This window comes from Algoriphagus winogradskyi (assembly GCF_900182815.1).
Taxonomy (GTDB): Bacteria; Bacteroidota; Bacteroidia; order Cytophagales; family Cyclobacteriaceae; genus Algoriphagus; species Algoriphagus winogradskyi.
In genome coordinates this window covers 57,672-173,014 of sequence record NZ_FXUA01000003.1, presented here as the reverse complement: position 1 = coordinate 173,014, position 115,343 = coordinate 57,672, and the positions used below count along the sequence as shown (strand labels likewise).

Annotated in this window: 95 protein-coding genes (2 of these 95 cut by a window edge); 58 read left to right on the top strand and 37 right to left on the bottom strand. The window is 39.2% G+C overall.

Annotated elements, in window-relative coordinates:
* From QOL76_RS09300 to QOL76_RS09285, 4 genes are all read right to left on the bottom strand, one after another.
* On the bottom strand, nucleotides 1–1,264 hold the 5' portion of the coding sequence (locus QOL76_RS09300) for a D-alanyl-D-alanine carboxypeptidase (protein ID WP_283412681.1). Its footprint begins 44 nt before the window's first position; only the first 1,264 of its 1,308 coding nucleotides appear in the window; its start codon is at nucleotides 1,262–1,264; the stop codon falls past the left edge of the window.
* Nucleotides 1,265–1,343: 79 nt separating this feature from the next.
* On the bottom strand, nucleotides 1,344–2,756 hold the full coding sequence (locus tag QOL76_RS09295) for a SusD/RagB family nutrient-binding outer membrane lipoprotein (protein ID WP_283412680.1): 1,413 nt from the start codon (nucleotides 2,754–2,756) through the stop codon (nucleotides 1,344–1,346).
* A gap of 19 nt (nucleotides 2,757–2,775) precedes the next feature.
* Entirely contained in the window at nucleotides 2,776–5,862 is a 3,087-nt protein-coding gene (locus tag QOL76_RS09290) for a SusC/RagA family TonB-linked outer membrane protein (protein WP_283412679.1), read from the bottom strand.
* A gap of 447 nt (nucleotides 5,863–6,309) precedes the next feature.
* Nucleotides 6,310–8,550, bottom strand: a complete 2,241-nt coding sequence (locus QOL76_RS09285) for a sodium-translocating pyrophosphatase (RefSeq protein WP_283412678.1) — start codon at nucleotides 8,548–8,550, stop codon at nucleotides 6,310–6,312.
* Between the two features lie 403 nt (nucleotides 8,551–8,953).
* Between QOL76_RS09285 and QOL76_RS09280 the strand changes: the two genes are divergently transcribed.
* The 4 genes from QOL76_RS09280 (at nucleotide 8,954) to QOL76_RS09265 (ending at nucleotide 12,868) form a co-directional block, all read left to right on the top strand.
* On the top strand, nucleotides 8,954–9,565 hold the full coding sequence (locus QOL76_RS09280) for an HD domain-containing protein (RefSeq protein WP_283412677.1): 612 nt from the start codon (nucleotides 8,954–8,956) through the stop codon (nucleotides 9,563–9,565).
* A gap of 593 nt (nucleotides 9,566–10,158) precedes the next feature.
* Complete coding sequence (locus QOL76_RS09275) at nucleotides 10,159–10,857, top strand: response regulator transcription factor (RefSeq protein ID WP_283412676.1); 699 nt, start codon at nucleotides 10,159–10,161, stop codon at nucleotides 10,855–10,857.
* Nucleotides 10,858–10,866: 9 nt separating this feature from the next.
* Complete coding sequence (locus QOL76_RS09270) at nucleotides 10,867–12,315, top strand: sensor histidine kinase (protein ID WP_283412675.1); 1,449 nt, start codon at nucleotides 10,867–10,869, stop codon at nucleotides 12,313–12,315.
* A gap of 79 nt (nucleotides 12,316–12,394) precedes the next feature.
* A complete protein-coding gene (locus QOL76_RS09265; protein WP_283412674.1) occupies nucleotides 12,395–12,868 on the top strand; it encodes a hypothetical protein in 474 nt (157 codons plus the stop codon).
* 60 nt (nucleotides 12,869–12,928) lie between these two features.
* Here the strand turns inward: QOL76_RS09265 and QOL76_RS09260 are convergent, their stop codons facing one another.
* The 4 genes from QOL76_RS09260 to QOL76_RS09245 are packed head-to-tail and all read right to left on the bottom strand — an operon-like array spanning nucleotide 12,929 to nucleotide 15,383.
* Nucleotides 12,929–13,399 (bottom strand): hypothetical protein, encoded by a 471-nt coding sequence (locus tag QOL76_RS09260; RefSeq protein ID WP_283412673.1) that lies wholly within the window; start codon nucleotides 13,397–13,399, stop codon nucleotides 12,929–12,931.
* 2 nt (nucleotides 13,400–13,401) lie between these two features.
* The gene (locus QOL76_RS09255; protein ID WP_283412672.1) at nucleotides 13,402–14,040 is read right to left on the bottom strand and encodes a Crp/Fnr family transcriptional regulator; all 639 of its coding nucleotides are present in this window, start codon (nucleotides 14,038–14,040) and stop codon (nucleotides 13,402–13,404) included.
* Nucleotides 14,037–14,927, bottom strand: coding sequence for a hypothetical protein (locus QOL76_RS09250; protein ID WP_283412671.1), 891 nt, complete (start codon nucleotides 14,925–14,927; stop codon nucleotides 14,037–14,039). Before QOL76_RS09250 ends, QOL76_RS09255 begins: the two co-directional genes overlap by 4 nt.
* A 6-nt stretch (nucleotides 14,928–14,933) precedes the next feature.
* The gene (locus QOL76_RS09245) at nucleotides 14,934–15,383 is read right to left on the bottom strand and encodes a DM13 domain-containing protein (RefSeq protein ID WP_283412670.1); all 450 of its coding nucleotides are present in this window, start codon (nucleotides 15,381–15,383) and stop codon (nucleotides 14,934–14,936) included.
* A 115-nt stretch (nucleotides 15,384–15,498) separates the two neighbouring features.
* On the opposite strand from QOL76_RS09245, the gene QOL76_RS09240 reads away from it, so the two are divergent.
* The 3 genes from QOL76_RS09240 to QOL76_RS09230 all read left to right on the top strand — a co-directional run bounded on the left by QOL76_RS09240 (nucleotide 15,499) and on the right by QOL76_RS09230 (nucleotide 16,581).
* Nucleotides 15,499–15,792 carry a hypothetical protein gene (locus QOL76_RS09240; protein ID WP_283412669.1) on the top strand — a complete coding sequence of 98 codons (294 nt, stop codon included), beginning with the start codon at nucleotides 15,499–15,501 and terminating at the stop codon, nucleotides 15,790–15,792.
* 45 nt (nucleotides 15,793–15,837) lie between these two features.
* Nucleotides 15,838–16,254, top strand: coding sequence for a DUF4174 domain-containing protein (locus QOL76_RS09235; RefSeq protein WP_283412668.1), 417 nt, complete (start codon nucleotides 15,838–15,840; stop codon nucleotides 16,252–16,254).
* Nucleotides 16,255–16,353: 99 nt separating this feature from the next.
* Complete coding sequence (locus tag QOL76_RS09230) at nucleotides 16,354–16,581, top strand: hypothetical protein (protein ID WP_283412667.1); 228 nt, start codon at nucleotides 16,354–16,356, stop codon at nucleotides 16,579–16,581.
* 117 nt (nucleotides 16,582–16,698) lie between these two features.
* Here the strand turns inward: QOL76_RS09230 and QOL76_RS09225 are convergent, their stop codons facing one another.
* Nucleotides 16,699–17,157: a GlcG/HbpS family heme-binding protein gene (locus QOL76_RS09225; RefSeq protein ID WP_283412666.1), complete on the bottom strand. Its 459-nt coding sequence runs from the start codon at nucleotides 17,155–17,157 to the stop codon at nucleotides 16,699–16,701.
* Nucleotides 17,158–17,275: 118 nt separating this feature from the next.
* Between QOL76_RS09225 and QOL76_RS09220 the strand changes: the two genes are divergently transcribed.
* Together QOL76_RS09220 and QOL76_RS09215 are read left to right on the top strand one after the other, a co-directional pair.
* A complete protein-coding gene (locus tag QOL76_RS09220) occupies nucleotides 17,276–18,376 on the top strand; it encodes a Gfo/Idh/MocA family protein (protein WP_283412665.1) in 1,101 nt (366 codons plus the stop codon).
* Nucleotides 18,377–18,622: 246 nt separating this feature from the next.
* A complete protein-coding gene (locus tag QOL76_RS09215) occupies nucleotides 18,623–18,802 on the top strand; it encodes a histone H1 (RefSeq protein WP_091691154.1) in 180 nt (59 codons plus the stop codon).
* A 75-nt stretch (nucleotides 18,803–18,877) separates the two neighbouring features.
* Here QOL76_RS09215 and QOL76_RS09210 read toward each other — a convergent pair whose 3' ends face one another.
* The 14 genes from QOL76_RS09210 to tamL all read right to left on the bottom strand — a co-directional run bounded on the left by QOL76_RS09210 (nucleotide 18,878) and on the right by tamL (nucleotide 34,439).
* Nucleotides 18,878–19,516, bottom strand: coding sequence for a hypothetical protein (locus tag QOL76_RS09210; protein WP_283412664.1), 639 nt, complete (start codon nucleotides 19,514–19,516; stop codon nucleotides 18,878–18,880).
* A 19-nt stretch (nucleotides 19,517–19,535) separates the two neighbouring features.
* Nucleotides 19,536–20,084: a DUF4136 domain-containing protein gene (locus QOL76_RS09205; protein WP_283412663.1), complete on the bottom strand. Its 549-nt coding sequence runs from the start codon at nucleotides 20,082–20,084 to the stop codon at nucleotides 19,536–19,538.
* A gap of 208 nt (nucleotides 20,085–20,292) precedes the next feature.
* On the bottom strand, nucleotides 20,293–20,886 hold the full coding sequence (locus tag QOL76_RS09200; RefSeq protein WP_283412662.1) for an outer membrane beta-barrel protein: 594 nt from the start codon (nucleotides 20,884–20,886) through the stop codon (nucleotides 20,293–20,295).
* 2 nt (nucleotides 20,887–20,888) lie between these two features.
* Nucleotides 20,889–21,539 carry a DUF4136 domain-containing protein gene (locus tag QOL76_RS09195; protein ID WP_283412661.1) on the bottom strand — a complete coding sequence of 217 codons (651 nt, stop codon included), beginning with the start codon at nucleotides 21,537–21,539 and terminating at the stop codon, nucleotides 20,889–20,891.
* 23 nt (nucleotides 21,540–21,562) lie between these two features.
* A complete protein-coding gene (locus QOL76_RS09190) occupies nucleotides 21,563–22,033 on the bottom strand; it encodes a hypothetical protein (protein ID WP_283412660.1) in 471 nt (156 codons plus the stop codon).
* Between the two features lie 127 nt (nucleotides 22,034–22,160).
* Nucleotides 22,161–23,372 carry a BamA/TamA family outer membrane protein gene (locus QOL76_RS09185; RefSeq protein ID WP_283412659.1) on the bottom strand — a complete coding sequence of 404 codons (1,212 nt, stop codon included), beginning with the start codon at nucleotides 23,370–23,372 and terminating at the stop codon, nucleotides 22,161–22,163.
* Entirely contained in the window at nucleotides 23,372–24,595 is a 1,224-nt protein-coding gene (locus QOL76_RS09180; protein WP_283412658.1) for a porin, read from the bottom strand. Before QOL76_RS09180 ends, QOL76_RS09185 begins: the two co-directional genes overlap by 1 nt.
* A 112-nt stretch (nucleotides 24,596–24,707) precedes the next feature.
* Complete coding sequence (locus QOL76_RS09175) at nucleotides 24,708–25,373, bottom strand: outer membrane beta-barrel protein (RefSeq protein WP_283412657.1); 666 nt, start codon at nucleotides 25,371–25,373, stop codon at nucleotides 24,708–24,710.
* A gap of 37 nt (nucleotides 25,374–25,410) precedes the next feature.
* The gene (locus tag QOL76_RS09170; RefSeq protein ID WP_283412656.1) at nucleotides 25,411–27,741 is read right to left on the bottom strand and encodes an OmpA family protein; all 2,331 of its coding nucleotides are present in this window, start codon (nucleotides 27,739–27,741) and stop codon (nucleotides 25,411–25,413) included.
* A 4-nt stretch (nucleotides 27,742–27,745) separates the two neighbouring features.
* Complete coding sequence (locus QOL76_RS09165; RefSeq protein ID WP_283412655.1) at nucleotides 27,746–28,912, bottom strand: hypothetical protein; 1,167 nt, start codon at nucleotides 28,910–28,912, stop codon at nucleotides 27,746–27,748.
* Nucleotides 28,913–28,918: 6 nt separating this feature from the next.
* Complete coding sequence (locus QOL76_RS09160; protein WP_283412654.1) at nucleotides 28,919–30,364, bottom strand: hypothetical protein; 1,446 nt, start codon at nucleotides 30,362–30,364, stop codon at nucleotides 28,919–28,921.
* 145 nt (nucleotides 30,365–30,509) lie between these two features.
* Nucleotides 30,510–31,088, bottom strand: a complete 579-nt coding sequence (locus tag QOL76_RS09155; RefSeq protein WP_283412653.1) for a phosphatase PAP2 family protein — start codon at nucleotides 31,086–31,088, stop codon at nucleotides 30,510–30,512.
* A 5-nt stretch (nucleotides 31,089–31,093) separates the two neighbouring features.
* The gene (gene hemF / locus QOL76_RS09150; protein ID WP_283412652.1) at nucleotides 31,094–31,996 is read right to left on the bottom strand and encodes an oxygen-dependent coproporphyrinogen oxidase; all 903 of its coding nucleotides are present in this window, start codon (nucleotides 31,994–31,996) and stop codon (nucleotides 31,094–31,096) included.
* 19 nt (nucleotides 31,997–32,015) lie between these two features.
* Nucleotides 32,016–34,439, bottom strand: a complete 2,424-nt coding sequence (tamL, locus tag QOL76_RS09145) for a translocation and assembly module lipoprotein TamL (protein ID WP_283412651.1) — start codon at nucleotides 34,437–34,439, stop codon at nucleotides 32,016–32,018.
* 19 nt (nucleotides 34,440–34,458) lie between these two features.
* On the opposite strand from tamL, the gene QOL76_RS09140 reads away from it, so the two are divergent.
* Nucleotides 34,459–35,208, top strand: coding sequence for a TrmH family RNA methyltransferase (locus QOL76_RS09140; protein WP_283413125.1), 750 nt, complete (start codon nucleotides 34,459–34,461; stop codon nucleotides 35,206–35,208).
* Nucleotides 35,205–36,200, top strand: coding sequence for a bile acid:sodium symporter family protein (locus tag QOL76_RS09135; protein WP_283412650.1), 996 nt, complete (start codon nucleotides 35,205–35,207; stop codon nucleotides 36,198–36,200). The genes QOL76_RS09140 and QOL76_RS09135 overlap by 4 nt, the downstream gene beginning before the upstream one ends.
* 51 nt (nucleotides 36,201–36,251) lie before the next feature.
* On the opposite strand, the gene QOL76_RS09130 is transcribed toward QOL76_RS09135, so the two are convergent.
* The 11 genes from QOL76_RS09130 to QOL76_RS09080 form a co-directional block, all read right to left on the bottom strand.
* Nucleotides 36,252–36,512, bottom strand: a complete 261-nt coding sequence (locus tag QOL76_RS09130; RefSeq protein ID WP_283412649.1) for an acyl-CoA-binding protein — start codon at nucleotides 36,510–36,512, stop codon at nucleotides 36,252–36,254.
* 134 nt (nucleotides 36,513–36,646) lie between these two features.
* Nucleotides 36,647–37,933: a citrate synthase gene (locus QOL76_RS09125; RefSeq protein ID WP_283412648.1), complete on the bottom strand. Its 1,287-nt coding sequence runs from the start codon at nucleotides 37,931–37,933 to the stop codon at nucleotides 36,647–36,649.
* Nucleotides 37,934–38,177: 244 nt separating this feature from the next.
* On the bottom strand, nucleotides 38,178–38,600 hold the full coding sequence (locus QOL76_RS09120) for a BrxA/BrxB family bacilliredoxin (protein ID WP_283412647.1): 423 nt from the start codon (nucleotides 38,598–38,600) through the stop codon (nucleotides 38,178–38,180).
* A 27-nt stretch (nucleotides 38,601–38,627) separates the two neighbouring features.
* Nucleotides 38,628–38,984: an iron-sulfur cluster assembly protein gene (locus tag QOL76_RS09115; RefSeq protein ID WP_283412646.1), complete on the bottom strand. Its 357-nt coding sequence runs from the start codon at nucleotides 38,982–38,984 to the stop codon at nucleotides 38,628–38,630.
* Nucleotides 38,977–39,408, bottom strand: coding sequence for a SufE family protein (locus QOL76_RS09110; protein WP_283412645.1), 432 nt, complete (start codon nucleotides 39,406–39,408; stop codon nucleotides 38,977–38,979). Before QOL76_RS09110 ends, QOL76_RS09115 begins: the two co-directional genes overlap by 8 nt.
* Nucleotides 39,405–40,628, bottom strand: a complete 1,224-nt coding sequence (locus QOL76_RS09105) for a cysteine desulfurase (protein ID WP_283412644.1) — start codon at nucleotides 40,626–40,628, stop codon at nucleotides 39,405–39,407. The genes QOL76_RS09110 and QOL76_RS09105 overlap by 4 nt, the downstream gene beginning before the upstream one ends.
* A gap of 3 nt (nucleotides 40,629–40,631) precedes the next feature.
* Nucleotides 40,632–41,900: a Fe-S cluster assembly protein SufD gene (gene sufD, locus QOL76_RS09100; RefSeq protein ID WP_283412643.1), complete on the bottom strand. Its 1,269-nt coding sequence runs from the start codon at nucleotides 41,898–41,900 to the stop codon at nucleotides 40,632–40,634.
* A 22-nt stretch (nucleotides 41,901–41,922) separates the two neighbouring features.
* The gene (gene sufC, locus QOL76_RS09095) at nucleotides 41,923–42,687 is read right to left on the bottom strand and encodes a Fe-S cluster assembly ATPase SufC (protein ID WP_283412642.1); all 765 of its coding nucleotides are present in this window, start codon (nucleotides 42,685–42,687) and stop codon (nucleotides 41,923–41,925) included.
* Nucleotides 42,688–42,734: 47 nt separating this feature from the next.
* Entirely contained in the window at nucleotides 42,735–43,127 is a 393-nt protein-coding gene (locus tag QOL76_RS09090; RefSeq protein WP_283412641.1) for a four helix bundle protein, read from the bottom strand.
* Between the two features lie 35 nt (nucleotides 43,128–43,162).
* Nucleotides 43,163–44,608 (bottom strand): Fe-S cluster assembly protein SufB, encoded by a 1,446-nt coding sequence (sufB, locus tag QOL76_RS09085; protein ID WP_283412640.1) that lies wholly within the window; start codon nucleotides 44,606–44,608, stop codon nucleotides 43,163–43,165.
* Nucleotides 44,609–44,841: 233 nt separating this feature from the next.
* A complete protein-coding gene (locus tag QOL76_RS09080; RefSeq protein ID WP_057935770.1) occupies nucleotides 44,842–45,315 on the bottom strand; it encodes an Lrp/AsnC ligand binding domain-containing protein in 474 nt (157 codons plus the stop codon).
* A gap of 514 nt (nucleotides 45,316–45,829) precedes the next feature.
* Between QOL76_RS09080 and QOL76_RS09075 the strand changes: the two genes are divergently transcribed.
* The 3 genes from QOL76_RS09075 to QOL76_RS09065 all read left to right on the top strand — a co-directional run bounded on the left by QOL76_RS09075 (nucleotide 45,830) and on the right by QOL76_RS09065 (nucleotide 50,074).
* Nucleotides 45,830–46,360, top strand: coding sequence for a hypothetical protein (locus tag QOL76_RS09075; protein ID WP_283412639.1), 531 nt, complete (start codon nucleotides 45,830–45,832; stop codon nucleotides 46,358–46,360).
* A 158-nt stretch (nucleotides 46,361–46,518) separates the two neighbouring features.
* Complete coding sequence (locus QOL76_RS09070; RefSeq protein ID WP_283412638.1) at nucleotides 46,519–49,347, top strand: alpha/beta hydrolase family protein; 2,829 nt, start codon at nucleotides 46,519–46,521, stop codon at nucleotides 49,345–49,347.
* Between the two features lie 157 nt (nucleotides 49,348–49,504).
* Complete coding sequence (locus QOL76_RS09065; RefSeq protein ID WP_283412637.1) at nucleotides 49,505–50,074, top strand: hypothetical protein; 570 nt, start codon at nucleotides 49,505–49,507, stop codon at nucleotides 50,072–50,074.
* 57 nt (nucleotides 50,075–50,131) lie between these two features.
* Here QOL76_RS09065 and QOL76_RS09060 read toward each other — a convergent pair whose 3' ends face one another.
* The gene (locus QOL76_RS09060) at nucleotides 50,132–50,830 is read right to left on the bottom strand and encodes a PKD domain-containing protein (protein WP_283412636.1); all 699 of its coding nucleotides are present in this window, start codon (nucleotides 50,828–50,830) and stop codon (nucleotides 50,132–50,134) included.
* A 102-nt stretch (nucleotides 50,831–50,932) separates the two neighbouring features.
* Nucleotides 50,933–51,727 carry a thymidylate synthase gene (locus QOL76_RS09055; protein ID WP_283412635.1) on the bottom strand — a complete coding sequence of 265 codons (795 nt, stop codon included), beginning with the start codon at nucleotides 51,725–51,727 and terminating at the stop codon, nucleotides 50,933–50,935.
* 135 nt (nucleotides 51,728–51,862) lie between these two features.
* Between QOL76_RS09055 and QOL76_RS09050 the strand changes: the two genes are divergently transcribed.
* Nucleotides 51,863–54,115 (top strand): efflux RND transporter permease subunit, encoded by a 2,253-nt coding sequence (locus QOL76_RS09050; RefSeq protein ID WP_283412634.1) that lies wholly within the window; start codon nucleotides 51,863–51,865, stop codon nucleotides 54,113–54,115.
* 8 nt (nucleotides 54,116–54,123) lie between these two features.
* On the opposite strand, the gene QOL76_RS09045 is transcribed toward QOL76_RS09050, so the two are convergent.
* The gene (locus QOL76_RS09045; protein WP_283412633.1) at nucleotides 54,124–55,167 is read right to left on the bottom strand and encodes an endonuclease/exonuclease/phosphatase family protein; all 1,044 of its coding nucleotides are present in this window, start codon (nucleotides 55,165–55,167) and stop codon (nucleotides 54,124–54,126) included.
* 351 nt (nucleotides 55,168–55,518) lie between these two features.
* Between QOL76_RS09045 and QOL76_RS09040 the strand changes: the two genes are divergently transcribed.
* The 43 genes from QOL76_RS09040 to QOL76_RS08830 form a co-directional block, all read left to right on the top strand.
* Nucleotides 55,519–56,094 carry a DUF2911 domain-containing protein gene (locus QOL76_RS09040; protein ID WP_283412632.1) on the top strand — a complete coding sequence of 192 codons (576 nt, stop codon included), beginning with the start codon at nucleotides 55,519–55,521 and terminating at the stop codon, nucleotides 56,092–56,094.
* 137 nt (nucleotides 56,095–56,231) lie between these two features.
* A complete protein-coding gene (locus QOL76_RS09035) occupies nucleotides 56,232–58,646 on the top strand; it encodes a penicillin acylase family protein (RefSeq protein WP_283412631.1) in 2,415 nt (804 codons plus the stop codon).
* 97 nt (nucleotides 58,647–58,743) lie between these two features.
* Nucleotides 58,744–59,115 carry a hypothetical protein gene (locus QOL76_RS09030; protein WP_283412630.1) on the top strand — a complete coding sequence of 124 codons (372 nt, stop codon included), beginning with the start codon at nucleotides 58,744–58,746 and terminating at the stop codon, nucleotides 59,113–59,115.
* A gap of 262 nt (nucleotides 59,116–59,377) precedes the next feature.
* The gene (locus tag QOL76_RS09025) at nucleotides 59,378–59,896 is read left to right on the top strand and encodes a helix-turn-helix domain-containing protein (protein ID WP_283412629.1); all 519 of its coding nucleotides are present in this window, start codon (nucleotides 59,378–59,380) and stop codon (nucleotides 59,894–59,896) included.
* Between the two features lie 197 nt (nucleotides 59,897–60,093).
* Entirely contained in the window at nucleotides 60,094–62,682 is a 2,589-nt protein-coding gene (locus QOL76_RS09020; protein WP_283413124.1) for an SLBB domain-containing protein, read from the top strand.
* Between the two features lie 23 nt (nucleotides 62,683–62,705).
* Nucleotides 62,706–64,025: a UDP-glucose dehydrogenase family protein gene (locus tag QOL76_RS09015; RefSeq protein ID WP_283412628.1), complete on the top strand. Its 1,320-nt coding sequence runs from the start codon at nucleotides 62,706–62,708 to the stop codon at nucleotides 64,023–64,025.
* A 60-nt stretch (nucleotides 64,026–64,085) separates the two neighbouring features.
* Nucleotides 64,086–64,700, top strand: a complete 615-nt coding sequence (locus QOL76_RS09010; RefSeq protein ID WP_283412627.1) for an acetyltransferase — start codon at nucleotides 64,086–64,088, stop codon at nucleotides 64,698–64,700.
* 43 nt (nucleotides 64,701–64,743) lie between these two features.
* The gene (locus QOL76_RS09005) at nucleotides 64,744–65,841 is read left to right on the top strand and encodes a GNVR domain-containing protein (RefSeq protein ID WP_283412626.1); all 1,098 of its coding nucleotides are present in this window, start codon (nucleotides 64,744–64,746) and stop codon (nucleotides 65,839–65,841) included.
* Nucleotides 65,842–65,847: 6 nt separating this feature from the next.
* Nucleotides 65,848–66,975, top strand: coding sequence for a DegT/DnrJ/EryC1/StrS family aminotransferase (locus tag QOL76_RS09000; RefSeq protein WP_283412625.1), 1,128 nt, complete (start codon nucleotides 65,848–65,850; stop codon nucleotides 66,973–66,975).
* 86 nt (nucleotides 66,976–67,061) lie between these two features.
* On the top strand, nucleotides 67,062–67,634 hold the full coding sequence (locus QOL76_RS08995) for an acyltransferase (RefSeq protein WP_283412624.1): 573 nt from the start codon (nucleotides 67,062–67,064) through the stop codon (nucleotides 67,632–67,634).
* A 2-nt stretch (nucleotides 67,635–67,636) separates the two neighbouring features.
* Nucleotides 67,637–68,605 carry a Gfo/Idh/MocA family protein gene (locus tag QOL76_RS08990; protein ID WP_283412623.1) on the top strand — a complete coding sequence of 323 codons (969 nt, stop codon included), beginning with the start codon at nucleotides 67,637–67,639 and terminating at the stop codon, nucleotides 68,603–68,605.
* Nucleotides 68,602–68,787, top strand: a complete 186-nt coding sequence (locus QOL76_RS08985; protein WP_283412622.1) for a hypothetical protein — start codon at nucleotides 68,602–68,604, stop codon at nucleotides 68,785–68,787. Before QOL76_RS08990 ends, QOL76_RS08985 begins: the two co-directional genes overlap by 4 nt.
* A 2-nt stretch (nucleotides 68,788–68,789) precedes the next feature.
* The gene (gene rffA, locus QOL76_RS08980) at nucleotides 68,790–69,941 is read left to right on the top strand and encodes a dTDP-4-amino-4,6-dideoxygalactose transaminase (protein ID WP_283412621.1); all 1,152 of its coding nucleotides are present in this window, start codon (nucleotides 68,790–68,792) and stop codon (nucleotides 69,939–69,941) included.
* The gene (locus QOL76_RS08975) at nucleotides 69,931–71,073 is read left to right on the top strand and encodes a TDP-N-acetylfucosamine:lipid II N-acetylfucosaminyltransferase family protein (protein ID WP_283412620.1); all 1,143 of its coding nucleotides are present in this window, start codon (nucleotides 69,931–69,933) and stop codon (nucleotides 71,071–71,073) included. The genes rffA and QOL76_RS08975 overlap by 11 nt, the downstream gene beginning before the upstream one ends.
* The gene (locus tag QOL76_RS08970) at nucleotides 71,073–72,539 is read left to right on the top strand and encodes a lipopolysaccharide biosynthesis protein (protein ID WP_283412619.1); all 1,467 of its coding nucleotides are present in this window, start codon (nucleotides 71,073–71,075) and stop codon (nucleotides 72,537–72,539) included. The genes QOL76_RS08975 and QOL76_RS08970 overlap by 1 nt, the downstream gene beginning before the upstream one ends.
* A 25-nt stretch (nucleotides 72,540–72,564) precedes the next feature.
* Entirely contained in the window at nucleotides 72,565–73,662 is a 1,098-nt protein-coding gene (locus tag QOL76_RS08965; RefSeq protein ID WP_283412618.1) for a glycosyltransferase, read from the top strand.
* A gap of 11 nt (nucleotides 73,663–73,673) precedes the next feature.
* Nucleotides 73,674–74,903, top strand: a complete 1,230-nt coding sequence (locus QOL76_RS08960) for a glycosyltransferase (protein ID WP_283412617.1) — start codon at nucleotides 73,674–73,676, stop codon at nucleotides 74,901–74,903.
* The gene (locus QOL76_RS08955; protein WP_283412616.1) at nucleotides 74,900–76,183 is read left to right on the top strand and encodes a glycosyltransferase; all 1,284 of its coding nucleotides are present in this window, start codon (nucleotides 74,900–74,902) and stop codon (nucleotides 76,181–76,183) included. The genes QOL76_RS08960 and QOL76_RS08955 overlap by 4 nt, the downstream gene beginning before the upstream one ends.
* Before the next feature lie 97 nt (nucleotides 76,184–76,280).
* A complete protein-coding gene (locus QOL76_RS08950) occupies nucleotides 76,281–77,333 on the top strand; it encodes a hypothetical protein (protein WP_283412615.1) in 1,053 nt (350 codons plus the stop codon).
* Complete coding sequence (locus QOL76_RS08945; protein WP_283412614.1) at nucleotides 77,299–78,366, top strand: glycosyltransferase family 4 protein; 1,068 nt, start codon at nucleotides 77,299–77,301, stop codon at nucleotides 78,364–78,366. Before QOL76_RS08950 ends, QOL76_RS08945 begins: the two co-directional genes overlap by 35 nt.
* A complete protein-coding gene (locus tag QOL76_RS08940; protein WP_283412613.1) occupies nucleotides 78,363–79,958 on the top strand; it encodes a glycoside hydrolase domain-containing protein in 1,596 nt (531 codons plus the stop codon). The genes QOL76_RS08945 and QOL76_RS08940 overlap by 4 nt, the downstream gene beginning before the upstream one ends.
* A complete protein-coding gene (locus tag QOL76_RS08935; protein ID WP_283412612.1) occupies nucleotides 79,951–81,039 on the top strand; it encodes a DUF1972 domain-containing protein in 1,089 nt (362 codons plus the stop codon). Before QOL76_RS08940 ends, QOL76_RS08935 begins: the two co-directional genes overlap by 8 nt.
* Nucleotides 81,039–82,718, top strand: coding sequence for a capsule assembly Wzi family protein (locus tag QOL76_RS08930; protein ID WP_283412611.1), 1,680 nt, complete (start codon nucleotides 81,039–81,041; stop codon nucleotides 82,716–82,718). The genes QOL76_RS08935 and QOL76_RS08930 overlap by 1 nt, the downstream gene beginning before the upstream one ends.
* A 265-nt stretch (nucleotides 82,719–82,983) precedes the next feature.
* Complete coding sequence (locus tag QOL76_RS08925; RefSeq protein WP_283412610.1) at nucleotides 82,984–84,288, top strand: nucleotide sugar dehydrogenase; 1,305 nt, start codon at nucleotides 82,984–82,986, stop codon at nucleotides 84,286–84,288.
* 88 nt (nucleotides 84,289–84,376) lie between these two features.
* A complete protein-coding gene (locus QOL76_RS08920; protein WP_283412609.1) occupies nucleotides 84,377–92,212 on the top strand; it encodes a PKD domain-containing protein in 7,836 nt (2,611 codons plus the stop codon).
* A 33-nt stretch (nucleotides 92,213–92,245) separates the two neighbouring features.
* Complete coding sequence (locus QOL76_RS08915) at nucleotides 92,246–93,082, top strand: polysaccharide biosynthesis/export family protein (protein ID WP_283412608.1); 837 nt, start codon at nucleotides 92,246–92,248, stop codon at nucleotides 93,080–93,082.
* 6 nt (nucleotides 93,083–93,088) lie between these two features.
* Nucleotides 93,089–95,527: a tyrosine-protein kinase gene (locus QOL76_RS08910; protein ID WP_283412607.1), complete on the top strand. Its 2,439-nt coding sequence runs from the start codon at nucleotides 93,089–93,091 to the stop codon at nucleotides 95,525–95,527.
* A 39-nt stretch (nucleotides 95,528–95,566) separates the two neighbouring features.
* Nucleotides 95,567–96,811, top strand: coding sequence for a glycosyltransferase (locus QOL76_RS08905; RefSeq protein WP_283412606.1), 1,245 nt, complete (start codon nucleotides 95,567–95,569; stop codon nucleotides 96,809–96,811).
* Nucleotides 96,801–97,952: a glycosyltransferase family 4 protein gene (locus tag QOL76_RS08900; protein ID WP_283412605.1), complete on the top strand. Its 1,152-nt coding sequence runs from the start codon at nucleotides 96,801–96,803 to the stop codon at nucleotides 97,950–97,952. The genes QOL76_RS08905 and QOL76_RS08900 overlap by 11 nt, the downstream gene beginning before the upstream one ends.
* Before the next feature lie 71 nt (nucleotides 97,953–98,023).
* Nucleotides 98,024–99,247 carry an O-antigen ligase family protein gene (locus QOL76_RS08895; RefSeq protein ID WP_283412604.1) on the top strand — a complete coding sequence of 408 codons (1,224 nt, stop codon included), beginning with the start codon at nucleotides 98,024–98,026 and terminating at the stop codon, nucleotides 99,245–99,247.
* A gap of 2 nt (nucleotides 99,248–99,249) precedes the next feature.
* Nucleotides 99,250–100,185, top strand: a complete 936-nt coding sequence (locus tag QOL76_RS08890) for a glycosyltransferase family 2 protein (protein WP_283412603.1) — start codon at nucleotides 99,250–99,252, stop codon at nucleotides 100,183–100,185.
* A complete protein-coding gene (locus QOL76_RS08885) occupies nucleotides 100,185–101,315 on the top strand; it encodes a glycosyltransferase family 4 protein (protein WP_283412602.1) in 1,131 nt (376 codons plus the stop codon). The genes QOL76_RS08890 and QOL76_RS08885 overlap by 1 nt, the downstream gene beginning before the upstream one ends.
* 25 nt (nucleotides 101,316–101,340) lie before the next feature.
* On the top strand, nucleotides 101,341–102,552 hold the full coding sequence (locus QOL76_RS08880; RefSeq protein WP_283412601.1) for a glycosyltransferase family 4 protein: 1,212 nt from the start codon (nucleotides 101,341–101,343) through the stop codon (nucleotides 102,550–102,552).
* A 447-nt stretch (nucleotides 102,553–102,999) separates the two neighbouring features.
* Nucleotides 103,000–104,103, top strand: a complete 1,104-nt coding sequence (locus QOL76_RS08875) for a glycosyltransferase family 4 protein (protein WP_283412600.1) — start codon at nucleotides 103,000–103,002, stop codon at nucleotides 104,101–104,103.
* A 9-nt stretch (nucleotides 104,104–104,112) separates the two neighbouring features.
* Nucleotides 104,113–104,835, top strand: a complete 723-nt coding sequence (locus tag QOL76_RS08870; protein WP_283412599.1) for a WecB/TagA/CpsF family glycosyltransferase — start codon at nucleotides 104,113–104,115, stop codon at nucleotides 104,833–104,835.
* Between the two features lie 272 nt (nucleotides 104,836–105,107).
* Nucleotides 105,108–106,472, top strand: coding sequence for an oligosaccharide flippase family protein (locus tag QOL76_RS08865; RefSeq protein WP_283412598.1), 1,365 nt, complete (start codon nucleotides 105,108–105,110; stop codon nucleotides 106,470–106,472).
* Nucleotides 106,469–107,647 (top strand): glycosyltransferase family 4 protein, encoded by a 1,179-nt coding sequence (locus QOL76_RS08860; protein WP_283412597.1) that lies wholly within the window; start codon nucleotides 106,469–106,471, stop codon nucleotides 107,645–107,647. The genes QOL76_RS08865 and QOL76_RS08860 overlap by 4 nt, the downstream gene beginning before the upstream one ends.
* Nucleotides 107,644–108,882: a glycosyltransferase family protein gene (locus tag QOL76_RS08855; RefSeq protein WP_283412596.1), complete on the top strand. Its 1,239-nt coding sequence runs from the start codon at nucleotides 107,644–107,646 to the stop codon at nucleotides 108,880–108,882. Before QOL76_RS08860 ends, QOL76_RS08855 begins: the two co-directional genes overlap by 4 nt.
* A gap of 1,285 nt (nucleotides 108,883–110,167) precedes the next feature.
* On the top strand, nucleotides 110,168–111,319 hold the full coding sequence (locus QOL76_RS08850) for an MraY family glycosyltransferase (protein WP_283412595.1): 1,152 nt from the start codon (nucleotides 110,168–110,170) through the stop codon (nucleotides 111,317–111,319).
* A gap of 37 nt (nucleotides 111,320–111,356) precedes the next feature.
* Nucleotides 111,357–112,991: a glucosamine inositolphosphorylceramide transferase family protein gene (locus tag QOL76_RS08845; RefSeq protein WP_283412594.1), complete on the top strand. Its 1,635-nt coding sequence runs from the start codon at nucleotides 111,357–111,359 to the stop codon at nucleotides 112,989–112,991.
* Nucleotides 112,992–113,998: 1,007 nt separating this feature from the next.
* Entirely contained in the window at nucleotides 113,999–114,466 is a 468-nt protein-coding gene (locus QOL76_RS08840) for a nucleoid-structuring protein H-NS (RefSeq protein ID WP_283412593.1), read from the top strand.
* 26 nt (nucleotides 114,467–114,492) lie between these two features.
* Entirely contained in the window at nucleotides 114,493–115,071 is a 579-nt protein-coding gene (locus QOL76_RS08835; RefSeq protein WP_091691238.1) for a hypothetical protein, read from the top strand.
* Nucleotides 115,068–115,343, top strand: partial view of a hypothetical protein gene (locus QOL76_RS08830; protein ID WP_283412592.1) — the 5' portion only. Its footprint extends 567 nt past the window's final position; the window shows 276 of its 843 coding nt (coding positions 1–276); its start codon is at nucleotides 115,068–115,070; the stop codon falls past the right edge of the window. The genes QOL76_RS08835 and QOL76_RS08830 overlap by 4 nt, the downstream gene beginning before the upstream one ends.

The window sequence follows — 115,343 nt, the reverse complement described above, 5'->3', positions numbered from 1 at the left end:
TTTTTAATTCACTGCCCGAAATGGCGTAGTTATTCATCAGGCAAGAGAAGTGCAAGATGTTGCCACTTTTTGTAATCAGATAGCCACTAAGCGCATTACTCATTGATAACGTGCCGGTTTTGGCGTAGATGTAGGGAGGCTGGCCTTCATCTGAATGGTAGTAGTTTTGGATCGTCCCAGATTCTCCACCTGCTGGGAAATATGCCATTATTTTTTCCATTGGAACTTCTGATCTGATCTTGGCTAGCAAAGCGATAATGCTCCTTGGAGTAAACATGTTTTTGGAAGAAAGGCCAGAACCATCCACCCAAATAGGCTCATCAGGCAAGTCTGCTAACAGGTTTTCTTTCGCGTAAGCAATAGCATCAGCGGTACTGAGTTTATTGTCCAATTGATCAGATACCAAAAGCAAAAGTTGCTCAGCTAAGAAATTGTCAGAGATTTTCATCATCTGGGAGTAGATGCTATCGGCTGCTGCGGTAAGTAATTTCTTCGGTTCTTCGGCAAAGTAGTTGCTATTAGTAATGACCGTAATTTTCTTGCCAACTTCTTCTGAAAGTAATTGAGCTGCAAAATCTACAGAGGTAATAAAAGGAATATCAGTTTCAAATCTTTTCTCCGTTGCATCTGCAGTCACGAAGTAGGAGAACTTGTTTTCCAGATGGTCTCTTCGAAAGCTTGAGCTTGAATTTCCTCGTGGTTCTGTTAGTTCCATTGCGGATTCGAAGCGAGGTGGGTATATAGTAAATGCTGAATCCCCTTCGCTTTTTGCGAAGCGAACAATGTCTCCATATACGGGCAAAGCAGATCGTTCAGCAGCATAATAGGCATTATACCAGTCCCAAGACCAGCCTGATCCAAAAGCATCTACTTGATCAAAATTGTCAAGCAGGTATAATTTCTTTTCCTGATTTTTCAGGAAATCTATCACCTTGGTGTTTTTTAAATCTGGATGAAGCAAACTGGGATCACCTGTTCCCCAAAAAATAAGGGAATCACCCTTTTCCAAGTAATTCAAACCATTCACCAAACTGTCACCCAAAACTGTGTAGGAAGTGTAAAAGGTAAAAAGCTTGGTGTTAGACGCAGGGATAAAATACTTGTCTGAGTTAATATCCACCAGGATTTTGTCTTTTACTGGGTCCACAAGCATAAAACCTAGATGACCTTTATTAAAGACATCAGATTTGCTGAGTGACTTATTGATGCGCTGAACTGTGCAGGAGCTCAAGAGAATCAATAGGGCGATTAATAGGTTTTTCATTTGTATTGAGTTGTAGTTTTAAGTTAAATAAAAAAGTCTCCCATCTTTCGATAGGAGACTTAATACTAGAGTTAAGCATTTATTGGTCCCACCAGATTCTGTCGAGAAGTGAAACAGATGGAACGTTAGCTCCATTTCTGCTTATTTCACTGTCTGGGTAAGCCAATCTTCTAATGAATTCATTTCCTAAATCTGGATTTAAGTTTTCTGGAAGTGTCATGTCCTTGTACGCATAATCAAATCTTCTGGCATCATTCCAGGTTTCAGGATGTAGAAATAGTGCTACATATTTTTCCTTGAAAATATCTGCTATAGTCAAAGCGTCTGCTCCCATACTCACACTTGCATCAGCAAGGTAGGCAGCCTTTTCAGTCGCAGGGACGCTAAGCATGTCCATATGGGCATTTATTCCATCAAGATATGCAGCGTAAGCAGCCGCTTTATCAGTGTCAAAAGCAGCCTCTGCTTCTATAAATTTTAACTCCGCATAGGTGGCAATTAATAAAGGAGCTTGCCTGGAAGTATAATACTGTCCTTCCACCAATGTAGAACGGGCCCCTTGCTCAGGAGCATTTCCACGACCTGCGCCATTTACAGTGCCGATGAACTCTCCATCATCAGTAGTTCCCACCATCAGCTTCAATCTAGGGTCTACAGTTGGATAAGAAGTCCCATCCAATGCTTCAATAAACTGCTCGGAAATCCAGCCAGTCAATAGCAAGTTTGCATTATTAATTGCTTCTTGAGCCCATGGGTTGAAACGCTGCTCAAAGAACGTAACTGAGGCATTATCAGCATTTGAATCGAATCCATTTGCTGCTGCAGCAAGTACCTCTGAAGCACTATATCCAGATGATCCCTTCATGTGAATCATATAGCGTGCTTTCAGGGTGTAAGCAAATTTCAGCCATAAGTCTATATCTCCTCCATAGATAAAATCATCATTTCCGATAGAAGAACTGGAAGGTTGGTTCAGATTTGCTATTCCTTGATCTAAAAGACTAATCACATTGCCATATAGAACCTGATCGTCATCGTAGGCAGGAGTGACCGTGCTGAAGTTGAAACTTTCAGAAAATGGTACATCACCGAACAAATCAACCGTCATCCCTAGATTGAGAGCCATTAAGACTTGTCCTGCTCCAAGATATTGGAGAGCACCTTCGGCTTCTGCTTTTTCATTCATGGTATATAGATCAGTCATTACATTGTAAAGGCTGAACCACATGCTGCTAAAATTAAGTGGCTCCATGGTATCAGATCCACTTGCAGGATTGGGCGAGGCCAAATATTGCACGTAATTACTTACTGCGCTACCTTCTCTATACACATTCAAACTGGTCTCATATGTGATGTTGGTCATCAGACCAGAGATAGGTGCATCCTGAGGATTGTTTGGGTTCTCATTTACATCCAAATATGAATCACAAGCCGAGGCTGTTAGAATCAAGGATGTTCCCAAAACTGCTTTTATTTTATTATTCAATTTCATGTTTCTGTTGGTTTAGTGGTTATAGACCTAAATTCAAAGTAACGAAATAGCTCTGTACACCTGGGAAACCTAGCCCAGTGAACCCTATCGCATTTCCACCCGCTCCTGAAGAGAAGGACTCTGGATCAAAACCATCCCAAGGTGTAGAAAGGATAATGTTATTCGCTGCTAATGAAATTCTAGCAGATCTGAATGGAGTTTTTTCTAGTAGTTGAGGCTGTAAGCTGTATGCTAATGTGATGTTTCTCAGTTTAATAAAACTTGCATCATTCACAAAGTTTTCAGAAACACCTCTATAATAGTTTCTCCAGTAGCCAGCTCCATAATCTACTCCGTCCGGACCAACACCCTGCCCAAGCCAAACTTCTTTGGTGTTTTGGGATCCATCAGCTAGTACACCTGGGAACACCACAGTTTCATTTCTTCTATTGGAATCTTCCTGCTTTCCGAAAGCTGATAGGAAGTTGCCAAATTGATCATATTGATCGAGTCCTGTTCTAAAATCGATTAGGAAGGAAAGCTCGAGTCCTTTGTATGTGAATTGATTTCTCAAACCTCCAAAGAATTTTGGAACAGCATTACCAAGGATGATCTGATTACCGGTTCTAACTGGGAATCCATTCGAACCAATTTGTTGCGCCAACCCTCTATCCAATTCACTTGCTCCTTCAGTCATTCCAGGTCTTACATAGTAGCTTCCTGATATATTTCCATAAGCTTCCCCTTCTCGTAAAATCATTGTTACAGTAGATCCTGCATATCCAAATTGGCTTCCTACTACGATTTGATCAATTCCTTCTCGAATTGCCTTTACCTCATTTTTGTTGGTCGTGAGGTTAGCAGTAACATCCCATTTGAAATCTCCAGTTTCAATAGGAGAGCCACCTAGTACAATTTCAAATCCCTTATTTTCGATTTCACCTGCGTTGGTGATATAGGAAGAGAAGCCGGTTGCATCCGAAATTGGAACAGGGATGATCTGATCTGCTGCATTGGATTTGTAATATGTCACATCCAAATTCAACCTATTATTGAAAAATGCTAATTGGGTACCAAATTCTATAGAAGTCGTTTGCTCTGGCTTCAAATTAGGATCACCAAAAGTTGAGTTTTTAGAAAAACCGACTTGACCGTTCAGTGGAAATATTGATGGAGAAACGAAGGTCGCTCCTAAGATATGGGGATTAGTATCTTTACCTACCTGTGCCCAAGATCCTCTTAGCTTACCAAAAGTAATCCAAGATGGTAACTCCAAATTTTCGCTAAATACGTAGCCAAGGTTTACCGAAGGGTAGAAGAATGAGTTATTGTCTTTTGGTAGTGTAGAGGAGATGTCATTTCTTCCGGTTACGTTTAAGAATAGAAAGTTTTTATAATCTACCATTAAATCACCGTAGAAACCTACTAATCTTCTTATGCTCTTTCCTTGACTAGCAAATATTTGAGTAGTGTTGCTAAGGTTGTAGAATCCAGGGATTACAAAGTTTGAACCTGAAGCTGATACTCTATCATATCTTCTTTCGAAGACATCATTACCTAACCTCAATTGCGTATTCCAATCACTATTCCATTGCTTCTTCAAGGTGATGTAGAAGTTGGAGTTTAAATCTTTACTGTTAATGCGGGTTTCCTCCATATATCCAGTAGAGCTTAAAGCTAGTTCACCATCAATTCCCATTGGGCCAGGAGTGATTTCTGTTCTGCTATCACTGTAAAAGTCTGTGCCTAATCTGTAAGACAACATTAGCCAATCGGTTGGGCTGTAATTCAGATTCAAGTTTCCGATTAAACGATTTACATCATCCTCATAAGTTGCAAATCGAGCATCATATATAGGATTGGTATTACCGTAGGTTTTCATAGTACCATCCTCATTAATGTAGTCAGTCACATCAGTTGTTTCTGACCAATACATCATTCTTTCTAAAAATCTGTCGTGAGGAACTCTATTCCCTCCAGAATTAGAATAATTAATCGACCCTGAAAAGTTGAATTTCTCGCTTGCTTTTACCGTGCCAGAAAGTTTGGCTGTTGTTCTTCCCCATGTAGAGAACGGTATGATTCCTTCTTGGTCCAATCTACCAAAGGAACCATAAAATGTAGCTTTTTCATTACCTCCTGCGATACTCACACTATTGTCAATGGTAGTTCCGGTATTGAAAGCATTTGTCCAGTTGTCCTGATAGACGTAGCTAGGATCATTTTCGGCAGCTATGTTTGCTCCCCAGGAAGGCCAGAAACTTGAGTCATCTCTTTCTCCGCTAAAACCTTGGCCATATTGGTCCTGTAATGCTGGTTTTTTGACCAACTCATCTACTCCAAATGAGCTGGATACATTTACTTGAATTTGTCCTGCTTTACCTTTTTTGGTAGTAATGATGACGGCACCATTCGCGGCGCGCACTCCATATAAAGCAGTCGCTGCTGCACCTTTTAGCACAGACATAGTCTCTATATCATTGGGATTGATATCAGCAATTCTATTCGTCATACCTCTAGGGGTACCACTAGATTCTACAGTCGAGTTATCAACTGGAACACCATCTACCACAAATAATGGTTGGTTATCTGCACTTGGATCCAGCGAGTTTATACCTCGAATGATAATTCTTGCTGATTGTCCTGGAGCGCCTCCAGAGTTCGTCACTTGCACACCCGCAACTTGCCCTTGCAATGCATTAACTATATTCGGTTGCTTGGAAGTTGTGATTGCTTCAGAATCGATACTTTGTGCAGAATAGCCCAGGGATTTTTTCTCTTGGGAGATACCAAAAGCTGTTACAATAAATTCATCTAGATCTGATGCAGATGTAGCTAATGCAACATTTATAGTTGATTGTGAACCAACTGTTAAGCTTTTTGAATCAAAGCCTATAAAAGAGAAAACCAATATAGCATCTGCATTTGGGACATCAATAGTGTAATTACCATCTAGGTCAGTTACAGCACCCGTATTGGTACCTTGTATCAAAATACTAGCCCCTGGAAGTGGTTGCCCATCTTCTTGAGCTGTTACTTTTCCTTTTACCGTTTGCTGGGCATAGAGTGGAATACTCGCCAGAAACCCTAAAAGAAAAAGCAAGGTCATTGCGTAGTTTTTCTTCATTTGTTTTTAGTTTATAGATTAAAATTGGTTTTGCTTTAATTTCTTGCAGTTACTTGCATTTTTTCAATGAGCTAAATGCTCGGGATATATTCAATTTTTGGTGTTTGAAATAGCATGTTGTTGATTTAAAGAACTTCTTGGCCTGAATTGCTAAGGCTATTCTTTTAAACCACTTTTGCGATATTGCACGAAAATCTAACGGTTTACTAGGTCTTTCATTACCACCATTGCATAAATTACGGATAATAGATTATTTATTTCAATTTTTTGGGTGTGATTTTCATCAGATTGGTGATATTTTCTTTTAACTCAAATAATATTTGCTTTTGCTTGTTTGTGCTGTATTAAATTTTTTATTCAAGCAATTCAATGCTAGCTCCATTTTAATAGACAAAAAAAAGACTGCCTAGAAAAGGCAGTCTTTTTAAACCTTGAAAATAAGTGCGATTACTCCACCGTATTTATTTCTTTGATGGTTTCTGTTACCACTTTCTTTCCATCTTCATACTGAATTTCTTTTTTGATTTCAACTTTATCTGTCATAATTCCGCCATGTGGACTTTGGCTGATATGCGGCGCAATAATCAGGGCTACGATGGACATCAGTTTGATCAAAATATTCATTGATGGCCCCGAAGTGTCCTTAAAAGGATCACCTACTGTATCGCCGGTCACAGACGCTTTGTGCGGCTCAGACTTTTTGTAATACATCTCACCGTCGATCTCCACGCCTTTTTCAAAAGATTTCTTTGCATTATCCCAAGCTCCACCGGCATTTGACTGGAACATCCCCATTAGAACACCTGAAACTGTCACCCCAGCCAATAAGCCACCAAGCATTTCTGCAGAGGAAACTTGCTCAAATACACCTTGGAAGCCAAATCCTACCAAAATAGGAGTGATCAGTGCAATGGCACCTGGAAGAAGCATCTCACGGAGAGAGGCTTTAGTAGAAATCTCTACACATTTATCATATTCAGGCTTAGCCTTATATTCCATAATGCCTGGAATTTCTCTAAACTGGCGCCTTACTTCATTTACCATATCCATCGCAGCTCTACCTACTGCTGCTATAGCAAGGGAGGAGAAAATATATGGAATCATCCCGCCTACAAATAACGCAGCCAACACTGGGGCTTTGAATATATCAATGGCATCAATACCAGCTACACCCACAAATGCAGCGAAAAGTGCGAGGGATGTCAATGCTGCCGAAGCAATTGCAAATCCTTTACCCGAAGCTGCAGTAGTATTACCCACAGCATCCAGGATATCTGTGCGTTCCCGAACTTCCTCTGGGAGTTGGCTCATCTCTGCAATACCACCAGCGTTATCTGCAATCGGCCCAAATGCATCAATAGCAAGTTGCATGGCAGTGGTAGCCATCATTCCTGCGGCCGCAATCGCAACCCCGTAAAGACCAGCAAATGCATAGGATCCCATGATTCCACCTGCCAAAACTAAAATCGGAAGAACTGTCGATTCCATGCCGACAGCAAGACCTGCGATGATGTTTGTCGCATGACCGGTTGCAGACTGATTAATGATGGACTTGACTGGACGTTTGCCCATGGCAGTATAGTATTCTGTAATGATGCTCATCAAAGTTCCGACCACAAGACCTAGGATAATTGCATAAAACACGTCCATGTTAGTGAAGTCATATCCTCTTATAGATAAGTTCTCTGGAAGCATGTACTTCACTACAAAAAAAGAGGCAATACCCGTAAATACTATAGATGACCAGTTTCCCATATTCAAGGCATGTTGCACATCACCTTTGTCATTTTTGATGGTCACAAAGAACATTCCCATGATAGAGAATACGATGCCCAATCCTGCCAAAACCATTGGAAGTAGGATAGGAGCAATTCCTCCAAAATTATCTACTGAAACTATCTCTCGTCCCAGCACCATAGTCGCTAGGATAGTGGCTACATATGATCCAAACAAATCGGCTCCCATTCCGGCCACATCTCCTACATTATCACCTACGTTATCAGCAATGGTTGCGGGATTTCTGACATCATCTTCAGGAATGCCAGCTTCAACTTTACCTACTAAATCCGCCCCTACATCGGCCGCTTTGGTATAAATACCACCGCCAACTCTTGCAAAAAGTGCAATTGATTCTGCTCCTAGAGAAAAGCCTGCCAGTACTTCAAGCGCTTTTTCCATTTCTACCCCATTTACGCCAGCACCTACACTTTGTACATACATGTTATAGAATAAGATAAATAGTGAACCTAATCCTAATACGGCCAAACCTGCCACACCAAGTCCCATGACAGAACCTCCGGTAAATGATACTTTCAGGGCGTGTTTCAAACTTGTCCTGGCTGCTTGGGTGGTTCTCACGTTCGCCTTAGTAGCTATATTCATTCCTATATAACCTGCGAAAGCTGAGAACACCGCTCCAATCAGGAAGGAGATCGCGATCACGGGACTGGAAGTCTCTACAGACATTCCCGACCAGGCCAAAAGAATCACTGCGATGACTGCAAAGTAGGAAAGTACTTTCCATTCTGCTTTCAAAAATGCCATGGCCCCGTCAGCTATGTATCCAGCGAGTTCCACCATGTTTTTATCACCTGTTTCCTGCTTAGTAACCCAAGCGGATTTAATGGCCATCACAATCAGGCCCACCAGTCCCAGCGCAGGGACTCCATAAATTAAAGCTTGTTCCATAGGGTATATCTTACTGTTAATTTTGAATTTGTTAATTGAGCAAATATATAACTTCTCACTTACCGACCAATCGCAGAAGATTAGAGTCTAATATGCTGTTTTTGAGAAATTTATTAGTGATTATTCAATGAAAGTTGCAGTCGGTTTCAATTTCATTGTGAATTTTGCTAATCCGTTGACAATTCGTGAATTAGTGAAACATTTGAAAAACTTAATCGCAGGAAATTTTTAGGGATATTTTCAAAAACCAAAAAGGTAATATTATAGAAGATAAGTAGGTAAAATCCTCCAGTTTGTAGTAGTGTTTGTTTTAAATTGCTAAAATTCAATTGTTTAAATGTTCGAATTTCAATATAAATAGTAAATTAGTTTTCTTTTATCTATAAAAATCACTGTAAAGCCTGTGGATATACTTCTCGATACTTTTGAACTGGCGATTAGAAAATTGTTTGCCGAGCGATTAAATCCAGACGTTTGCTACCATAATATAGACCACACCTTATCCATTGTAGCTAAGGTGAAAGAAATCGGGGTATACTATAATTTAGAACAGGAGCAGTTAGACGAGTTGTTTTTGGCCGGCTGGTTACATGATGTAGGCTATTGGAACGGGGTTGCGATGGATCATGAATTGAGAGGGGCCGCATTTGCCAGAGAATTTTTGAAGCAGTATGATGTCAGTGAGGAGGGGATTGAGCGTATTTGCGGAGCTATCCTAGCGACCAAAGTCCCTCAGCAACCTCATAATCTCATGGAGGCTATCATTTGCGACGCTGATCTATATCATTTGAGTTCTGATCAGTGTTATGCTCAAACTTTACTGCTAAAAAAGGAAACTGAACAGTTAAGTGGAAATTCTATTGAGCTGCTGGATTGGCTCAAAAACAGTGAAAAATTTATGATAAATCACCATTATCACACGGAATACGCCGCTAAATTTTTTCAACAAGGAAAAGAGGAAAATTTAAGATTTCTGCGGACCAAAATAGAAGAATTGGCTAAAGCGGAGATTTAACCTACCTAATAGGCAAATCCTTCCAAGTACTTACTAGCGCTTTTTGGCTGAGAATAGGGCTGGCTGGGATTGAAATAATTCCAGACAAAATTTGAGATTTCCCTAGTGATTACCCATGCTTCATTATCATAATTCCAACTTTGATCCTCATTGTTGTTTGTAAAAATTGCACAGAGATAATCTCCTTCTGGAGCATTGACCTAAAAGACTTCTGAGCGCGAGGAGTTGTCTGAAATTTCTTTAATCGATGAAGTCAGTTCCTGGTCTAATGTGTTCTGCTCCTGAAGTTTAGTTGTAAAAGCCAAAATAAAAATGGATAGAACCAATGCGCTTTTTAAAGTCATAAAATTAGGAGTTTGGAAAATAAATATGGTGAATTTTGGCCTCAATTCTTAAGTTTAATAGATCTTACATTGCTTTTGCTACCTTACTGGTAGAAAAGCGGATATACATTTTTTAGATAATCCAACCAAGGATTTACTCCGCTCAAGTTGATTTCTTAAGCTTTTTGGAGTAGAATGACTGCTCGAAAGCACATTGTGATAGTTTCGTGATGATTAGAGTATAACTTCCGCACTCATATTATTTTTCAGATGAAAAAAGTACTAATAGTAGAAGACGATCCCAATATCAGCCAACTGATTCAGATTCATCTTAAGGATCTGGATTATGAAATAAAAGTCAGGAATAATGGGAGGGAAGGGTTTGAAGAAGCAAATTCCAATTCTTACGATTTGCTTATCCTGGATATCATGCTTCCCGAAATGGATGGTATAGCTATTTGTCAACGACTGAGAGCATTGGATAATTTCACTCCAATTCTAATGATTACGGCCAAATCGGAGGAAATAGATAAGGTGATCGGTTTGGAATCCGGTGCTGATGATTACATCACCAAGCCATTTAAGATCCGGGAATTCATCGCCAGAGTCAAAGCTATCATGCGCCGTCAGGATCAGTTCGCAATACTTTCAGCTAATGAGGTCAAACTGATCAAATTCGAGTCTCTGGAAATAGATGAGAAAAAACGAAAGGTCTTGCTCCTTCAAAAACGCGTGGATTTGACTCCAAAAGAGTTTGATTTATTAGTGCTCATGGCAAAGAATCCTGGGAGAAGTTATTCCAGGGCTGAATTGCTGGAATTGATCTGGGGGTATGATTTCTCTGGCTATGAACATACTGTAAATGCGCATATTAATAGGCTTCGAGCAAAGATCGAAGCAGATCCTAATAATCCGGTTTATATTCTAACTACCTGGGGAGTAGGATATAGATTCAATGATGAATTTTAAGCTACAGCTATGAAAAGTCTATTTCTGAGAATTTCTCTCATCTTCATTCTGGTATTACTGATTGTTGGTTGTTCATATGTTTTTATCACTGCTACGACCGCTCAGCGCTATTTTCAGGAAACTACCCAGCGTCTTAATGCCACAGTCGCGGAATACATGATTGAGGAGGTCAATCCTTTTGTAGATGGAGAAGTGAATGAAGCCGCCCTAGGTACAATTATGCATTCCATGATGGCTGTCAACCCAGGGATTGAAGTATATCTGCTGGACCCAACTGGAGAAATTATTTCCTACGTTGTTTTGGATCAGCTAGTCAAGTTAAAACGAGTCGATTTAGCTCCAGTTAAAGAATTTATCGCCGCCAAAGGTGATGATTTTGTGATGGGGGATGACCCAAGAAATCCAGGTGAACAATCGGTCTTTTCGGCCACTGCTGTGTACGATGATGAGAAGTTACTCGGCTACGTGTACATTATTTTGGCTAGTGAAAAATATGAAACCATCTCTTCTGGCGTATTAGGGAGCTATTGGATGCAGCTGACCTTCAATTCTATTCTGATCACACTAGTGGTGGCATTGCTGATTGGCTTAGTCCTGATCGCATGGCTAACTAGGCATTTGCGCACCATAGTTAAAACTGTGGAGCGATTTAAGGATGGAGATTTGAACGCAAGAGTGCCAGATTATAAGGCTAACTCAGAATTTTCTGTGTTGGGTGAGACTTTTAATCACATGGCTGATCGGATTCTCCATAATATAGAGGAACTCAAAAATGTAGATTCTTTACGTAGGGAGTTGATTGCCAATGTGTCTCATGACCTCCGCAATCCTCTCGCGATTATAAATGGCTATATAGAAACCTTGCAGATGAAAGGAGAGTCCCTTTCCCAGGAAGAAAGGGAGAGCTACCTGAAAATCATCGGAAACAGTACGGATAAGCTCACCAAATTGGTTGCAGATCTTTTTGATTTGTCCAAGTTGGAATCGGGACAAATGCAGGTGAAGAAAGAGAACCTGAATATTCAGGAGTTGCTTCAGGACAGTAGTTTGAAGTATGAGCTTTTGGCTAAGTCAAAAAACATTTCAATCGACACAAGCATTTCCTCTTCGTTGCCCATGGTGAAAGCTGATCTTTACTTACTTGATCGTGTGATCCAAAATTTGCTTGATAATGCAGTAAAATACACTCCCAATGATGGAGAGATCAGTATTGAAGCAAATTCTGTAGCTGGAGCAGTACAGGTGAAAATCAAAAACTCAGGTGGAGGAATTCCTCAGGCAGATTTGGAAGCGATTTTTGATCGCTATTATATGATTGACAAGGAGCGGGAAGGAGTAGAAGGCTCAGGACTTGGCTTGGCCATAGTAAAGAGAATCCTGGAAGTCCATGGATCAGATATTTACATCCAATCAGATTCCAATACGTATACAGAATTTATATTTGAACTTCCAACTTAGTTTTTTTTGGTAATTGAGTTGGTATTCAGGAATAAAAGTTTCAATTTTTTGAATACCAAACTGTTATAATTCTGCTGTGATGAAAAGTATCTGTATACTCTGTCTTTTTGGTGTTTTCCTATTGATGAATGGATGTGTTGAAGATCTTGAGAAGGAAACAGATGAACTGACAGGGAGATGGGAAAATAGCTTTCCTGACCCTGATGACAGCACCAGCGTTCTAGTTTTATACTATGTGATGAAAAGCGACGCTACTTTAGAAGAAGGATATCTAAAAAGAAATCTACAAAGTGGTGAAGAAGGATATTTGTTTTTAGCAACCAGTGAGTATGCCACCAAAGATGGATTTATAGAGTTTTCCGATTACACTACCTTCAGAAGCGAATCTGAATCAGGGAATCTCGAATACATTCCCAAAGAAGAACTTGTACGCTATGGTACTCCAATGTCCCGAAAGATGTCTTACAAATTATTGGAAAATAACCAGGTATTGTCTGTCTATCAGGGTTGCCCCGCTGATCTTTGCTATGATGTTCTATATGACAAACTTTAATAATGCATTTCAAAAGGAGATTATTTAGTTGGGCTGTAACTTTTTACGGTAGAAGTTTGCCTACTTAAGCTCAGCAAAGCCAAATGGAATAGCCGCTGCACCACACCATAGGATTCCGTGTGAAAACTTTGAATCTGGAAAGTTGGCTAGTTTGAAATAGTGTTCTCCAGGTTCATTCACGACAGCTACTAATTGGAAGCTTTCCTTTTCTGAAAGTGTTAAGTCTTTTGATGAAGAAAGATAGACGGTGACAGTTCCGGTATGAAAACTTGAAGTAAAGTCACTGCCAAGTTTGATAAAGTATGAACCGCTTTCGTCGGTGACCAAATCTATCATTCCCTTGGTGTTGGAGCCACTTTGAGAGGTGAATGTTCCTGTTTTAAGGATTTCTACTTCTCCTGTTACTTTCACTGATCCGGGAATACCGCTAGTGTCATCAGGGATGATGGGATCAGAGTCTTTTGAGTTATTACATGCACTGGAAAAAAGAAGTATTGAGAATACAAGTGAGTAAGTGATAGATAGTTTCATGATTACGAGAGTTTAAAGTTGGCTAAGTCACGGAAGAGAATTCTATTTCTGCTGTAGTTGATAATCCCCTTTTGCTTCAGATTAGACAAGGTTTTGGTTACAGTTTGCCTACTGGAGTCAGAAAGTAAGGCAAAATCCTCATGGGTTAGGTTGATTTTCAGAAGGGTTTCGTCCCCATATTTCTTTCCTAATTTCACCGCAAGTTCTTTTAGTACAGCTCTGATTCGCTGCTCAGCATCACACGAAATAAGGCGTTCGTGTCTTTGAGCTGATTCTAAAGCTCTATCAATTAGTTTTTGGTTTAAACTTCTTTGTTCGTGGAAGGATAAATTAGCAAAGCTGCCCACTTTTTGGATCAGGGTGCCATCTTGGATTGCTATCGCATAGCTCAAATTTTGTCTTGGAAAGGTTGAGTCAACTTCGCCTTCACCGATAATTTCGCCTTCTCCTACTATTTTCAAGATGGTTTGAAGGCCATTTGGAAGCGTTTTTTGCAGCTTAACGATTCCTTTTTTTATAAGATAAAACCCTTCTGAGTGCTGATCTTGCTTATAGATGCTTTGTCCTTTGGAGTAACTTTTGAAAACAGGGAAAGTAACCTGGATTGACTCTCTCGAGGGTTGTATTAGACTAGTATTCATTTTTTCTGTGGTTTATGTTCGTAATAGACTCCCAAGCCGAAAACTCCTGAGGAGTAGATGTTTTTTCGCTCGAAAATCCAATCGTTGTAGTTTCTGTAGTTCAAACTCATATGAATGTTTTTGTAAACGGGCATACTTGCCCCAAAGCTATAGCCAGTATATTCGGTCCCGTCACCTCGGACAAAGTCCGTTGCTACTTCCACTTCGTTCACAGATTTGAGTCCATTTAATCGGGCATTTACCCAAACAATGTCCGCAATGTGATAGCCTATCTCCGCACCAATGGCAAATTGGTCAGAAAAGGAAACGCCTTCGTACTGAGTTCGGAAATTATAGGAGCTGAAGAGATTCCCATAGAAAGGAATGGACGGAAGTGCAAAAGAAGTGGCCAATGTTGTCCAAACATTGAATTCTCCATCTCCAGATGGGAGATTGATTTGTTCAAAGTCATTGACCTTACTTTTGGCAAAATGATTTGCCCTTCCTATTGGAAGTTCAGGGGCCACGGAAATACTCAAGGGGAAATACTTTTTGAGAAGCGCGTGCTTGAACTCCAACCGTAAGTCACCGATGCCGCTTACTGTCTCAGTAGTTTCAAAAGCGTTCCAGGTTTGTAAAGGCCAATTGGCTATAATCGTGAATTTGTCAGTGACTCCATACTCCCCATAGAAAACCAATGATTGCTGTGAAAATTGATTCGTTTTCAGCAGTTCTCCTTCAAGAGAATAGTAATCCTTTGATTTCAGCGATTGAAAACTGAGTTGGTAAAATCCTTCTGTTTTTTCTTTGGTCCACCCACTTTGCGCAGTTATATCCAAAGAAATTAAACACATAAACCCAAGGACAACTGCCTTGAGTTTAGAGGTAAGTGAGCGTTGGAATTCCATGTTTTGTTATTGAAGTGGAGCATTTCCGAAAGGAATCCCTACCGATCCACACCACAATAAAACGTGGGTGTATTTGGCGGTGCTTACTCCGGATGGAATAGCGAAGAAATTTTCCCCAGCCATTCTTACTGGACCAACAACCAATAAGTCAGGATTTCCGTTGCCTGGGTCTGCCATAAAAGTCGCAGAAGTGGACAAGTAAACAGTCACCGTACCAGTGGCTAGTGCAGTATTGAAGTTAGAGCCAAACTGTAAAAACTCCTTGCCCTCTGTGTCCAGCCCTAACCCGGCAGTTCCCATTGATCCAGCTCCGTTTTGATCTATGAATGTGCCGCTTCGAGTTACATTCAGAGTGCCTGTTGGTGTGGTTGGATCTATAGTGACTGGATCCGTGTCGTCTGCACATGAGACTAAGCCTAAAAAGGCTACATAAAATAGGATAAATACTTTTTTCATGATTATGAGGTTTTGATTTATTCAAAATTGCTCTCAGGATATCACAAAAAAGTCACGGAAGAATAAACAATTTATACCTAAGGTTCTTTTCTTTGGAGAGAAAAACAGCATAACTATGAAACTTGACGATAAGCAGATTTCCGATTTTTTAGAATCAAATGATAAGATAAACGAGTATAATCCTATCCTGAAGTCACTTTGGTATGATGGAAATGGGAACTGGGAGAAAGCTCACGATGAGGTAGATAGTCTAGGTGGACAAGATGCCGCGAGAATCCATGCTTATTTGCACAGAAAGGAGGGCGATCAATGGAATGCTGATTACTGGTACAGAAGAGCTGGAGAAAGTAAGCCAAATCTCACTTTAGATGAAGAATGGGCGGACCTGCTCAGTCGCTTTTTGAAATAGTGCTGAAAAAGTATAACCAAATGGATTCGTGAATGTTACATACACATGAAATCCTTGGTTTTACTAGTGTATCTTTTTTTTATGGTGACCAACGCTGTCAAGACTATTGAAGAATACAGGTGGGAAAAGCGAATCGTGATCACAAATTTTGAGAACATGAAACTCGATCCGATTCTGGAAGGAAAGGGTGAAAATATAGATCAGAGAAAGCTTTTATTCGTTGAGTTTGAACACGGTGAATACATCAAAAATACGGAACAGGATGTAGTTGATCCCGCTGGATTTCTCAAGGTGCTGTCTCGTAACAGCCAAAATCCCGAATGGGTTTTAATAGGATTAGATGGAGGTATAAAAGCTTCTGGTAAGAGAGATGATTTTTCTTTAAACCGTATTTTTCAATTGATTGATCAAATGCCGATGAGGAAGTCAGAATTAATTGGTGATTCTACTTTTTTCAAGTAAAATATTTCAGTTTTTACCTGAAAAATACCCTACATAGGGTATTTTTTTGCTTTATCTCAGGTGGTAAATTTGAGTTACGTAAATCTTATTCCTATATCTATGAAATTCTTTTACCTTTCTTCCAATCCAAACGACAATGGCATACATGAAGTGCACGATCGAGAGTGTGAGCATATTCCGAGTGCCTATGACCGGGACTACCTTGGACCATACAATTCAGGCAAAGAAGCCTTGAGGAAAGCATTGGTTATCAAAGAGAAGGTAGGTTTATGTGAATCTTGCTGTATTCCAAAAGAGAGATCCTATACTTCCAATGTGAGCGATTAACGAGTCTTTTCCCACATCTACACTTTCAAATGAAGGGTGATTTTATTATTAAAGCCAAAAGCCTCAGGTTCAATTAAATATTTTATCCTGAGGCTTTTGGGTTTTAAAGGACGTAATTCAATAGGCAGCTAACCCAGCTGCCGCGGCAATTCCATCTTGAGCTGAGCTGGCACCTGATATTCCGATTGCTCCAACGACTATACCGTCTTTAACTATTGGAAGGCCTCCTTCAATAGCTACTGCATTTGGGAGAGTGGCTATTCTACCTCCTCCTTCAGTCTTCATTGCATCTTCAAAAACTTTTGTAGGACGTTTGAAATAGACAGCAGTTTTGGCTTTACCTAGGGCAACATCAATGCTTCCTATTTGTACTCCATCCATTTTGCGTAAGGAGATCATATGGCCTCCTGCATCGAGGACCACGATCACCATGTTCCAGCCTTCAGCTTTGGATTTTGCTTCTGCAGCATCTGAAATTCTTGTTGCATCCTCAAGCGTTAAATAAGGCTGTAAGTTGGTCTGAGCATGGATATACAATGGGAAGAATAAAAGAACTAGAATAATTAACTTTTTCATAGGTGGGTTGGATTATGGTGGAATTAATACTAAGTCTGAATTTAATATTTTTTTGGAGGTATAAATGAAAGCATTAACTTGATAAGTGTATTAACATTCAAACCTTAAACCCAATATTATGAATTTAACCTCAAGAAGAAACACTTTGAAATCTCTTGCCTTAGGTGCAGGAGTAAGTTTGTTATCTCCTTTTAGTGTATTGTCTTCTACTATATCAAGAAAGGATAAGCTCGGCGTAGCTTTGGTTGGACTTGGCTACTACAGTACTGACTTATTGGCTCCAGCTCTAGAAAAAACTGAAAAATGCTATCTCGCTGGCATAGTCACTGGTACTCCATCAAAGGCAGCTATTTGGAAGGAGAAATATAAAATACCCAAGGAGAATATCTATAACTATGAGAATTTTGATTCTATTGCTGCAAATCCAGCTATAGATGTGATTTACATTGTGTTGCCACCATCTATGCATATGGAATATGTGATAAGAGCAGCTAAAGCAGGCAAACATGTATGGTGTGAAAAACCAATGGCTGTTACAGTCGAAGAGTGTCAGGCAATGATAGACGCTTGTAAGAAGGCCAATGTCTCCTTATCAATTGGCTATCGCTGTCAACATGAACCTAATACGCAGGCATTTCAAAAAATAGTAAAGGAACAAAGTCTGGGTAAGGTTTTAGGCCTAGATTGTTCCGCTGGATATCGCGAAAACCGTACAGATCACTGGAAGCAAAAGCGTGAAATGGGTGGAGGGGTGATTTATGATATGGGAGTTTATTCTATTCAAGGAGCAAGACTTGGATCAGGTATGGAGCCAGTTGCAGTGAACTCTGCTAAAGTCTGGACTGAGCGGCCGGAAATTTATAAAGATGGTTTGGGCGAAATTGTTGAGGCAGAATTGGAGTTTCCAGGTGGTGTAATAGGCACTATCAAAACCTCATTCGGTGGCAATATGAATTTTCTGAATATCAAATGCGAAAAGGGAATGATAGAAATGCAGCCTTTTTCTGCCTATGCAGGTAATAAAGGTAAGAGTCCATTAGGTGAAATAAATTTTCCTTTTCAGCAACCAATGGAACAAGTTTACCAAATGGACAATGATGCACAGACAATAATGGATGGCAAGCCTCAGTCTGTTCCGGGAGAAGAGGGATTAAGAGATATTCGAATTGTTCAGGCTATTCTAGAGTCTGCTGAAACAGGCGAAAAAGTGATGATTTAAGTCCCTGAAAATACATCTTGGGGAATTTTCAGTTCATTTAGAGGTAATTTGTTAATTTTTAACCAAGATATTTTAGTTAATTTTTTGCATATAATATTGCCGAAAATTGAATAAAATGAAGGTTTTAATGCAAACGCCATTTTTCTGCACTAAAAATTAAAAATAAACGCTCAAACACTTCTAATGGCACTATAAATGATGTTTATTGTGTCTAATTACATTTTATAACCAACCAATAAAACGATTATGAGCAAACACCAAGAAGTGAAAGATTTGGTCGATTCTTTAGAAGCAGACTTTGCGAAATTCTACGAAAATGGCAACAAGGCTGCCGGTACTAGAGTAAGAACTGGAATGCAGGCACTTAAAAATCTTGCGCAAGAAATCAGAGCTGAAGTAACAGCGATGAAAAACGCAGCTAAATAAGCAGTTTAGCGACAAACGAAAAAAAGCCCCGAGAGAATTTTCTCTCGGGGCTTTTTCATGAATTTATTTTTAAAATTATTTTGCAATAATTCCGTCCTTGATCAATTGATATTCTACAGATTGGGCAAAAGTTTTCGAGAATGATTCAATCGTGGAAGGGTTGGTAGTTTCAGATTGTGCTGACCAAACCAAAGCTTCTGTTTGTGCATCATACAGATTTATCTCTAAGTAATAATTTTTGTCTGTTGCATAGTATCCTGGATCGTACATTACTGGATTGTAGTAGGAGTAGTATCCATAAAATCTACCATAGTATCCACCATAGCCCATAGGCGAGTACATGGTAGTTCCTGGTACATATCTCGTTTCAGATGTTTGATCCAAAAGCGCAACAGTAAGAATTGCGTCGTGCCCAGCAGCTTGAATTGCAGAGACTACTTTCTCTTTGTTTTCAGGGGTAGCTTTGAAGCCTGGAGGGATGATGTCAAAGCTACTGTTGGCAGTTATACCATCCTCTTCTAGAATTGCATCTATATCATTTTCTATGGTTTGTCTGGCAACTAGTTTGTCTGTCAACGCAGTAACAAAAATGTTGCTATATCCTCCTGCTTTTGCTTCAGGAGCTTTCCATGAACCTGTGATTTTTGTGCTAGGTGAGCATGCGGCCAGTGTCCCTATTAGCACTAAGGCGATGAATGAATTTAATTTCCTCATTATTTGATAGTTGTTTTAATTAGTTATTACTGTCTATTGACTCAAATACTTCTTGCACTGCATCTTCGATGGCCTCTTGTTTCTTTTCCTGTTTTGATGGGATGATTTTGGAAACTACTCCTACCCAGGCAGCTTCATTTGTCTTAGCATCTACTAAATGAATTGAAAGAGTGCCCTCTTTGTAGTTATTTACCACAATTTCTTCGCTTTGCCATGTATAGTTTCTTTGCCCTGTATACATAAAGGGATCGGTGGCGAGACTTGTTTCACGAGTTTGTTCTTTATTCTCGATCACAATTCCAAGGTTAATTTTCAACTCAGGATCTGAATTATCTTCTGAAAGGCCTCTTGCAGCGAGCTGCTTTGCTATTTCCTGTTTAAGATAAACCACAGACTGGGAAAAAGCTGGAACTTCAGTTTCACTTTGATCTACTTCTAGAAAAGAATAAGTCTTATACGTAGAAAGCTTAAAATCGTCATAAAGTCCGGGCTCAACTGTGACATTTGTAGCAGTACAACCCATAAACATAATTATCAGAATCAGGAGTGGTAAAGTAGACTTTGTCATGATTAATATGAATTTATATAGCTCTAATTTACTAAAGAAATATGATTTAAGGAGGTATGAGTTCAATACTAATTTAATATAATTTAGTTTGAATTTTGACCTCCAAAAGAAACTGTTTAATCATCAAGAGATCTAAAAGGAAGAAAAATCGGCAAGTAGAACTAGTTGTTTTACTTGCCGGATTATTGCTTAACTATTCAGTAGTTAATTATCGTATGAAAACGATACCAAAATCAAGCCCTACAGTAGATTGACCATCTAAATTGCTGCTGCTAAATGATTGGTAGTATTTGGCTCCTAATCTGAACCCTACATTTTGTGCTGGTCTGTATAATATTCCGAGTTCAGGTCTCAAAGCAAATTGCCAATGAGTTTCCTCTGAAGAAAAAACACCCATATCAATTCTTCTATCATGCGCTATTGTCCCAAGTCCCAAACCAGCATATGGTCTGAATTCACCAGTTCTGTTAGCAAAGTAAGTACCTGTGACTAAAATAGGATAGTTGTTTTGATAGCGGTATTGAACTCCAGATAGAGAGGCTGATCCTTCAGTATATACTTTGCTTTCTTCTCTTTTGTATAAAGTATAACTACCTATTTCTCCACCTATAGCAAAATTAGGTTTAATGAATCGTTGGTATTCCAACTTGATCCCTCTGCCAGAAACCTGGTCTATGTAATCTGAAGTGGTACCAGTTGGGATACTTACAGAATAGTTGATTGAGAAGAAGGATGATTGGGCTTGCGCAACTCCAGCAACTACCATTACCAGAAGTGCTGCTAATATGATTGACTTTTTCATGATTATTTAGCTAGGTATGGTGATTGAGAAAATGCTTGGTCAATAGATGTATTAATTCGACTGTTAATTGCAGAAGTACTTCCTTCTAGCAAACCATTGATTACTGATGTCCAAACAACAGGAATCTGATCATTTTCCGAGATATTATTAGGGTCGGTCATCTGCAGCAATACTGTTCCAGTACGCACAGAAGATACTTGCGGTGGGTAATACCCAGGGTAGTACCAGCTCCATCCTGGACCCCATCCTGGATAGAACCAGTTCCAATACCACCAATCGTAGTAAAAGAAAAGCTGGTCTGTCTGAATCACTGAGGGTAGAATAATCAAATCAGGATTTGCACTCTTATCTACCTCGGTGTACCCCGCATTTCTCATATTAGTTCTAATTGAAGCTAATATTGCAGCGGTATAGCCTGGAGAAACATATTCCGGCTCATAATTACCACCTGCTCCGTTGATAAATTGCCCTTCGATTTTGACAATCTTATCCGGAACAGCAAATGTATTATTAGAAGCAAAATTATGGTTGACATCGTAATTGGTATAGACGACATCCAATTCGTCTATATACTCAGCCCCATCAGGAGTACATGACAGCAGCATGCACCATCCTAATACTCCTATTCCTAGTAGTTGTAGTTTTTTAAGCATAAAATTTATTTTGGTTTGTTTTCTTATTGATCTATGAATGGCAATTCCTGTTGCATTGCATTCCTAATCGTATTGTGGATATAGGTGTCTATTTGCATAAACTTGGCAGCATCGAATGCTGAGGTAGCTTTCTTGAATTTTTTATAATATGCTGAATGAAGTTTAGATAGCTCCAAGTCATTTTTAAATGTTCGCTTGGCTAAGTTATCTGCTTCTTCCTCACCGATAATCTCATATTCTGTCAAAAAATCGTTGATGATATTCATGCGTTCTCTAGCTAAAAGAGTTCTTTCTGCCTCATAGGCCTGATATATCGTCCAAAAACCAGGAGCTACAGATTCTGGTAAATCCATATAGCCTTCGATGATTTGTTTTTTGTCCATACCAAAAGCGGACTGAATAATAGTGATCTCATCTTCCAATTCGCTTTGCGCAAAGGATGTTTGGAAGGAAATGAGAATTAAGAACCCTGAAATTAAAAGTGCTTTTTTCATAAATGTTGGATTTAAAAACTGAAAACATCTTAAAGACAAAGTTATACTTAATTAAGTTTTAGAGTGAAAAAAAATGAAGGAATAATCCTAAAAACTATTAAAATTAGGCGTCAAGGCCTAAATATAGCTAAAAGGACTCGTTGATATTTAAGTAAAAGCCTGAATTACCTTTTTGTCCAAATCCATAATCAGCCGTTATAGTGGTACGCTTTTCTTTATTGATCATTACCCGTAGCCCCACCCCGTATCCTGGATTGATGGTTTCCATGAGTTTCTCTCCTGTCATTTTACTACTGAAAGAGGCCGCATTCAGGAATATAGTACCTCCAAAAAGATCTTTGTTTTTCATGAGTGGGAAGCGGTATTCTACTTCTGAGTACAGCATGTTTTCACCTCTGAATCTTCCTTGGGAATAACCTCTGCCACTTCGCCCAAACATATCCCAGCCAATACTCGGTAAATTCATATAAGGCAGATCTCCTGATACCAAAAAGTTTCCCATCGCCCATGCAGCTATAATATGTCTTTTCCGAGTTTCACTTAGGTTGAAATAATGTCTATAGTCAAGTAGGAGTGTAGAAGAAGATTTGTCAGACCCTAGAAACTCCGGGTTGATTTTGTAGGAAATCATAGCATAATTATGCTCATAGGGAGAGACTGCTACATCACGATTCTCCATGATTCCATTTAAGGAAATTCCAGATAAAGTGTATTGATCTACTGGAACTCCTATAGATTCATTGTAGTAGTCATGACTAAATTCAGCATTGAAGTCTATCAAGTCATCGCCTATTAGATAACTTTCAATTTTTTGATGGATATCCAAATGATACCCAACACCAAGGTAGAATTTGCTAAACCCTACTCTCCGCAGTATAGTCTCATGAAAGCGGATCAACGTAAAATCCATCTGCTGCTCTCCAACAATCACTGACTCTTGGCCGATTTGTTCAAAATCAAAGTCATTCGGAGTGGAGCTACCTAGGCCATAAGTAGGCTGTGATGTGATGAAATAGCGCCAATCACCAATCAGATTCCACTGATCGTCAGCTAGAAATACATTACTCTTTGAACTAATAATCCACTGCTTTTTAGTGGTGTATAGAAAGTTGAAAACCAAATTTGATTGGTGGGTAGATATGGGATCTCCCATAAACCAAGAAGTGGAAGCTGCCACACCAAACATCCAGCCATTGGCGGGATTGTATGCAACGGCAGGCAATGGCAAAATACTGAAATTGTTAATCCGATTTGGAGTATAAGTTATCGTGTCAATTTCCTGCGCATTCACACTAAGACCTGCTATGCAAAACAAAAAAATAAGCTGGAGCTTTTTCATTAGAATGAAATGTCTAGTTGAAGCCTGAAACGTAATTCATCGTCTTGAGGAAGTTCCTTATCTTGGAAAGTAAATCGAGTAAGTTCTGTGGTCAATTTATTTTTATGTCCAGAAAAGAACCAGTTAAAAGCTACTGCTGCCTCTCGTTGTTTATTACTTGTAATCTCTAGATCTGGATTAACTACTGCATACCTAAATGCTATTTCCAAAGGCTCTGGCCAGAAATTCAGCGCTTGATGAACAAGGTAACCTGCTGTTAAATAGTATCCACCAAGATTAGTCTCTATTTCGTCAAAGTTGTCGTAGATACTTTTACGATGAAATTCACTTGACCAAGAGAAACCTTTATAGATAAATGCAGACTCTATCTGATACTGTTTCACGGTGTACTGACCATCGTTTGTGCCTTCATATCCAGAAAGATTTCCTCCTCCTGAAGTTGAAAACCTAGTGTAAGGACTCGTATTGGTCACAGCAGCTATGGCAATAATTGCGGCTGGTTTTTGAGATATTTTCAAATCACCTCCAGAAAAAGGCACTTCTCTGCCTAGGAAATTCCATTGAAATCTACCGAAATACATCATTTTGGAATCGTCATTTTGACGTGCACCTCTTCCCAGTCCGGTTAAAATAGCTGCCCAATAGTTGAAATTCGCAATTCCTCCTCCGTTTAAATTTCCATAGACTTCTACTCCCTGTTGCCTGTCTACTGTAAACTTCCTATTCAATAGTGATCGATCTACAAATTGCTGATCTCCACTGCTAATAAATCTTTCTCGTGTGAATTCCACCTTCCATTGTCCAGCTTTAAAGTTTAACCAGGGCCATTTTTCGATCATCACCCTGTAGTCAAGGAGAAGGCTTTGGGATAGCTCGTATTCGAAGTAATATTTTATCCAAGGCTGGTAAGCATGACCACCAACTTTTAATCTAGCTCTATTTATCTTAAAGACACGTTGATCCTGATTTCGGAAATCCGCGAAAGTTATTGGATCCTGATCATCAGGCAGTGCAAACCTAAGTTGTAATCGGGCTGCGATTTGCATTTCATAATTACCGTCTTCACTTTTAAGAATAAATCCCTTTGAGGTATGATTGAGAAATGATTCCTTTTTTTCAGTCTTTGTTTGAATGCTATCTGATTCTTGGGCAATTGAAGGTGTAAATCCTATAATTAGAAGTAAACACAATACAACTGTTCGAGTGGTAGTTAAGAAATGCACTTTGACTGATTATTAAATGAAATGCTTCGTAATTTGAAGCGCAAATAACGCAAAAACCATCGAGAATAATTGGGGTTTCTCGATGGTTTTCAATTGAAATGGGATTTTGAAACTATTTTGCAGGCTGAGGTATTCTAAAAACCAAACCTCCCTCTAAGCCAAATTGATATAAGCTGGAATAACTTGAAAGACCTCCTCCAACTCCTCCTGTACCAAAGTAAAGACCGCCGCCAATAGCTTGAGTTGCTGAGAATAATGAAGCTTGAACTCGAATAGCAATATTTTCGGCTAACCAAAAATTAGATCCTCCACGGATATTCCAGGCAAACTTTGTGGCAGAATTTTCATTGCCATTGTCGGGATTTGAAACATTAAATATACCCAACCCAAAACCAGCTCCAGCAAATGGCTCTACGATTTCATTCACCTTGAAATACCTCGTGCCATTCAACATGATCCAGTTGATGGCCATATCGAAATCAGTGTTTTGGATTTGTCCCCCAAAAATGCCACCATCTTGATAAATCGTAGGCGCATTAGTGTCTTGACGTAGATATTGAAGTTCGATTGCTCCTTTATTTGGGATATGGTACTCTATCCCTGCTCCCCATCTCAATCCATCTTGAATCTGACCGTTGAAATAGGAACTACTAGAATAATATGAATCTACATTATCTTTAAATACATACCCAGCGTAGGTGTTGATTCTTAATTCCTGTGCATATGATATGGCTGTAATCGCGGTAAGCAAAAAGAGGGTTGTGAATACCTTTTTCATCTCATTGAAAGTTTAGTTTCTTTAATTTATATATGATTTATTTTTTTAATACACGAATTTCTACTTTTCGGTCTGTTTCAACAGACCCTTTAGATCTTCCTCTCACGATTAATCCCCCATTGCTAACTGTTATCCGTTCTGCATCTATTTTGTAATAATCAGTGAAAGCCTTGGTGACAGCAGCTACACGTTTTTCAGTAAGTGCGAGATTGTAGGCTACCGAACCGGTGTTATCTGCAAATCCAACTAACTCTACCACTACATCCTCATTTTTCTTTAAGAATTCTGATATAGGTTCAAGTTTTTCGCGCTCTTCATCAGCTAGCGTAGATTCATTTATTGCAAAGTACACTTCTACTTTACTTTCATTAAGTAACGTTTCTATGTTCTTTTCGATTACTTCCGTGACGGTCACTGTGTCCACCATACGTGGGAGATTTGAGAGACTGTCTATAAGTATTGAGTCCATAGCTATGCGGGCACGTAGTGTAGAGTCATTTGCCGCTGCTAATTCTTCTGTCTTTTTATCTCCACTAGAGGTAATTGCTGCCGTGGTTGCTGCAGTACCTCCTACGAGCAGGGCATCCTTGAGGACTTCATTGTTTTTCTTGTCTAGCTTCTCCTGTTTCTTTCTATTTTTCTCTAATTTCTTAGCGGTTTTGTCATCCATAGCTTCAGTGTTGATCGTCAACTCTTGAGGGGCCGCTTCGACTTGCTCGGGAGCTTCATACACCGGGATTTTATTCGCAAAGGCCATCATCATAGCAGAATCTCTTGTCGCTTGGGCTGTAAGCATATCAGCACGGAACTTCTCCATTTCCTCATCAAATTCCTCCCGCGTCATTGTTTCAGGATTTGATGCCGATCTTGATGAAGCAGATTGTGCTTGTGAGGCTGAATCTAGAGACAATACTGATCCGTTGCTGGAATATAAAATTCTACTCACCTGACCAGGATATATGATTAATTCCTTCATCATAGACGCAGAGTCAATAGGTGAAGTGGTGGTGTTAATTTGAATAGAGTTGAGAGAGTCCAGTTTGAATTGGTTTTCTAAAGCAAGGGTATTCAAAGTTGTCATTTTCCCCTGGGCTATGGATTTTTCACCTTCTAAGTTCTGTACTCTGGCTTGTGTCACGGCTCCAGAAACGCTTGAATCTTGCTGGGCAAGTGCAATTGTCTCATCAATGTCTGCTAACTCACGTTCAGTTGATGCCATTTCTTCATTCACTTGCGCTCTACTGTTCTGCAGAGAATCTCTCATGGCTTTTATTTGTACCAAAGCAGCCGAGTCTGTTACTGTTTGCGTTCCTAGTGATTGTCTAGTTTCAGGTAGCTGAATTACTGTGAAGTAATTATTGGTAATAGCTTGTGCCCCCATTTTAGCTCTTTCCAGCGAATCTTCTCTAGCCAATTGAGAATTTGAAAGCTCAGTTGGGACGTAAGTATAGCGCTGCGTAATTACAGGTGGATTGAAGGATTTTTTATTAGCACCTAGACTGAATTTTATACCTATTCCATGGTAAATGTACCAGTCAGGACGGCCGTTCTCCATTCCTCTATATGGGCTTTCAGCAGGTACTATATTGGTGCCTGGCTTTGCTGCATATGCTTGGAAATCATTGTCATAAGTGGATCTGTAAAGCCCGGACACATCATCCAAATAATCAGTGTTAGTTCTCTTGAAATCTGATTGGGCAAATATTTCAATGGTTTTTGTGATTCTGAAACGTACGCCTAAACCAAGATTGGCATAGTAGGAACTTGTTTTATAATTATCAGAACGCTCTGTCCCTAATGATGTCAAGTCAGTTTCGAAAGTTCCATCAGGAATTACATTAGGGTTGTTATAATCGTATCGATTTCCATCAGCATCAAGCAAATCTCCCTTGACGCTGAAGCTTTGAACCCCTAAGCCTAAAGTCAGGTAGGGTGCAAAGAATGACTTTCCTGATAGCAGCCAATTGTTATCAGGCTTGATTACAAAAGATAATCCTGCATCATATACATCCGTCTGAAAATTTAATGCACGATCAAATGAAGGACTCTCAGTATAGAGCGTTCCATCATTTTGTATAAACCTATCACTGGAACCAAATTGATAACTGCCTCCTGTAAGCATTAATCCCACGGAATTTCCAAGTGCGTATTCTATAGAAACTTGATAGGATAGTTGCTCTGAATAGGTTTTGTAGCGTTTATAGTATTGTGTAAAATTCTGGAAATTATCTGCTTTAAGAGGACGAATATCTCCAAAGTAGTTGGTGGTGCCAGCACTTGCTCCAAATCTCCATTTGTAGCCATGCAGTTGAGCCTGTGCAGAATAGGCAAAGGCAAAAGCGAGAATTAATAAACTTAGCTTTTTCATGTCCCTATCTTTTTTTGTTTCCAATACCCAACCAAAGATTGAATTCAGCACTTATTCCAACAAATGGTTGGAAGGATTTTGCGCTTTGCCCACTAAGTTGCTCGGTGGTGATGAATGTCCCTCCTGCATTTAACCGGATGAATCTGAAGAAATTATAACCCAAGCCTACATAAATAGGTCTATCTAAAACTGGTCCTGAGATTTTTTCGCCAAGTTGGTTTTCCATTTTATTGGACAAAAAGAAGCCTGTTGAGATGGACATGTTATTCATGAATCTAGCAAATGTTCTATTTCCAAGAGGAAAGGAAATTCCTGCATAAGGGCTGGTCACAAATTCCTGATCTGGCAATCCTTTACTTAGGGAGATAGCTCCATAGCCCACATTGATAGGTAGGGAATTTGCTGTTTTTTCAGTAGGATAACTATCAAAGGTATTTTCATTTACTCTTACCAGCATATTAGGACTTAGGTATTGATCTACTTCTGAGAAGAGTATGTTCTCTAAATCGGTAATGTATTCATCCGCAAACAATGCCCTAGCGTTATCAGCTTCCGACATTCCGGTTACATTATACTTTGCCTTGCCCATTTTCAGCTTTCCTCTTTGCTCCAGTTTTGCTTTGGTGATGTCACTGAATCCAGGGAATTTCTCTCCATTTGGCAATTCAAAATAATAAGCACCCTGCTCAACAATTTTTGATAGATTGTTGATCAATACTTCATCTGACTCTGAAAATTTTATTCCTCCTTTTTTGATCGTAGTGACGGTACTAAGATAGGTTTTGATGTTTTGATGAATGAGCGAACGCACCTCCGTGATCTGATCGGCGCCAGCTTTTTGGTAATAACCAAATTCTAAATAATAGTCAGTGTTTGACCGCAGTGGATCAGCCACTAATAGGTGATAGGAGAGGTCATCATAACCAAATGGAGCTTTCCAAAAATATGTATAGCCCGCCTTGTCGGTTTTTTTAGATGGGTAAATCAACAGCTTTACCATTTCTATTTTTTCAGGAATTGATCCCTGTATATAAAACTCTTCCTCAGTCGGAAGAGGTTTACCACCGTTTATTTTGCCAGTGATCAGGTCTAAATTGACTGTAGTCACTTGAGCTTTAATTTCTTGTGACCAAAATCCAAAGACTAAAGCAAAGAATATAAGTTTTTTCATAGTCTGTTAATTGAATTTCTTAAAATTGAATGCATACCCTATTAAAAGTCCAAAATTTGTATATCCTGCTTTAGTCACAACTAGTGCGCCTTCCAGCAGTTGATCTGCTTCTACATTGTAAAAACTACCCCTTTGTAAATATTCTTGAGTTGAACCAAAACTATAAATAATACCAAGTGTTAGGCTGCTCCGAGATTTTTTTATTTCTGTACCCATTGATATATGGAAGATATCCCATTGAGTGATTTCGGATTTTAATTGTCTGCTTTCTACACTTTCTTTATCAAAATAGCTGAAATCAGTTCTAAAGCTCCCTAATAATGTAATATTTTCTTTCCATCGATTTTCATATCCAATCGCAAAATTTGTAACTGGTTTCATTGCTGTTTCTACATTTAAAAAATCCTGACTGTCGATTGAATTTCCATTATCGGGTCTAACAAGTGTTCCCGGGGATGCATTTATAATTCTATATCTGTCAAATCCTCCAAAGTGGGTGAGGTTGAAACTAATGATAGAACGATTAAAAGCTTTATGAGCACCAAATGCTATTTCAAATGGAGATTTATAATTAGTTTTTAATTTTTCCTGTCGATCTGAAGCAAATGCGGTTAAAGGCTGATCTGAGCCAGCAGTATTAATATTAGATAGGGTAAGATCCTGTGCTACTGTACCATTGCCTAGCCAGTCAAGTCCTGGACTAGTCACTGCTAACCCAAAACCATAAGTGTCATTCTGATAGTTTAAGCCTAATTTTAATGCGGTTCGCAAGGCGAAATAGTTAATGAATTCATTTTGAGTTCTAGCCATCAAAATGTAATCTTCATTGTTCGTTAATGCTTTTGCAGAGAATCGGTAAGAATAGTTGACTGTGCGAATGGTATTCAATAGACTTATCCCAAACCCTAAATTAGAGCTTAGTTTTCTGCCGATCCCAAGAGCTACTGTCGTCTCTTGGACTTTGGTAATAATGCCTGATTCAGAGACTACTTCTTCTTTACCTGGACTTAATTCCTCTCCTGCGACATCGAATTCCCCCACTATTCTAGCTACTCCATTGAAATTAAAACTTACAGGAGTAAGTAAGCCATAACTCAGATTCCAATCTGATTTTGTGGCAAGCGATCCACTCACTAGCAGCGGGACAGTATTGAATTGAATGCCTTTAAAATCAGCTCGTTGACCTAATGCATTTTGAATGTTTATGTTTTCTAGACCATAGAGGTTGGCATTTATAGAAAGAGAAGTGGTGTCCAAGTAGCCGAGGTTACCAGGATTATAAAATACTCCAGCATTGTCCAGCGTATCAGTGAGCACAGCACCACCAAGGAGAGCAGCTCTAGTACCAAATTGTTTGCTCCAGTGATGCGTGTCCTGAGCATGAAGGTCTACACCTATAGCCAAAGGCAGAAAAAGCAGGCAACATAATTTTCGAAAAAGAGAATAATACATTCGGCTGGCGTCTAATTAAAAGTCAGAAAGCTATTCAATAAAAAACCTTCCCCAAATTTAAAAACTCTAAGGAAAAAAGTACTTGAATTTGAATAATGTTTAAAAAATAGAATGATTTTAATAAAACTATGGGTATTTCTGTGTATCAATCTTTAAGTATTAGTTTTAAAATCTCTCTTCTGACAAACACTATAATAAACCAGCTAATAAACCCTGCCAAAACACCGACAATTCCCCCTACCAGTATATCTGTAGGATAGTGCACCCCTAAATATATTCTGGTATAGGATATTACCGCTGCCCATAAAAACAACCAAGGCAAGAATCGAAGTTTTCCTTTCATTTTTAAATTAAGAAAAGTGGCAAACCCAAATGTATTTGCTGCATGGGACGAAGCAAACCCGTATAATCCGCCACACCTCCCATAGTTATGAATCATTCCTGACCATCGCTCATCATGGCAAGGCCGCAAACGTTCAAATAGGGGTTTCATTAGACCTGATGTAGTCTGATCTGCCAAAAGTATTGTTAAAGCAATGCCACCAAATACCCACCAGCTACTTTTTGGGTCACTCTTATAAATAAAATACAAAACGATTAAGTAGAAGGGTATCCAAGTGATCGTTTGAGTGATTTGGAAAAATACCGCGTCTAGCCAATCAACGTGATAGGAATTCAACCAGAGGAATAATTCTTCATCCCAGTTTTTGAGTTTTTCTAACATAAGTTTTAAGCTAACCAGTCAATTCCTTTCTTTAGAAGACTTTGTGTCAATTCTTCTTGTGAGCCAATTTCTGGTTCATGCATATATTCCCACTCGGCCGTAGGAGGCATACTCATCAAGATACTCTCAGTTCTTCCATTGGTGTCCAAGCCAAACTTAGTTCCTGCATCCCAAACGAGATTAAACTCTACATAGCGTCCCCTTCTTAGATTTTGCCATGCTTTTTCATTTTTACCAAATGGAATTTGAGAGTTTTTCTTCATGAAATACCCGTAAATAGTTGGAAATAAACGTCCTAAAGACAAGCTGAATTGTAAGATATGCTCAAACTCCTGATCGTCTTTAGCCTTTAGTCTATCGTAGAAAATACCTCCGATTCCACGTGTTTCATCTCTATGCTTGATGTAAAAATAATCATCTGCCCAGTTCTTGAATTTCGGATAATAGTCTACATTAAATTCATCGCAGACTTTTTTTATTTCTTGGTGGAAATATTTTGCATCTGCCACATCTATATAGTGTGGAGTTAAATCTATTCCTCCTCCAAACCAATATTCCCCATTTTCCATTTCAAAATAACGAATGTTCATGTGGATAATCGGAACCATTGGACTTTTTGGATGCAAAACTATAGATACGCCTGTAGCAAAAAAGTCAGTTTGATCTAAGTTTAGCTTTTTTAGAATTTTATCAGGGGTTGGCCCATGCACAGCCGAGAAAGCAACCCCGCCTTTTTCAATAATTTGTCCATTTTTAAAAATTCGGGTTCTACCGCCACCACCAGCTGGTCTTTCCCACTTGTCTTCGATAAACTTGCCAGATCCATCGGCTATTTCTAGTTGGCTACAGATGTAATCCTGAATTTGGCTGTAGATTTCAGCTATTTCTTCTTTGCTCTTGCGTGACATTTTTATTGTAATTCTTTTATTAGAAAGGATAACCTATGCCAAAGTTAAGCACAGTTTGGCCTTTTAAACCAAAGAGTCTATTGAAGGATATATTATCCAACACATAGCGCTCTCCTTCAGGCATTGAGGGATCTACTGCTTTGGTAGCCAAGTCAAGCCTGATTACCAAGAAATTGAAATCCATCCGTAAACCTACTCCAGCTCCCACTGCTATTTCTTTATAAAACCTATTAAATCTAAAATCAGATCCTGGACGCGAGCTATCAGTACCGATCATCCAAGCATTTCCTGCGTCGACAAAAACTGCCATATCGAAATATCCAGCCAAGTTTCTTCGATATTCCAACATAGTTTCAAAGATCATCTCTGAAGGTTGCTCGAAAGCATAATCATACCGTCCTTTTTCGCCTATAGGAGGTGTATAGCTTCCTGGACCTAATCGCCTCGCTTGCCAAGCTCTTATACTTGTACCTCCACCTGCGAAAAAATACTTTTCGTACGGGAGAATTCCGCTACTCACTCCATAGGGGTTTGCTATTCCAAAATTAGCGCGATAAGCAATAGTAGACTTTTGGTTTAAGGGATAATATCTTCTGAAATCAGCTTGAAGTTTTAGCCATTGGAATCGGGCAAAATCAGTAGTTTCGTTATTGCTTGATGCGTTTACAAAATTCAGAGTAGTTCCGCCACTTTCTACAAAGAGCTTGAGCAGCGACGCTTTATTGGTTGAATTATAGTTGCCATAATCATTGAAATTAATGATAGACTGAGCAGATACGCTACTGATTAAAGATGGAAGAAAAGACCAGATTAGGTTGTTTCCCTGGTCTTCCAAATCCAACAATACCTGCCCAAATTCATCAGAAATATTAGGTGTTCTAATGTAATTTATATCTGCAGCATTGATGGTGAACTGCTGTCTATTGCCTCGGGTAACCCAGGTATATGCGAGAAGTGCATTGAGACCAGAACGGGTGTATTCCGGGCGATTAGTATAATTATAGCCAAGTTGGGTTCTAGTGTTTGGATTGTACTGTCCAAACTTCTGTAAGCTTATTCCATAAAATGGAATAAGGAATCTTGGGAAAATAACAGAGGCAGATGCGCCAAATTCCTTACTTTGGTAAACTCCCTGATCTGTTGCTGATGCTACTCCTTCATAACCTATTCGTGCGTTGAACTCCAGAATTTCCCCCGCTCTAAAGAAATTTCTGTTTCTCAGCACAGTACTGAAGAATGGCCCGGGTAATTGCTCTGTGATGCTCAAACCTAGCTGATTGGTCAGCTGATATTTCTGATTAGGTTGAGTTAGGATCTTGGCCGTAAGACGCGTCCCAACGGTATCAAATGAAATGTTTATATACCTGAAGAGGTCAAGGTTACTTAACTGCTTTTGAGTTTCTACGATGTCTATTCGCTTGTAAATTTGCCCTTCATCAAACAATATTCTGGAGCTAAGGAGTTTTGTGGAAAAACGATCTCTATAAAATGTAAAGTCAATATCACGATAGTTTCGCTGGATTTTTTCATCCACAAACTCATCACTAGGCGGACTTATTTTGAAAGTGATTGAATCAACACTATAGACTTCATGCTTATCTGCAAAAGAGGGCTTGAGGATCCGTTGCTCAACGTTAATTTTTTTGGAAGTTGTATCGTAATAGAGATTGTAATCGATAAAACTTTTTGTAAACATGTAATATCCATTGTTTTTGAAAAGCTCTTCAAGACGTGCTCTTTCTTTAGTGAAATTGCTTTGGTCGTAACTATCTCCTTTTACTATAAATGACTTTGTGTTTGTTTCTCTGATTAAGGATAATAAGCCTTCATTCACCGAGTTGGTATAAATCGAATCAAGTACGTAGGGTTCTTTTTCTTCCAAAATATATGTTACTGTCGCTTTTTTCTTTTTGGTCTCTACTTCAAAGGAGACTTGAGCATCCAAAAAACCTTTATTATAGAGGTAATTATCAATTTCTATTACCGTTTTTTTGGTTTCTGCACTATCAAGGATAGTCACCGGATTTCCTGTTCTCATTAGGAAATTGCCATATTCTTCCATTTTTTCCAGATCCTGAATTTTTGTCTGGACTTTATCTCGCTTTTTAATAAGCTTTCGATTTGTCTGTTCTTCATCAAGAGATGTTTTTATCTCTTGTAGTTCCGATTCTTTCAGAGCTAGTTTTGCTCTCACTTTCGCAGAATCGTAAAAGAGCTGACCAAATCTGTAAATACTCACCCCGAGGGAGGAATTAGTAAGTGGGATTCTGGTATTAGGTTCTTGAAAAAATAAATTCTCAATTTCAAGATGATTAGCTTTCTGTACTCCCTTAAGCTCATTATTCTCAAGGACATACTTGCCCTCAGGCAAATTTTTGCTCAGCGAGCACGCATACATGGCCCAGAGGACACAGATAAAAAGTATATATTTGGTGAATTTCAAAATGGCAGAGTCGATCCGAATGCTTAGCAAAAATACAGTTAAGTTTATTAAATCCTTACATCAAAAGAAATTCCGAAATCAGGAACAAAAGTTCTTTGTGGAAGGTGAAAAGAGTGTTGTAGAAGTATTGAACTCAGATTTCAGGCTGGACTTACTTGTGGCTACAGATTCATTCTTTGAAAAGTATAAAAGTCTCATCGGTAAGTCTGGCGTCCAGGTGATTTTGGCTACTCAGAATCAACTTGAAACTCTAGGTCAATACCAAAGCAATGACAGTGCGCTAGCCGTAGTTCACATGAAAACAAACAGCGCTTTTGATTTCCCAAAGGGTAATTTCGTAATTGGCCTTGACGATGTGAGAGATCCAGGAAATCTCGGAACTATCATTAGAATTGCAGATTGGTATGGCATTAAAAATCTGGTTTTTTCTGACCAGACGGCTGATTTTTACAATCCTAAAGTAATCCAATCCAGCATGGGCTCTTTTACCCGAGTCAACTTTTTCTATGCGGATTTAAAAGCTGTTTTTAAGCAATGGAATGTTCCTGTGTATGGAGCATTTTTGAACGGGAAAAATGTTCACCAAATGAATCAAATCCAGGAGGGAGTGATTTTGATGGGAAATGAATCAAACGGAATTTCTACAGAACTTGAAGCTGTAGTGACAGATAAGGTGACGATTCCGGGATTCGGTGAAGCTGAGTCATTGAATGTAGCTATCGCTACCGCCATACTTTGCGATAATTTCAAGCGATTGTTAGTCAGATGATTCAAAAGTTAGCCAGAACACTCAATAAAGTCGGAATTAACGGGTTTTTGCTAGGATTATTTGCCGCTATTTTCTTAGCATGGTTATTCCCCTTTGCAGGTTCTAATCAATCTCCAGTGCCTTGGAAACCTATCATCAATGTTGGAATAGGGTTGGTTTTCTTTTTTTACGGAGTGAAGCTTGATCCAGTACAGTTGGCTACCGGGTTAAAAAACTGGAAGCTACATGTACTCATTCAGCTCACCACCTTTGTGATTTTTCCATTGCTAGTGCTTGCTCTTTTGCCTTTTATGAGCTGGATAGACAAGGATTTTCAATTAGGAATTACTTACCTCTCCGTACTTCCATCCACAGTCAGTGCCTCGGTAGTGATGGTTTCTATTTCACATGGTAATATTCCGGGGGCTATTTTCAATGCCAGTATTTCCAGTCTACTTGGAGTGGTAATATCTCCAGCCTGGATGGGGATTCTGGCAGATTCCTCAGATATTGAAATGGATTTCTTGCCTACACTGGGAGAGCTTTCTGTGAAAGTCTTATTGCCGGTAATAGTAGGTGTATTTGCACATAGATGGCTTTTCCCAAAAATAGAGAAACATCTATCAGCATTGAAATACGTGGATCAGTCGGTCATCATGATCATCGTATTTACCTCTTTTGCACAGTCATTTTCTCAGGATGTCTTTTCGCCATATAAATCCAGCGTTTTGCTCGAGGTGGGAGCGACCATGCTTGGATTATTTTTCCTTGTATGGGTGGTTATTGAAGTCTTGACGAGAATGCTGGGCTTTAGCTGGGAAGACCGGGTGACGGCATTATTTTGTGGCTCCAAAAAGTCACTTGTCCAAGGTGTAGTTATTGGGAAAGTGATTTTCCCAGATCCTGCTACGTTGGGTTTGGTTCTGCTTCCACTCATGTTGTATCACATTCAGCAACTAATTGCAGGTAGTATTATCGCATCAAGATTTTCGAGAAAGGATACCACTTATTGAAAATCTGCATTAGTCTAAGAACTACAAAAGCCCAATTTCGGGCTTTTATTGTTATGTATGTGTTTTTGAGAGTTGATCCACTAGTTGTACGTATTGATCAGCAGCTTCTTCCTTGGACTTACCTTTCATGTTCATCCAAGCATTGTACTTGGCAGCTGCTTTGAAGTCAAATCCACCTGGACGTTCTGTTTCATTGTCTCCTTCAGTAGCCTGCTTGTATAGGCCATAAAGCTTTAATAGCTCCTCGTTACTTGGTTTGGAAGTGAATTTTTTTGTTGCTGCTACGGCTTCTTCAAAGGTATTGCTAGACATTTCTTTAGTGTTTGGTTAGGGGTGAAAGCCCAAATTTAATACCAGTTGTTAATTTGCAGCTATACTTGCATATAAATAAAATAACCAGCTGATTCAGCTGGTTATTTTATTGAGTTGGGGAAGGTATTCTACGATTAACGCTTATTCATTGATACGTAGTCACGCTCATTTTCTCCAGTATATACCTGTCTTGGACGACCGATTGGTTCACCATTTTCACGCATTTCTTTCCACTGGGCGATCCAGCCTGGAAGTCTGCCTAGTGCAAACATCACTGTGAACATGTCTGTTGGGATACCAAGCGCTCTGTAGATAATTCCTGAGTAGAAATCAACGTTTGGATACAACTGACGATCGATGAAGTATTGATCATTCAATGCTGCTTGCTCCAGCTCTTTGGCGATATCCAAAACTGGATCATTAACACCTAATTTCTCCAATACATCATCAGCTGCCTTCTTGATGATTTTTGCTCTTGGATCGAAGTTCTTATAAACTCTGTGACCAAAGCCCATCAATCTGAATGGATCATTTTTGTCTTTAGCTTTGTCAAGATACTTCTTCGCGTCTCCACCATCTGCTTTGATCGCTTCCAGCATTTCGATTACAGATTGGTTTGCTCCACCATGAAGCGGACCCCATAGCGCATTGATACCTGCAGAAATAGAAGCGTAGATGCTTGCCTGAGAAGAACCAACAATTCTAACAGTAGAAGTGGAGCAATTCTGCTCGTGATCTGCGTGAAGAATCAAAAGTTTGTCTAATGCTGATGCTACTACTGGATCTACGTCATACTTTTCAGCAGGCAGCGCAAACATCATTTTCAGGAAGTTTGAACAATAGTCCAATGCATTGTCTGGATAGTTTACCGGATGACCCATTTCGTTTTTGTATGCCCATGCTGCAAAAGTTGGCATCTTTGCGATCAAACGAATAATGCTCAAGTTTACTTCCTCTTCGGTTCTATTAGGATTCAACGAATCAGGATAGAACGCCGTAAGTGCACAAATCATTGAAGAAAGCACGCCCATTGGGTGAGCATTGGACGGGAATCCCTCAAGAATCTTTTTAATGTCCTCGTGAACTAGTGTGTGATGTGTGATTTCTTTTGAGAAACTTTCATACTGAGCTTGAGTAGGGAGTTCTCCATAAATCAATAAATAAGAAACCTCAAGGAAGGTGGATTTCTCCGCCAGATCCTCAATTCTGTAACCTCTGTAGCGAAGAATTCCTTCTTCACCATCCAAAAAAGTAATGGCGCTTTTTGTAGCTCCTGTGTTTTTGTATCCTGGGTCTAGGGTGATAAGACCTGAGGATGCTCTAAGTTTTGCGATATCAATCGCTGATTCATTTTCTGTTCCGGTGATTACCGGGAATTCATAGTCTTGTCCTTTGAAAGAAAGCTTAGCTGATTCAGACATATAATTATTGTTTGGATTGCGTATTTTAAAAAACCTCGAATTAGGGTCGTAAGATAATAAAATCAGGTAGTTTTTTGGCGGTGAAAATAGCTTGGTGGAATAATATTCCTGTGAAAGTGAAAGAAATTTTAAGAAATTCTTTCGATTTACTATTAAACCTCCAATAAGTCTAGTTTGTTTCTAGTGTTTGTACCTGATTATTGAAATTCAGGAATAAAAAAAGCCCCGAAGGGCTATTTTTATATTATGCGCAGAAATGCTCGAATACTTCAACCAAGTGGTCGCCGATCATTTTTGCGTTTCTACCTTCAATATGGTGACGCTCGATGAAGTGAACCAATTCCCCGTCTTTGAATAGTGCCATTGCTGGAGAAGATGGAGGGTAAGGAAGACAAAGCTCTCTTAGTTTTTCCACTGCATCTCTGTCGTTTCCTGCAAAAACGGTAGCAAGTGTAGTTGGTTTTACGGGTGAATTCTCTACCGCATAAGTTACTCCTGGTCTTGCAGCTCCTGCCGCGCAACCGCAAACTGAATTCACTACAACAAGGGTAGTACCTTTATGGTCTGGACCAAGATGCGTTGCAACTTGCTCAGCTGTTCTGAACTCTTCAAATCCTACGCTGGAAAGTTCCGCTCTCATTGGAGCGATCAATTCTTCTGGATACATAATATTACTAGTTTATATAGTTCTTAATTAAAGAAAGCCCAATTCAAGTTTGGCTGCTTCAGACATCATATCCTGAGAATAAGGTGGGTCAAAGGTTAGTTCGATCTCCACATTATTGATTCCCTGAATCTGCTGGATTTTATCCTTGATCTCTGAAGGGATAAATTCCGCAGAAGGACAATTAGGCGATGTCAATGTCATCAACACATATACATTATTTACGGGGTAAACTGTGATCTCATAGATCAATCCTAAGTCGTACACGTCCACAGGAATCTCTGGATCATAGACCAACTTAATGGCTTGAATGACCTTTTCCTTTAGGTTTTCTATTTGTCCTACTGATGTTTCCGTTTTGCTTTCTGTTGACATACTATCAGGCATTTTGCTTGGTTTGAATAGCCAAAGCGTATAGTTTTATTTGCTTGATCATCGAGGCAAATCCATTTGAACGCTGACTTCCGATGATAGAGCCCATTCCGATTCTCTCTACGAAATTTAGTTCCGCCTTGATAATCTCTTCTGGGCTACGATAGTTCAATACTCTCAATAAAAGTGAGATCAATCCTTTGGTAATATCTGTGTTGGAATCAGCTTGGAAATGTACTTTTCCATCTTTCTCATCCGCAATCAACCATACTTTGGATTGGCAACCTTTGATGGTATTTTCCTCGATTCTCTCATTTTCAGGGAAATCTTCCAGGCTTCCACCCAGCTCCATGATGTAATAAATCGTGGATTCTTTGTCATCCCCAAGGATTTCAAATTCCGAAACTATCTCATCTTGAACTTCCTGAATACTGCTCATTTATTTTTAATTCTGGCAATTCGGCTTAGGCCTTCTGCCAATTTATCTATTTCTGATTTCGAGTTATAAACCGAGAAAGAGGCTCTCACAGTTCCCTCCAGTCCCAATCTTTTCATCAATGGCTGCGTACAGTGATGACCAGTTCTTACCGCTATTCCATTAGCATCGAGCATCATTCCTACATCGTAAGGATGCATTGCATTGATATTGAATGAGAGTACACTAACTTTTTCCTTAGCTGTTCCTACTGGGAGAAAGCCCTTGATTTGGGACAGTTGTTCGTTCGCATAGCTAAGTAGCTCGTCTTCATGTGCTCTAATAGCATCTTTACCTAGTTCGTTGATAAAGTCAATAGCTGCTTTGAAAGCGATGACATCGCCAATATTTGGAGTGCCAGCTTCGAATTTGAAAGGGATTTCATTGTAAGTGGTCTTTTCAAACGTCACTTCTTTGATCATCTCTCCACCACCTTGATAAGGTGGCATGGTTTCAAATACTTCTCTTTTTCCGTACAAACAGCCAAGACCCGTAGGACCATAAAGTTTATGCGCTGAGAAAGCAAAGAAATCACAATCCAACTCCTGCACATCAATATTCAAGTGACTGGAACTTTGCGCTCCGTCCAATAAAACTTTTGCTCCAACAGCATGTGCTGCATCAATTACCTGCTTGACAGGATTGATGGTTCCCAACGCATTCGATGCGTGAACGATACTCACCAATTTGGTCTTAGGAGAAAGTAGTTTTTCGAATTCTTCGAAAAGAATTTCCCCAGCCTCGTTGATAGGAATTACTTTTAAAATAGCTCCTTTTTCCTCGCAAAGCATTTGCCAAGGCACAATGTTGGAGTGATGCTCCAATGTAGAAATGATGATCTCGTCACCTTTTTCCACGAATTTTCTCCTAAAAGTAGAAGCTACCAAGTTGATGCCTTCTGTAGTTCCCTTAGTGAAAATGACCTCTGCAGCTTCGCGGGCATTTATAAAATGCTGAATAGCCTCTCGCGTTTCTTCGAAATAACGAGTTGCTCGATCAGCTAGCGCATGAGCTCCGCGGTGAATGTTTGAATTATCATGCTGATAATAATTCGTCAGTGCATCAAGTACAGCTTGAGGCTTTTGAGTTGTAGCGGCATTATCAAAATAGACCAAAGGTTTGCCATGCACTTCTTGATGAAGCACGGGGAACAAACCTCTGATTTTTTCTATGTCTAATCCCATTTCTTAGAAGTTACTTCCTAAGCGTTCCTGAACTTGCGCTATGCAATAGTCTCGGAAGCTCTCATCTGTGATATGCTCGATTACTTCTCCAGCTACTGCATAAAGCAATAGACCTCTTGCCTGCTCTTTGCCAATTCCTCTTGCTTGTAGGTAAAATAATGCTTCTTCATCCAACTGACCGGTTGTACAGCCGTGAGAACATTTTACATCGTCAGCCCAGATTTCAAGTTGCGGTTTAGTATTCACCACAGCATCTTCTGATAAGAGGATATTGTTATTTTGCTGAAAAGCATTGGTCTTCTGAGCATCTTGTCTTACAAAGATTTTCCCGTTGAAAACTCCTCGTGAACTGCCAGCCAGAATACCCTTATATAGTTCATTGGATTCACTGTGTGGTACAGTATGATCCACATTGGTATGATTATCCACGTGAGATTTGCCATCAAGCAAATATAAACCGTACATATTGCCTTCAGAATTGCTTCCAAGGATATTGATGCTGAGGTTGTTTCTCACCATTTCTCCAGAGAGTGAAATGTTCACTGAAGTGAATCTTCCGTCTTTCTGAATGTCTGTTTCTATATTGCTTACCTCGATCGCATTTTCACCTTCATTCTGCAATTTGTAGTAACGTATCTGAGTGTTTACTCCGCCTTTCACTTCCACAACTTTATTTACAAAGTAGGATGTGTCACTAAGGTTCACACTGTGATTGATGAAAGTTACTTCTGCGAAATCCCCCGCTTCAATCCAAACTCTAGGTTGAATCACTTGACCAGCGTTAGCTTTAAAGAAATTCAAGAATAGGATAGGCTTCTGGATCTGAGCTTTTTTTGGAACGGAAATGAAAACCCCTCCGTCAAAAGAACTTTGGTTCAAAGCACAAAACGGATCTTTCTCTGGCTTAGCAATACTTCCAAGGGCTGTACTAGCTTTTTCTGAAAGAGGTGAGATTTCCACACCCTCTACCGTAGAAGAAAGTGCTTGCTGGAAATGCCCATTGGTAAATACCAAAACATCTCCTTCGAAACCTTCAAATACATTTGATTTCACTTGCTCAGCAGTTACTTCAAAAGCTCCTGCTAACTGAAAGTTTTGAATTCTCTGCTCTATCTTTTTAGTGATCGCGGTGAATTTGTACTCTTCTGATTTATTGGTAGGGAATCCTTGGGCTTGGAAAGCTTCCTTTCCTGCTACACGAACTTGCTCAAAGCCAGTTCCTGCATTTGCCAATAATTCCACAAGTATATCTTGCTTAATAAGCGTACTCATGAGTGATGTTTTAGGATGAAAATCAAACGGTCGCCTTGGAATCTACTTCGTCTTTGATCCAGTCGTATCCTTTTTCTTCTAGCTCTAGTGCAAGCTCTTTAGTACCTGATTTTACAATTTGTCCTTTATATAAAACGTGAACAAAATCAGGGACGATGTAATCCAACAAACGCTGGTAATGAGTTACCACTATAGTTGCATTATCTTTTGATTTCAGTTGATTCACTCCGTTTGAAACGATACGAAGCGCATCGATGTCAAGTCCTGAATCAGTTTCATCCAAAATAGAAAGGGTAGGGGCAAGCATAGCCATTTGGAAGATCTCATTTCTCTTCTTTTCTCCACCAGAGAAACCTTCGTTCAGTGCTCTGCTTAGCAGCTTCTGATCCATTTCTACCAGTTTCATTTTCTCTTTCATCAGTGTCAAGAATTTCACCGCGTCAAGGGCTTCTTCACCACGGTATTCTCTCACTTGATTTACTGCAGTTCTTAGGAAGTTAGTCGAGCTAACTCCTGGAATCTCTACAGGGTACTGGAATGCAAGAAATACACCTTCTCTTGCTCTATCTTCTGGAGAAAGGTCAAGTAAATCTTTTCCTTTGAAAGAAACTTCTCCTTCAGTCACTTCATATTCTTCTCTACCTGCCAAAACTGAGGCAAGAGTAGATTTACCAGAACCATTTGGTCCCATGATCGCATGAACTTCTCCTGCTTTCACTTCTAGGTTGATACCTCTTAGGATTGGAGTCCCTTCGATAGAGGCGTGCAAATTCTTTATTGTTAACATAATTTTAAATTTGACATTTGAAATTTGAAATTGGGGCAACCTTACTTTTAGCTTTTAAACTTGTTTCCCCTTATCTCACTGTCCTTTAAATATTTTATAAAGCCGGAAATAGACTTGCTGATTTCGAGACTTTTTTCACTAGTTATACTAAGTGTTTCTTCTGTGATAAATTTTCTGTCAAAAGCTCTGTAAAGTTGAGACCTTGACTCTCCTGCTGATGCTTTGGCAATACTCAAGAATTGGATAAATTCTCTATTTCCTTCTCGCTCAAAACCTTCAGCTATATTGTCCATGATAGATCCAGAAGATGAATTAATTTGATTTTTCAGACTAAAATCATTGCTAAAACCATCTTGTTGAGTTAAGTCAAAGATAATCTTGCAATATTCTCTCGCCTTTTTCCAGATGTCTAGATCTTCAAAGCGAGTGATGGTTGCCATAATTTCAAATCAGAAATTTCAAATCTCAAATTCCGTTACCCAACAGACCCTTCTAGCGTCAATGCCAACAACTTCTGTGCTTCCACAGCAAATTCCATTGGCAATTGATTCAATACCTCTTTTGCATAACCGTTGACGATCAAAGCAACTGCATCTTCAGTAGCGATACCTCGTTGGTTGCAATAGAAAAGCTGGTCTTCACCGATCTTCGAAGTAGTCGCTTCATGCTCTACTTTCGCTGTTGGGTTATTGATGTCTATGTATGGGAAAGTATGCGCTCCACAGCGATCTCCCATCAGTAGAGAGTCACACTGAGAGAAGTTACGTGCATTTGTCGCACGTTTCATTACCTGCACTTGACCTCTATAAGAGTTCTGGGATTTACCTGCGGAAATACCTTTGGAAACGATCCTTGACTTAGTGTTTTTACCAATATGAATCATTTTCGTTCCCGTATCTGCCTGCTGATAATTATTAGTAACGGCTACAGAATAAAATTCGCCGATCGAATTATCTCCTTTAAGGATACAAGAAGGATATTTCCAAGTCACTGCCGAACCTGTTTCTACTTGTGTCCAAGAGATTTTGGAGAAGTCACCCGCGCAGATACCTCGTTTAGTTACGAAATTGTAAATCCCGCCTTTTCCTTCTTTATCACCTGGGAACCAGTTCTGAACAGTTGAATATTTAACTTCAGCATGAGCTCCAGCGTAGATTTCTACTACTGCCGCATGCAATTGATTCTCATCACGCTGCGGTGCTGTACAACCTTCCAAATAGGATACGTAAGATTCATCTTCTGCCACAATCAGTGTTCTTTCAAACTGACCGGTATTTGCAGCATTGATTCTGAAATAGGTAGAAAGCTCCATTGGGCAACGAACGCCTTTTGGAATAAAACAGAAGGAACCGTCAGAGAATACAGCAGAATTTAGCGCTGCATAATAATTGTCAGTCATTGGTACGACCGAACCTAAATATTTCTTAACCAATTCAGGATGCTCTTTTACAGCTTCGCTGAAAGAGCAGAATACGATTCCAAGTTTAGAAAGAGTTCCTTTGAATGTAGTAGCTACAGAAACTGAATCAAGAACTGCATCCACAGCTATCCCTTGGAGTTTCTTCTGCTCATTCAGATTAATACCTAAACGCTTATAAATATCCAGCAATTCAGGATCTACTTCATCCAAACTCTTTGGTTTGTTAGTCTGTTTTGGGGCAGAATAATATTTGAGAGCTTGTAAGTCAATTTTAGGGTAGTGCACATTAGCCCACTTCGGCTCAGCCATGCCCTCCCAAGTTTTGAACGCTTTCAATCTCCAATCAAGAAGCCATTGAGGCTCTTCTTTCTTGGCAGAAATCCATCGGATAGTTTCTTCAGTTAACCCTACAGGAGCCTCATCGGCTTCATAGTTCACTGACCATCCGTGTTCGTATTCTTTTGATGTTAGTTCTTCTAAAATTTGATTGTCTTTGCTCATTTTTGCTGAGTTATTTAGACTAATTACATTTTAACGGCGAAGGTACAACATATAATGAAAATAATATGTTTTTACTCATTGGATAATTCTATCGAGCATATAAGTGTTCGATAGAAAATGCCCTTATCGTCCAATCTATACCGTCTTTACAAAAAAAAAGTATTGAAGGTTCAATACTTTTCGTTTTAAATGAATTTGTATAAATCTTTTATTTAGATTTAATCTTAATTGGCTTATTTCTCTTTATCAAAAAACTGTATAGGTCTGTTTATTGATTCCTCCAATACGATCAATGTTTCTGTTCTATCAATTCCTTCCACTTTTTGAATATTGTCAAGCACAAATCGCAGATGATTGGTGTCTCTACATATAATTTTTGCAAAAATCGAATAGTTTCCTGTCGTATAATAAGCGCTTACTACTTCGGAAATTGTCTTGAGTTTTTCAATAACAGTATCGTATAAGGAGCTTTTTTCAAGGTAGATGCCTAAAAATGCGGAAATGTCATATCCTAGTTTTGAGAAATCAATATTTAAAGTTGCACTTTTTACGATACCCATATCCTCTAGTTTTTTCATGCGCACATGAACAGTTCCTGAGGATACAAAGACTTTTTTAGCGATTTCCGTGTATGGAGTCTTCGCATCTTCATTCAAAAGAGAAATGATCTTTAAGTCTATGTTATCGATATCTAAAATTTTGTCCATTTTTATCGAGTGATTTTGGATGATTGTTAATGAATCTGCCTGTAAATTAGAGATTGTTCAAAATATAGCAAAATTTTTTTTTCAATTTGTAATTAAAAGTAAAATCTACTTACTTTGGACCTGATATAAATGTTCAATCGAATATTTTGTTCATAGAGTAAAAAGTCGAATTAAAATTTGAGATCATTTGCATTTCCAAATTTTAGTTTAATTTCTTCTGAAACTTTTAATCTCTAAAGTTATATTTGGGTTTATATTCTGAAAAGGGTCTTGCTTTTGGCAAGACTTTTTTGTTTTCTGTTTAAAATTTATAATACATAAAATTGTATTTGAAAAATTAAAAGCTGTATTTTTGTGTTATGTATATCCGCTTTTCTACCAGAAGGTGGCAAAAGCAAGGTAACTTAAGAATTGAGGCCACTTTGGTCATCGCTCTTCCAATTTGATAAGCAAAGAATCTAAGGTGACTGGCAACATTGCGGATAATCATATTTTGTTTTTATACTTCGATATTATGAAAATGCGCTCTCTAAGAGTTTTAAGTTATTTAGTCCTTATTTTTTGTCTGTTTACACCTATTGCAGGTAACCCACTAGTGGCCCAGGTTTCTAATGGTGGTGCTATCGCTACAAATGATTTTGTTGAATACCATAAGCTGAAGTTGAGAAGTGTAGAAAGTGCTTCTAGCTCCTCAAAAACCAGTGAATCAACAGATTTGACTTTTACGCCACTTTCTGCTGTGGAAAATAATTTAGCTACCAACTTGAATTCTCATTGGGTTTGGTCTGAAAATACGCTTGATATTATAGATAGTTATTCCCCTTTTTTATTTAGAACCAAAAAATCTGCTCTGATTGACGAGGTGAAAATTCTACTTCAAGTAAATTCCAAGGGAAGTTTGATGGGATTTGAAGTGTTAAGCGATGTAGATAAAGGGTTGTATGAACGAATTGATTATGTGCTTAGAAAGTTGCCTGATTGTAAACCGGTTCCTGGTTTCGATACTTATGGTGTAGAAACTTTTGAGCTAATCATACAAAAATAGTAAGCTGGTTTTTCCAGCTTTTTTTTTTGAGCGGTTAGTGAATAGTATGTGGGTAATTTACTTTTGAGGGGTGCCTGATAGCCGGTTTTTCGAAAAGTATTATCGAAAATGCGATTTTTGGGTTCTTGGTCCTATACTATTAGCTAATCTACTTTACTATGAAATTTCACAAATTGGGAGCTACACTTTTAGTGTTACTCTTGGTATCGCAAATTCTTTTTGCGCAACAGAAAAGACCATTGACCCATGCCGATTATGATGGTTGGGAAAGAATGGCTTCTGAGAAAATAACTAAAAATGGCCAATGGGTGGGTTTTCAAATCAGCCCTCAAGATGGAGATGATAGGCTGGAGATTTTTTCTTTCAAAAATCCCTCAACCCGTCAGGTTATTCCACGAGGAACTTCCTTTGAATTTTCTGCAGATGATTTATATGCGGTGGGAAAAATAGTTCCTGAGGCTGATTCAGTTTATTTATTGAAATTGAAAAAGACAAAGAAGGAGGATATGCCAACTGACAGCCTATTCATTTATAATATGGAAGCCGGCAGTTTGGAGAAATTCCCAAGAGTAAAATCATTTTCACTCCCTGAAAAGGCTGGAAGTTGGGTTGCTATTCATTTTGAAAAAGAGAAAAAAGAGAAAGCTAAAGTGGATAAAGAAGTCGAAAATGATTCTACCACTAAAGCTGAAAAACCTAAAAAGACTGAAGGAACACTGCTTAACGTAAGGAAATTGGATGGATCTCTGAGCTATGATTTTGAACGAGTGAAGTCATACAGCTTCTCCAAAGATGGAGCTTTTCTTCATTACGTCCTTGCCGAAGAAGATACCTTAGACAATGTTGCTTTATACCTACTTAACCTTGAGAGCGGGGAGAGTAAACTGATCTCTGAAGGCATGACTTCCTATTCTGAAGTAACATTCTCACCTAAAACAAAGTACTTGGCATATTTAGCAACCGATGATTCTGCAAAGTCTAAGAAACCATATCATTCACTTTTCCTTGTAAAGACTGCTACTGCTGATCTTAAAGAAATTGTAACAAAAGATTCTGAGGGAATTTTAAGTAATGGGAGAATAAGCGAGAATGGTAATCTTAAATTCTCTGAAAGTGAAGAACGCCTATTTTTTGGTGTAGCTCCAGACTACGTAGATTATAGCTATGAAAGTGATACCACAATATTAGACGATCAAAGAGTTAGCTTGGATATTTGGGGATGGCAGGATTCGGAGATTCAGCCCATGCAGCTCAAGAATAAGGGAAGGGAAGAACGTTTCTCTTACCTAGCTGCTATAGATCTTACCACTGATAAAATCACTCAACTTGCTGATTTAGAAGTGAAAAATGTGAGCTTGGAACCAAAAGTAGAGCGTGATTTTGGGCTGGCCTATTCAGATGCCCCTTATCGGATCAATTACAGTTGGGATATTCAGATTGGTAGAGATTTGTACTTGATTGATTTCACCGATGGTTCAAAGGCCTTGATTGAGAAGGACGCTTCAGGATTTCCTTCGATTTCACCAGAAGGCAAGTATGTTTACTGGTATGATGGACGTGATAGTAGCTGGGTAGCTTACGATGTAGCGAAGAAATCGAAAATTAATCTCACCAAAGAACTCTCAGAAGTATTCTACGAAGAGTTGCATGACTCACCATCTCTTCCTGGAAGCTATGGTAACGCGGGTTGGCTAGCTGGTGATGAGGCATTTCTGGTATATGATAGGTTCGATATTTGGAAAATAGACCCTGTAAATCCTTCTTCTGCTATTAACTTGACTCAGGGAGAAGGAAGAAAGTCTTCCATAGTTTTTAGAAGACAGGATCTGGATAGAGAAGAGCGTAGTATCGATCCCAAAGGGCAGTTATTACTAACTGCATTTAATGAAAAAACAAAAGATGCAGGCTATTTCACTGGTTCTTTTGATGGCAAAACTGCTCCAAAGCAGTTAATAATGACAGCAAATCGTTATTCCGGACTGACCAAAGCCAAGGAAAGTTCAGAAGTTATTTTAAACAAATCTACTTATCAAGAGAACCCAGACCTTTATCTAGGGGATCTGAGTTTTAAGAATCTTAAAAAGGTGTCTAACCTCAATCCTCAACAGGCCAGTGTTAATTGGGGGTCAGTGGAATTAGTGGAATATGTGAGCAATGATGGAGATCCTTTGCAAGGCCTACTGTTCAAGCCTGAGGATTTTGATGAGTCAAAGAAATATCCAATGATGGTTTATTTCTATGAGAGAAATAGTGATGGTTTACACAATTATAGAGCTCCCGCACCTAGCGCTTCAACGATTAACATCCCATATTTTGTCAGTAACGACTACTTGGTTTTTGTACCTGATATCAAATATGAATTGGGACTTCCAGGGCCAAGTGCCTATAGCTGCATTATCCCAGGTGTTCAGTCAATTGTGGCCAAAGGCTTCGTAGATGCTGATAATATTGCGATTCAGGGACAGAGCTGGGGTGGTTATCAAGTAGCTTATCTTATCACTCAAACTGACATGTTTAAAGCTGCAGGAGCTGGTGCGCCGGTAGTGAATATGACTTCAGCTTATGGAGGAATCCGATGGGGAACTGGCATGAGCCGCATGTTCCAATACGAGCAAACACAATCTAGAATAGGAGGGACTCTTTGGGAAAAACCAGTCTATTATATAGAGAACTCTCCTCTGTTTTTTATGGATAGAGTCAAAACGCCAGTACTGATCATGCATAATGACGAAGATGGATCTGTGCCGTGGTATCAGGGGATAGAGATGTTTATGGCATTGAAGCGATTGAATCAGCCAGCTTGGTTACTTCAATATAATGGTGAGGATCACAATTTGGTACAACGTAAAAATAGAAAGGATTTATCAGTTCGATTAAGTCAGTTCTTTGATCATTACCTAAAGGGAGCTCCAGCACCTCTTTGGATGACAGAAGGGCTGCCTGCTGTGCAGAAAGGTAAGACATTAAAATATGAGCTCAATCAATAATTGATTTTTACTAAAATGGCCTTCAATTTATAATGGAGGCCATTTTTTTTTGACTAAATTTTAACTAATTCAGGGTTTTTTATAGCTTATATAATGTGTTTCGTCGATCTATTAATGTATCTTCACTAATTGCTTTAAATCTTTTCAAAACCACACAATGCTTAATAAAATTCTTCGGGCTTTCACAGGTTATAAAATAAAAAATATAGCTGTAGATGGCTTTGAAATCAAGATATCTTACGTTGGTAAATTCCCCACTACTAGTCCATTAGCTTTCTTGAAAGAATTGAAGGAGAAAATCTCTTTTACTCCACGTGTAAATGTTGATTCTTTTGATTTTAAGGCACATTGGGAAACAAGGTTGGCGAAGGTGAAACATGTATTGCCTTCTTGTTCTGCCAAATTTCAAATTGATGGCAGTACGTATAAAATATCTAGGTATGTTTCGAAGGAAGGCAAGACACCTGTGAGTATTTATGAGTATAGTGAAAATGATCACACATTCGCCTTTTTTTCTAGACTTTATGATCATGGTATTTTCTTTTATGAAATTAAAACTAATTTAATTTCTAGTATGGAAATCAGAAAATCTAAAGAGGATAGTAATCGCTATTTTATTTCAAATGATCATTATTCCGTGATTCTTGATGTTTTCGGACATTCACAAGTATTTATATGGAATGATCAAGAAGCAGTAAACAGGTGTTTAAACCGGGTAGCACCCTAAACGCAAAAAAGCCCAGAATCTCATGGTTCAGGGCTTTTATAGGTAAATACTAGAAACTTAATCTACGTATTCATAGCTAAACTCCAATTCAAAATCATATTTAGCCACAGCTCTTAAGTTAAGAAATATCTTTCCTGCAGTTCCCTCTTCATTCAACTCCATCTTTGCTAAACCACTTTGTAAATAGGAGTTGGCAGGTTCTGTATTTGTAGTGTTATCAACTAGGATGATAATGGGGAGTCCAAAGTCAAAGCTATTACCTCCAAATGCAATTTTTGGAGTGGAGATCTGAAATGGCTCTCCTGAGGAACTAAGCTCAAAAGGGATTTTATTCTGATCGACCGCAATCCAGCCGGATGGTTTATCTTGCTGGATTCCAAAATACAAATCCCCATTCGAATACCCATTTCTTGGGATTGCGGTTATTTTATTGATGAAATAGGCGCCGATTTTCACCTCTTTTCTAACCGTATTTTTCACTTTATTGAGCGAGGTGGTAGTTAAGCTTACTGTGTAGGTCCCAGGCTCTTCGTAAATAGGAGATACCGTTTTCTCATTTGAGGTGGTGCCATTACCGAAATCCCAGAAATAAGCATAAGCACCATCTACAACTGATTCAAATTGCACAGGGACAAAGGCTAAAGTTTTGTCGGATTTTAATTCAAAATTGGCTTCAATTACCGGGTACTCTTCTTCAGAAGAGCATCCACAACATGCTAATAGAATTAGCAAAGCACTTAAGTGGTTTAGTTTCATATGATGTAAGTGTGACTGGTAAAAATAGTTAACCTAAATCTAACTATTTCTGGTAATTCTAACCATCAGCCAAACTATTTCTTCAAACTTCTTTCGGAGCGATTATACAGCAACTGCAGCTTTAATATGTGGGTGTGGATCGTAATTAATCAATTCAAAATCTTCGTATTTGAATTCAAAAATATCAGTGACTTCAGGATTGATTTTCATAGTAGGTAAATCCCTGATCTCCCGACTCAATTGTAATTCTGCCTGCTCCAGATGGTTGGAATACAAATGTGCATCTCCAAAGGTGTGAATGAAATCACCCGCTTCCAACCCGCAAACCTGCGCCACCATCATGGTAAATAAAGCATAGGACGCAATGTTAAAAGGTACTCCAAGAAAAACATCTGCACTTCTCTGATACAGCTGGCAACTCAATTTACCATCAGCTACATAGAACTGAAAAATAGTGTGACATGGAGGTAAAGCCATATTATCTACATCAGCCACGTTCCAGGCACTTACAATATGTCTGCGACTGTCAGGTTTAGTTTTGATCTGATGAATAAGGTTTTTGATCTGATCGATTTCTCCACCTTTGCCATCTGGCCAATGTCTCCACTGATAACCATAAACCGGCCCCAAATCACCATTTTCGTCAGCCCATTCATTCCAAATAGAAACTTTGTTGTCGTTAAGGTATTTGATATTTGAATCACCTTTTAGAAACCAAAGCAGCTCGATGATAATAGAGCGAAGGTGGAGCTTTTTGGTAGTGACTACTGGAAAACCTTTTGATAAATCAAAACGCATTTGATGACCGAAAATACTCCGTGTTCCTGTTCCCGTTCTATCTCCTTTTACAGCTCCTTCATCAAGGATTTTGCGCATCAAATCGTGGTATTGCTTCATCTTCTAAGTTTGATTTTCAAGTTTCGGCAAGTTAATCAGTTCAGATAATAAATGGAATTGATTTAAAACAAACCACCTTCAATATTATTATACTTGGAGAGGCAAACAGGTCTAAATGCCATTTCAGATTAGTTAATGTTCCAAAAATCTACCGCTTATTCTTTACTCGCTGTTGCTGCCATTCTCAGCATTTTACTCATAATATTCCGTCCTCTACCTCAATTTAATTATAATTTTGAGACCTTTTTTCCGCAGAATGACACAGATTTAGATTTCTATAATAGCTTCAAAAGTCAGTTTGAAAATGATAATGACTACTTGCTTATTGCCCTCAGCAATTCTGAGGATGAGCTACTGAAGCCAGATTTTTTAGAAAAGGCAAATAGGATCCAGTCCCAAATTCAAAAATTGGAGAAAGTGGATACGGTCATTTCCATTCTTAACTTGAGGCAACCGGTAATTGGTGTTTTTGGCTTAACCTATAGAAAATTACTGGATTGGTCAGATGAAAAATCTTTGGCCAATACGTCGTCTAACTTGAATCAATATCGTTCCCAATTGATATCGAAAGACGGGAATGCACTGCTCTTATTGATCAAGAATGAACAAAATATATCCAAGGTTGCTGGTGACGAACTGTATGGTTCAATCAAAGAATTATTCTCCCAATTTGAAATTGAACCACTTGCCATAGCAGGGAAAATTCAAACGCAAGGTGACTTTATCGTGCTAATGCAAAATGAATTCGGGCTGTTTTTTGGTTGCTCGATCTTGCTCATGGTATTCTTGCTGATTATCATTTTTCGTTCTTGGTGGGGTGTAGTTATTCCCCTAGTTGTACTCCTTATAGGAGTTGCATGGGCTTTTGGCTTACTTCTTTATTTGGGAAAACCATTCGATGTAATGTCAATCATGCAGCCAACTATTTTTATGATTGTTGGCTTGAGCGCTTTAATCCATTTTTTCACCCATCTAACTAAGAAACTCAAAACTGGAGTAAATAAAGGGGACGCTATCACAGCTATTTACAAGGAACTTCTCATGCCTGTCTGGTTGACAGTATTAACCACCTCGTTAGGTTTTGTTTCACTTTATTTCACCACAATTCCAGCGCTTCAGGATTTTGGCTGGACAACTGGATTGGGAGTTTTGGTTATTTTTTTGGCAGTAATACTTATTTCTCCAGGCTTATTATTTCTCATCCCAATAGCTAAAAGTTATTCAATCCCAAAGGTTGAACAACCTGACATTTTACACAGGCTTTTTGCTTGGCAATTAAAAAAGAGAAAATCGATCTATCTTTCATTTTTAGGGATTACAATGCTTTGTGTTTTTCTTGGTTCAAAGTTGGAGATAAACGGCTACTTACTGGATAACCTGCCCTTGGACCACCCGATTCAAAAAGATTTTGAATACTTTGATGAGCAATTTGGAGGGTCAAATCCATTAGAGATTTCTGTTTCCATTGGTCCCAAAGCAATCTCTTTACTAGACCTAGAGGTCTTAAAAGAACTGGAAAAAGTTGAGGCTAAAATTCATGAGTTATTTGGAGATAGCAAGATAATTTCACCTTTGATACTGATCAAATCTATCAATCAGGCGCAGAATCAAGGAGATCCTAAAGCATTTACTCTTCCGTCCTCTGGGCAGCGTCAGCGAATGGGGCGCTGGCTTGATAAAGCTTTGGAACTAAATGGTAAGCAAGTACTCAGTAAGGATAGAAAAACTGGTAGAATCAGCTCCAGGGTACCTGATCTGGGGTCTTTGAAAATGTCTGAACTCAGGGATGAACTAAATGATTTTGTAAACAATAAGATTGATTCTGACTTATTAAAAGTTCGATGGACAGGGACCGCTTATCTAATTGACAAAGGCCATAAGTCAGTCACCAAGCAAATGGCAAAAGGTCTTGGTGTCGCTTTTTTATTAGTAGGGATTATTGTTGGTTTTTTGTTTCGAAGTTGGCGAATCTCATTCCTGTTATTGATCCCTAATTTAATTCCGCTTATCTGGATGCTAGGACTAATGTATTTACTGGATATAGAATTTAAATTGACCACAGCCATACTTTTTACTGTTGCCTTTGGAATTGCGGTAGATGACAGCATTCATTTTATGAGCAGGCTAAAGCATGAGCTTAGCTTGGGCAAAAACCTAATTTATGCGCTGAAGCGTACCTGTCTAGAAGCCGGGAAAGCGATAGCTTTGACTACAGTGGTCTTAACAACTGGATTTGGTTTGCTGATTTTTAGCCAGTTTGGCGTAACTCACTTTACAGGCTTATTGATTTCAGCTTCGCTGATTTTTGCGCTATTGGCAGATATGTTACTTCTCCCGCTTTTGCTTTTGCCCTTGAAGAAAATGTGGGAACAAAAATTCAATAAATAAATGTAAAATTATTGCTTAAAACCGTCCCAACTGAATGTAGCTGTGACAGGATAATGATCGGAATAGTCAACCTCTCTGTGAGTCTTGAATTGCACCGCTTGAAGCTTTTCACTTGAAAAAATATGATCAATTCTTAGAAAGAAAAGTATGCGATTGTAAGTGAAACCAAATCCTGTCCCAGCTTTTTCGAAAGCATTATCATAATTTTCACTCAGTTTGAAATAGGTATAGGAATATGGGATTTCATTTAAATCTCCCATCAAGATCAATGGGTGCGGACTGTTATCCATATGCTCCAAAAGGACCTTCAGTTGCTTGCTTCGGGCTAAACTTCCTCGTTGAAGCTTTCCTAAGGTTTGTCTATAGTTTTCCTTTACGCCTTCGATATTTTCCAAGCCATCTGAATCAATTCGCATGGATTCCAGATGTGCATTATAAATTCGAATCGTATCACTATTCACCAAAATATCTGCGAAAATAGCCCCGTTTGTGCCTTGAGCATCAAATACTTTCCCGTCATTGATAATTGGGTATTTAGAGAAAATCGCCAATCCATTTGATCTTTTCTTTGGATTACCGTCTGTGATGTGGTACGAAACTTTGTAGTTAGAATTCTTCCCCAGAATTTTTACCGCATCTCGGGAAGGCGTGGTGTTATCTTGGTAAAATTCTTGAAAAACTTTTACGTCAGCCTCTTGATCCTGAAGCCAGGTGAATACATTCGAGTCTGCAGCCCCTTTATTACTGGATTTATAGTAGAACATATGAGCATTGTAGGTCAATACTTTTAGTCCTTCAACATTCTCATTTTTAGGATGAATCTGGAATGTGGCAAGGAAAAATTTATAGCCCAGAATTAGCGCCAGTAGAGGCAAAAAGGATAGTTTTCTCCATGATAAAATCAGAATTACTAGCAAAAATAGATTCAGTAGTAAAAAAACTGGAATGAAGAAAGGTAAAAGTCCCACGTATTTGAAATACTCCGGAGAGATAAATACGCTGGCAAATAACACTAAGGTAACGGCAAAAATTAACCAGGTAATGACTTTCATGAATTGAAATTATTCTGGAAATAAAGTAAGCAATAAATCATGTCCCTATTATAGTGATTCGTGTTTTAACGTTATACACAATCTTCGATCCAAATGAAGATTGAATTCAAAATATCATTTAACTAATCGGTAAAGGTAGAATATTTGTTTCTCCATAAAATGATTGTGCTACAAATGGTAAAATAGAGGCTTGAATTTTGCAGCTTTGTCAATTATTACTTATTTCAATAGAAAATTACCACTAGGAAATCGCGCATGACGAAGGTCGCTACACCCTGGAAGGATTATTCCTCATGCCAGATTTCTCCCGATAGTTTTCGGGTCGCCAATTCAAAAACAAAACATTAATAGATGAAAACGAACCATCCTATTTTATCGGCAGCAATTTTAGCCATAGTTTTTGCTTCATGTAGTGAACCAAAGGCTATTGAAACTTCAGAGTCAGTAGTAGCTGAGGAGACCATGGAAGCAGCTACAGAAGCAGAATCCAGACCAAGCCCATTAATGGTGAAAGAAGGTCAAATTGCCGGAAAGGCAATCAAAGTACAGTATGGATCTCCCGCAGTAAAAGGCAGAGACCTGTGGGGTGATTTGGTTCCATACAATGTGGTTTGGAGAACAGGTGCAAATGAAGCCTCCTATGTTGACCTAGCTGAGGACATGACGGTTGAAGGCAAGAAGTTGGAAGCAGGTAAATATTCCTTATTTACAATTCCCAAAGAAACAGGAGCTTGGACAGTTATTTTTAATTCGGAATGGGATCTGGAACATGGTCATTTCCAATACGATGAAAAGAATGACGTGCTAAGAGTAGATGTGACTCCTGTATGGGAAGAATCCACCCAAGAGTCACTTTCTATAGACATTGAAAACCCAGGTATCGTTATCCGCTGGGAGAAGCTTAAGCTACCAATTACAATAAACTAAGGAATTACATTCCCTGAAAAAGTCCTCAATTTCTAAATTGAGGGCTTTTTTTTTAGGTAAATACCAAAAGGGCAAACGGATATGTGTTTTAATATTAGGTTTAGGGTAAATTCGTCTCCTTACTTAAATATGATTCGATGAAGTATATAGGTTTTTTAGTGGTTTTAGCGCTGACTATCGCACTTGGAGTAGCTGTTTCCACTCCCTTTGGTGCGATACCGCCCTTAGCGCCTTTGCTTGACCCTAATCATGGGTTTTGGCAAAATTCAATTTCAGAAGATGAATTGGCTGAGGATGAACTGGAACTCAATAACCTAAGCAGTGAAGTGCAAGTGGTTTACGATGAGAACTTGATTCCTCACATTTTTGCTGCTAATGAAGCTGACCTATACAGAGCTCAAGGTTACATTACTGCAAAGCACAGACTTTGGCAAATGGAATTCCAGACTATGGCTGCTGCAGGCAGAATCTCCGAAATAGTCGGACCCTTAGCTATAGATCTAGATAGGATGACTAGACGAAAAGGTTTGGCATATGGAGCGGAAAAAGGAATAAAATTCACCCAAGAAACCGACCCTGAGACGTATGCCCTATTAGAGGCCTATGCGGATGGAGTGAATCAATACATCGATCAGCTAGAAGATGCACAATTACCGGTAGAATATAAAATCCTAAACTATAGACCAGAACCTTGGACGGCGTTTAAATCCATTCTTTTGTTGAAATATATGACCGATATGTTGGTTGGTGACCGGGATTTGGAATATTCGAATTTGAGAAAAATTCTAGGCGAAGTGATGCTGGATAAATTATATCCAGAATATCCAATTGGTGTGGAACCCATCATTGAAGCAGGACACAAGTGGGACTTTAAGTCTCTCGAAGTTACCCGGCCAGATAGTATTAATTACCCTAACGATCAACTAGTCATTGATCCTTTACCACAACCAGAAGAAGGTACAGGTTCTAATAATTGGGCAGTATCTGGTTCGAAAACGAAAAGTGGTAATCCAATTTTAGCCAATGATCCCCACCTGAGTTTAAATCTTCCTTCGCTTTGGTACTCCATGCAATTGACCACACCTAATCACTCAGTGAAAGGAGCCACTCTTCCCGGTGCCTTAGGTGTTATTTCCGGGTTTAATGAAAATATTGCTTGGGGTGTCACCAATGCAACTCGCGATACACGTGATTGGTATAAAATTACTTTTCAGGATAAAGCTAGAAAAGCCTACCGATACGGCGAAAGGTGGGAGCAGACTACTTTTAGAATAGAAGAAATTAAAGTAAAAGGTGAGCCTGCTTTAATAGACACTGTAGTTTATACCCATTATGGACCTGTGGTGTATGATAAGACCTTCAATTCCAACCGTCAAGATGTCAATTTCGCCTTAAAATGGAATGTACATGAAGGATCAAATGAGCAAAAAACTTTCTTAAAGTTAAATACAGCAAAAAACCATGATGACTATAATGTTGCCCTAGATAATTTCACTGCTCCCGCTCAAAATTTTGTCTTCGCATCCAAAAGTGGTGATATAGCTATGAGGATTCAGGGTAAATTCCCTTTGAAATGGAAAGGGCAAGGAAAATTCTTTATGGATGGAGCAGACCCGCAAATGGAATGGCAAGGATATATTCCGAATGAACAAAATGCAAGTACATTAAATCCTTCTCGCGGTTTTGTTAGCTCAGCTAACCAGCATCCTACGGATTCAACGTATCCGTACTATGTTTTTGATAATAGCTACGAATTTTATCGAAATCGCAGACTCAACAACAGACTATCTGAAATGAGTAATATTACTGTGGAGGATATGCAAGGGCTACAGTTTGATGATTTTTATCTACACGCTTCCGAAGCCCTACCGATTATGTTGGACTTACTTGGGAGTGATGTTGAAAATGACGCTGCCGCAAAAAAATACATTTCTATTTTGAAGCAATGGGATTTTTATGCAGATCCAAATCAGAAAGCACCAACTTTATTCTATATCTGGTGGCGAGAAACTTACAGTCAGATATGGAAGGACTTGTCAGAAAATTTAGCACCTGTTGTACTTCCAAGCTATTATCAAACGGTATTATTTATGAAAAATGAGCCGAATAGTGAAGTGTTTGACCATAAGAAGACCTCTGAAAGGGAGACTGCAGCAACCCACATCAAATTCGGTTTCAAAGGATTGCTAGAAGTCATGACAAAATGGGAAGAAGAGGAGGGGGATTTCTCCTGGGCTAATTATAAAAGAACCAAGATTCAGCATCTTGTTCCCCAGTTTAATTCATTTTCTGTGGAAAATGTCTACACAGGAGGGGGTGCTGGAATTTTGAATGCTACAAGTGGTAGATCAGGTGCAAGCTGGAGAATGGTCGTGGAATTAGGACCAGAAGTCAAAGCATTTGGTGTTTATCCAGGTGGTCAATCCGGAAATCCTGGAAGTAAATTTTATAGCAATTTCATCCCCATCTGGGCAAATGGTGAATACCTAAACTTTGACCTGAGAACACCTGATCAAGTAGATGGCCTATTATTCAAAACTAATTTAAACTAAGCGCTATAAAATTGAGTAGGTCGCAAACGACTCTCACTAGGATAATTATAAACCCAGCGAGATTCCATGTGACTATTAAAAGACAAATTATAAACACATGAAATTTATACTATTTACTTTTCTCACGGCTGTACTTGTCCTCATTTTCAACCCCTTTCTGCCTTACTGGTCTGTAATGATTATCATAGCAATTTTTGCAGCTTTAATTGATAATGGCGGCGTAGCGGCTTTTTTTGCAGGTGGCTTAGGCATGGGCTTAGCGTGGCTAGGTCAAAGTATCTATATCAGTACTTTTTCAGGTAGTTCATTGCCTGATAAAATGGGCGAATTAATGGGGTTTGGTTCTGAAATGCCACTTTTGGCTCTCACAGGTATACTCGGATTTTTACTGGGTGCTTTTAGCGCTTTGACAGGAAGTTTGTTGCGCAATCTTTTCAAAAGAAAGCCTGATAATATCTATGGGGGATGAGAATGATAAAAAGCAATATGTATCTCCGCTTCTATTCCAATAAGGAGGGAAAAGAAAGGTAGGAGTAGTTAATCTTAGGGATTGTGCTACTTCTGTCTTCCAATCTGATATGCAAAGACTATCAGGCGACTGGCATTATTGCTGATAATCATAAAAAAAGAAATTAGTTAAAAGTTCTTAGTTTGACTTCAAAAACCAGTCTTTTGTTTTTCCATTTCAATCGATTGAGTACCTTTGTTACTCACTATTGAAGTGAATTTTTATGCTTGAATCCTTAATTACCTCAAAAACAAGGTTGAGGTTACTTGTTAAGTTTTTTGTTAACTCCAAAACACAAAGTCATTTGCGAGGTTTGGCTGACGAGTTTGGTGAGTCGACCAATGCAATTCGCAAGGAATTGAATAACCTAACACAAGCAGGTATTTTAGTAAAGGAATCAGATAAAAATAAAATTGCCTACAAGGCAAATGTTACTCATCCCTTTTTCTCTAACATACAAGATATCATTCGTAAATATCTAGGTTTGGACAAGTTGCTCGAGCAAATTCTGGAGAGAATGGGAGAGGTGAGTCAAGTAATCCTAGTTGGGGATCTATCTAAAGGCATAGACTCAGGAAAAATAGATGTAGTAGTCACCGGAGATAATCTTAACGAGAGCTACATTTTGAACCTCTCGAATAAGATAGAGGAAATGATAGAACGAAAAGTGGTATTGACCTTGCTATCTGATAGGATGGTCTCTACGGGCTTGGTATTGTTCGACAAAGAGGTAGGGGCTTAGGGAGCTCGAGTTTATAGAGTAAATTTTGTGATAGGCGCTTTTGTGACTGAAAGGGCGAAGCTGTGCGAAATAGCTTGTAAATTGATTAAAAATCAGAAATTAGGGTTTGGATTACTTGGTTTAAATTGAATTTGGACGCGAAAATTATACAATTGAAAAAATACACTACGTTGATAAATTGTAAGAATTGCCTACTGATGTTGGCCTTTTTGATGATGGCTTTTGTTGCACAAAGTCAAAGTCTCTCTGATATTCAAAATCTAAAAGTAGATGATTTGTCTGATGCTCAGATCGAGCAAATCATTAAAAGAGCTGAAGCAAATGGACTTACCACAAATCAGTTAACAGCCTTAGCTCGAGAAAGAGGTATGCCTGCTTTGGAGGCTGCCAAATTAAGTAAGCGTATCTCTGAGCTGCAAATGTCAGTTATGTCTGATGGAGTAGGGCAGGATGCTACTTCCGGTAGAATTGTCAATGGGTATTCGGAACTTGATATGTTTGATTCTATTCGTAGATCCGATCCCTACTATGATCTGACTGTGAAGCAGAAGAAGATTTTCGGCTACAAGTTGTTTCACAACCGAGATTTGAATTTCAACCCAAGTTTAAATATTCCTACCCCACAATCTTATGTGATAGGCTCAGGGGATCAGTTGTTACTTGATGTATATGGTGCCTCCCAACAGTCTTATGATTTGAACGTCAATCCAGAAGGAAGAGTATTTGTTCCAAATGTGGGGCCAATTCAGGTGGGGGGATCAACTATCGAAGCAGCAATAGGAAGAATCAAAACCGCATTGGGTCGAATATACTCGGGTCTGAATGGTTCTAACCCAAATACATTCATTCAATTGAGGTTAGGAAATATCAGATCCATTAAGGTTTCAATGGTAGGAGAGTTGACAAAGCCAGGTACTTATACCCTTCCTTCATTTGCTACAGTTTTTAATGGCTTGTATGCAGCTGGTGGACCTAATGAAAATGGGGCTTTTAGAAATGTGCAGGTGTACAGGGATAGCAGACTTGTCGCCACAGTAGATATTTATGAATTCCTCTCCAAAGGCGTTCAAAGTTCAAATATTACGCTTCAGGATAATGACGTTGTGATCGTTCCACCTGTAGGAACAAGGATAGAAATCGTTGGTCCGGTTCGTAGAGAAGGTCTTTTTGAAGTGAAACCTAGTGAATCACTGGAAGATCTTTATATCTATACAGGTGGTTTTACAAGTTTGGCTTATCAGGATAGAGTAACTGTTAGACGTATTGAAAATAATCAACGTAAGGTAGTTGATGTGCCCTCCAGCGAATTTGGATCATTTTCCTTGAAGGATGGCGATGAAATTTTAATCGGAGAAGCATTAGAAAGATTCTCAAATCGAGTTCAAGTTACGGGTTCGGTCACTCGTCCAGGAGAGTATTCATTGGATGAAGGCGGACTTACTGTAAAAGGATTAGTTGAAAAAGCACAAGGGCTTAAACCAGAAGCATTTGCTACAAGAGCTACCTTATACCGTACAAGTGCAGATTTGACACTCGCTGCTGAGCCACTAGACCTGAAAGGCATATTAAACGGAACGGCTGAGGATATCGCTTTGAAAAATGAAGATCTTTTATTCGTGCCGAGCAGATACGATGTGCAGGAGGAATATTATGTGAAAATATCCGGGGAAATTAACTATCCAGGTACTTATCCCTATGCCACAGATATGACAGTCGGAGATCTTATCATTAGATCAGGAGGATTGTTGGAGTCAGCTACAAACTCGTCTATTGAGATAGCTCGCAGAGTAAGAGATGCAGCATCTGGCAAATTAGCCCAGATTGAGACTATGTCGATAGACCCTAATTTGGAGTTAACAGAAGAAGAGCGAAACCAGCCACTTCAACCTTTTGACCACGTCTTTATTAGAAGAAGTCCAGGGTTTGAAAGAGAGCAATTGATCACAATTCAAGGAGAAGTTATATATCCCGGAGATTTCGCGATATCAGCTGCGAATGAGAGAATCTCGGATGTTATTATGCGCGCTGGTGGTATTACCCAGTATGCCTATCCTAAAGGAGCAAGTCTAATTCGCCGTACAGTATATTTCAAAGGTCCTACAGAGGAAGAGTTAAGAAGTGAGGCGCTGAAAGAAATACGGTCGAATTTAGATCCTGAAACAAATAGAAATACAAATGAAGCCGAAGAACTTTTGTTTGAGAGGATTGACACAAAACTCGCTCAGAATGAATTGGAGAAGTTTGAAAGGGAGCAAGCTGAGCAGAAAAGAAGGCTTTTTGAAATTACTCCCGCTTTTGATACCCTAAGACAAGACTCCACCATTACTTCTATGAGATTGAAGGAGCAGGACTTTGTGGGAATTGATCTTGAGTTTATTTTAAATAACCCTGGATCTGAAGAGGATTTGATCCTGCTCGAAGGTGATATAATTCAAATTCCAAAGGAATTACAAACCGTCCGTATGGTAGGGGAAGTTTTATTGCCTACTACTACTAGGTTTATGAAGAAAAGTAAGTTGAAAAAATACATTTCTAAAGCGGGCGGTTTCACCGAAGATGCTAGACGTGGTAAGACTTATGTAGTCTATGCAAATGGGGACGCTAAAAAAACCAACAACTTTTTAGGTCTTAAATTTTATCCTGAACTAGAGCCTGGAGCAGAAATAGTAGTGCCCAAAAAACCAATTCGAACCAGAATGGGGCCGGCAACATGGATTGGGTTAGCATCAAGTCTAGCCACAGTGGCAATTTTAGTTCAAACAATAGTCAATAACAACAAACCGTAGTTAGTTAAAACTTATTAACATATATGAAAATTGCAGTAGTAGGAACCGGGTATGTAGGCTTGGTTTCAGGAGCATGTTTTGCTGATGTTGGGATTGAAGTCACCTGTGTCGATATCGATCAGAAGAAAATTGATAACCTCAAAAACGGCATTATGCCGATTTATGAGCCTGGTCTCGAAGAAGTAGTAGTCCGTAATTATAAGAGTGGCAGGCTTAAATTTAGCACAGATTTGGGTGAGGCAATCCAAGGTGCATCTGTAGCTTTCATTGCTGTTGGGACTCCTCCTGGCGAGGATGGATCTGCGGATTTGAAATACGTACTGGCTGTGGCAGATGAGATTGGTACTAAAATGAGTGATTACATTGTAGTGGCTACCAAAAGCACTGTGCCGGTAACTACCGGTGAGAAAGTTCGTGCAGCGATTAAAGCAGCGCTAGATAAGAGATCTTCGGATCTTCCTTTTGCAGTAGCTTCCAATCCTGAATTCCTGAAGGAAGGAGCTGCAGTGGAAGACTTTCTGAAGCCGGATAGAATTGTAATTGGAGTGGATGACGAAAGAGCTGAAGAGATTATGAAGCGTCTATACAAGCCATTCCAACTCAGCGGAGAGCGAATTATTTACATGGATATTCCTTCCGCTGAAATGACCAAGTATGCCGCCAACGCCATGCTGGCTACCAAAATTTCCTTTATGAATGATATAGCCAACCTATGTGAATTGGTTGGAGCCGATGCCAACATGGTGAGAAAGGGAATTGGATCTGACCCAAGAATAGGCAACAAATTCATCTACCCAGGAGTGGGATACGGTGGGTCTTGCTTTCCAAAGGATGTAAAAGCGATCATCAAAACAGCTAAGCAGTATGGCTATGACCTGAGAGTTCTCCAAGCTGTGGAGGATGTAAACGACGATCAGAAATATGTGCTTTCCAAAAAAGTAAAAGCTCACTTCGGAGAGGATTTATCAGGAATGACCTTTGCGATGTGGGGACTAAGCTTCAAGCCAAATACAGATGATATGCGTGAAGCGCCTGCTGGAGTGATCATCGATGAGTTGAGAGCTGCAGGCGCTACGGTGAAAGCCTATGATCCAATTGCCATGGAAGAGGCAAAGGAACATTACATCTTCGATAAGGTAACCTATTGTAAAGATGCTTATGAAGCTTTGGTGGATGCTGATGCACTTCTTTTGGTTACGGAATGGTCGGAATTCCGTATTCCTAGTTGGGATGTTGTAGGTAGACTATTGAAGAACAAAGTGATATTCGATGGCCGAAATATTTACGATAAGAAATATTTGGGAACCCTTGGTTTTGATACTTACGGGATTGGTTCTAAGTAGTACTTTTTGCCCTTGGGTTTATACTCAAGGGCATTGCTATGTTTTAAGGAATAATAGAAAATGATAATTGCTGGAGCAGGTGGACATGGTTTGGAAGTACATCATGTGCTGATTAATAGTGGCATGCCTGCTGCTGAGATCATATTTTTTGATCAAGACGCCAGCAAGTTTGAAAATAGCGAACTACCAAGTCAGGGAATTTTTAATCTGGTTGAATTAGAACAAAGCTTAAGTGAAGATCCTAGATTTGTGCTGGGAGTCGGAAATCCAGTTCATAGAGAAAAATTATTTCTACTATTAACTTCACTAGGTGGTAGCGCTTTTGGAATCCAAAACGTAATTACTAATGAATCTGGAGATTCCACAAGTTTTGATGCTATGCCTTTTAGTTTTATCGGTCCTGAGACTACCATTGGAAAGGGCGTTTTGATTAATACCCGAGCGAATGTACATCATGAATGTTCTGTGGGGGATTTTAGCGAAATAGGACCGGGTGCTATGCTTTTGGGTGCATCCAAAATTGGCAAAAGGTGTAGGATAGGTGCCGGAGCCGTAATACTTCCAGGAGTTGAGCTAGGTGATGAAATGATAGTAGGAGCTGGAGCTGTTGTCACCAAAACACTTTTGAAGTCTTCTGTGCTTGTTGGGATTCCTGCACAACCATTGTCATCATGATTTTAGTAAATTTAAATTTAATATTTACCAATAGAAGTTTCTAATGCCTACAAATGAGCAGTCAAAAGTGGAACTGAATTATATTGAGTTAATCCAAAAAATACTCTCTTTCAAAAAGAGATTACTTGTATTCACCTTGGCAGGACTAATCTTAGGTTTGCTCATAGCTACGACTAGTCCAAAAGAATTCACTTCCTCGTCCCTCGTGATTCTTGAGGAAAATGAAAATTCAGGACAATTTGGGCAAATGGGGGCTCTGGCAGGTCTTGCAGGAATTTCACTTCCTCAAATGCAAGGAGACCAAACCATGTTGAGTTCCGAATTATTCCCTGATGTCATCCATAGTAGGGATTTTCTGCTGAGTATCATGAAGGAGAAATTTTTCTTTCAAACTAAAGGCAAGGAAATGACTTTGGAGGAATATTATGCTGAAGAAAGGCCAGGAAATATTGTTAAAAAAACGATTGATTTTGTATTCAGCATTCCAGCAAGAATAATTGGTCTTTTTTCATCTAATGAAATAAGCCGAGCTAGCCCAATTACTACTGATTCTGAAGCTGTGGAACTAGGCTATGTTTCTGTGACATCACAGGAAAATTATGTTTTGAAGCAGTTGAAAGAAAGAATTACTATAGAAAATGAGATTAAACTGATCCAGTTAGATGTATCAATGCCTGAGCCTCTAATTTCAGCAGAGGTAAATGCACTGGTGCTGGAGCGGCTTATTGAGTATGTGACCAATTATAAAACGGTAAAGCAAAAAATAAACTTAGAATTCGTTGAGGATCGAGTAGATGAAGCACAGGTTAAATTCCAAGAGGCACAATTAAAACTAGCATCCTATAGAGACTCAAATCAAGGAATGATTTCTAGACGAGCAATGACAAAAGAAGAGCAATTGCAGCTGGAGTTCAACCTTACTTTTAATATTTACAACACCCTGAAGCAAGAGCTTGAGCAATCGACCATACAACTCAAAAGAGAAACTCCAGTCTTTACAATAATGGAAAAGGCAAGCGTCCCTTTAGGACCTAGTAAACCAAATAAGCCCTTGATAATTGTATTTAGTATGTTCCTTGGGTTTTTGGTGGGTGTTTTATATGCCATATATCGAGTCCTTCTTACCCAAATTAGTCAGTAAATAAGTATGCGTTCTATTCAAATGGTAGACTTGAAGTCTCAATACGAGGCAATCAAGACTGAAGTGGATCAGGCTATTCAAGGTGTAATTGATACTACCTCCTTTATAAATGGCCCAAAGGTAAAAGAGTTTTCAGATGCCTTAGCCAGTTATACCGGTGCTAAGTATGTAGTCACTTGTGGCAATGGTACAGATGCCCTGCAAATAGCAATGATGGGTCTTGGTTTCCAGCCAGGGCAGGAGGTAATCGTTCCTGCATTTACCTACGTTGCAACGGCGGAAGTGATTGCTTTACTAGGTTTGGTACCTGTATTCATTGATGTGATTGATTCCACTTTTGAACTTGATATTACTCAACTGGAATCAAAAATAACTTCGAAAACTGCCGGGATAGTCCCAGTTCACCTATATGGTCAATGCTCCAACATGGAAGCTATTTTGGCTGTAGCCAAAAAGCATAATATCAAAGTCATTGAAGATACTGCTCAGGCCATCGGAGCCAATTACAGCTTCTCAGATGGAACAGTAAAACAGGCTGGTACGATGGGAGATGTAGGCACGACTTCATTTTTTCCATCTAAAAACTTGGGATGCTATGGAGACGGCGGAGCAATGTTTACCAATGACGGGAAATTGGCTGAGAAGCTGAGAATGATCGCTAATCATGGGCAGCAGAAAAAGTACCACCATCACATAGTAGGCGTAAATTCTAGATTGGATACCCTGCAGGCGGCTATTTTAAATGTAAAACTGCAACACTTGGATCGATATTCTGCCTCCAGAAATGAAGTTGCAGCTCGATATGACAGTGCATTTACAGACCATCCTCATATAAGGATTCCTAAAAGAGCAGTGAATTCCACGCATGCTTTCCATCAGTATACCATACAAGTAGAAGGAGTGAGCAGAGATGAATTGAAAAGCTATTTAGCCGAAAAGGGAGTCCCTTCCATGGTTTATTATCCGCTGCCCTTGCACCAGCAGGAAGCCTACTTGAATTTGGGATATCAAAAAGGAGATTTTCCCGTAGCAGAAGCTCTATGCGAAATGGTACTTTCCCTGCCCATTCATACAGAGATGAAGGTTGAAGATCAGGAGTATATAATAGAATCCATAAATTCCTTTTTTAAATAGTTATGAAGACACCTTTAATCGAATCAGTAGATATTCCGATTGATCGATTTCTTTGAAGGTTCTCTTACCCATAAAATAAGTATTAAATGAAAGATTACTTCGCACATGAAAGTGCCTACATAGATGAAGGATGCGAAATCGGAGCTGGTACGAAAATTTGGCATTTTTCTCATGTGATGCCAAATTGTAAAATAGGCGAACGATGCAACATTGGTCAGAATGTAGTGGTATCGCCAGGCGTAGTTTTGGGAAATAACGTGAAGATCCAAAACAATGTGTCTGTTTATACAGGTGTCACCTGTGACGACGATGTATTTCTAGGTCCTTCAATGGTTTTTACCAATGTGATCAATCCGAGAAGTGCAGTGAACAGAAAGTCTGAATACGCAAAAACCCATGTGGGGAAAGGCGCAAGTATAGGAGCGAATGCTACTATCGTCTGCGGACATAATATTGGGTCTTTTGCCTTTATAGGAGCGGGTTCGGTAATCACCAAGAATGTGCCTGATTTTGCATTAGTGGTAGGTAATCCAGCAAAACAAATAGGTTGGATGAGTGAATTTGGGTCCAAATTACTATTTAATGCACAAGGTGAAGCTGTATGTGAAGAGACAGGAGATCGCTATTTGCTTCAAAATAACAAAGTAACAAAACAGTAACTATGAATAATTTTGCATTGATAGGAGCAGCAGGATACATAGCTCCACGGCATATGAAAGCCATAAAAGATACAGGAAACGTACTTTTGGCTGCGTATGACAAGTTTGACAGCGTAGGAGTAATGGACAGCCATTTTCCAGACGCAGATTTTTTCACAGAATTTGAGAGGTTTGACCGTCATGTTGAAAAATTAAAGCGAACAGAAAAGAATATAGATTTTGTGAGTATCTGCTCGCCAAATTACCTTCACGATTCTCATATTCGTTTTGGATTGCGAGTGGGAGCAAATGTTATTTGCGAAAAGCCTTTAGTTCTTAACCCTTGGAATATAGAAGCACTGTCCAGGGTAGAAGAGGAGCATGGTACTAAAGTCTACAATATCCTTCAACTAAGATTACACCCTTCGATAATCGCGTTAAAGAAAAAAGTAGAAGAGGGACCGAAGGATAAGATTTATGATATTGATCTTGCGTACATTACTTCCAGAGGCCATTGGTATTATACTTCTTGGAAGGGGGACATAAGTAAATCCGGAGGCATAGCTACTAATATTGGCGTTCATTTTTACGATATGCTCACCTGGGTTTTTGGGAAAGTGAAAAAAAATGTAGTACATATCCATACCCATGATCGTGCCTCAGGGTATTTTGAGCTGGAAAAAGCTCGCGTGCGTTGGTTTCTAAGTATTAATGCAGACACTTTACCAGAAGCTGTGAAGGCAAGAGGTGGTAGAACTTATCGCTCCTTGACTATGGAAGGTAATGAAATTGAATTTTCAGATGGATTTACAGAACTGCATACCCATAGCTACCAGCATATTTTAGATGGAAATGGATTTGGTTTGGAAGAAGCAAGACCAAGTATTGAAATCGTTCACGACATTAGACACATGGATCCAATTGGGCTGAAAGGTGATTATCATCCTTTGGCAGCGAGTGAATTGACCAAGCATCCTTTTTCGTCAAAATGAATCAGAGCGTATGCAAAAAGTTAAACCTGGGATTAACTACAGTCTCTGACTCTAATGGAATAATTAGTGGAGCAAGTGGTTCTGCCCATGTGGCAAACCATAACTTCACTGGATATTCCGAACCGGGAATAACTTTTATCAAATTATTACTTCCTGAGAAGGCTAAATTCACTCCGAATTGAATATGATTCCTTTCAACAAACCGTATATAACTGGGCTAGAACTGGCCTATATTGAAGATGCGGTAGCGTCAGGCAAACTTTCTGGCAATGGGAAATACACTCGTTTAGCCCAAAGTTTTTTTGAAGAAAAATACCAAATTAAGAAAACACTGCTGACGACCTCCTGCACAGATGCTTTGGAGATGGCTGCTATTCTAATTGGAATTGAGCATGGTGATGAAGTGATTATCCCGAGTTATACGTTTGTCTCTACTGCAAACGCCTTTGTGCTCAGAGGAGCTAAAATTGTATTTGCTGACAGTAGAACTGACCATCCAGGAATGGATGAAAGTACATTGAAAGCACTAATCACAGACAAAACTAAAGCTATTGTCCCTGTTCATTATGCCGGAGTTGCCTGTGATATGGATATGATCATGGAGCTAGCTGAGGCACATAATCTCTTTGTGATCGAGGATGCAGCTCAAGCCATAGATTCATTTTACACTTCCAAAAGTGGGAAAAGATATCCCTTAGGTTCTATAGGCCATTTAGCTACGTTTTCCTTTCATGAAACAAAAAACATCTCATCAGGGGAAGGTGGACTGCTTGCTATAAATGACGAGCAATTTGTTAGCCGTGCAGAAATTATCTGGGAAAAAGGGACAAATAGAGCTTCTTTTTTCCGAGGAGAAATCAATAAATATGGATGGGTGGATATTGGTTCTTCCTTTTTGCCTTCTGAGATTACAGCTGCTTTCCTTTGGGCACAACTAGAGCATGTGGCAGAAATTCAGCATAAACGCGTTCAGATTTGGAATCAATACGATTCAAATTTTAAAGGTAAACTAGATTCTTCTGGAATAAAAACCCCAACTATTCCTAGCTATGCTGAGAATAATGGGCATATGTATTATCTCGTTGCTAGAGATGAAGTTCAGCGTGATTACATATTAAAGAGGATTAAAGAGTCAGGGATTTTGGCTGTATTTCATTACTTAAGTTTGCATAAAAGCGAATTTTTCCATGAATGCCATGATGGTAGAGAACTGCCTTTTGCTGATTTATTTTCTCAAAGACTCATTCGTCTACCTTTTTATATGGAATTGACCTTAGCGCAGGTAGACCATATTTCCCAAACTTTATTGGATATAGTATCAGAATATGAGCATTGAAAACCTCGTCTTTCTACCAGATTCTCCATATACAGAATGGATTATTAAGCGATCGGAAAATTTGTTTCCAGGCCTTAATAAATATTTGGTAATTGTAGATGATATCACCAAACCAACAAGATTTACAAATTCTGATATAGCAATAATAGAAAGCAAAAATCTAATAAAAGCTCCGGTATTATTGGATTTATCTTCTTTCAAACGCGTCATTGTAAATTACCATACCCCATTTATCGGACATTTTTTAATGGGTCGAAAGCAAGATTTGAGTCAGGCTAAATTGATTTGGATTATTTGGAGTGGAGATTTGTATAAGCATCCCAGCTTTCTCACTAAAGCTTACACCAGCACTACGCTGGCTGCTTTGCCCCCTGAGAAAACCGTCCAAGCGTGGAAGCAATCATTTCACCATAGAGTACTTCAGGCGATAGGGAAGCCTAATAAGTATACTTTCGAAAAGTCATTTTCTAATTTTGATTTCGTCGCATCGATTTTTGAAAAAGATGTGGAGGAAGCAGAGTCAGTCTTAGGTGTAAAAGCGAAATGGATAAAATTCGCCTTTCTTTCCTTGCAGGAAATGTTTTCGGAGGAATATTTGAAAAATAGACCAGTTTTGGGAAGAAAAATAATGGTTGGCCATTCCGGTTCCCCAGAAAACAATCATTTGGATGTGTACCATAAAATCCACCATCTTTTGCCTGAAAATGAGGTAACCATTTTTAGCCCCTTGTCTTATGGTAACCCTACCTTCATATCGGCTGTAAAGTCTCTAGGAAGGGAATATTTTGGAGATAATTTCGAAACTCTTGAGGATTTTATCCCTCGTGAAAAATACTACCAGAAGCTCGCTGAGGCATCAGTAGCTATTTTCAACCATAAAATTCAACAGGCTTTTGGTAATATTCTAGGACTCATTTTTATGGGGGTAAAAGTATTCCTCAACCCTGAAAACCCTATTTATATAGAGTTGACAAACTCCAAAATCAAAGTTTTTGATTACAACCAAATGACAAGGGATGATTTACTGAATCCCCTTTCACCTGAAGATGTAGAAAACAATCGCTCAACAATCAGCTTACTTTTCAAGGAAGAGCAGATCCGGGACTATTACCGTGATCTCTACATCGCCTGATGACGGTCATCAAAAACATCAAGAATTTGGCATCAGACAGCATGATTTATGGTCTTGCTGGAATTGCTACTCGGGTAATGGGTGTAGTGCTTACACCTCTTTATACACGAGTGTATTCTCCTGAAGATTATGGGGTTTTTGGATTGGTAAATAATGCTTACTCTCTGATTGCCTTGGTTTTGATCCTAAGCCTAGATAATTCCACAGCACGTTGGTTCTATGATACTGAGGAGGTCGGCTACAGAAAGAAGATCATTAGTACCTGGTTTTGGTTTTACTTGATGATATCAATAGTTTTTGCCGTTTTTTTCTTTTTTACGGCTCCTTTTTGGTCTCAGTTTATTGCTTACAATTCCGACGAATCCATACAATACATTCAAGTCCTAGCTTTTTCATTGCCTGTTTCTGTGGCCACTGTGGTCGCTACCAAAGTATTAAGATTTGAAAAGAAACCTAAGAGCACGGTTTTACTGACCTTTTTACAAGCCTTATTTTTGATTATTGCAAATGTGGTCTTCGTACTAGTGCTAAATCAAGGGTTGAAAGGAGCTTTCATCGCCCGGCTGGTAGCCTTCCTTCTAATGGTTCCCTTGTCATTATACTATTTGAAACGTTGGCTACAGCAAATAAAGCTTTCAGATTTTAGCCTTTTGGGAAAAATGATAAAGTATAGCTTGCCTTTTCTTCCGGCGAGTTTATCAATTTGGATTATTAATCTTTCAGCTATTTTTTTCCTAAATGGAAAAGTTTCTGATGAAGACTTGGGACTTTTTCAAATAGCATTCGCTATTGCTGGATTCAGTGGTATCGTGGTCAATGCTTTTCAACAAGCTTGGTCTCCTTTTGCATTTTCCATCATTCACCAGGATAATGCAAAGGCTACCTATGGAAAAATACTTCTGGCTTACTTGCTATTTATAGGGTCTATCACCTTGATGGCTTCCTTGTTTTCGCTGGAGGCACTGATGATTATTGCTACCCCAGCTTACTATGGAGCAGCGACGATCGCCAGTATTTTGGTGTTTAGTAGCTTATTTGCAGGCCTTACTAATATTGCGGATTTGGGTTCAGCAATTAGCAAAAAAACGGCTCCCCTAGGGATTGTATATTCAGTTTCTTCAGTCATTTTAATCTTGCTCAATATTTACCTGATTCCTAATTATGGAGTTTATGGAGCTGCTCTTGCCGTTTGTATTTCTCAGTTTTTGACACCTGTTTTTGTGTTTTATTTCTCTCAGAAATCATATCCTATACCTTATGATTTCACCAGGGCTTTTGGATTTATGGTCCTTTTATTTCTTGTAGCTTATCTAGGATTTTACTTTTCTACTAATACTTCCGTAATTAACGCTATTCTTATCAAGCTTGGAACCTTTGGTTTTTTCGTGTTGGTTTCAATTCTGATTTTCAAGCGTGAGTTTTTGTTTTTGAAAGGATTGGTAACCAAACGAATGAGTAATTCCTGATAATGACTAGGGATATGCCAATCAAATGATAGCGATAGTTCAAAAGAAAAAGATTAGTTACCTAGTATCCTTAGACAAGGATAAAAGTCCAGGTGTTTATAAAAAGATAGTAGGGACTTTACAAGGAGTTGAACAATCTGGGTATATCTCTGAACTGGTGATCAAGGATACTAATCCAGGGTTTTTAGCCCAATTTGTAGAAGCTATAGACAGTTTTGATGGCGAAGTATTAATTATTCGCTCGCTTTGTCAGTATAATTTTTATTTGATTCCAGCACTGATCAGAGCCAAATCTCGTGGCAAAAAAGTCATTCTAGACATTCCAACTCCAAATGTGGTTGCCTTTAAGGAGCTTTACAATACAAATACTAGCTGGCTAAGAAAATTTAAAGATGTGAGCTACCTGGCACTATCAGGTCCAGTACCTTTTTGGTTTTCAACCAAAATACTGCAATATGCCCAAGAAGGTAGTTGGTTTGCTTTAGGGAATCACAAAAGAACATTGCTGGTTGGGAATGGAATTAATGTGGCTGCCATTCAGGAGAGAAAGCAAGCTCCTTTATTCGACGGAACCTGCTTGAATTTGGTATGTGTCGCTTCGCTGAATTATTGGCATGGAGTAGATCGATTGATAAAAGCCATGGCGATTTTCAACTCTGAGGATTATCGCCTAAAAATTCATTTAAAAATTGTGGGCAATGGAGCCGTATTGACTAGCCTCCAAGAATTGGTAGAGGAATTGTCCATGCAAAAGTATATACAGTTTTTAGGATTTCTAGATGGAGAAAATCTATACCAGGAATATGAAGCTGCTCATCTGGCGGTTGGTTCTCTGGCATTGTTTAGGAAGAATCTCAACTCCGCCTCCGAACTGAAATCAAGAGAATATTGTGCGGCAGGGATTCCTTTTATAGGGGTAGGAGATGATCCTGATTTTCCTCCCAATACTCCTTTCCGGACACAGCTTCCAAATCGTGAAAACATCAATGATTTAACGGATTTCTTTAGAAATTTCAATCCAGACTGCCTTTCATATTCTCCAAATCAACTCAGAAAGTTTGCCTGGCAAAATTTGGATTTTTCGGTAAAAATGAAAGAAATACTTAACGCAGTAGGGGATTGAAGTCAAAAACCTTGATTTTACTTACACAGAAATTCCCTTTTGAATCCGGTGAAGAATTTCTGGCTACGGAACTGACTTACCTACAAAAAGCCTTCGATCAAGTAATTATTATCCCAACCTCTGTAAGGGATTTTACAGAGCCCAGACCTACAGGAGACAATGTTGCTATTAGAATAGTAAAAAACCCTAAGTCAGTGAAGAAGGTTGCTTTTGCTTTTTTCAGGAGTCTTTTTTTAACACTTCCATTACTAGTATCAGAATTAAAAAACTCCAATTGGAATTGGAAATTATTAAAGTATTTCACTTACCATATTCCCTATTCACTTCTTCTAAAATCAATTATTTCTAAGGAATTGAATTCGGTTGATGAGTTTGTTCTTTATTCCTATTGGATGGATACTAATGCCTTTGCAGCTTCTCAATTAAGAAAAGAGAATCCTGAAATAAAGCTAATTGTAAAAAGCCATGGCGGTGATTTATACAATGAACGTCAGGAATCTGGGGAAGTGGCTTTTAGGAAATCGGTGTATGACGCTGCTTCTTCATTGCTTTTTATTTCTGAGCATGGGCTAAACTATGCCAAAGCACTTTCACCTATTAATGCTTCCAAAATGAAGCTATTCAAGCTTGGGGTGGATAACTTCGGGTATACTAGTCTAGTAGATTTTCCTACCCATTTTCATGTGGTTACCTGTTCCAGTTTAATCCCCCTCAAAAGGGTAGACCTAATCGCTGAGGTGCTGAACCATTCTAAACTTCCCATCCATTGGTCTCATTTTGGAGGAACTAGTGAAGCGATAACTAACTTGAAAAATAGACTCCCAGTACTTAGAAATGACCTTAAAACCAATTGGAAAGGGAAAGTACTAAATGAGGAATTGCATGACTTTTATGCTTCACATTCTGTGGATGTATTTATTAACTTAAGCTCCTATGAAGGCATTCCTGTCACTATAATGGAGGCCGTTTCCTTTGGAATTCCTGTTTTTGCTAATGCAGTCGGGGGAATTCCAGAGATAGTACAACCTGAAACAGGTGTATTGATAGAGGATGGATTATCAGCCAAAGTGATAGCTGCCAAACTTGATGAGTTTTTACTCAGTGGGATTACAAAAGATGAACACTTTAGAAATAACATAAGGTCATTTTGGGTACAGCATTATTCAGCACAGCATAATCATACGCAGCTTGTTAACCATTTACTATCTAATTCATTCACTCTTTCAAATAAGCTGGATTGAAGAAGGTACTTCTAATTTCCAATTATTTTTCACCCTGTACGCTGACACCCTCTCAGCGTATTACTTTTTGGGCTCGCAACATGCATCGGCTTGGCTATTATCCTACCGTCGTTACTAGAGAGTGGACTTCCGAAACCCGTTCACATCAGGATACAAAGGTTAGACTTGGAGATAGGGTAAGGCATGAGGTATTTGATACGCATGAGGTTTATTACCTTCCTTTTCGGCCGGGTATATTGGACAAAGCGTATTTAGCTTTTGGCGAATCTGTATTTCGTCCACTCTTTTTGCTGGTAAAACTCTTAGATGTCTTCTTAGCGCGTTTCACCTTGAAATTCACCTCTTTTTCAAATTTCTTACCTTTTCTAAGCAAACGACTTGAAGAAGAAACTTTTCATTCTGCTATCATTTCGGGTGAGCCTTTTTACTTGTTTAGAATAGGTTACTCACTTAATAAAGCTTATGGTCTCAATTGGTATGCAGATTACCGAGACGACTGGAGTACGAATGAATTGCAGATGCAAAAAGTAGGTGGTGGGGTGCGGAAATGGATAGCTAATGTAGAAGCAAACTATGAAAAGAAATGGGTGGGAACGGCATCTGCTATTATTTCTGTAAGCCAACTATATACAGAAAGAATTGCAAATTTCCTCGGTAAGAAAGGATTCACTATTGAGAATGGATTTGAAGATGAATTGTTAAGCCTTCCTCTTCAGCCATGTGCAAACGAATTTACTATTACCTACAGTGGGGTTGTCTATCCATCTCAGGATGTAACGAATATTATCGCTGCTTTGCAGTTAGCACATACTGCAGGAAGACCATTTCAGCTAATTTTCCTGGGGGCTGGCTATGATGTAAAAGAACGAAAACGGATAGAAAGCTTGGTGCCGGAGGAATTGAAACGCTACGTCAAAGTCACTACAAGATTGCCAAGGGAAGAAGCTATTATTGCTTTGCAGAAATCCCATGCTTTTTTGGCTATGGCCTATGGAAACATGAAGGGTATCCCAAGCAGTAAATTGTATGAATACATGGCCCTGGGGAAACCAGTATTGCTTTGCTCAACTGATCATGACATCATGGAGCAAATGCTGACTGAAGTGGAGTTAGGTTTCTTTGCTAATTCAGCAGAAAAGTGCTTGGAGCAAATTGAATTGATTCGGGAATTGTATGCATCAGGAAGAGCTCTTGCATTAAAGGAATCCTCAAAGTCAAAAATTCAAAAGTATTCTAGATTTAATCAGCTACAACAAATCAAGGAGGTGATAGGTGAATAGCCAGGGGTTAGCCATTTCATCCACCCGAACTATTGGGAAAGCGGGATTAATTCTATTCGTTTTCTTAATTTCCTGTTCTAAACTGATCAGTTTACCCTTGGACAAAGCTGCCATGCTGGGCGTGTTAGCCTTACTGGTATTCCATCAAATTTTTATGGGAAAGGCAATTTCTACTAACCTTCTTATTCCAATCGTTGGGTTAGCTTCTTACTTTTTGCTTCCATATTTATTAAACCTTCCAGATTCTTCCTTAATCATATTCTTTCCGGTCCTCGGATTATTCTTTGCTGGCTTGGCTGCTGAAGAGGAAGGTTTCTTGGATATCCTGTATTGGGCATTATTTCTTCATATCTGCATAGGTATTTTGTATGTGTTTAGCAGTTATTTGGTTGGCTTGAACTCCCATGTACATCCAATGTATGACAAGGGATTACCCTTTCTCCATGCGGCCAAAGGATTGACTACTACCGTACAATCGTATGGAACACTGCTGATTAGCTGGTTTTTGATTTACTATTGGAAGAAGGAAAATAAGCAAGACAGTAAGTTGGATTCCTTAGCCTTTTGGGTAGCTATTCTTGGGCTAATGCTAACGTTCAACAGGAACACATTCGTGATTTTCTACCTCATCCTATTCTTCAAGCACAGGAAAATATTCATTCTGACTGTCGTATTCGCTGCCTTATTTTACATCTATTATTTTGAGTTCATCAATAAATTAATCTTTAACGTAAATACGCTGAATTCACGAGCAGACCTGCTCCAAGCTTTCAGGATTTCCTTTTTTGACTTTTCTAGCTGGAAAGAATACCTCATCGGTCATGGTAATAATATGGTGGACGATGTCATTGCAAGAACTACTGTTTACCGCACAGGTTATATTGAAAATGGAACTTCTATGCTTCTCTATACCTACGGATTCATTGGGTATATGGCATATTTGGCAGCCGTGCTACTTATGTCAGTTCTCTTCTTCATCAGAAATAAAGTGTTCTACGCAGCTATGTTTTTCTACATATTTATCATAGCACAGCAGTTTACGCATGAATTTTATGCTACCACACTTTATTTGATGATTACTGTTTTCCTTATCATTTTAAATTCAAAATCTACCAGTGCCACAGAAGATCGTATTCTTTCACCTTCTTAATAATTTCACAGGTAGTCCGCAGATCTTGTCCAGTGTGATCAATACTGCCAAACAAGATGGATTTGAAGTGAAGTTATATACCAGTAATACGGAAGGGTTTTTATCTGATTTGGAGACTGAGACTAACTTTTATCGTAGATCTGAGCATAAAATCCTGACGCTTTTCTCCTTCTTTTTCAGCCAATTCTTATTATCCATTAAACTTTTGGTAAAGAATAAGAGAGCTGATGGCATCTATTACATCAATACGATCCTGCCTTTTGGAGCTATTATAATGGGAAGATTGTTGGGCAAAAGAGTGATTACCCATGTACATGAATATGAAATTAGCCCCAAACTTCTAAGCAATTTTTTGTTTTGGGTGGTTCGCACATTTTCCTCTGAAGTAATTGTAGTCTCCAGATTTTTACAAACCAACCCTAAATTGAGAGGGGCAAAGGTTCAAGTCATTTACAATTGCGTCACCAAGGAATTTGAAACTAAAGCCAAAAATACTACGAAGAACCCGAAGGCGTTTGAAGTATTGATGCTGGCTTCTTTGCGACCATATAAAGGTATATCTGAGTTTGTGACACTTTCCAAGCAAATGCCTGCTGTGAATTTCACATTGGTACTGAGTGATGACAAACGCGAAGTAGATCGGTTTATAGCTAATGAATCCTTACCTGTGAATATTCAAATATTCCCAGTAAATAGGGATGTACATTCTTTTTATGCAAATGCTTCTTTAATTTTGAACCTTGCTCATCCCGATAAATGGGTGGAGACCTTTGGGATGACTATTCTGGAAGGAATGCACTACGACCTTCCTGCCATAGTGCCAAGAGTAGGAGGGATTACAGAATTGGTCAAAGATGGCGTAAATGGATATCAGATCAATTATAATGAATTGTCCGAAATTGTTTCGGAAATAAATAAGATGGTTGCTGAGCCTACATATTGGAAGAAGTTAAGTGAAGGCGCAGCGATCGAACGGAGAGGATTTTCAAGAACGATTTTTGAATCAAAAATCTCAAAACTATTTCGACCGTGAAAAAAATACTGGTATTTTTTGTAGCCTGGTTGGCTTTTGGAAATTGCGCACAAGCACAACTAAGTGGGCATTTCACCTCTTTCGAGGATTTCGGAACTATGCTTCCAAACAAAACTGAGGTGAAGGCATGGAGAAATGAATCCCTTATCTTGCCTTTCTTGATTAATGGCGATTCCACCAAAGTGCTCAATTTTGAGATAAAAACGGATTCAAAAAAAATCAAGTCTGAGCTGGTTCAGCTGCATTTAGTAGAAGGAGATATCTCTGGAGGTAACTGTGGCGCTACCAAAAAGAAAGGGACTTTCGTGAAAAAAAGATTCCCTGATCGAGCAGAGTTCATCAAAGGAAGCTCCTTTGTGCCTGATAGCACTACTTCATATGGGCTGGTTAAAATAGAAATTCCGGATAATCTAAAACCAGGTAAATATCCACTGGAACTTACATTTGATCAAAATGGGAGTACGCTGAAAATAGAAGCACTAATAAATGTTATTGGTCGTAAGTTATCGGATTTTTCCTCCCTAGACTACGAAATGGATTTTTGGCAATTCCCACTTTCAATTTCTACTTATTATAAGCTTGATCCTTATTCTGACGCTCACTGGAATAAGATTACAGAAATGTTTGATCACCTCCATGGATTTAATCAAACTGTCGTTACCACTTCAGTTTTCTACGATCTTTACAATACTTCGATCAAGCCTCTGGAGCAAATGATGATTCAGATCCGAAAAAAGAAAGATGGAACCTACACCTATGATTACTCCACCTTTGAGAAATACGTAGAACTGGCATTTTCGAAGGGAATATCTAAGGAGATTGCCGTGCACAACCTTTTTCCCTGGAATCTTACCTATTTTTATTTTGACGAGGAATCGGGTGCTGTGAAAACTTTTAAATCCGAACCGGGAACTGACGCTTACAACGATTTTTGGAATCCATTTTTAGTGGATTTCGCATCCTATCTTAAATCAAAAAACTGGATGGATAAGACCGTTTTTTGGGTAGATGAAAGGGATATTAACAGCACTGCTCTCTTGGTTAAATACGTTAAAGCAATTGATCCCGCATATAAATTTGGATATTCTGGTAGATTTAGCCCAGGTCTTTCGGAGTTAGTTTTTGATTATTCTCTAGCTAGCAATATTGTCCTTGAACCTGCGAAGCTGGCGGCAAGGAAATCAAAGGGATTTAAGACTACCTATTACACTTCTTGCTATGAAGTTCAGCCAAATATGCTAATGGCGTCTAATTATACCGATATTTACTTCCTGATTATGCTTTCAAAAGCCAGAGGATATGATGGCATGTTGCGCTGGGCTTTTAACTTGTGGTCTCCACAAATCATGAAATCGGCGATATTTTCAGATTTACCATCCGGAGATAGTCATTTTGTCTATCCAGAAGGTCAGGTTTCTTTGAGATATTTGATTATTAAAGATGCCTTGGAGGAAGTTCAGAAAGTAGAAGCCATGGCAAATTCCTCTAAAACTAAAGAACTCTTGAATTCTCATACGCGTTACTTTTTACTGAACATCGAAAAGGACAGGATTAATATGGTGCAAACCATGAAGAATTATTTGAATGATTAAGAAAAAGCTAGCCATCGTAGGCATTGTAGGTGTCCCGGCTAACTACGGCGGATTTGAGACTTTGGTGGAATATCTTCTGGACCTGCTTCCTAGATTCTATGATATTACCATTTACTGCCAGAGCAATAGCTATCCGGAGAAAATGGATACATATAAAGGTGCGAAACTGGAGTACCTTGACCTAAAGGCCAATGGGGTTCAAAGTGTCATATATGACTCAATATCCCTTTGGAAATCAATTAAAGGCTTTGATTACATTCTGGTTTTAGGTGTTTCAGGAGCTATTACCATCCCTTTTATTAGGCCTTTTACCAGTGCCAAAATAATTACACATATAGATGGACTGGAATGGAAGAGAGACAAGTGGGGAGCTTTGGCCAAAAGGTTTTTGAAATTCTCTGAATCATTGGCGGTGAGGTATTCCGACGCGATCATTTCTGACAACAAGCATATCTACGATTATGTGCTCGAGGAATATGGAAAGGAATCACATTTAATCGCCTACGGGGCCAACCATGTGACTCCCGTAGAAACATCCTTGTACCAAAAGAAATACTCGTTTATAAATGAGCCCTATATTTTTACGGTCTGCAGAATAGAGCCGGAAAATAATATTGAACTGCAGCTAAAAGTTTTTTCTGAAAACGATCTTTCCATTCCTTATGTAATCGTTGGTAATTGGAATTCCAGTGAGTACGGAATGAGACTATATGAGGAATATTCGACTAAGAAAAATGTAATTCTATATAACCCAATCTATACCAGTGCAGAGCTCAATGTACTTAGGTCCAATTGCCACTATTACTTGCATGGGCATAGTGCAGGAGGCACCAATCCTTCCTTAGTGGAAGCCATGTATCTAGCCCTGCCTATTATTGCCTTCGGTGTAAATTACAATAGAGAAACTACTTTTAATAGAGGTATTTATTTCGCTGATGCTGAAGAGCTTCTAGAATTGTTAAAGTGCTTGGATACCTTTGATAGAGATTTGATTTCCAAGGATATGTATAAACTAGCCCGTAAAAACTATTCTTGGAAGGCTATAAATAAGAAGTACGTCAACATGTTGGAATCACTTTGATGTTGAAATACTATTTCTGGATTCTAAGTGGTTTAGTGGTCCTGTTGTGTTCCACAAACTCCTTTTCTCAAACTATTCCAGCTGGATTTCCAGTGTTGGAGGAAAGTCTGAGAAGGCAGCAACTATTAGGTGTAGAAGAGTTAAAAGACTTTTCCTTGGGATTAAGGCCTATTGTGAGTCTTAATCAAAATCGTTTCTATACTCAGGACTCCGTCCCATTTGTTGAAAAAAAGGTCCATTTGGAACTCTTGCCTGTACTGAGCACTTCCGTGTATAATTCCAATAGGCCATTTGGATGGGGGAATTTTAGCATGATGAATAGCGCTGGTGCCCAGACGCTACTTTCGCCAGGCATTTATGGGAAATTATTCTTTTTGAAATTTCAATTCAGACCAGAATTTGTCGCTAGTCAAAATAAGGCTTATCAAGGTTTTGGAGAGAATTTTTCAGATAATATTCTATTTGCACGATTCAGATACTGGAATTTCGGAGATCATCCTGAGCGCTTTTCCGAAGATTATAACTCCTTTGCCTGGTGGGGACAATCGTATGTTAGTTTAAATGCGGGGCCTATAGCTGTAGGTGCTTCCACTGAGAATATTTGGTGGGGCCCAGGTCAGTTTAATGCACTTATTTTTAGCAACAATGCGAGAGGGATGGAGCATCTCTTTCTAAGAACAAGTCGCCCAGCCAATATATTTATAGGCAAACTGGAGGCTGAAATAATTATGGCACGGGCAAATGATTCGGGAATATTGCCATCTCAAAATCAGGGTCTCAATGATGTATTTGCCACGCCTTTTCGAGGGGATTGGCGCTATGTAAGTGGGGTTTCCATTACATACCAACCTGTGTTTTTGCCGAATTTCTTCGCTGGATTTAATAGAACTTTTCAGCAATACAATGAAGATGTGACAAATGACTTTAGAGGCAGGATGCCTGTTTTGGAGCCTTTTCAAAAAGTGAAGCTATTTAGCAATAATAACACGGTAGTTTACGACTCCAAAGGCCAAGATCAACAGATCTCCTTCTTTTTGAGGTATTATAATTCCAAAGGTAATTTCGAAGCCTATGCTGAGTATGGCAAACAGGATCATAGCTACAATTGGAGAGAATTTATATTAAACCCCGAGCATGCTAGAGCCTACCTGTTAGGTTTTTCTAAACTTTTTAAAACCTCTACCAAAGGACAGTATTTTCAAGTGAGAGGGGAGATAGTCCAGCAGGCAGAATCGGTAAACAGGTATGTAAGATATCCCCAACTCAATACCCTAAATACCAGCTGGCATACACACTATCAAGTGCGGGGATTTACAAATGAAGGACAGTCCATGGGAATAGGAATTGGGGTCGGAGGAAATGCCCAAATTTTGGAAATTTCAAAGATTTCAAATTTGAATAAAATCGGACTTTTGTTTCAGCGAATTGAGAATCATCAGGATTTTTTCAATAGAGTCTTTGCAGACAACCCCGATAAGTATCCCTGGATAGATTTCAGTATGGGAGTTTTAGTAGATCATCAGTGGGATAGGTTTATTCTAAGCAGCAAGGTTCAAGTCAACCAAGGCCTAAATTACCAATGGCAGAATGCGCCTAATACAACTAGAAATTATCCTTCTGGTCAGAAACTTTGGACATTTTCCGGCACTTTAAATCTAATCTATCAGCTACACAGGTAGATTACTTAAGCAAAATTTATAATCAATCAAATTCTGTTAGTTTTGCTGTCAAATTGGAGTGAGTAACTTTGGTACTCATTACAAGCGAAATACAAGTTTAGGAACCCTACTGAAACGTTTTTCCAGTAGGGCAGCACAGAGTTATCCTTCAGAAGCATATATTCCATTTGCGAAGAGCGTGCATAGAATAGAGGTCATGACAAATCTTGAGTTTATAAGTGATTAATCAGTTATAAAACTCAGTTATATAGAATATTAAGAAACTATGAGTAAAGAGTTGAATGAAGTGAAAATCGGGATTATCGGTTTAGGATATGTGGGGTTACCATTGGCTGTAGAGTTCGCTAAAAAATATCCTACAATTGGATTTGATATAGATTCAAAGCGAGTAGGAGAGCTCAATGCCGGCAAAGATAAAACACTGGAAGTAGAAGACGATTTACTGAGTTCTGTCACAGTAACTAACTTTTCTGAGAAAAACCCGAAGGGATTACTTCCCACCGCTCAATCTGCAGATTTAGCAGATTGTACAGTTTATATAGTAACTGTACCTACTCCTACCGATAAGCATAATCGACCTGTACTCACGCCAATGCTTAAAGCATCGGAGAATATTGCACAATACTTAAAAAAAGGCGATGTAGTGATCTACGAATCAACCGTTTATCCGGGAGTTACCGAAGATGAATGTGTGCCTTTACTCGAGCAAATATCAGGATTGAAATTCAATGAAGACTTTTTTGCAGGATATTCTCCTGAGCGAATTAACCCCGGAGACAAGGAGCATACGGTTGCAAAGATTCTGAAAGTAACCTCAGGATCTACCCCCGAAATTGCTGAATTTGTAGATCAGTTGTATCGCACAGTTATAACTGCCGGTACCTACAAAGCCTCTTCTATTAAAGTAGCAGAAGCGGCGAAAGTGATTGAAAACTCTCAAAGAGATATCAACATCGCTTTTGTAAATGAACTTTCAAAGATTTTCAATCTATTAGGTATAGATACCAACGAGGTCCTTGAAGCCGCTGGTACAAAATGGAATTTCTTGAAATTTAAACCAGGCTTGGTAGGAGGGCACTGTATAGGAGTGGATCCATTTTACTTGGCCCAGAAGGCTCAGGAAATGGGATATCACCCTGAAATCATCTTGGCTGGTCGACGCCTAAATGACAGCATGGGAAAGCATGTCGCTACGGAAGTGATCAAATTGATGATGCGAAAAGATCTCAAAGTGATTGATGCTCATGTTTTGATTCTGGGTTTTACCTTTAAAGAGGACTGTCCTGATGTGCGTAATACACGCGTGATCGATATTTACCAAGAACTCAAAACTTACGACATAAATGTCGATGTGTATGATCCTTGGGCAAACCCTATTGAAGTTAGGCATGAATATGGCATCGATATTCTGTCGGGTACAAACGTGCCTAATCTGACTGAGTATTCGGCGATTATTCTCGCTGTCGCCCACAAAGAATTTGCTAGTCTGGAGATTCAGAAATCAGACAGTCAGGTGGTCTTTGATGTAAAAGGCATTTTGGACAAAAAACTTATAGATGCACGACTATAATTCCATTTTATAGCTTAAATTAATTTTGCAATCCCCTTATCCTGTATATGCTTATATTTGAAAGCCAAGACACCACAATGGGCTATTAATGAACCAATTAGTTAGCAGGTATATATCGTTCAGTATTATTTCCACCTTCCTCTGGATAAGTAGTATTCTTTTCCTGATTTTACCAAGCTCAGTGAAGGGTCAGGTATCTATTTCTAGAGAGGGTTATCCTTACTGTGAACCGTTTATCGGGACTATAAATGATATTAAAAGACCAGATGTTACACTTTTTGGTAATGGTAGCGGTCCTGGTAATTTAGCTACCGCACTTACTGGACAGTCTATTAGGCTTACGGGAAATAACCAATATCAGGATGGCTATGTATACCTTGATTTGCCCTTCTCTCCAGAATATGGTATTCAGGTTTCTTTTGAATACTTAAGTTATGGTGGTGATGGTGCTGACGGGATTGTGTTCTTTATGTTTGATGGGGCATATGGCGATTTACCACCGTCCCTACCTTTTAACATTGGAGGGTTTGGAGGATCATTAGGTTATGCTCCACGAATCGAAGGAGCTGTGACTCACCCCGGATTATCTGGAGCTTACATAGGCGTTGCACTAGATGAATGGGGTAATTTTATCAGCTTGGAGTCTACGCCTCCAAATAAACCAAATGGATTAGGACCAAACCCAAAACTCCCTGGGTTTATGAGATATCCTCATACTGTCGGAATTAGAGGTCCGGAAATTGATGACTACAAGGTCTTCGATTACGAAGAAGTTAATATAGCGCCAAGGCCTGTTGCTGACCAATTTCCTATTGATACAGGACCTTTTCCTGGACTTACCTGCGCAGACCCTGAATATAGAAAGGTATATGTCAATCTCTCTCCACGTCCTGATGTAGGCTATGATTTGACAGTAGATATCAGGGTAGGAGGTACGGTATATCGGGTTATTGGCCCAACCCACTATAATTTTGACGCACCTGAAAACATTAAATTAGGTTTTTCTGCAGCTACAGGTGAAAACAAAAACTTCCATGAAATTCGAAATCTGGCAGTCGATGTATCTAAAGTTGAGGAAGCTCAAAGACCAGTTGCCTCCGATGAGTTTTATAGAACATGTGTCGATGAAGAGCTTGAAATATTTATAGATGTAGATCTTAAAAGTTCTGATAAGGCTTACATTAAATGTATTCAGCTCTATGAGGATGGTTTGGACCTAAATAACCCATCAGCACCTTGGAATACTTTTTCATCAGACATTGATCATACCCAATGTGGTCTAACCCCGATTTGCGAGTCCTGTATCAGTGATTTGGATCCGATTCCAACAAGCTTAGGGACTTTCGAAGCTACAATTGAAGACTTAAACGACGGCAATTTTGATGATTTGCGTGATAGGGTTCAGGTAGTTTTTACCCCAAACGCAGGTGCTACCGGAAGGTCTAAAATTTATTACACGGTGACTGATAGCTACGGCTTAACTTCTAAGCCAAAAGAATTAGTCGTAATCATTAACCCAATTCCTGAATTCCTTTCTGATCCTGTCATTGAACTTCCGACTTGTGATGGTCAAAATGATGGAAAAATTACAGCGGAAGTTGGGAATTTAGTCCCAGGATTTGAGCATTTCTGGTTATACACAAATACTGCTGGTGTTGAGACTAACCTGGGAGAGGGTGTCGTTATTGGTAATGTAGTAAGTGACGGGGATGCAGTTACCTTTGAACTGGATGGCATTAACCTAGGTGAATATGTACTTGTCATCAGAAATCCCCTCGAAGATGGATCAGGTGGTTATTGTGAGGACAGGTTAGCAGTTCCGATAATAGAAGATGAGCTAGGTACCCCGGTCACGGTGGATGAGGATACTTTTGTAGTCTGCGAAGGGGAAACAGTAACTATTGTGCCTCAAGTAGATCCTATTTACCTTAATGGAGCCACCCCGAAATTTTTATGGTATAAGGATGCAGGAAAAACTCAACCAATAGTTTCAAATCCAGGCACTCCTGCTGCAGATGGTTTTATCTATGAAATTAGTGCCTCTGGAAATTTGATAATTGAGGGCTTACTCTCCCAGGCAGGAAATCCTTTCACCTATAATTATTATGTAGAGCTGGAGGAGAACCGTTCCGGAAATCAAAATTTTTGCTCCATTTTGGGAGATTTGGAAATTGCAGCTACCGTCACCGTGCATCCCGCTGTCACAAATGATCCACCTATAGTGCAGAATGATTGGTGCTTGGGAAATATGGGAAGTATTGAAATTGTCTTCAGAAGAGGAAACGAGGTCTTGAATGAATACACGCTCTTAGATGAAAGTGGGAATGAGCTAAGACCAGTTCAGTCTACCGGACTTTTTGAAGGCTTGTCCAAAGGTAACTATACTGTCGTTGGTACCTCACATAATCCTGATTGTGAGCAGAGCTATGATTTTGAAATTCTAGGCCCTGACAATACCTTAGAATTAAATGTAACTGCATATTCAGATCCTAGTTGTGAACTGGATAATGGATCTATTTCATGGATGGTCGAAGGCGGCAATGGGTCCTATGAATTTGTTTCTATCACGGGCTATCCTGAGGCTACTCCACCAGCAGTAACTAAAGTCGGAGATGATGTTTTTGAAGTCACCAACTTGGTTTCTTCGGCTTCTCCATATACACTCACACTTACTCTAAAAGATGCACAAGGATGTGAGATAAGTTCTGATCAAACGATATCTCCTCAAATTTTGCCGGTCTTTGAGGTTTTCAATGCCACGGTATGTCTTGGACAGACTGCTTCTCTTGGGGTTAATACTCTTGTCGCTGGAACTCCAAGTCTTCCTACCCAATACAAATGGTATTCAGACCCAACTGCTACCCAAGAAATCGGTGGGGCAAATCCTAATCCTTGGGGAATCACCTTCACAGTTGACCCTGCAAATGGTACTTTAACTGCCTCAAATTTCCCGGATTCTGATGTCTTGCAAACATTTGAGGTTTATTTCAAACCTTCAATTGATCCTGTAAGTGTATCCAGCCCAGTAGTGTGTGATTTGCCGATTTTGCCAGCCACAATTACTGTAAATCCACTTCCGATTATAGAAATTGTCAGAGCTCAGTCAGCTTCCTGTTTTGGAGGTAGTGATGGCCTGATAGAAGTAAATGTAACTAACGGAAGCCCTTCAGATTTTGAGTACATGATCGACGGATTGACAGGGTATCAGTCCAGTCCTCTATTTAATACTGGAATTACTGAGGGTGATTATACGATCAGAGTAAGAAATACTGCCACTCAATGCGAAAATACCATTGAGGTGCAACTGGTAGACCCGGAGCAACTCATCTTAAATGTGACTCAAGAAGTAGATCCTTCTTGTGGTATTGATAATGGGCAGTTGGCATTTGAAGTTTCTGGAGGAACCCCTCTTGCAGCTGGTGGCTACACCATTACTATCAATGGGACTGCTCTAAGTACATTTAACCCTACTGAATCAACTCCAAATTCATTTCTTATAGAGAATCTTCCGGAAGGTACTTATACTATACAAGTCCAGGATAAAAATGGCTGTCCAGTTGAGCAGAGTCCTGACTTAATAGCTCAGATTTTACCTGAATACACACTGGAAGATGATGAAATCTGTATAAATGAATCAACCTCAATTATTCCAACTCAAGTAAACCCTGGTACTCCAAACGCAGTTCCGGTTTTCCGCTGGTTTAAAGACGCAGGAGCAACTGATGAAATTCTAACTGGTGATGATTCCACACTTGGGATTACTTTTAATGTCAACTCAGGCAATGGACAACTTGATGTAAGTAATATTGCTTCTGCCGCTACCTACACGTTTTATCTAAAGCCTGACATCCTTAATAATTGTCAGCTGGATCCTATTCCTGTCACCTTAACTGTTAATCCAATACCAGCGACGGAATTTGAACCTGTTTCTCCATTATGTTTTGGAGATGCGAGCGGAAGTCTTTCACTGGTTTCTGGTGGATCGCCTGATTACTCTTATTCGATTCAAGGGAATTCCGCCTCATTTGATCCATCCTCAAATTCCTTTACAGGTCTACCAGCCGGAGATTATATCATTGAAGTGAAAAATGAGCTTACAGGATGCCTGCAGCAAATCACTAAAACAATTGAACCTACCCCCGAGCTAGTTATTACCTTAATTTCTCAGGAAGACCCTACCTGTGGAGCAGCTAATGGGGTTATTTCATTTGACCTCCAAGGAGGTACTCCTTCCTATGCCATTACAATTAACAATCTTCCACTGGCTGATTTTAATATATCTGAGGCAGGCACGGTAATAACCGTATCCAAGTTGGAGCCTGGGCAATATGATATCAAGGCAGTAGACAGCAATGCATGTGAGAAGCAGCTTCCATTAATCACTTTGACCAACAATGATGGAATAGAAATAGAAGTTACTCCGACAACACAAGAGATTTGTGCCGGTGTATCAGCTGTACTGATTCCCGACATTATAGCACCTCCTGGGGCCGCTTATACTTTACGATGGTTCAAGGATTCTAATTACAGCCAAGAAATTCTTTCAGGAGATCAAGATGGAGCTACAAGCTATACAATACTCCCAGACTTTAGCCTTTCCGTGGCTGGACTTACCACGGGCAACTATTCATATTATGCTAGATTAGGTGGGGTAGATATCTGTTCCGTAGACTCTGAGGCTAGCGTGGAGGTATTGGCTCCGCTTGCAGCGACCTTGGCCCCAACTCCTGTTATCTGTTTTGGAGATGCTAATGGTACTCTTCAAGTGGAGAATTATAGTGGAGGAAGCGAAACTTTTGAGTTTAGTATAGATGGGAATAACTGGCAGTCAGAGCCTTTGTTTGAGAATCTTCCGGCTGGTGATTACACTCTTACCATGCGTGATTCTAATCAAGCAGCCGGTTGCTTGTTTACTGAAGATTTTGTTATAGATACACCTGCAGGGCCTATTGCATTGGATAATTACAATACCTTTGCGGCCAGTTGTGGACAGGATAATGGGGAGATTTTTGACGTTATTATTTCTGGAGGATGGGGTAATTACACCCATCAATGGACCAAAGATACTCCTACAGGAGCGCCAGTTTCCGGTACTATTTCTAAAGTGGAAAACCTCGCTGCGGGAACTTACTTCCTTACCGTAACTGATGCTGAAGGCTGCTCAGAAATCTTTGAATTTGAAATAAAAATAGCTCCGGATCCAGTGTATACCATCACTCCACCCGCTCAGGTATGCTTTGGAGAGCTAGTGAGCCTTGAAGCGGTACACATGCCAGGGGATCCTAATGCCCCTTCAGCGAGAACCAATATTGCTTGGTATAAAAATCCAAATCAAGGTGGTTTAATCAAAGATGGTCCAGACCCGGATAATCCGTCTATCAACTATACCATTATAGTTGATCCAATTAACTTTGTGAACTCAACTCTTGAAATTGATGGCCTCCCAGCTGGAACATACACCTACTATTTATTTGTGGAATGTACAGGAGTAGAAATACCGGTTACATTCAAAGTATCTGAATTCCCTAAACTCACTTTTACAGGAGAAAAAGAAAGCTGTTTTCAAGCTGCAGATGGTAAAATCATAGTTTCCGGAGATGTAGAGCCTGGTATGTTATTCCAAATCGGAAGCACATCCTATACTGCTACAGAATTAGCAGCGGCCACTTTTGCTCCTGGAGATTACGATATCGATGCCCAAGGAGCTGTTTGTTCTCAGATATTTTCAGTTAGCATCGAGCCTGCTTTGGAAATTAAGGCTTCTCTAGTGGATTCCAAAAATGCTGCCTGTGGATTGAAAGATGGATACCTGAGCTTTGAATGGGAAGGCGGAACTGCTCCATATAACATTTCTCTTACCTCTTCTGATGGTACCGAACTTACACAAACTACATCTGACCTGACCTATACCTTTGATCAATTAGGTCAAGGCACTTATACCTTTGGTATTACCGATGCAGAAGGTTGTCTTTATACCTTGTCCTCGCCAGTTACTGTAGATAATGGCCCGTCCGAGGTTATAGTAGATCCAGTTTATTCTAGCTGCGATGGTAACCCTATTTCCATTACTCCTACGGTAAATCCTGCTAATACGAACGCAATATTTAATTGGTACACAAGCTCAGTCAGCGCTGCCAACCAGATCGCAGATGGCCAGGTAATAAATGGAATAACTTACAACTTGGATAGTAAAGGGAATTTGATTCTAGAGGGAGTAACAGTCAATAATGCTCCATTCAAACTTTGGGTGACTGTATCAGGTGAAGGAATATGCGCAGGCGATGAAAAAGAAGTTTCTATAGAAGTGTTTGGTAATCCTAAAGTTCAGGTGAATCCTATTCCTGAGTTATGCTATGGAGATGGAGGAAGTTTGGAGTTGGATATTCCGAACAATCAGACGCTAGAATTCAGCTTGAACGGAGGTCCGTTTACTTCCTATCCTAATTCTATAATTGAGGGGCTTGCGGTAGGCACCTATTCGTTGAGGGCGCAAAATACGAGCGGCTGTATTGTGGAGGTAGGCAATTTTACAATACTTGGCCCTGCTGCACCATTGGAAATAGAAGGGTTGACTGCCATTGGAGCTACTTGCCTAAGTCCAAACGGTAGGTTGTTTGGAACAGCTACTGGAGGAACTGCCCCTTACAACTTAACTGTAGTAGGATCTGATGGCCCGATTGCATCCTCAGCTATTGTTTGGACTGGTAATGATTTTACAATCGATAATCTACCACTAGGTTCCTACAATATAACACTCACAGATGCCAACCAATGCTCGGTGGAGGAAGATGGTCTTTCCATCACAAATGAGCCGCTGAAAGTAGTAACAGATGATCAAACCATCTGTGAAGGTGATATAGCAATACTTACACCTCGGGTACAGGGCGGTCAGGGTAGTGGTCTTACGTTCTCATGGTTCAAAGACAGCGATGGACTGGATGAAATTCCTCTTGGAAATAGTACTGAAGGAAATATCTCCTATAACCTTACAGCTAAGGGGGTACTCACTATTGAAGGATTGAATTTAGCTAATTCACCGTATAGCTACTTTGCCGAATTGGATCTTAATGCTGCCTGCAGCAGGGATCTTTCAGAAGCTGTAGTCACAGTCAAATCCATTCCTACCTTAAGAACAAGCAACCCTTCGTTAGTTTGCGACCCAACTCAAACAGTTGATCTATCACTTTACATTGATGGATATGACCCAGATACCTATGATTATGAGGTTCTGGATAATGATGGTAATAAAATGAAGGTGGATGAGATTTCTAACGTTTCCGAAACAGGCATATATAAGGTTAGAATGAAGGAGAAAAATTCCGATTGCTACACTGCAACAGAGAGGATTTTGGTTAGAATTGCCGAAGAAGAACTTGTAGCTTCTTTTGAATATGATATCGAAGTAGTGCCTGGTCAGCCAGTCACTAATGCCGAGGTTGGTATTGGGGATGAAGTAATGTTTAAAGATCTTTCCCAAGGTAATCCGGTTCGATGGGAGTGGGACTTCGGTGACGGAAATACTTCCACTGAAGCTTCGCCGTCTCATACATATAACGAAATTGGTACTTTTGTAGTCATACTCAAAACTTGGAATGATCTTGGATGTGAAAGCTCTGAATTAATGGAACTTGAAATTATTGATAGCTTTGATATCAAATTCCCTAATGCATTCACTCCAGACCGTACTGACGGCAAAAATAATTTTTTCTTCCCTAAGCATAGAGGTCTTGCAGAGTTGAAAGTGTATGTGTTCACTACATGGGGAGAACTCATATATGAATCCAATACTTTGGAAGATAAAGGCTGGGATGGCACCTTCCGTGGTAAGCCAGCCATGAATGGGAATTACGTTTACAAAGGAAATTATAGAAGTAGAGGAGGTTTTGAAGGAGAAACTTCTGGTGTTTTTATTTTAATTAGATAATATTGCACTCAAATTTGTTACACATTTATAAATATGAATAACTCAAACCATTTCTCTAGAGCAAATTATGCCTATAGGATACTTTTAATTATTTGCTTTTTCGGATTAATTACTTCCTGCATTTCCAACAAAAAGGTGCTTTATCTCCAGAATGAAGAGAATGATGAAAGTTTGGCACTAGGAAAAAGAATACCTCATCATATGATAGACTATCGTCTTCAGTACAATGACATTGTGGATGTGCATGTGCTGACGAATGATGAAATTCTTCGAAAAGGATTTAGCCTGAATAGTTTTGAAAGCACCCAAACCATGGCAATGCAACCTGGGCAGGGTGGAGGAGATGTGTATTATATGACTGGATACACAGTGGATAGAGATGGATTCATTGATATCCCACTTCTTGGTAAAGTCAACGTAGGTAATCTTACCATTGACGAGGCAAAAGAACAAATAAGAAATGATCTCAAAACCTATATCAAAGGAGACTTTTTTGTGAAGGTAAAATTGGGTGGTATTAGATATAGTGCATTGGGGGAATTTCGTGCTCCCGGAAAATATGTGGTTCTTCAAGATAGAATGACAATCTTTGAGGCGATTGCAAATGCCGGAGATCTTACCGTACTCGCTAATAGAGATCAGATCAAACTTATTCGTCAGTTTGCGGATGGAAGTGAAATCTATGATGTCAATTTGAATGACCGAGACCTTCTTACTAGCGATTTTTATTTCATTCGACCTAATGATCAGCTCTATGCAGAACCACTCAAAGTAAGAGAAGTAGGTGCAGGCGAAAATGCCGCTCAAACTCTTACCTTGCTGATCACACTATTTACTTTTGCAGCCTTGGTGCTAAACCTTACAAAGTAATCCTTAATGTCTACTTCTCCGTCGAATAATCAGTTTAATTACCCTGTTTTTTCAATTTCTAAGTCTAATGAAGAATTTGATTTAAGGGCAATTATAATCAACTATACAAAATACTGGAAATGGTTTTTGTTTAGTGTCATTCTTTGCGTAGCTATTGCGTTTCTTTTTAATAAGTACGCGATGCCTGTTTACCAGATTCGGGGTACCATAATTCTCAACGAAGAAAAGCCTGATATCACTGCAGACCTATTTAGCTCTGCGGGGCTTGGGAGTAGTAAAATGAATACCCAAAATGAGGTCTGGATTTTAAAGTCTTTCTTCCTGGCAGAAGAAGCCTTGAAGGACCTTAATTTTAATGTTTCGTATTATAGAGATGGGATCTTCCAGAAAACCCAGGTGTATGGCAATACTCCTGTACTTTTGGAAGTAGACTGGAAACACCCACAAATTGTAGGTGGATTATTTAAGCTTACTGTGATAGATGACACGCAATTTCAGCTTGAAGTCGCAGAAGATGGAATGTCTGTTTACAATCCTAATGACCCCTTTTATAATACCACTTTGAGCAATATGACCATGTTCGAACGTGGATATTATTTTGATTCCTTAATTGTCAATGATTTCAGTAAAATGACGATTAAGAATGCAGGAGCATTGCCAGGTGAAGAGATTTACTTTAAAATTATTGATACCCCATCCTTGGCTTTGGGTATGGCAAATGACTTGTCTGTTCAATTAGTGGACGAACAGTCTTCGATCTTAGCCTTATCGCTTCATTCAGGTATTAGAAAGAGGGGAGAAAACTACCTGAATAATCTGATGGATGCCTATCTGGATAGAGAACTGGCGGAAAAAAACAGAGCATCAGATGCCACCATCTTATTTATTCAAAATCAACTTAGTGGAATTACTGATTCCCTTACCTTTTTTGAAAATAGATTACAGCAGTACCGTACAGACAACAAAATATTCAACCTCAGTGAGGAAGGTTCAAGAGTGTATGAGAGCTTGTTGGAACTTGAAAATGAACGTGCTAAGGCTGAAATTTCTCTTAGGTATTACAATCAATTGAAAGAGTATCTCGATAGAGAAGATTTTGATGCTTTAATGGCTCCATCTATTGCTGATATGGAGAATAACTTGCTTACTACTTTGGTGGGCAATTTGATTCAACTTCAATCAGAAAAGACCAGACTTACAGCTAGTTTCTCTGACCAGAATCCCGCGATAGTAGAAGCAAATCTAAAAATCGAGAACACAAGAAAAGTATTGTCAGAGAATGTGAATTCTGCAATCTCAAATATTAGAGCCAATATTGCTCAACTTACTTCCCGTATCAATGGAATAAACGGGGAGATCAATAAGCTTCCAGCCACAGAACGAAAGTTGGTTGGTATCCAGCGACAGTTTGAGATAAATGAGTCTATCTACGTTTATCTACAAGAAAAACTTTACGAAGCCGAGATCACCAAAGCATCTAATTTCCCTAAAAATTCGATACTGAATTCAGCAAGATCCAGTTTGGCTCCAGTATTCCCTAAAAAATCGATCAACTTGATCATAGGTTTGTTTGTGGGCTTAGGCATTCCTTTCTTATTTATAACTATCAAATCTTATTTTAATAATAAGGTAGATGATCCTCGTTTCCTTGAAAAACACTTAGACATTCCATTTCTCGGCATAATAGGTAAAGGAAATCTAGATCATTCCCGGGTTGTATTGGAAAGCCCTAAATCTGGGGTGACGGAATCCTTCAGATCACTTAGATCTGATATGTCTTACTTGATTCCTGACAAGAGTAAAATTGTAATCCTCTTCACTTCTTCCATATCAGGTGAAGGAAAGACTTTCTGCGCCATTAATATGGCTTCAGTATATGCCCTGTCAGGTAAAAAAGTCTTACTAATGGGATTGGATTTAAGGAAACCTAAAATTGCCGATGACTTTGGGATGGAAAACAAAGTGGGGATTAGTACAGTGCTAAGTAAGAAAATGGATTGGAGAGATGCTGTTAAAAGTAGCAATTTCGAGAATTTGGACATTCTGCTTTCCGGTTCTGTTCCTCCAAATCCAGCAGAACTTATCCTTCAGGATTCTTTTGCCAAAATGATGGTGGAAATTAAAGAGACCTATGATATAGTAGTGATGGATTGCCCTCCGGTTGGTTTGGTGTCTGAGACTAAGGAACTCTTTAAATATTCTGACATTAATATTTTTGTATTCAGACATAAATACTCTGAAAAATCAAACATCAAGGTTGTAGAAAGCCTTAGAGAGAAGGAAGAGTTGAAGAAAATCTATACTGTCCTTAATGACTTCCAGGTGGATCATAGATATGGCTATGGCTATGGCTATGGTTATGGCTATGGATATGGAAAGGATTATGGATACTATCAGGATGATAAACCAGGGACACTTGGCCGTCTTCTTGGGAAGAAGAAGTAAAAGCATTTCTCATCTTGATTTAGAATTGTTAACACGGTTTTGGGTAAGATTTTAATTATTAGTCCCTCTTTCGCTCCTCAGGCATTTGTAGGAGGAGTGCGTACCACCATGTTTGCAAAATACCTTACCCTCTTGGGTTGGGAGGTTTGGGTGATCACTAGAGTGATCCCTACAGAAGATCCTGTGATGGATTCTGGGATGCAGGTCGATTTACCTCCATCCCTTCAGGATAAAATTATTAGAATTACTAACCCATCGGAGCATGAATATATCGGTAAAAGGAATTGGACTGGAACGTTTCGAGACTTTTTCTACCCTGAGTATTCCTCACCTCCCGGCTTCCTAGATCTAGCAATTCCCATTGGTGAGGAATTAATTAAAACTCAAAATTTCGATATAATTCTGGCTTCTGTTCCTGACCAATGGGGAGTTACACTTGGTGAAATGCTTGCCCACAAAGCCTCATGCAAATTTGTAGTTGACTTCAGGGATATCTATGAACAGGAAAAAGCTGACAAACGATCTCTTCAAGAAAAAGTCCATCTCATCAGAATGCTTTGGAGGAGGCATTTTACCAATAGAAAGGCAGATTTGATCACCACTGTTTCTCAATTCCATAAAAAAATCTTAGAGGATAAGTTGAGTAAAAGAACAGAAGTCATCTACAATGGATATGATGATGCAATTTTTAATCCTACACACTCCGAAACCACAGATATCCTCGATTCAACTTTCACTATCTCTTATCTCGGAAGGATTTTGAATGATTGGTATCACAACCCAGCTATTTTGTTTCAGGCACTTTCTGAGTTATCTGAAGAAGGGGAGTTAGGCAGCAATGATCTCAAGATTAATTTTTACGGCGTGGACCAAGGAAAATTATCGGGCTATCTTACGGATGAAAATAAAAAATTTGTTCAGTTCTTTCCCCGGGTTTCTATGGACCAAGTAGTGGAAATTATGAAAAGTAGCCAGGCCCTATTGCTTATTACTAATCAGGGAAGAGAAGGAGTTTTAACGACCAAGTTTTTCGAATATGCAGGGGTGCAAAAACCAATTGTTTGCGTTCCAGGGGATGGGGCAGAATTGCAAGAACTTATAGAGACTCATCACTTTGGCGTTGCAATTAGTTCTGTCAAAGCAATGAAAGCTTATCTGCTCGCTGCTGTGGAAGCTTATCGAAAAGGTAATTGGCCCACGAAAGTTGATTCTAATCCGGAATTCTTTACCCGAAAAAATCAGACAATTATTTTATCAGATTTATTGAAAAGCCTTGTCCAATAAAGCAGTAAATGTAGGTGTAGGGATTCCCTGCTTATTAGTGGGAGGCACAGAGATCCAAACCTTGAACCTTGTGAGGTCCCTGATTCTGGATGATTATCAGGTGAATGTGATCTGTTACTTTGAGTATGATCCTTTAATGGTCATACAATTCGAAAATCTCGGAGCCACAGTCACACTATTGAAATGGGATAGAGCTATAGGAGCACTCTCTTTTATACGATCACTGGCATCCAAACTAAGGGAATACAACTTCGATATATTTCATGTGCAGTACGTAGCACCTGGGGCCCTACCAATTGTCTCAGCCAGATTAGCAAGAATAAAGAAAGTGCTAGCCACTGTCCATCAACCCAAAACAGCTTCGCACGGTAGATTTTCAGGCTTAATATTGAACGTTGCCTCTTTTGCTTGTACTACCTTTCTTTCTGTATCCCTCAGCACAGAGAAGTCTTGGTTTGGTGATAGTCACCTTTTTTCTCTAAAAAAGTCCTATACTAAAGCACCTAAACACTGCACTATCTACAATTCACTGGATACGGAACAGATAGATTTTCAACTTTCCCAGCTACACGTAGCAAGCCCAAGCAAGAAAATTCGGATTGGAACCGTCTGTAGGCTTAATTATGTAAAAGGAGTGGATGTATTAATACATGCCTTTTCCCTCCTTCGTAAAGAGTCTAGCGCAAACATGGAGCTGCTTATATACGGGGAAGGAGAGGATGAAAATAGATTACGGAACCTAGTGCAGGAGTTAGCATTGACTGAAGATGTCCAATTCCTGGGGAAATTACCTCCGCTTGAGGTAGTACCCAATACTTCAAACCTGGATATTGTAGTAGTGCCCTCTCGCTTTGAAGCCTTTGGCTTATATGCTGCTGAAGCTATGTACGTGGGAAAACCAGTCATCGCATCAGATTCCTTTGGGCTGGCTGAAGTGATCACACATGGTGAAACTGGTTTGCTGTTCCCCGTGGGAAATTCCCAACTTCTGATGGAAAATATGTTGCTCCTTATTCAGGATTCAGACCTAAGAATGAAATTGGCCCGGGCAGCAAAGGAGTCTATTAAAAGCCGTTTTGATTTTGAGGATTACCATAAAAGTATTGGGAAGCTTTACAGTTTAATGTCTAATTCATCATGATTTCCTTCTAAATTGCGCATTATTAAACCTCATTTGAAACGCTACAACTCAGCAATATTATTTTCCTCTGAATGGAACAGTTAATAACCTTTTTCAGTATTAGGACGGAAATCCCGGATAAGAACTTTAAACTGTTATTTAACACACTGTTTTTCTGTTCTTTTCTTCCTTATTTGACTTCGATAATCCCTATACTTCCAGGATTATTTTTCGGATTCAACTGGACTGGGATTTCTTGGATTATCTGCTTGTTGGTTTCTATCTACCTATTGTTTTCCATGAGTGATAGGCCAATGTTCCCTCTTGTAAATTGGATCTTCTGGATACTTTACCTGATTATAGCCCTATCCGTTGATTTTTCAATTATAGGATTACAGCTAACCATTCAATATGTTCTTCCTATCATTATAGGTATAGTCGCTTCCTCCTTTACTTACTCCTGGCCTAAATTGTTTTGGATGTTTCAGCAGTTTGCAAGGCTGATAATTATTGTGTTTTTGTTATTTGTGGTATATAAAGTCCTTACGGGATATTCTCCTCACATGGCTTCTACTCCTATGCTGCTGTATGTGATGGCCACCGTCTCCCTTGGTGTATATTACGTATTTGGTGATAAAAAATACTTGATAATATTCCTGATCTTATTCCTGATGCCATTTTTGTCTGTAACTCGAATGGCCATTTTGGTATTTGTTTCTTCTTTTGTAATTCACTTTTCTAATGAAAGTATTTCTTCCAAAATCCCATATGCGCTCCTAGGTTTGGTCATGTTTGCCATAGTTTTTAGCTCTGAATCCTTTCAAAAGAAAACCTTTTACGATGGCAAAGGAGAGATTTCTGACTTGAGTATCAACTATTATGAGAGTAGTAGTGGGCTTAATACAAACGGAAGAACAGCCTGGCAGTTAGGATTGGAGCCTGGCTTAGCCAAAAATCCCATTTTTGGAAACGGTCCTAGATCGGACAATGCTGTTTTAAGTGAATTGGCTGGAGAGGATTCAGCCGAAGCACATAATGATTACCTATCAGTACGGTATAATTACGGTTGGCTTGGCTTAATATGCCTTTTAGCTGGATTTGCTGTTACCTTTATTCAGTTGATGAAGTTCTATATTCAAGATACTATTCCCCTTTTTAAGGTGCTGATCGGTTCTACCCTCACGCTCTTCGTTGGGTTTTTATTCTTCATGTATTCAGATAATATTCTTAAATACACAATATTCTTTCCCAATTATTTCTTTGCAATGATTGGTATTACCTATTCTGCAAGCAAAAGAGGGCTTGCTTATTTATAACGATGAAGATCTCCTTGATTATCCCTTTATTCAATAAAGAGGACACAATATTGCAGACACTTAATTCTGTTTTCAATCAGATCGAAAAGCCTGATGAAGTGATAGTGGTCGATGATGGAAGTCAGGATTCTTCCAGAGAGTTGGTGAGACAGCTGAGCAACCCTTTGATTCGCTTGATATGCCAGTCTAATCAGGGAGTCTCTGCAGCAAGAAATAGAGGAGTAGAAGAGGCATCTTATGAATGGGTTACTTTTTTGGATGCGGACGATCAATGGGACGAGGAGTTCTTAAAAGAAATCAGATATTTAAATAGGCTTTTTCCTAAAGAGAGAGTTCTTGCTACTTCCTATACCTTTTTCTACCTCTCAGGTAAAACTGAGACGGCTACCATCAATCATATCCAATTTAAAGAGAACCAAGGAGTAGTAGAAAATTACTTCCAGGTAGCGGCAGCATCTCATCCACCTATTAATTCCTCGGCCATTGCTATTCATAAGGAAGCTCTGGTTAAAGTAGGTGGATTCCCTGTGGGGATAAAGTCTGGAGAAGATCTGATTACCTGGACCCGATTGATGCTTCGTCATCAATTAGCTTATTCCACCCGACCTTTGGGTAAGTACATCTTCCATAGCGCTAATGAAGGTGCCTCTACCTTGCGCGAAACTGATAATGATCCTGTAGGAAGGGAGATGCTTGAACTGCTGCCTTTTGCACTGCAAGCAGGCAAAGTAGGCTATAGCCTTTACCTTGGTCGATGGTTGAAAAATAAAGGTATATTACTTCTTGAAGTTGGAAAAAACTCCCATGCACGCAGAAAATTACTCCAGTCCTATAGCTATTCTGGTGAACGTTTTAAATTGATCATACTTCTAGGTATTTCTATATTGCCTGTTCCTATTTCCAAAAAGCTTATTTCTAAAATTTATCAATCAGGTTAATGAGAGTACTTTGGGTTAATCCCTCCTTTTTAGATTACAGAGTCCCACTTTATCAGGAGTTGAATAAGCGCTTGAAAGGTGATTTTCATCTGCTATACTCTAAAAACCGCATCCCGGAGAGGGTTATTGGAAAAGTCGAAAAGGCCCTGGGACCAAATTCTCATGGTATGGAAGGAGAGCGTTTTCTGAACTTTGGTAAACTTGGGGAATTCTCCAATCAAGGGGTTCAAGTCCCTATTCAGCGTGGTTTGCTGAAAGCAATCAAAGAAATTAAGCCGGATATAGTGATAGCTGAAGGGTTCTTTCAATGGACACCTTTAGTGGCTTTTTATGCCAAAACCAATAACATCCCTTTATGGATTGCTTATGAACGAACTCACCATACCGAACGTAATTGCCCTTACTGGAGGAAAAAATACCGAAACTTGGTCAGCAAATTTGTTGATGGGTATTTAGCAAATGGGAGCTTGACCACTAATTACCTCAAAACGGATATCAATGCAGGTACTAAACCCATTATCGAAGGCTGTATGTCTGCAGATAGCGCCAACCTTGCTAAACGTACCGATAATCTTGCAGAAAATAATTCAGAGGTGAAGCCATCCGGATTAAACTATTTATTTGTAGGCCAATTCATCCATAGAAAAGGAATTCTGGAGCTCTGTGAGGCTTGGCTCATCCACGCTCGCACCCACCCGGATGATACTTTGGTACTTATCGGTGATGGGGAATTGAAAACTCAAATAGAAGAGTTGTACTCATCTACAGAGTCTATTAAGATTCTTGGACACGTGGACTATGACCATATTCATGAGTATTATTCCTCTGCTGATGTATTTGTCATGCCTACTTTGGAAGATAATTGGAGTTTGGTTGTTCCGGAAGCCATGGCGTGCGGATTACCCGTAGCTACTACAATTTATAATGGCTGCTACCCCGAACTAGTCAAAGACGGTGTGAATGGTAAAGTCTTTGATGTACTCCAACAGAGTTCAATTCTCGAAATGTTGGATTTTTTCCATTCTCAAAATCTTCAGAAAATGGGAGAAGTATCTATAGAAATTGAGGCAGAGTACTCACCCAAAAAAGTGGCAAATAGAATAGCATCTGGTATTCTTAATCATAAGTAATATCTTAGAACGACGTATATAAATCATGCATATAGTTTTTGTATCAAGGGAATATCATAACTCCAAAAGGGGAGGAGGCATTGCTACTTATCTTCACGATCTTATCTCTATGATATTGGATCATGGACATCAAGTGACGTTAATTACTGCCTCAGATGATACTAGAACAAATTCAATTGAGGTTGAAGGCAATTTCACAAAAATAAATTTAGAGGGTGGGGACTTTATCATTCCGCAGGTCGAACCAGGTATGATTACCATGAAGAAGTTCAGGATTTTCTTCCGCTTCTTCTCCTATCGCTTAAAAGTTTTACGTGAAGTCCTAAAGCTGAAAAACGTAGATGTACTGGAAGTATCTGAATTTGGAGCTGAGTCTGTCTTTTTCAAAAACTTTGATTTTCCCGTTGTTTATAGATTACAAACATCTAGTTTGCTCGATCGGAATAATGGTGGTGTCTTTAAATTTAGGCCGAAACTTATACCTAATTTTTTCACAGGCTATTTTGAAAAGAGGGTGTTGTCAAGCGCAGATTATCTTACCTCATGCTCATATAGCCTGAAAGATTGGACATCCAAATATTTCAATATTCCAGCCGATAAAATCAACGTACTCTACAATCCTATCAATCTCAAAAAGTGGCAATTTCAGCGCACAGAAGAGTCCTTGGCTTCGACCAAGATCCTTTTCGTTGGGACTGTTTCGTATGAAAAAGGTGTAGGAGAACTGGTGGAAGCCTGCAAGATCCTTAAAAGTAAGGGCATTGATCTCACCTTGACCATTGCAGGTAAATTGGGTGGCTATGGCAAAAATCTCCAGCAGGAATTAAAAGACGAGAAATGGTGTGAATTCTTGGGGCATATCACAAAAAAAGAATTAAACACCATCTATGAGTCACATAGCATTGCTGTTTTTCCTTCCCATTGGGAAGCCTTAGGTTTGGTTACTTTAGAGGCTATGTTCTCCGGCGCATTGGTAATTGGCAGTGCTGAAGGGGGAATGAGTGAATTAATCGATGATCAGGAAACTGGATTTTTAATCCAACCTAAAGATGCTGTTACCCTGTCCCACCTGATAGAAAAAGTGCTGAATTTACCCCTTCCGGAAAAAAGCAGAATATCAAAAAATGCCGTCCAGCAGGTGATTGAAAGCTTTTCCGATAAAAAAATTGTCCCTCAATTTATTTCCTATTATCAGCAAGTGGTCGATGATTACCATGCCAATTCAAAAGCTAAGTAGAGGTGAATAATTGTGGTTCTACCACGATTCTAATGGAGTTTACTCCTGGTTTATTTATGAATGGATTCCGGAGGCTATCATCCGGATGGGTGAGCCTTAGGGGATGGTTACTTTTTGATCGCCAAAAAGTGACAAAGATAAATCCTATATAAAATGTAGGAAGGCTGGAATCTCTGAAGAAAAATGAAGCAGTGGTAAATAGAAGTCACATTTTCTTATCGGATATTTAGCTTAAAGCCCAACTTGCTTTTCCACTAAATTCAGGGTACAAGCAACAAAGCAACTACTAGTTTTCTATTGTGGTAAGGGTAAGTTCATGTATGCCTTACCTAGCTTTGGAGGGCTAATGTTTTTTCAGGAAATTTCTAAACACCTTCAGTTTTAAAATCTTATTCGGGCTCGCCACATTATTGTGCTATCTTTGCAGCCCGATTTGAATTAGCAAAAATGCAAAAAGCACTATTTCTTCTATCAATACCGCCTCCAGTCCATGGAGCTTCAATGATGGGGAAGTATATTCAGGATAGTAAAGTAATCAACCAAGCTTTTAGTATTACTTATATCAACCTGAACACATCTACCTCTGTAGATGAAATCGGAGGGCAAGGAATTGCCAAGTACCTGAGAATAGTTTCACTTTTCTTCAAAGTGTTAATTCAGTTAATCCTGATACGGCCCCATTTTACCTACATGACCCCTACAGCAGGAGGGATGGGGTTTTATAAGGATTGGCCATTAGCCATGATTTGCAAGCTGTTTTCAGGCAAATTTATCGCTCATTTTCATAATAAAGGAGCTAGTAATTACCAAGACTCTAAGGTCGATAACTGGCTATACCGTAGGTTTTTTAACAATACCTATGTCATTCTCTTAGCAGAGGAATTATATGCAGACATTTGTAAATATGTGGGAAGAGAGAGGCTTTATATATGCCCCAACGGCATTCCTGATCCTTACCAAGAATTAGTATCCAAAGAAAGTAACGAACCACTAAAGTTACTTTTCCTTTCAAATCTTATCCGGGAGAAAGGAATCTTTGATTTACTTCAGGCCATTGCATTATTGAAAAAAGATAACATTCCTGTACAATGCGATATAGTCGGGGGAGATGGTGATATTTCTGAAAAGGAATTGCTGGAAGAGATTGCCTTGCTTGATATCAAGGAACAAATCAATTTTTTGGGGAAACGCTACGGAAGCGAAAAACTTCAACTAATCCAGTCTTCAGATATCTTCGTATTTCCTACTTATTATCGTAAAGAATGCTTCCCTTTAGTACTATTGGAAGCGATGGCTTTTGGACTTCCTATTATCACCACCACTGAAGGAGGAATTCCTTCTATTATTAGAAATGAGGAAAATGGGTTGATTATAAAATCAAAAGATCCCCAAAACTTGTCTTTGGTAATCAGAAAATTGCTATATAATAAAGAAATGAGATCTTTGTTAGGAAAAGCTGCCCGGAAGGATTTTAGTCAAGAATTCACATTAGAGAAATTTGAGCAAAATTTTCTTAGAAATATTGAGCAAATCGTTTTAAAAGAACAGTAGGTTTAAGATATGGAAATCAGGTTTAAAGATTATGTAATACAAACCCAATTACCTACCTCATGGAATGAGGACAGTAAATTTGTTATTAATACTATTAACCCGCATTCCTATTGTATAGCTGAAGAAGATCCCGAGTTTAAGCAGGCACTCACTAGTTCGGATATCCTACTTCCAGATGGTGTGGGTATAGTATGGGCTAGCAGATTCATGTATGGCGCCAAAATTCGGAAAGTAGCAGGCTACGACTTGCATTTACATTTTCTTGAGTTGCTGAATAAGCAGAGCGGCAAGGTGTTTTACCTTGGATCTACTGACAGTACACTTCAAAAAATTCAGCTTAGACTGCAATCAGACTATCCAAATATAGAGTTTCACTGCTACAGCCCTCCATTTAAGCCTTTGATGGATGACCAGGATAATGCCCAGATCCACCAAATCATCAATAAGGTTAAACCACAGATTTTGTTTGTAGGGATGACTGCTCCGAAGCAGGAAAAGTGGGTCCACCAGAATAAAGATTCCTTAGATGTTGAAGTAATTTGTTCCATAGGAGCAGTGTTCGATTTTTATTCAGGTAATGTCAAAAGACCAAGTAAAATATGGATAGACTTGGGACTGGAATGGTTACCCCGATTGCTCAACGAACCAAAAAGATTGTGGAGAAGAACGTTTATCTCCAGCCCTAAGTTTTTGCTCTATCTTATTTCTTCCAAATTTTCAACATCCTCCTAATTACCTGTTACGGAATGACACTTGACCATAACAGTCGTCAAATAGAACTGGCTAGGATATTTAGTATAGGGAAAGCTTTTTTCAGTTATTGGAAAATGACTTCTTGCACATACCTCAACATTTCACAAACAATACCCGGTGGCCGAGCACGGTTACTGAGCTTGTCGAAGCATGCAGCGGCTATTTGGCTAAGCAAATGTTACGGACAAAGAAGCGTAAAATCACAAAAAATAAACCTGGATATGCTTAAATAGCTCAATCCTGAATTATAGATGAATAACCAATGGATTGATAAGTTTCGCGCTTATCCAAAAGTACATTCCCTTCTTGAGAAGGCATTTTCTTCTGAATTATTTAAAAGGATACTTAGAGGCTCCTTCTGGAATGCTATACTTAATTTTTTCAGCAAAGGAGTTTCATTTATAGGTACAGTCATAATTATTCGGCTCATAGGCAAAGAAGCGTATGGGGAATTTGGAATGCTGAATAGTACCATCGCCATGTTTGGTATGTTCACTACCTTCAGTATTTCTCAGACTGCTACTAAGCATATTGCCGAGTTTCGTGACCTAGATAGACCCAAGGCAGGGAGAATAATAGGCTTATCATTCCTGTTTTCTGCCACCATGGGCTTATTGATTTTCACCATAGTACAGCTTACTGCTGGAATGTTGGCAACAAACTCCCTGAATGCCCCGCATTTGGAGGGTAGCCTTCGTCTTATGGCTACAGGCATGTTGTTTGGTTCCCTGAATGGCGCACAATACGGAGTGATCAATGGTCTTGAAGCATTCAAGGAAAATTCCTTTTTGGGGATCTTGCTCGGTATCACGCTGACCATAATGAAAATAGCACTCACTTATTGGTTTGGATTCTATGGTGCAGTATTAGGGATGACAATAGAGCCCTTTGTCACCTACTTGGCTACTTTTTACCTCATCAGGAAATTACTTAAGCGCTCCCAGCTGAAAATCATGTTTGCTGGGGCATTGAAAGAATATAAAATCCTCTTCAATTACAGTCTTCCTTCACTTCTGTCCGGTCTATTGATTTTTCCGACGAATTGGTACACCATGTCCTTGTTGGCAACAAATAAGGAGGGAGGCTATGATGATTTAGCAGATTTCAATGTGGCCAACCAATGGTTTAATGTGCTTATTTTTATCACCTATATTTTGGTCAGCAGCTTCTTGCCGATTTTCTCTGACTTATGGGCGAAAAAAGAATACCAAAAGGTAAACCGCATTGTCAAAAATGCCTCTGCGACGATTTTGGCTATATTCATTCCTATCAGTATCATCTTTTTGATTTTTGGAGAATCTATAGGAAAAATATATGGCGTAGAATATACCGGTGTAGGGATTCTGATTTTCGTCTCGGTATTTACACTCATCCCGCAATCCCTCTGTATAGTTCTGAACAATGTCCTTGTAGCGAGCGGTAGATTGTGGACCAGCCTACTGGTCTTTGCCGCCTGGAGTATTACATTTATAGGACTTACTTTCGCACTTCTCTCGTACTCATCTATGGGATTGGTCATCTCCAGACTGATTGCTTTTGTGCTCTATCTAATTATTCTATTTTTGGTTTATCGTAGCTATTATAGAAAATCAAAACTCCAAACCCAGATAATTTGAAAGTAGGCATTGTAACCTATGCATTAAATATAGGTGGCGTTGAGCGGGTAATCCTAAATCTGTATCAAGGCCTTCTAGCTCATGGGTACCAGCCTACAATCATAGAAATCATGAAGAAAGGGGAGTGGAGCGAAAAGTTTCAGTCCATGGGCTTGCAAGTAGAGCAAGTGCTGCCCAGTCAATGGGAAAGTAAAAAGAAACATGCCTTTCGAATTCTGAATAAGCTAAAGGAGTATAGACTCCTTTTTTTAAATGATGTGCAATACGCGCACAGTATTTTGGGATTTCTTCCACCCGCTACACGCGTCTTCCCGATAGTTCATGGGGATTTAGAATCCATGCTTTACAATGCATCGTTCAATATTTCTCAGATTCAAAATATCCTTTGTGTCAATCCAATCCTGGCAGAACGCCTGACTAAGGAATATGCTGTGCCACAGGGAATGATTCATGTCGTTCCTAATTGCCTGGATACGGAGAATATCTCTCAACCATCTACGCTCAAAACGAAGGAGTTTGTCTACTTGGGGAGATTAAATGATTTTGAAAAGGGTGTGATGGATATTCCTGAGATTATGAAGATCGTTTCTGAAAATTTCCCGGAGGTTCAACTTGATATTTATGGATCAGGTACGCATGAAGAAGCGCTGAGAAATAAGATTCGAAGCTTTGGGCTTGAAGGAAACATAAGCTTGAAAGGTGAACTAGACCCCGAGAAGGTTCATGATACCTTATCTCACTATAAATACTTGATTTTCCCGTCGAAATTTGAAAGTGGAGCCCTAGTACTTAAAGAAGCCATGCTTAACGGCCTGATACCTTTTGCATACCGTCTTCCCGGTCAGACGGACGTTATTGTGACGCACGGAAAAAATGGTTTTTTAGCGGAGCCTGGGAATATTTCTGAGTTTGCAGACTATATTTTAGCGCTTTACCCAAATCAAGAATTGGTAAAAGAAATTAGCGAAAATGCAGTTGATTCTATTCAGAAGAATTTCTCCTTGAAGGTGATGATGCATGCTTACCAACAAATAATAGACCTGGCGTTAAAATCTCCAGACCCGCAAAGGTCTGGCAGACTTGAAATCGAAATTTTAGAAGATTTCACCAACCTACCTTTAATTTTAATAAGGCCATTCAGAAAAATCCTAAGAGGATTAGGCTTATACAAATGAAAACAGTTAGAATCTTATTTATTACCACTGCTTTTCCACCTTACGAATTTTCAGAAGCTCTAGTTAATGCTAAATTGGTAATGGCCTTGAAGGAAAATGGCCATGATGTACATGTTATCTCCCGCCCAGCCACCATAGTGTATAATGACGCATGGTCTGGATTGTGGAAATCACTTGAACATCAAGTGTATTATCCTAGCTCTGGCAAAATATCCAAGCTTAGTAAGATTTCCTCCTCACTCAAGGGAATACTGAGATACAAATTACCGGTAGAAGGTATTCGCTGGGGACTGGAAGCTGAGAAACTTGCCACCAAACTCCACCAAGAGAAAGGCTTTGATCTAATTATGACCAGAATGCCATCTCTTTTTCCTCACTTATTAGGTTTGAGACTAGGCAAAGCCTGGAATGTCCCCGTTGTCTCCAACTGGAATGACCCTACGGATGATATTCGACCTTTAGGACACAAAGTCTCAAGAAAAGCCTCCTTCTTTTTTAAATTGATCTCGCGAAGAGCTTTTAGTTCAGCTACATTAAATACTTTCCCTTCCAGCCAATTACTAGAGCATTACTTAAAGACAAACCTTAAAGGTCTAACTGCAGCAACTGAGATTATACCACATATAGGTTTTTACCCTGATTTTGCCTTAACTCATCAGGTGGGCGAAATACCGAGAATTGTCCATGCCGGCAATATGCTCGATAATATCCAACTGGATTTGTTGTTAGAATCCCTGCATTCCCTAGCAAAAAAAGGATTGAAATTTGAACTCCATGTATTTGGAATGGTTCAGGAGAAATTGTTGAGTGCTATTCCAAAGTTGGGGTTAGAGAACTGTATTTTCGTACACAATCCTCTTGGTTATTCAGAGATGATTGAGAAGCTAGTTCAGTTTGATTTTCTCTTGATCCTTGAAGCCCAATACCCTGAAGGTATTCTAATGCTCAGTAAACTTTCTGATTACGCCTCTTTGAAAAAGCCCATTATTGCACTTTCGCCTAAAAATGGTGTTACAGCCAATTATTTTGCAAATCAAAAAGGCTTTCATCTTTTCGATAACACCAATCAGCCTGAGATAGAAAATGGATTGGAGAAGATTCTACAGGAATTCCCCAAACATGCCCTTCCAGAGCCAGATAACAAGCTTTGGTCGGAAGTTAACCCTGCCCAAATTGTCGCACAGTATGCTAGGATTTTCTCCTCTATCATCCAACCGAAAAGTATCCGGAGTTAACAGCCTCGCTTTGACATGCAGTTAACAGCAACTGCCTATTTATTACCCAGGTTCCACCGATAGGAACAGCTTCCCTGCGACCTGTTTTGAAGTAGAATAGGGGAGTAGATAATAAAGTTACTCCTGATTTACTTCCTATACTCTTCCCCTTCTTGACACTCAGCTCTACTATTTATTTCGGTATTACCGCGATTTTAATGGAGTTTACTATTTATCTGTTTCTGATGATGGTTTCCGGAGGCTATCATCCGGATGGGTGAGCCTTGCGGGATTTTCGGTTTTGTAATGGGTTGAACACCGTTAAGAAAATGACTTAGCTCCTGAGAGTTCAAGCCGTTTAAAAATCTTCCAGTAGAAGATTTTAGGCTTGGGACAGTCTGTAGGGCAGATAAGATCCAGTCATTTTTAGGTGTGAAATCCAGAACAAAATTCCGCTACGTTGCTGTTTAAAATGAATAAAAAAAAGTATCAGCGGAAAGAAAAGACCGAGGCTCAGGGCTTTTTGGTTACTTTTTGGCCGCCAAAAAGTGACAAAGATAAAACCTATATAAAATGGAGGAAGGTGTATTTGATGTTGATTCTCACAAGAAAAATTATTCAATAATAAACAGGAACTGTACTTTCTTCTGTAGATATTAGTTTAGCCGCCAACTTACCTTTACATTAAATCCAGGGTAAAACCATTATTTCAGAAGAAAAACCAGCAATTGGCGCACTAGCTATTAATTATATTTTTTATAAAATTATTGCAACATTAAGTTTACATGTTTATATTGATCTACAGATTTATATAAATCAACAGCTTATTTGGGGATGTTAACTCTTGTTTTGGGGATTTTTCTACCCGTATAGAACGCTGCTTGATTTCAAAAAGTAAAGCACAGTGCGTTGATTTATTTGAATCTTTCTTTACGAGTTCTCAGAAAATGCTTTTGTTTTTCTTTCTTTTTCTAGAGTGCTCGATTTATAATGTGTCTTTTACCCTTTTAAAGCTAGTTTTGGCTAGAATCCCAAGCAAGACCTATTTCTGAGGATTTTTAGATCAATAAAAGAAATAGACTTTCTATTATCAAAATCGCCGGAATGGCATGAAAATTTATTCGAATGAGAAAGTATTATCCGTTCGAAATGAGGTACTAATAGTTAATTTGTAACCATAAATTAATTTTTAGTTAATTGTTTGAAATAACGAGTTGTCATTGTTTAGTTAAAAAAAATCCCGTTATTTTGCACTTTCAATTCACGCGGAAGAACTCAAGTATTTGCAAAAAATCTTTACTACTAGATGAATCAACTTTTATCATTGATCTCTTCCTTCGGTTTGGGGGTTTTGATCTTACCCGTACTAATTATTATTCTTAATAAGGCAAACATAGGAGATATACCAGGTGGGAGGAAAATCCACAGTAAGATTACTCCTTCCATGGGTGGTATAGCAATTATCTTTGCAGGCTTAGTTTCCTTTGGAATATGGGGCTGGCACATGTCACCTGGAACAATGAGATATGTTTCCTTATCTATTCTAATCATGTTCTTTATTGGTATCCGTGATGATTTTTCTCCTTTAAGCGCATTCCAAAAAATCCTAATGCAATTGGGAGCTTTGTTCCTGATCTATTTCTTCGCGGAAATTCGTGTAACCAATTTTTACGGATTCCTTGGAATCTATGAGTTGCCAGAGTTTTTTAGTTTCCTGTTCACCATCGTCACTTTGTTTGCTATTACTAATGCCTATAATTTAATTGATGGGATTGATGGCCTAGCAGGCACAATTGCTAGCATCCCGCTATTGATTTTAGGGTTTTGGTTTGATTACGTAGGATATGTAGGCTATTCAATCTTATGTTTTGGACTTTTAGGGGCAATTTTGGCTTTTTTATCATTCAACTGGCACCCAGCAAAAATTTTCATGGGAGATACAGGTTCCTTGCCGCTTGGCTTCGCACTTGCAGTGATGGTAGTCGCTTTTATGAATGTCAACGCAGAGCTTCCATTGGATAATGCCTATAAAATCAAACCGAATTTCAGTTTTGCAGTCGCTATGGTTCTCATACCATTATTTGATATGGCTAGAGTTTTTGCAAAACGACTTTCAAGCGGAAAGCATCCAATGAAAGCCGATAAAAATCACCTGCACCATTTGCTTGTACGCTTTGGTATGAAGCAGCCCAAAGTAGTTCTCCTTTTAGTACTTGTTCAATTAGCCGTACTATTCTCAATAGTGATCCTGAGAGATTTTTCTGACAACGTGGTACTACCATTAGTTTGTGTGTTGGTTTTAAGTATAGGTTTAGGTTTAGAAGCCATCACTCCGAAATTTCTGAAAATTAAAATCATGAAGAAGGTTCCTAAAGTTTACAATTTTACCGTACCTACGCCAATCAAACCAAAAATGGAAACTGAGGACCTAAATAAAATGCCAATTAATATGAATTAATTGATAAGCATTATTTCTGAATGATCTTTAACAATACATGACTTACTTAAAAAAAGTAAAGATTGGGATTCTTACCAAGCCTTTTACTGAGTTAGACCCCTGGGAAATTTCTTTATTTGAGCAATTACTGGAATTAGATTTTTTAGAGATTTCTGCTTTGATCTTTGATGGAAGGCCTCAGGATACTCATAGTGCTAAACCTAGTTTATTATCTAGACTTTGGCCTGGCAACTTTTTATGGCGCTGGCAGCAATCTATTGAAAAGAAGCTTTTTGTACCGGTAAGCGTAGAGTCAGAGAAAGTGCGTCACATGTTTGATAGTGTAGACAAGCTTGAAATGTTTCCTAGACGGAAAGGTTTTGTAGACTTTTTTGAAGAAGCTGACACTGAAAAGATTAAGCAATTAGACCTGGATATAATTCTCCGACATGAATTTAACATCATAAAAGGGGCTATACTAAATGCATCCAAGTATGGAGTATGGAGCCTGCATCACGGAGACAATTTTGTGAATAGAGGAGGACCAGCCGGCTTTTGGGAAATTGTTGAAGGTCATGAAGCAATAGGCGTGACACTGCAGCAGCTTACTCCAGAGTTGGATGGCGGTAAAATCATTGAGAAGGCTTTTTATAATATAAACTGGTCGCACAATAAAAATCGTCAATTTATACAGTTCTCCTCCATTCAGCTGGTTTTAAAAAACATCAGAAAAGTGAGGCATGGGAAATTCTCCATTGAAGAATCTCTCACCTATAGTCATGCATTATACAGGTCCCCCGGTCCAATGGCTACTTTGAAATACTTAGGAAAATTCTACAAGGTTTTCTTAAGTACCCTTATTAGTAAATTAGCTCCTTCAAAAAGAGAAAATCTATGGAAGCTCTATCTGGGAAAGGGCGACTTTCTTCATGCCGCATTGTTTAGAGTAAAAGAAATCCCACTACCTGAAGGGGAATTCTGGGCCGACCCATTTCTTTTTGAGAAAGAAGGCAAGAAGTATTTATTTTTTGAACGCTACAAATTCGACAAAGGAATAGCTTGTATCAGTGTGGGGCAACTCGAAAACGGTAAGGTGACAGACGTACAAGATGTGATTGACGATGGTACTCACATGTCCTATCCCAATGTTTTTGAGGATCAGGGAGAAATTTATATGATCCCTGAAACCTGCGCAAAAAAGAGGTTAGAGGTATATAGAGCTACGGATTTTCCTTACAAATGGGAACTTTATTCTACTGCTTTCGAAGGTGTAGAACTAGCAGATGTTAACTTCTTCAGAGATGAACTGGGGAAAGCATGGATTTTCTTTAGTAAAGGCTTCTGGTTTGATCTAAATTCTGATCTCTATATATACCAGATCGATTCACTTAAAATGGATACTTTATATCCACATCTTCAGAACCCGGTGATTATAGATTCAAGAATTGCCAGAAATGGAGGTAAAATCTATAAAAGGGATGGGAAATACTTCCGTCCAAGCCAAAGGAATGTCAATGGAAATTATGGATTTGGGCTAAATATTAATCAAATAGTAGAGCTTACACTGGAGGAATATAAGGAAGAGAAAATTGTGTCTGCCTATCCTTCCTTTATGCCCAAATTAACAGGCTTTCACCATGTGGACAGCCATGAAAAGTTCTTCATAATTGATGCAGCAAAAAGAAGGGGTTAAGTGTTGTGATTACAAAGCATCTGAACATCCCCTTTTTGCCAGTAGCCAGTTAACAGTTAGCAGTTAGCAGTGGCCAGTTGCCAGTTAGCAGTTGCCAGTTAACAGTTAGCAGTTGCCAGTTAACAGTGGCCAGTTGCCAGACACCCAGCATCCAATACCAGTCATCCCTCCCGTCTCCCGTCTTCGGTCTCCGGTCTCCGGTCTTCGGTCTTCGGTCTTCGGTCATCAAACACCGGTCACCCAACACCGGACATCGGTCATCAAACATCGGTCACCCAACATCGGTCATCTCTCCCGTCTTCGGTCTCCGGTCTTCGGTCTTCGGTCTCCGGTCTTCGGTCATCTAACATCGGTCATCAAACATCGGTTATCTCTCCCGTCTCCCGTCTTCGGTCTTCCGTCTTTCAAACATCGACCAATCTTCACCCAACTCCCAACACCGGTCATCTGACACCCAACACCGGTCACCCCTCATCCCTCATCCCCAAATAAAAAGGCCCAGAGAAACTCTGAGCCTTTTCAAATCGGCTTACGCCTAATTAAAACTTAACGCTAATTCAAATTTCCGAGCTAATAGGCAAAAAAAAAATACCCAATATTGGGTATTTTTTGGCTGTTTTAACCTGATTTAAGCCTGCTTGGGCTAGCCTATATATTTTTCAAAAATCATTGGATCACTTATTGATATGTAATTCCAAGAAATTTGGGTGATTTAAAAGACTAAGGAGTAACCGCTCTACAGACTCATATACCGCTCAGAGGACATATTAAAATATTAATAAAAAGCATTTTGATTTGGAATAACATTTGCGAGTAAATCGTATGAAATCGAGCACACCTAAAAGCCTCATTCTCTGAAATGATGAAAATGCCAGCAAGATTCCATATGAGCTTTAAAAATCGAATTATTATCATATGAATTTATTTACTTTGTACCCAAATTAAAAGTAGGGGTAGTCCCTGTTTAACATTAAAAAAAACCTCATCATCTTAATCAAATCCCCAAAATGAAACAAAATTTGTTCTCTATTTCGGTTAACCGCTCACTTATGATTGCCTTGGTCGCTATGCTGGCTATGGGTGCGTGTAAGAGTAAAAAGAAAGCTGCACAACCTGCACCCCCTGCACCTGTTGAGCAAGTACAACAACCAGCTCCTCCTCCAGCTCCAGTCGCTTCTGCAGAAGAAGTAGCAGCAGGTAAGTTGGAAAATTATTTCAATAGCGTAGCTGCAGCAGGGAATGCATCTATTGCAAACCAGACCATCCAAGAGGCTCTTGGAATGTTTTCTAATCAGGAAACTCCAGTTTTGATCGTGATTCATGAAGAAAATGGAATCAAAGATTACGATGAGCCTACTACAATCAAGAAGTATTTGGAATACTTGAAAGACACCAAGAAGAATCTTAACTACATCAGCGATATCCGGATGGATGCTAATGGTAAGGTCTCTGAATTGGAGCTTAGAAGAAAATAATTGCCCATCTGAAAAATAATTAAAAAATGAAAAATATAATGATCCTTTTCCTGGGCTTATTCCTTGCTTCTTCAGTAAGTGCATTAGCTCAGTCTGAAACAATTAGCCCTGCAAGAAAGCAAGCAATTGACTCTTTAGCGCTTGAAAAAGTAAAAGATTTAAGTAAATATATCAGCATCATCGGAAGCAAAGAGACTCAATTCTCTGAAGCAAATCGAGTGATGGATCGTGCAGAAGAATTATTCTCTCCTGGCGCTGAGATGGGTGTATCAAGCATCAATACCAACGAAATCGCGTACTACAAGGTAAGACGTTATTTTGAGCGTTTGATGGCTTTGAACTACGATAGAGTAAACATCACCTGGTACGATATCCAGTACATCTCAGATCTTGAAAGACAGCCTGATGGTAGATATGTAGGTGTTGTTACTGTATTCCAACGTTTCGAAGGTACATCTATCGAGACAGGTATGAACTACAAAGACACTACTAAGAAAGACATCACTATCTACGTTGAGAAAAAGCAAACCCAAATTGCTGGTAGAACTATTGAATTTTGGGACGTCATGCTAGGTGACGTGAGAGTGACTGAAACCTCCGCATGAGAATAGTAACCTTTATCTTTGCGATTTTCATCGCAAGCATCTCAATTGTCTCGGGGCAGGGCATAGGCAGCCCCGGGACAATTAAAGATGATGGCAAATTCGCTGCCTCTACCAAACAACTAAACCAATTCTTCAGAAGATTTAATGCCGAAGAATCCCCAACTGACGGAAATATACGCTATTATCCTGGTGACTCAGCCTATCACAGCACATCCCTGAGAAAAGGCTTTCTTCAGATACTTTTTGATAATCAAACTTCCTCAGTTACTAAT

What these genes read in the sequence shown, in the direction of transcription:
- QOL76_RS08965 (WP_283412618.1), top strand. Translation starts at nt 72,565, where the DNA reads ATGATAGCGATAGTTCAAAAGAAAAAGATTAGTTACCTAGTATCCTTA.
- QOL76_RS08885 (WP_283412602.1), top strand. Translation starts at nt 100,185, where the DNA reads ATGAGAGTACTTTGGGTTAATCCCTCCTTTTTAGATTACAGAGTCCCA.
- QOL76_RS09070 (WP_283412638.1), top strand. Translation starts at nt 46,519, where the DNA reads ATGAAATTTCACAAATTGGGAGCTACACTTTTAGTGTTACTCTTGGTA.
- QOL76_RS09235 (WP_283412668.1), top strand. Translation starts at nt 15,838, where the DNA reads ATGAAATCCTTGGTTTTACTAGTGTATCTTTTTTTTATGGTGACCAAC.
- QOL76_RS09200 (WP_283412662.1), bottom strand. Translation starts at nt 20,886, where the DNA reads ATGAAAAAGTCAATCATATTAGCAGCACTTCTGGTAATGGTAGTTGCT.
- QOL76_RS08840 (WP_283412593.1), top strand. Translation starts at nt 113,999, where the DNA reads ATGAAACAAAATTTGTTCTCTATTTCGGTTAACCGCTCACTTATGATT.
- QOL76_RS09130 (WP_283412649.1), bottom strand. Translation starts at nt 36,512, where the DNA reads ATGTCTAGCAATACCTTTGAAGAAGCCGTAGCAGCAACAAAAAAATTC.
- QOL76_RS09125 (WP_283412648.1), bottom strand. Translation starts at nt 37,933, where the DNA reads ATGTCTGAATCAGCTAAGCTTTCTTTCAAAGGACAAGACTATGAATTC.
- QOL76_RS09215 (WP_091691154.1), top strand. Translation starts at nt 18,623, where the DNA reads ATGAGCAAACACCAAGAAGTGAAAGATTTGGTCGATTCTTTAGAAGCA.
- QOL76_RS09230 (WP_283412667.1), top strand. Translation starts at nt 16,354, where the DNA reads ATGAAATTCTTTTACCTTTCTTCCAATCCAAACGACAATGGCATACAT.
- QOL76_RS09160 (WP_283412654.1), bottom strand. Translation starts at nt 30,364, where the DNA reads ATGTATTATTCTCTTTTTCGAAAATTATGTTGCCTGCTTTTTCTGCCT.
- QOL76_RS09170 (WP_283412656.1), bottom strand. Translation starts at nt 27,741, where the DNA reads ATGAAAAAGCTAAGTTTATTAATTCTCGCTTTTGCCTTTGCCTATTCT.
- QOL76_RS09010 (WP_283412627.1), top strand. Translation starts at nt 64,086, where the DNA reads ATGATAATTGCTGGAGCAGGTGGACATGGTTTGGAAGTACATCATGTG.
- QOL76_RS09265 (WP_283412674.1), top strand. Translation starts at nt 12,395, where the DNA reads ATGAAAAGTATCTGTATACTCTGTCTTTTTGGTGTTTTCCTATTGATG.
- QOL76_RS09195 (WP_283412661.1), bottom strand. Translation starts at nt 21,539, where the DNA reads ATGCTTAAAAAACTACAACTACTAGGAATAGGAGTATTAGGATGGTGC.
- QOL76_RS09005 (WP_283412626.1), top strand. Translation starts at nt 64,744, where the DNA reads ATGCCTACAAATGAGCAGTCAAAAGTGGAACTGAATTATATTGAGTTA.
- QOL76_RS08925 (WP_283412610.1), top strand. Translation starts at nt 82,984, where the DNA reads ATGAGTAAAGAGTTGAATGAAGTGAAAATCGGGATTATCGGTTTAGGA.
- QOL76_RS09205 (WP_283412663.1), bottom strand. Translation starts at nt 20,084, where the DNA reads ATGACAAAGTCTACTTTACCACTCCTGATTCTGATAATTATGTTTATG.
- QOL76_RS08910 (WP_283412607.1), top strand. Translation starts at nt 93,089, where the DNA reads ATGTCTACTTCTCCGTCGAATAATCAGTTTAATTACCCTGTTTTTTCA.
- QOL76_RS09225 (WP_283412666.1), bottom strand. Translation starts at nt 17,157, where the DNA reads ATGAAAAAGTTAATTATTCTAGTTCTTTTATTCTTCCCATTGTATATC.
- QOL76_RS09015 (WP_283412628.1), top strand. Translation starts at nt 62,706, where the DNA reads ATGAAAATTGCAGTAGTAGGAACCGGGTATGTAGGCTTGGTTTCAGGA.
- QOL76_RS08970 (WP_283412619.1), top strand. Translation starts at nt 71,073, where the DNA reads ATGACGGTCATCAAAAACATCAAGAATTTGGCATCAGACAGCATGATT.
- QOL76_RS08845 (WP_283412594.1), top strand. Translation starts at nt 111,357, where the DNA reads ATGACTTACTTAAAAAAAGTAAAGATTGGGATTCTTACCAAGCCTTTT.
- QOL76_RS08880 (WP_283412601.1), top strand. Translation starts at nt 101,341, where the DNA reads ATGCATATAGTTTTTGTATCAAGGGAATATCATAACTCCAAAAGGGGA.
- QOL76_RS08985 (WP_283412622.1), top strand. Translation starts at nt 68,602, where the DNA reads ATGAATCAGAGCGTATGCAAAAAGTTAAACCTGGGATTAACTACAGTC.
- QOL76_RS09185 (WP_283412659.1), bottom strand. Translation starts at nt 23,372, where the DNA reads ATGAAAAAGCTCCAGCTTATTTTTTTGTTTTGCATAGCAGGTCTTAGT.
- QOL76_RS09285 (WP_283412678.1), bottom strand. Translation starts at nt 8,550, where the DNA reads ATGGAACAAGCTTTAATTTATGGAGTCCCTGCGCTGGGACTGGTGGGC.
- QOL76_RS09140 (WP_283413125.1), top strand. Translation starts at nt 34,459, where the DNA reads ATGCTTAGCAAAAATACAGTTAAGTTTATTAAATCCTTACATCAAAAG.
- QOL76_RS09220 (WP_283412665.1), top strand. Translation starts at nt 17,276, where the DNA reads ATGAATTTAACCTCAAGAAGAAACACTTTGAAATCTCTTGCCTTAGGT.
- QOL76_RS09025 (WP_283412629.1), top strand. Translation starts at nt 59,378, where the DNA reads ATGCTTGAATCCTTAATTACCTCAAAAACAAGGTTGAGGTTACTTGTT.
- QOL76_RS08875 (WP_283412600.1), top strand. Translation starts at nt 103,000, where the DNA reads ATGCAAAAAGCACTATTTCTTCTATCAATACCGCCTCCAGTCCATGGA.
- QOL76_RS09105 (WP_283412644.1), bottom strand. Translation starts at nt 40,628, where the DNA reads ATGGGATTAGACATAGAAAAAATCAGAGGTTTGTTCCCCGTGCTTCAT.
- QOL76_RS08855 (WP_283412596.1), top strand. Translation starts at nt 107,644, where the DNA reads ATGAAAACAGTTAGAATCTTATTTATTACCACTGCTTTTCCACCTTAC.
- QOL76_RS09110 (WP_283412645.1), bottom strand. Translation starts at nt 39,408, where the DNA reads ATGAGCAGTATTCAGGAAGTTCAAGATGAGATAGTTTCGGAATTTGAA.
- QOL76_RS09020 (WP_283413124.1), top strand. Translation starts at nt 60,094, where the DNA reads ATGTTGGCCTTTTTGATGATGGCTTTTGTTGCACAAAGTCAAAGTCTC.
- QOL76_RS08995 (WP_283412624.1), top strand. Translation starts at nt 67,062, where the DNA reads ATGAAAGATTACTTCGCACATGAAAGTGCCTACATAGATGAAGGATGC.
- QOL76_RS09245 (WP_283412670.1), bottom strand. Translation starts at nt 15,383, where the DNA reads ATGAAAAAAGTATTTATCCTATTTTATGTAGCCTTTTTAGGCTTAGTC.
- QOL76_RS09035 (WP_283412631.1), top strand. Translation starts at nt 56,232, where the DNA reads ATGAAGTATATAGGTTTTTTAGTGGTTTTAGCGCTGACTATCGCACTT.
- QOL76_RS09255 (WP_283412672.1), bottom strand. Translation starts at nt 14,040, where the DNA reads ATGAATACTAGTCTAATACAACCCTCGAGAGAGTCAATCCAGGTTACT.
- QOL76_RS08865 (WP_283412598.1), top strand. Translation starts at nt 105,108, where the DNA reads ATGAATAACCAATGGATTGATAAGTTTCGCGCTTATCCAAAAGTACAT.
- QOL76_RS08930 (WP_283412611.1), top strand. Translation starts at nt 81,039, where the DNA reads ATGTTGAAATACTATTTCTGGATTCTAAGTGGTTTAGTGGTCCTGTTG.
- hemF (WP_283412652.1), bottom strand. Translation starts at nt 31,996, where the DNA reads ATGTCACGCAAGAGCAAAGAAGAAATAGCTGAAATCTACAGCCAAATT.
- QOL76_RS09000 (WP_283412625.1), top strand. Translation starts at nt 65,848, where the DNA reads ATGCGTTCTATTCAAATGGTAGACTTGAAGTCTCAATACGAGGCAATC.
- QOL76_RS09120 (WP_283412647.1), bottom strand. Translation starts at nt 38,600, where the DNA reads ATGTATCCAGAAGAATTGATCGCTCCAATGAGAGCGGAACTTTCCAGC.
- QOL76_RS08990 (WP_283412623.1), top strand. Translation starts at nt 67,637, where the DNA reads ATGAATAATTTTGCATTGATAGGAGCAGCAGGATACATAGCTCCACGG.
- QOL76_RS08895 (WP_283412604.1), top strand. Translation starts at nt 98,024, where the DNA reads ATGGAACAGTTAATAACCTTTTTCAGTATTAGGACGGAAATCCCGGAT.
- QOL76_RS09290 (WP_283412679.1), bottom strand. Translation starts at nt 5,862, where the DNA reads ATGAAGAAAAACTACGCAATGACCTTGCTTTTTCTTTTAGGGTTTCTG.
- QOL76_RS09260 (WP_283412673.1), bottom strand. Translation starts at nt 13,399, where the DNA reads ATGAAACTATCTATCACTTACTCACTTGTATTCTCAATACTTCTTTTT.
- QOL76_RS09270 (WP_283412675.1), top strand. Translation starts at nt 10,867, where the DNA reads ATGAAAAGTCTATTTCTGAGAATTTCTCTCATCTTCATTCTGGTATTA.
- QOL76_RS09190 (WP_283412660.1), bottom strand. Translation starts at nt 22,033, where the DNA reads ATGAAAAAAGCACTTTTAATTTCAGGGTTCTTAATTCTCATTTCCTTC.
- QOL76_RS09135 (WP_283412650.1), top strand. Translation starts at nt 35,205, where the DNA reads ATGATTCAAAAGTTAGCCAGAACACTCAATAAAGTCGGAATTAACGGG.
- QOL76_RS09065 (WP_283412637.1), top strand. Translation starts at nt 49,505, where the DNA reads ATGCTTAATAAAATTCTTCGGGCTTTCACAGGTTATAAAATAAAAAAT.
- QOL76_RS09060 (WP_283412636.1), bottom strand. Translation starts at nt 50,830, where the DNA reads ATGAAACTAAACCACTTAAGTGCTTTGCTAATTCTATTAGCATGTTGT.
- QOL76_RS09040 (WP_283412632.1), top strand. Translation starts at nt 55,519, where the DNA reads ATGAAAACGAACCATCCTATTTTATCGGCAGCAATTTTAGCCATAGTT.
- QOL76_RS09080 (WP_057935770.1), bottom strand. Translation starts at nt 45,315, where the DNA reads ATGGACAAAATTTTAGATATCGATAACATAGACTTAAAGATCATTTCT.
- QOL76_RS08835 (WP_091691238.1), top strand. Translation starts at nt 114,493, where the DNA reads ATGAAAAATATAATGATCCTTTTCCTGGGCTTATTCCTTGCTTCTTCA.
- QOL76_RS08935 (WP_283412612.1), top strand. Translation starts at nt 79,951, where the DNA reads ATGATTAAGAAAAAGCTAGCCATCGTAGGCATTGTAGGTGTCCCGGCT.
- QOL76_RS09165 (WP_283412655.1), bottom strand. Translation starts at nt 28,912, where the DNA reads ATGAAAAAACTTATATTCTTTGCTTTAGTCTTTGGATTTTGGTCACAA.
- QOL76_RS09030 (WP_283412630.1), top strand. Translation starts at nt 58,744, where the DNA reads ATGAAATTTATACTATTTACTTTTCTCACGGCTGTACTTGTCCTCATT.
- QOL76_RS09175 (WP_283412657.1), bottom strand. Translation starts at nt 25,373, where the DNA reads ATGAAAAAGGTATTCACAACCCTCTTTTTGCTTACCGCGATTACAGCC.
- QOL76_RS08975 (WP_283412620.1), top strand. Translation starts at nt 69,931, where the DNA reads ATGAGCATTGAAAACCTCGTCTTTCTACCAGATTCTCCATATACAGAA.
- QOL76_RS09240 (WP_283412669.1), top strand. Translation starts at nt 15,499, where the DNA reads ATGAAACTTGACGATAAGCAGATTTCCGATTTTTTAGAATCAAATGAT.
- QOL76_RS08870 (WP_283412599.1), top strand. Translation starts at nt 104,113, where the DNA reads ATGGAAATCAGGTTTAAAGATTATGTAATACAAACCCAATTACCTACC.
- rffA (WP_283412621.1), top strand. Translation starts at nt 68,790, where the DNA reads ATGATTCCTTTCAACAAACCGTATATAACTGGGCTAGAACTGGCCTAT.
- sufC (WP_283412642.1), bottom strand. Translation starts at nt 42,687, where the DNA reads ATGTTAACAATAAAGAATTTGCACGCCTCTATCGAAGGGACTCCAATC.
- QOL76_RS09295 (WP_283412680.1), bottom strand. Translation starts at nt 2,756, where the DNA reads ATGAAATTGAATAATAAAATAAAAGCAGTTTTGGGAACATCCTTGATT.
- QOL76_RS09115 (WP_283412646.1), bottom strand. Translation starts at nt 38,984, where the DNA reads ATGCCTGATAGTATGTCAACAGAAAGCAAAACGGAAACATCAGTAGGA.
- QOL76_RS09090 (WP_283412641.1), bottom strand. Translation starts at nt 43,127, where the DNA reads ATGGCAACCATCACTCGCTTTGAAGATCTAGACATCTGGAAAAAGGCG.
- QOL76_RS08890 (WP_283412603.1), top strand. Translation starts at nt 99,250, where the DNA reads ATGAAGATCTCCTTGATTATCCCTTTATTCAATAAAGAGGACACAATA.
- QOL76_RS09045 (WP_283412633.1), bottom strand. Translation starts at nt 55,167, where the DNA reads ATGAAAGTCATTACCTGGTTAATTTTTGCCGTTACCTTAGTGTTATTT.
- sufD (WP_283412643.1), bottom strand. Translation starts at nt 41,900, where the DNA reads ATGAGTACGCTTATTAAGCAAGATATACTTGTGGAATTATTGGCAAAT.
- QOL76_RS08850 (WP_283412595.1), top strand. Translation starts at nt 110,168, where the DNA reads ATGAATCAACTTTTATCATTGATCTCTTCCTTCGGTTTGGGGGTTTTG.
- QOL76_RS08915 (WP_283412608.1), top strand. Translation starts at nt 92,246, where the DNA reads ATGAATAACTCAAACCATTTCTCTAGAGCAAATTATGCCTATAGGATA.
- QOL76_RS09210 (WP_283412664.1), bottom strand. Translation starts at nt 19,516, where the DNA reads ATGAGGAAATTAAATTCATTCATCGCCTTAGTGCTAATAGGGACACTG.
- sufB (WP_283412640.1), bottom strand. Translation starts at nt 44,608, where the DNA reads ATGAGCAAAGACAATCAAATTTTAGAAGAACTAACATCAAAAGAATAC.
- QOL76_RS09250 (WP_283412671.1), bottom strand. Translation starts at nt 14,927, where the DNA reads ATGGAATTCCAACGCTCACTTACCTCTAAACTCAAGGCAGTTGTCCTT.
- QOL76_RS09050 (WP_283412634.1), top strand. Translation starts at nt 51,863, where the DNA reads ATGTTCCAAAAATCTACCGCTTATTCTTTACTCGCTGTTGCTGCCATT.
- QOL76_RS09275 (WP_283412676.1), top strand. Translation starts at nt 10,159, where the DNA reads ATGAAAAAAGTACTAATAGTAGAAGACGATCCCAATATCAGCCAACTG.
- QOL76_RS09075 (WP_283412639.1), top strand. Translation starts at nt 45,830, where the DNA reads ATGAAAATGCGCTCTCTAAGAGTTTTAAGTTATTTAGTCCTTATTTTT.
- QOL76_RS09155 (WP_283412653.1), bottom strand. Translation starts at nt 31,088, where the DNA reads ATGTTAGAAAAACTCAAAAACTGGGATGAAGAATTATTCCTCTGGTTG.
- QOL76_RS08920 (WP_283412609.1), top strand. Translation starts at nt 84,377, where the DNA reads ATGAACCAATTAGTTAGCAGGTATATATCGTTCAGTATTATTTCCACC.
- QOL76_RS09055 (WP_283412635.1), bottom strand. Translation starts at nt 51,727, where the DNA reads ATGAAGCAATACCACGATTTGATGCGCAAAATCCTTGATGAAGGAGCT.